Origin of the sequence: Rouxiella sp. WC2420 (genome assembly GCF_041200025.1) — a bacterium.
Classification (GTDB): Bacteria; Pseudomonadota; Gammaproteobacteria; order Enterobacterales; family Enterobacteriaceae; genus Rouxiella.
In genome coordinates this window covers 4,130,620-4,245,962 of sequence record NZ_CP165628.1, presented here as the reverse complement: position 1 = coordinate 4,245,962, position 115,343 = coordinate 4,130,620, and the positions used below count along the sequence as shown (strand labels likewise).

Sequence of the window (115,343 nt, the reverse complement as noted above, 5' to 3'; positions counted from 1 at the left end):
CTGTAGCTCAGTCTGGAACGGGAAAATGTAGCTGAAGAGGACTGGAGAGATAAATCCCCCTTTTTGCTAAAGAAAAAGGGGGATACAAGGCAGATTACTGTGGAATATCAGGCAAGCCAGTCATTGATTTGACGCTCGATACCGGCGGCATCAAGACCCAAATCGCTGCGCACTTCTTCCTGTGTGCCCTGAGGCACAAACAGGTCAGGCAGGCCGATGTTAAGCACTGGAACCCTAACGCGTTTCGACATTAGCAATTCGTTCACGCCGCTGCCCGCACCGCCCATAATGGCGTTTTCTTCAACCGTAACCAGCGAGTCATGGCTGGCAGCCAGAGACAGAATTAACTCGTTATCCAGAGGTTTCACAAAGCGCATATCAACCAGCGTTGCGTTGAGATTCTCTGCTGCCGCTTTGGATTCTGGCAGTAAAGTACCGAAGTTGAGAATAGCTATTTTTTCGCCTTCGCGACGCACCACGCCCTTACCGATTGGCAAGGAAATCAGCGGCTCGCAGGTCGCGCCAGTGCCGGTACCGCGTGGATAACGCACGGCAACCGGGCCCTGATTGTGGTGATAACCGGTATGCAGCATCTGGCGACATTCGTTTTCATCACTTGGCGTCATGATAATCATATTCGGAATACAGCGCAGGAACGACAGGTCGAACGCACCCTGATGAGTTTGCCCGTCAGCGCCGACAATGCCGCCACGGTCGATTGCAAACAACACCGGCAGGTTCTGAATGGCCACGTCATGGATGACCTGATCGTAGGCGCGTTGCAGGAAGGTAGAATAAATCGCCACCACCGGCTTGTAACCGCCAATCGCCAGACCTGCGGCGAAGGTAACTGCGTGCTGTTCGGCAATCGCGACGTCAAAGTACTGCTGCGGGTAAGTTTTTGAGAATTTGACCATCCCCGAACCTTCGCGCATTGCAGGCGTGACGGCCATCAGCTTGCTGTCACCCGCTGCGGTTTCGCACAGCCAGTCACCAAACACTTTCGAATAGCTCGGCAGACCTTCTTTGCTTTTTGGCAGCGTGCCGCTCGCCGGATCGAATTTTGGCACCGCGTGGAAACTGATGGGATCGTTTTCTGCCGGCGCGTAGCCTTTGCCCTTGCGGGTCATGACGTGCAGCAGCTGTGGACCTTGCAGGTCGCGCATGTTTTTCAGGGTTTGCGCCAGCGCCACCACGTCGTGTCCGTCAACCGGGCCGATGTAGTTAAAGCCCAGCTCTTCAAACAGCGTACCCGGCACGACCATACCTTTCAAATGCTCTTCGGTGCGGCGGATCAGTTCCTTGATTGGCGGAACGCCTGACAACACTTTTTTGCTGCCTTCACGCAGGCGGGAATAAAGTTTGCCCGACAGCAGCTGCGCCAAGTGATTATTCAGCGCACCAACGTTTTCGGAAATTGACATCTCGTTATCGTTGAGCACCACCAGCATATCGGATTTGATATCACCGGCGTGGTTCATGGCTTCAAACGCCATACCGGCAGTGATGGCACCGTCGCCAATGACGCAGATAGTACGGCGGCCTTTGCCTTCACGCTCGGCGGCAACGGCCATGCCCAGACCGGCGCTTATCGAGGTCGAAGAGTGGCCGACAGAAAGCACGTCGTACTCGCTTTCATCACGCCACGGGAACGGATGCAGACCATTTTTTTGACGAATTGTAGAAATTCTGTCACGGCGACCGGTCAGAATTTTGTGCGGATAGGCCTGATGCCCTACATCCCAGATCAAATGATCAAAAGGTGTGTTGTAGACGTAATGCATGGCAACCGTCAGCTCAACGGTACCCAGACCGGAAGCAAAATGTCCGCTGGACTTACTGACGCTGTCCAGCAGGTACTGGCGCAGCTCGTCGCAAAGCTTGGGTAAGCTTTCTTTAGGAAGCGAGCGGAGTTCCCGAGGGTTCTCCGCCAGTGCCAGCGTTGGGTATTTGGCTATATCAAGACTCATTGGTTACTCATATAAGAGGCTCATCCAATTAATTTGGAAATATCGCGACGACAGCGTTTGGGGCAAATCAGCTATCACGCTCGATAACAAAGCGGGCTAACGCCAGCAATGGGGCCGTGTTGTAAGAATGTGTGGCCAGCTCATCCAGGGCGGCTACGGCTTCCAGATAAAGGTCTTTGGCCTTGGCCTGTGCGCCTTCCAGACCCAAAAGGGCAGGGTAGGTGCTTTTACCAAGCTGTTGATCCGCGCCTTGGCGTTTGCCCAGCGTTTGGGTATCGCCAATAACATCCAGAATATCGTCCTGTACCTGGAAGGCGAGACCAATGGCCTCAGCATAGCGGTCAAGCATTGGCAGTGCATCGCGTCCTGGTTTACCGGCAGCCAGTGCACCAATGCGCACGGCTGCACGGATCAGTGCGCCGGTTTTATGACGATGGATTAGCTCCAGCGCATTTAAATCAATCTGTTGGCCTTCTGCGGCGAGGTCCAGGGCCTGTCCGGCACACATTCCGGCGACGCCACTGGCTCGAGCCAACTCAGAAATCATCGACAGGCGATCGTTAACCGCCACGTCGGGCATTTCGACATCCGCCAGTATGGAAAACGCCAGCGTTTGCAGCGCATCACCGGCCAAAACGGCGTTGGCCTCACCAAATTTGATGTGGCAGGTTGGTTGTCCGCGGCGCAGGTCATCGTCGTCCATGGCCGGAAGATCGTCATGAATCAAAGAATAGGCGTGAATGCATTCAATGGCGGCGGCAGGCGCGTCCAGATTGCTCGGATTCAGACCAAAAAGTTGTCCACTGGCATACACTAAATAAGGGCGCAGTCGTTTTCCGCCCAGCAGCGAACCGTGGCGCATCGCCTGAACCAGCGGTGTATCGGCAAAAGGCAACACCGTCATGTAGGCTTCAAGCACGCCATCGACACGTTGTTGCATGTCGCGGAGCTGATGGCTGAAGCTTTTCGCTTCGAATTGTTGTTCTGTTTGGGACATCAGGTATTACTCAGCTTCCGGTGTAAAAGGTTGCAAAGGGGCGTCATTATCGCTGTCGAGCAGAATTTGTACCCGCTGTTCAGCCTGCTGTAATTTTTGCTGCCCCTGACGAGCAAGCTGTACGCCCTGTTCAAACTCATTCAGCGCGTCTTCCAGTGGCAGTTCCCCTGATTCAAGGCGTGCGACGATTTGTTCAAGTTCAGCCAATGCAGTTTCGAAATTGGCAGGTGGTGCAGCTTTTTTTGGCATAATTCTCTTTCAATATCGAAGGTCGGGGAGTCGTAAGCTCTTTTCAGAAACCTATGACGCGGATAACCGGACAGTATGATGCATCCTTTTGCGCGCAAAGTACCCGATTAAAGTGCTATACTTCGCGCCGCAGAATCTATTGGTAAGGGCAGTTTCGTTGAAGCATACCTTTACCAATAGTAGATTCTAGATCCTTATTCATACACTTACGACCCAGTATTCTCACCAGCCAACAAAAGAATGCCATGAAGTTTATCATTAAATTGTTTCCAGAAATCACCATCAAGAGCCAATCTGTGCGTTTGCGCTTCATTAAGATACTTGCAAGCAGCATTCGTAACGTTGTGAAGCCTAGCGATGAGACTTTGGCCGTGGTTCGCCATTGGGATCATATCGAAGTTCGCAGCAAAGACGAAAGCAAACATGATCAGATTGTTGAAATGCTTTGCCGAATTCCAGGTATTAATCACGTACTCGAGGTTGAAGACCGTCCGTACAACGATGTGCACCACATCTTTGAGCAGACTCTTGAAGCCTATCGTGAAGAGCTGGAAGGCAAAACCTTCTGCGTGCGCGTTAAACGCCGCGGCAAGCACAGCTTCAGCTCTGGTGACGTTGAACGCTACGTCGGTGGCGGTCTAAATCAGAATATTGCCTCGGCGTCAGTGAATCTCACTAACCCTGAAGTAACCGTTAAGCTTGAAATCAACGACGACCAGTTGGTCCTGATTAAGAGTCGCTATAAAGGCCTGAGCGGATACCCAATCGGCACCCAGGAAGACGTGCTGTCGCTGATTTCCGGCGGTTTTGACTCGGGCGTTTCCAGCTACATGCTGATGCGTCGCGGCAGCCGTGTACATTATTGCTTCTTCAATCTCGGCGGTTCGGCCCATGAAATTGGTGTAAAACAGGTCGCTTATTATCTGTGGAACCGTTTTGGCAGTTCGCATCGAGTGCGTTTTATCGCCATTGATTTTGAGCCAGTGGTGGGTGAAATCCTCGAGAAAATCGAAGACGGCCAGATGGGTGTGGTATTAAAACGCATGATGGTTCGTGCCGCTTCGACAATTGCCGAGCGCTACGGCGTGCAGGCGTTGGTGACCGGTGAAGCCTTGGGTCAGGTATCCAGCCAGACGCTGTCGAACCTGCGCCTGATTGACAATGCCACCGACACCCTGATTCTTCGCCCGCTGATTTCTCATGACAAGCAGCACATCATCGATATTGCGCGTGAAATCGGCACCGAAGACTTTGCTAAAACTATGCCAGAATACTGCGGTGTGATTTCCAAAAGCCCGACGGTCAAGGCAATTAAAGCCAAGATTGAAGCGGAAGAACAACAGTTTGATTTCTCGATTCTGGAAAAAGTCATTTCCGAAGCCAGAAATCAGGACATCCGCACCATTGCCGAAGAAACCGAGCAGGAAGTTGCCGAAGTTGAAACCGTGGCTGAATTTGCTGCAACCGATGTGGTGCTGGATATCCGTGCCCCTGACGAGCAGGAAGAGAAGCCTCTGCAGCTTGAAGGCGTTGAGGTTGAGGTGTTGCCGTTTTATAAACTCGGCGGCATGTTTGGCTCGTTCGACCAGAGCAAAACCTACCTGCTGTACTGCGATCGCGGTGTAATGAGTCGCTTGCAGGCGCTGTATCTGCATGAGCAAGGCTATAAAAACGTTAAGGTTTATCGCCCTTAGTCGTTAAGTATTGCGCATGAAAAAGGGATTGCTTCGGCAGTCCCTTTTTTTATTTAAGTGGCCTCTTATTTATTGGCTGACTGCATTTTGGAAATTTCTTCTTTAGCTTTTTCCAACTGGCTGACGAACTGCGGATTACTGTGCAATCTAGCCACGACAGCCGATGAAACCACCCGCGCCGCGTCCACATCGCTTTGCCAATGATACCCGCAAATTACTCGGCTTTGCCCCAGTTCAAAACCGCGCTTGAGGATCTCGTTCTGGCGCTGCGGGTTGATCTCGGCCAGCACCAGAGCGATCGACCAACCAATTGCAGTATGACCTGATGGATAAGAACCGTTTTTGGCTAATTTACTTTCATCTTCCGGGCGGCAGGTTGGCTCATGAAAGAAAGCGAACGGGCGAATACGGTTGTACTTTTCTTTCGCCGATTTAGTGGCGTAATCGCCCGCATCTTCTTTCATCGTTGAAATCAGTTCATAGGTCGCAGGCGTATTTTTTGCATCAATATCAAAACCAAAAGGTTTAGAGAAGTTTTTAGTCACGTTATCGGCGGTGGAGTCGGCATCGCTGTAGGCAATTTCGCCGCGTGGCGTATTGCGCAAATATTTTCCCTGCTCATAAGCAGCCTTGTCGGCCAGAAACGCCACACTGTCAAAAGCGGGAGGCGGCGGCAGAAGCTGCATGCTGTCTGCTGTGTCTTGCAGTGTGAGGTAATGTTTATCTGCTGAATGAGCGTAACCGGTTAATACTAAACTGATTAATAAGGCAGAGGTTAATTTTTTCACGCTTGATTTCCCTATGGTGATTGCAATGAGTTCTATTACTTTATGAAATATTTAGACATAAAATCATAACAACCACTGATAGGACTGCAACGAGCATGGCACGCTATTGTGACCACGGTCGCGCAAAGCTCTGAGTTACCTCAAAACTTTGGCGACTGGGGAAAAGTCAGTGCAATAATTGATCTGAGGTAACCTTCAAAAGCTCAAGGTTCATTATTAATAGTCGAGTTCTTACCTGATCCATTGGGGTAGGAATTGCTGCATGCAACTCTGCAAATTTTGAGGATTCATAGATTTTATCCATTCGCCTAGCTAATTTTGCTACTGCAACAGCGGCGCACTTACTGTCTGGATATTTAACTATTTTATCTAACGATCTGAGTGCCTTATTACATTTTTTATTGAACGCAGAAGTATTACTTTCGAGCATTTTTGACGCGCTTTTTAATCCATTGATTTGTTTAATCATTTGTTGGGCAGTGCTTAGGTTTGTGGGATTGGCACTCGGTGGCTGATTAACATGAGAGGGATAAAACACCGCATTGGCGGTAGAGGGCTTTATTGATGTCATTGGGTTCTCGGCTCAAAAATGAGATTTTAGAGCCGTTGCAACATATAAACTTATACTTTTCGCTTAAATCTAGTAAGAAACGAAAGTGAAGCAATTAGTCTTGATAGTTGTGTACCCCTGGATACAGCACTAACTGTGAGGCAACCTCGGCAGCTTTTTCTTTACCTATCAACAGGTCAATCATCTTAAGGGCAAATTCGATAGCAGTTCCTGGCCCCTGACTGGTCAACAGATTAACCCGAGGATCAAACATCACGCGTTTTTCCATCCATTTATTGACAGAAATTTTGTCTTTCAACGAAGGAGAGCCGGTCATATTCGCCACCGGAAAAAGATCGTGATATTCAAGAACCAGACCCGGAGCCGCGCATATTGCTGCTACCAACTTGCCCGTCACGTTGAGATGACGGACTTTTTCTACTAATAGCGGACTATCGCGAAAGCATTCTGCGCCTTTCAGGCCGCCGGGTAACACGATGACGTCAAAATCTTCATCAGCTACATCCACTAGCGCCACATCGGCGAGTATTTTTACTCCGCGCGAGCACAAAATCTCAAGATTGCCATCCCCGGCAACGCTGGCGGTCGTGACGTTGACACCGGCGCGCACCAGCAGGTCTATCGCCGTGACGGCTTCCAGTTCTTCACTGCCAGGTGCCAGACATACCAGAGCCGAAACGCTCATAATCATTTTCCTTTCTTTTAATTTTTTCAAATAAAGCGGTGTTAACTGGCAGTTGCAGGCCATGATTACGCCCACGGCGGAGCACATATCCGGTAATGTAATCTATCTCGGTGTGACGCTGATTGCGAATATCCTGCAGCATTGAAGAATGGTTGGCCGAAGTTGTGTCGATCACCTGATAAACAAAGTTTAGCAGCGAATCTTTATGCGTCTGATAACCTTCGAAATCCATCACTTCGGCCACTTCTGCGCAGATTTTTTCAATCTGATCCCCATAGGCCAGCAGATCGCCGTTGGTACAGTTATACAGCGCGGTCAGCGGGTTAATCACGCAGTTCACCGTGAGTTTGTTCCACAGCGAAGGCAAAATATTGTCGTGCCAGGCCACGTCGGGTAAGGCTTCGTGCAACATGTCAGCAATGTGACTCGCCCCGGTGCCGCGAGTATTGCCTGGGCCGATATGTGTAATGCCCGCGGCAACGTGAACAATCGCGTTGCCTTCGTGGCGGGCCGCGTGCGTTGTTGCGCCCAAAAGAATCGGCTGGCGGTGACGTGGCAGTTCGTCAATCGTGCCCATGCCGTTGTGCAACAACAATATTACGCAGTTTTCGTTAATCTGCGGTAGCAATGCGCCGAGGGCGCTCGAGACCTGCCAGGCTTTTAGCGTGACTAGCAATAGCTCACTGTCGGCCAAATGCTGTGGATCATTAGTGGGCAAGTTGCGATTAAACGCCTGTCCGTCAGGAAAGATGACGTTCACGGCGCAAAACGGCTGGGGAATGCGCACCCAACCTTGCACATCATGTCCTTGCTGATACAGCGTGGAGAGCCAGAGCTGGCCCAGAGCTCCGCAGCCTAAAACAGTAACCTTCATTTTTGCTCCTATATACCCCGCATCTTTCGTACTGTAACTGCATTCACATCCCTCGCTAACCCTAGTCACATACTTGAGGGATTAACTGGGTCGCTGCTTTGTTACAGCACTAAACCTACAGGGGTATAGATTGTGTCTTAAAAGCTTAAAGCCATTTAGATGAAACGCAGATGTTGCCAAAATGTAAAATCTATAATTCAAGTATAGCCTTTTGTGGCCCAGATCACACTTTTATGCCAAGTGTTAATTCTGTTCCAAGACCATAACCGCATGGGTATCGGGTTCCAATGCTTTGAAAACGTGGGGTTGATCGCCGGGATAGCAAATGTAATCGCCGGGATTTAATTCTACCGGATTGTCTTCGGGGCCAATTAAAGCACGGCCTTTTGTCACAATGATGTGTTCTACGGCACCCGGTGAGTGCGGATGTGAATGGCGGTCATCGCCCGGCTGTGTGATCAACATGTAGATATCTCTTCTGGCGCCGGGCGGGCAGGTGGCGAGCAGGATGGCTTTGTAATGGGCCATTTCGGCCGTTACTGACGGGCCTTCACCAAAGCGAATGACTTGTGAGGAGTCCACTTGCGGCTCCATCAGGCGAGCAAAGGGGATATCCAACGCCACGCAAAGCGACCACAGGGTTTCAATACTTGGATTACCGTTGCCGGATTCCAATTGCGACAGCGTCGATTTAGCGACTCCCGCGCGACGTGAAATTTCAGCCAAAGACAGCCCCGTTCTTTGCCGTTCTCTCACCAGTGCTTTGGCAATAATACTAATAGGTTGAGTCATTGTGGATCCCATCGTTTTATATATCGAACGATCGTTCGGCTTGAAAGTCTGTTGCGGATTGTTCATTATAACAGTCTACGCGTTCGATATGGGATAGGAATTATGCGTTCATCATGGATTTCGCCTCTGGGTGGCGATGTTATTAGAGCCATCGCTCTGGTCTGTCTGGCTGACGGGGTTGTTGGGTTATCTTACGGATCGTTGGCCACGGCCAGCGGTTTTCCACTTTGGGTGCCGATGACATTGTCGCTGCTGGTGATGGCGGGTGCCTCAGAGTTTTTGTTTGTCAGCATTGTGGCGGGTGGCGGCAGCCCGTTTGCCGGGGCGGCGGCGGGGCTATTGGTCAATGCGCGTCATCTGCCGTTTGGTATGGCGGTTAACGAATTAATCGGAAAAAATAATCAAGCCAGTCAGCTGTTTGGTTGCCACATTATGAATGATGAAAGCGTGGTATTCGGCATTTCACAAAAAAGCCCGGCCAAGGCGCGTATTGCCTATTGGCTGTGCGGGCTTGGTATAGCCGTTTGCTGGCCGGTCAGCGTATTGATTGGCGGATCTTTGGGGAAATTCATTCCAGATATCAATGTGATTGGTCTGGATGCCGTATTTCCCGCCATTATCATGGCGCTGACAGTTTCCGCATTGAGGCAGCGCCAAACATTACGCCGGGCGCTGAGTGGAATGCTGATTTCATTGGCAGCGGTGCCTTGGTTACCTACCGGGCTACCGGTGTTGTTCTCGCTGCTGGGGCTGGCGGCCTGGAGGAGGAATAAATGAGTCATCAAGCATTGATCATCACGGGCATTGCGTTGCTGGCATTGGGCACCTACGCATTCCGTTTTGCCGGTTTCAAACTTGGCGGTCGCCTGACACTTTCAGCCAATGCTACGGCATTGCTCGCCGATGCAGCAACCACTTTGCTGTTGGCTGTCGCCGCGATTGCAACTTTTTATCAGGGGGAGGACTTTGCCGGTTTTGCTCGCCCGACTGGCGTCGCGGTAGCGGCATTTCTTGCCTGGCGCAAGCGGCCTCTAATTGTCGTCATTCTTGTTGCAGCGGCTTTAACGGCTGGGCTAAGACTATTGGGGCTAAAATAGTCTTAAAAGCAGGCAGAAGCTTCAGTTTGTACGGCCGGTCTTTGGAAATGGGCAGCTAAGAAGGTATTATGATGGCCATCGAAGAGTTACGTACAAATAAATTTAAGGGAGAAGCGACAATGCCATCTTTCGATATTGTTTCTGAAATTGATATGCAGGAAGTTCGCAACGCGGTAGAGAATGCTACCCGTGATTTGGCCAACCGTTTCGATTTTCGCAACGTTGAGGCTAGTTTTGAACTGAACGAAAAAGACGAAAGCATCAAAGTTGCCAGCGTTTCAGATTTTCAGGTCGAGCAGCTGCTGGATATCCTGCGTTCTGCCTTGCTCAAGCGCAACATTGAAGGCGGCGCACTGGAAATTCCTAAAGAGATGGAGCACAGCGGTAAAACCTTTAGCGTCAACGCCAAGCTGCATTCAGGCATTGAGAGCGCGCTGGCCAAGAAGATTGTGAAGCTGATTAAAGACAGTAAATTGAAAGTGCAGGCGCAGATCCAGGGCGATGAAGTGCGTGTAACCGGCAAGGCTCGCGACGATTTGCAGGCTGTAATGGCGCTGGTGCGCGGTGGCGATCTCGGACAACCGTTCCAGTTCAAGAACTTCCGCGACTAAAAAATAGTCTTCCTTTTTAAAAGGACGACAAAAAAGGGGACAAACGACTCAGTCGTAGTCCCCTTTTTTTCTACCTACTTCAATCAGGCCTGACTAACAAACGCCTCAAGCGCCTGACGATTAGTCTGTTTGGTATCAACTTTCACGTAAGCACTCAGTTCGCTCGCCACCACAACGACATCGGCAACGCCAGGTTGCGATTTCATGCGTGATTCCAGCGACGCGTCTTTAGCCACTTCTTCAGAAAGAGTAATGCGCAGGCTGCTAACATAAGGCGGCTCGGACATGGTCGCACTGACAAAGAACCAAACCAGGGCAATGGCCGCACACACCAGGAATACCGCACCGGCTCCTGCATGACCAAAAATAAATCCGCCCAGACTGCCGCCGATCGCCACGCCAATAAACTGGCTGGTGGAGTAAAGGCCCATCGCCGTGCCTTTATAGCCTGCTGGAGATTCTTTACTGATTAGCGAAGGCAGAATCGCTTCCATCACGTTAAACGCCAGGAAGAACAGCTGGATACCGGCAATAATTACCCAGAAATGCAGACCGGCAAACCACAGCACCAGTTCCGCAAGCAGGAGAACCGCCACGCAACCCATAAAGACCTGCTTCATGTGGCGTTTTTTCTCGGCATAGATAATAACCGGGATCACCGCGATAAATGACGTCAGCATGGTGATCAGATAAACGCGCCAGTGTTCACTTGGTGGGAAACCGGCACTCTCCATCACTCGAGGTAACACCACAAAGCTCGACATCAGCAGAATGTGCAGGCAAAGGATACCAAAGTTGAGTTTCAGTAATTTGCTGTTGGTCAACACTTTACTGAAGCTACCTTTTACCATGCTCGATTCACGATTGAGAATATGCGTAGCAGGGGAGGGGACCACGGTTAAAGTGATCACGATGCCGGCAAGTGTCAGGACGGCAATCGCCCAAAACAGCGCGTTCAAACCCCAGGCGTGGGTGATGATTGGGCCTAATACCATCGCGATGGCGAAGGTAATGCCGAAGCTGATTCCGATAAAGGCCATAGCCTTGGTGCGGTTCTGCTCGCGAGTCAGGTCTGACATTAGCGCCATGACCGCTGCGGCAATGGCACCCGAGCCTTGCAGCGCACGACCAATAATCACGCCCCAAATGGAGTCGGTACTGGCGGCAACGACACTACCTGCCGTGAAGATCAGCAGTCCGAAGACAATAAGCGGTTTACGCCCCATGCGGTCAGAGAGCAGGCCGAAGGGGATCTGGAAAATGGCCTGAGCCAGGCCGTAAATACCAATGGCGATACCGATGAGGGTTTCGCTGGCCCCGGATAAAGACATACCGTAAGTGGTTAGAACCGGCAAAACCATGAACATGCCGAGCATGCGTAATGAAAATACCGTCCCTAGTCCCCAGGTTGCCCGACTTTCCTGCCGAGTCATTTGATTATCGTTCATTGCTACCTCAAAATTACAAACAGCGTCATTGTAGTGTTTTCTTTGCGCGCAGGTAAATCGCTGGATGTTTAGCAGATATTTCAGATTTCTCAAGATTGACGAGAATGTTTTTTAAACTGGGGTATTTCAGGTGAGAGATCCAAAAAAAATGGCCGGTAGCGATACCGGCCATTTAACCTTTAACTCAATAGCTTACCAAACGTAGGCCAGTAAGTGATTAGGTGCTGCTGCTGCATTAAAGTCGACAGACATCATGACACTCAGTGAAGTGATGGCAACGATGGAGAAAACAAACAGCTTTCTTGCCCAAACGATGTCATTTTCAGTTTTGTATCCGCGCAGAGCCATGCCCAACCACCACACGCTCACTGCCGCTGCGACGATCAGGTATTTATAACCCGCGTAACCGCTGAGTGTCAGCATCAGAGTGGCGATCATAAAGGCCAGGATCCAGACCGTAATATGATGCTTGGCGACTGCAACGCCTTTAACTACCGGCAGAACCGGAATGTTGGCAGCCTGATAATCTTTAAAGCGGAAGATGGCTATCGCATAGGAATGCGGCATCTGCCACAGGCTGAAGATCAGCAACAGGATCAACGCACCGGTATCGAACTGGCCGCTTACGGCACAGTATCCGATAACCGGCGGCGCTGCGCCGGATAAGCTACCAATCAGCGTGCCGTAGACTGAGTGGCGTTTCATGTACAGGCTATAAATCCCGACATAAACCACAAAGCCCATTACCGCCAACCACATAGACAATGGGTTGGCGCCAACGTACAGCAGTGCGAAGCCTAAAATACCCAGGATAGTAGCGTAAACCAGGGTGGTTTTCGGCGGTATAAGTCCTTTTACCAGGACTCGGTTCTTCGTTCTTTCCATTACCTTGTCGATGTCGCGGTCTATGTAGTTGTTAAACACACAGCCTGAAGCGACAACCAACGAGACGCCAACAAACGCAGCGAGAAAGAGAGGGAAATCGATGCTTCCTTTGGAAGCAAGGAGGAATCCCCCCACGACAGAAATTAAATTACCGAAAATAATTCCTGGCTTAGTTACTTGCAGGTATTTCTTAATCATCACATGCAGCTCGGCTTTTAACTGACCATCATATTGAGGTTGAGGTTATACATAATCCACAGTGAGCCCACAACAACGATAAAGATAATCACAGCGGTGAACAGGAACGCAATCAGGTTCCAGCGTCCTTCCGATGATGTATTCATATGCAGGAAATACACCAGATGGACCACGATCTGGATTATCGCTGAAGCAATGACTGTTCCCAGAATTAACGAGTGTGATGCAGTGTTGCTCATCACCATCGCAAACGGGATAACCGTCAGGATAATCGATAGAACGAAGCCAATCATGTAAGACTTGAAGCTGCCGTGGCTTGCGCCGCCGTGGGAAGTTGCTGAATGACTCATCCCAGGACCCCCATCAGATAAACAACGGTGAATACACAAATCCATACAACATCAAGGAAGTGCCAGAACAGGCTCAGACACATCAGACGCGTTTGGTTAGTCGGGGTCAAGCCACGGCGGCTGATTTGAACGATCATGGTGATGATCCAAATCAGGCCGCAGGTTACGTGCAGACCGTGAGTAGCAACCAGTGCAAAGAATGCAGACAGGAAGCCACTGCGATCCGGACCGAAACCTTCGCTAATCAGGTGATGGAACTCATAGAGTTCCATGCCGATGAAGCCGAGACCGAACAGGAAGGTAACGAACAGCCAGCCTTTGACAGCGCCCGCGTTACCTTTGCTCATACCCAACATTGCGAAGCCGTAAGTAATAGAACTAAACAGCAGGCAGAAGGTTTCTACCAATACAAACGGCAGCTCGAAAATGTCTTTACCAGAGGGACCACCAGCGGTCCCGTGTACCAGTACTGCGAAGGTTGCAAACAGGCTTGCAAACAACACGCAGTCGCTCATCAGGTAAATCCAGAAGCCAAAGACTTTGGTCTCACCCGCGTCGTGGTGACCATGATCTTCATCATGGACCGCGCTATGGGGATTCAGGGAATCAATTGCCATGTTTCACACCCGCTTTGCTGATATTTTCATAATGTTGGTTTTCGATACGTTCAACTTCTTCAACTGAAACGTAGTAGTCAACATCCTCGTCGAAGCTTTTCCAGATCCAGGTGATAACAACACCGGCGAATCCAGCGATCACTAACCACCACATGTCCCAGATAGCTGCGAAACCGAAGGCCAGGCTGCACACGGCAATTACAAAGCCCGCGCCGCTGTTTTTAGGCATATGAATTTTTTCATATTTAGCCGGTTTCTTGTAAGCAGTACCTTTCTCTTTCATGTCCCAGAACTCATCGCGGTCGTGGATATGTGGCACGATAGCGAAGTTGTAGAACGGAGGAGGAGAAGAAGTTGACCACTCCAGAGTACGAGCACCCCATGGGTCACCGGTCAGGTCGCGATTCAGTTCACGGTCACGTACAGAAACCCAGAACATGATGAAGATACACGCGATACCACAGGCAATCAGGAAGGCACCGAACGCGGCAACACACAGTAAGGTGTGGAACTGCGGGTCAATGTTCTGGCTGATACGACGAGTCATACCCATAAAGCCCAGGGCATACAGCGGCATAAATGCTACGAAGAAGCCGATGATCCAGAACCAGAAGGCACGCACGCCCCATTTTTCGTTCAGCGTAAAGCCGAATGATTTAGGGAACCAGTAAGTCAGACCTGCGAAGCAACCAAATACCACGCCGCCGATAATAACGTTATGGAAGTGGGCAATCAGGAACAGACTGTTGTGCAGTACGAAGTCAGCACCTGGAACCGCCAGCAGAACGCCGGTCATACCACCCACTGAGAAGGTGATGATGAAGCCGATGGTCCACAGCATTGCTGCGTTCAGGGTGATACGACCCTGATACATGGTGAACAGCCAGTTGAAGATTTTTACCCCGGTAGGGATAGAAATGATCATCGTCATGATGCCGAAGAAGGCATTGACGTTTGCGCCTGAACCCATGGTGAAGAAGTGGTGCAGCCAAACAATGAACGCCAGCACGGTGATGGCAATCGTTGCCCATACCAGTGAGGTATAGCCAAACAGGCGTTTCTTGGAGAAGGTTGCGGTAACTTCCGAGAACACACCGAACACTGGCAGGATAAGAATGTACACTTCCGGATGGCCCCAGGCCCAAATCAGGTTGATGTACATCATCATGTTGCCGCCCATATCATTGGTGAAGAAATGGGTGCCCAGATAGCGGTCGAGAGTCAGCAGTGCAATAGTAACGGTCAGGATCGGGAAGGAAATGATGATCAGGACGTTAGTACACAGTGCAGCCCAGGTAAATACCGGCATTTTCATCAGCGGCATACCAGGCGCACGCATCTTCATGATGGTTGCGAAGAAGTTAACACCGGTCAGCAAGGTACCAATACCGGATATCTGTAGACTCCATATCCAGTAATCGACCCCCACCCCAGGGCTATACAGCTTACCTGACAACGGCGGATAGGCCAGCCAACCTGTCTGTGCGAACTCACCAATACCCAGAGAGATATTGATCAGTACCACAGCAACGGCGGTGAACCAGAAGCTGATGTTGTTCAGGAATGGGAAGGCAACGTCACGCGCACCGATTTGCAACGGTACAACTACGTTCATCAGACCGATAACGAAAGGCATCGCCATGAAGAAGATCATGATTACGCCGTGCGCGGTGAAGATCTGGTCGTAGTGGTGCGGTGGCAGGAAGCCGGGACTACCGTCCGATGCCATAACCTGTTGGGTACGCATCATAACGGCATCGGCGAAGCCGCGGATAAGCATGACAATCGCAAGGATGATGTACATGATACCCAGTTTTTTATGGTCAACAGAGGTAATCCACTCTGACCACAGATATTTCCATTTACCGAAATAGGTAATTGCCGCTAACAGGGCGATACCGCCCAAAATGATAGCGCCAACGGTAACCATGACGATAGGTACATCAAATGGAATGTCGTTTAACGTTAGTTTTCCGAACATCTTTTATTCCCCGGCTCCGGCAGTGTGAGACTTGTCACCCATATCCATACCTTTCATGTCTGTACCGGCTGGCATAGGCATTGTCTGGCCTGCTGGCATATTCATGTCATGCGAGTACTGATCAATGATTGATTTAAACAAGTCTGGTTGAACGGTAGAGAAGTATTCGACTGGGTTGTCGATACTGTCCGCGGCCAGTTTCTTGAAATCACCCATTGTTGCGAGCTGATTCGGAGCTTGCTTAACTTTAGCAACCCACGTATCAAAATCGGCACGCGTAGGTGTTGCAATAGCGTTGAACTTCATACCAGAGAAGCCGCGACCACTGTAGTTTGCCGAGATGCCTTTATAGGTACCAGCTTCGTTTGCAATCAAGTGCAATTGAGTCTGCATACCGGCCATCGCGTAAATCTGCCCACCTAACTGCGGGATAAAGAAGGAGTTCATGACAGTGTCAGAAGTCACTTTGAACTGCACAGGAACATCTTTAGGGATCACCAGTTCATTAACCGTCGCGATACCTTGCTCTGGATAAATAAACAACCATTTCCAGTCGAGTGAAACAACTTCGACGGTCATTGGCTTTTCATTGGTAACGATAGGTTTGAACGGATCAAGCTGGTGAGTGGTTTTCCAGGTTATTGTTGCCAGGATGGCGATAATAATAATTGGAATGGTCCATACCACAGCTTCTACTTTGTTGGAGTGTGACCAATTTGGACTGTACTTAGCGTTTGTATTAGAAGCGCGATACTTCCATGCAAAAGCAAAAGCCATAATGATTACTGGTATAACGACGATTAGCATTAAACCAATCGCTGTCAGTATCAGCGTTCTTTGCTCAAGTCCAATTGCTCCCTTGGGATCCAATATTGCCGAATTACAGCCACTCAGTAGAACAGTAGATGCAAATATAGACAACATCCCAATACTTTTATTGTATTTCTTAAGTCTCATCTAACGACCTCAATAACAGGGCTCTATTGTCGCTCATGTGTGCGGGCATTTTACGGGAAGGTTACGGTACTGTAAACACGCTTAAAGCTGTGTAAATGCACGTCCCACACTTTATGTTAACGTTGTCACACATGTTACGGTAAGTGACAATTTCTTTGTGGCAACAGTACCTTGCGCTATTAACCTTCACTATGGTGAGGAAAAACAAGGCCTAGCAACGGTATGGATATTTAGTGCTTTTTTTAAATGTTTTATATAGGTAGAAATTATGTAAACAGGATGTTGTAATTTGGTTTAAATAAGATTAAAAAAACGCTGAAAAAAAAGGTGGTTGAAACAAGTTGTAAACAGGAAATATTTTTTTAATGTTGTTAAAGCATTAATTGATCCAGATCAGAGTAAATCAAGATATTAACCAAATAACAACAATGATTCCCCAGGATACACAACAATTGTGTATCCCGGAAATTAAGTAAATGAAGGCGAAGTAACCGCAAATGCTAATGAGAGTGTAGAAGGGATTATCAATCGCGCCAGAATTTCGCTAAATTCTTTGCTGACGGCGCAGGGCGAGGAAATCGAGCGTGCTGCCCAGTAAGATGCCCACCACGGCAAATAAGGCTCCTGCCTGCATAATTTTAACCGCCAGTGACGATGCGTGGGTCCAGTTAAGCCCATCGGTAATCAGCATTAATACCCACAGTGCCAGCATTAAACTGCCGATTAACAGCAAACGCAGCGCCCAGCGATACGACACGGGGAAATGAATGCGCGGTAAAAAGGAGTCAGTTTTTTTTGCGTGCTCAAGGGTTTGGCGGCACAGCGCCAGCAGCAGCAAGCCAGGTACGGAAGCTACGATAGAGAACAGGTAAAACAGTGGCCAGCCGTGAGCCTCGACAAACCAGCCCGCTATTGGCCCGACATAGACTCTGCCCACCGCCGAAAGCGCCGAAAGCAGAGCAAACTGGGTTGCCGAGAATGATTTGTTGCACAGCGCCATTAGCAGCGCGACAAACGCCGCCGTTCCCATCCCGCCGCACAGGTTTTCAAAGAAGATAGCCGTGCCCATCGAATAAAGGTGTTTGTCGGTAATCGCCAAAATCCAGTAACCGGCGTTTGATATTCCCTGCAAGATGCCGAACAGCATCAACGCGCGAAACAGGCTCAGGCGCTGCATTAATACCCCGCCGAGCAGTGCGCCGAAGATGGTGGCCAACAGCCCCAATGTTTTATTTACCAGCCCGACTTCACCGGCATCAAAGCCGACGCCGCGGATCAAAAAGGTGGTGCTCAGGCTGCCTGCGAAGGCATCACCGAGTTTGTACATCACGATTAACAGTAAAATCAGCCACGCATTATTGCGACCAAAAAAATCTTTCAACGGTGCTACTACCGCCATTTCCAGCGTAGCGGGAGCGGGTTGATGGATATCAGGTTCGGGGGCAAACAGCGTTGCAGCCACGCCTACAAGCATCAACACGGCCATCAGCCAGTAAGTATGTTGCCAGCCGAGATAGCGGTCGGCCAGCCACAGCGCCAATCCACCTGATACCAACATCGCCAGACGATAGCCCAGTACTGAAACCGCTGCACCGTTACCGCGCTCCTCGGCGCTAAGTAGATCGGTTTTATAGGCGTCGAATACGATGTCTTGAGAAGCAGAGGCAAAGGCTATGAGCACTGCCAGCGCTGCGAGCCAGAATAAATTACGCGTCGGGTCCATAAATCCCATGGCAAAAATTGCGACTACCAGCAACAGCTGCGTAAGGACCAGCCAGCCTCGGCGGCGTCCAAGAAAGCTTGGCGTATAGCGGTCCATCATCGGCGACCAGAGGAATTTAAACACGTAGGCCTGACCGACTAGCGAGAAGATACCGATGGTTTTGAGATCCAGATTATCGACTGTCATCCAGGCCTGTAACGTGCCAGAGGTCAGCGCCAGAGGTAAGCCGGAAGCAAAGCCCAGAAGCAGCAGGATCGCGGTATTACGTTGGGTAAAAATTGAAAAGTACTGTTTTAGCATGGCATCCGTATTCCCGCAGGCCGTTGAAAAGGGGGCTCAAGGGCATGATAAAGGATAAACGCGGATAATAAAGGAGGGAATCGATGGGGAATGCCAAAGGGAACCGTAAAATCAAAGTCTTCTGCCCGACAGTTGCCGGGCAGAAGCGGGCAGGGATTAGTGTGAGTTCGCCTTGATAAAGTCGCTCACGCTGGTGTCCTGTGCCATATCAGAGATAACGTCACCCAGCGCAGTATTGACTACGTTGGTGATTTTGGAATCGGTCGCGGTGAATGCGCCCTGAACGTTATAACTGGTGTTGTAGTTCTTGACCTGCTTGTTGCCGTTTTTCGCAGTAGCGATGATAGAGATATCGGCTTTGGTGGTGATGTTGTAACGCAGGTTGCCTTCCTGGACGTCGGCATACAGTTTGTTAACCACGATTTGCAAGTCAACGGCGCCGTCAGGACCAATCATATAGCCGCGAGCGGTCATCTGTTTTTCCAGCGCTTCTTGCAGCAGGAAACGCATGTCACGAGAAGGGGTCAGTGAGACCAGTTGTCCGTCGCGATTAACTTTGGCCAGCGCTTTGTCCTGACGCACGTCGGCACCATTGATGCTAATGGTCACGCCCATCAGGGATGGGTCCTGTGTAGGCAAGGCGATTTTAGGCGAAATGTTCAGGGTGTTGCTGCTGGTAGCACAGCCTGCAAGCATAAAGAGTGCCAGTGCAGGGAAAAGGATTTTTTTCAACATATTCATGTTCTCAATTTTCCATCTTTTCAAAGTCAGGATTTGACGTTTTTTGATTGTAGAATGGGCAGCATCATAGCATTGCGGATATTCGGCTTGCCATGAGATTGGACCGCTAAAACGATGAATTTATCGCGGAGAAGCAAAAAATTAGCCCTATGGCGTACTAAATTGTGTCTCAAACTACCTTTTTGTTCACATAAGTAATATTTTCTTTTTGAAAGAAAGAATAAAACAGAAAACCGCCTACTATTTAAGGTAAGACGGCGAAATAGTTGGGCGCAGTTCTCTGTAAAACGTGTTTTTAAGGAGATGGCTATGATTCGCGAGCAAATAGAAGCAAAGTTGGCAGCTGCGTTTGAACCCACGCATCTGGATGTCACAGACGAAAGTTATCGCCACAACGTGCCTGCTGGGTCAGAGAGCCATTTCAAGGTGGTGTTGGTAAGCGATAAGTTTGTAGGCGAGCGTTTTTTACAACGTCACCGCTCAATTTATTCTATGCTGTCAGAAGAATTGGCAGGAAGCGTGCACGCTCTGGCATTGCACACTTACACGCTTAAGGAATGGGAAGGGTTACAGGATACGGTTCCGGCATCTCCGCCGTGCCGTGGTGCAGGAACTCTTGCATAAAACAGAGATCTTTCTGCAAAAATCACCCTAAATCGCTATTAATCGACGGTATCTCTGGAACTTTCCCCCCGAGTTGCTGTATTAGTAGAAGCGAATTTTGAAACGGCCTGCGGGCCGTTTTTGTTTTAAAGGCGATGATGTCGCGTTTTTTTGATTTCAAGACACGCATCCTCGACGTGCCGCCGTTGCGCCGCTATAATGTCGCGTCTTATTTTTCCGGAATGGTTTCGGGACTTCCTCGAACACTGAGCCAGGGATCTGCTTAGTGCAGTGCATCCCGGTTCGGGGTTGACCGAGCACTTTGATTTTTTTGAGGTAACAAGATGCAAGTTTCTGTTGAAACCACTCAAGGCCTTGGTCGCCGTATCGCTATTACTGTTCCTGCTGAAAGCATTGAAAAAGCAGTAAAAAGCGAGCTGGCAAAAGCGTCTAAAACTGTACGTATCGACGGCTTCCGTAAGGGCAAAGTTCCACACAACGTTATCGAACAGCGTTACGGCGCAAGCGTTCGCCAGGACGTGTTGGGCGATATGATGCAACGCAGCTTTGTTGATGCGATTATCAAAGAAAAAATCAACCCAGCTGGCGCGCCGAACTATGTTCCAGGCGAATACAAGCAGGGCGAAGATTTTAACTTCACCGTTGAATTCGAAGTTTACCCAGAAGTAGAACTGAAAGATCTGGAAAACATCGAAGTAGAAAAACCGGTTGTTGAAGTTAACGAAGCAGATGTTGACACCATGCTGGAAACCCTGCGCAAGCAACAGGCTGACTGGAAAGACTCTGAAGCTGCTGTTGAAGCTGAAGATCGCGTGACTGTTGATTTCTCTGGTTCTATCGACGGTGAAGAATTCGAAGGCGGCAAAGCCTCTGATTTCGTACTGGCTATGGGCCAGGGCCGCATGATCCCAGGCTTCGAAGAAGGTCTGGTCGGTCACAAAGCCGGTGAAGAATTCACCATCGACGTAAACTTCCCGGAAGATTACCACGCTGAAAACCTGAAAGGTAAAGAAGCCAGGTTCGCTATCGTTCTGAAGAAAGTTGAAACCCGCGTTCTGCCAGAACTGACTGAAGAATTCATCAAACGTTTCGGCGTGGCTGATGGTTCTGTAGACGGTCTGCGTGCTGAAGTGCGTAAAAATATGGACCGTGAGCTGAAAGGCGCGGTGCGTAACCGTATCAAGACTCAGGCCATCGAAGGCTTGGTTAAAGCTAACGAAATCGACGTGCCAGCTGCCCTGATCGACAGCGAAGTTGACGTTCTGCGTCAGCAGGCTGCACAGCGTTTCGGTGGCAACGAGAAGCAAGCCCTGGAACTGCCACGCGAGCTGTTCGAAGAGCAAGCCAAGCGTCGCGTTGTTGTTGGTCTGTTGCTGGGCGAAGTTATCAGCCAGCACGAACTGAAAGCTGACGAAGATCGCGTTAAAGCGCTGATCGAAGAAATGGCTTCCGCTTACGAAGATCCATCAGAAGTTGTTGAGTTCTACAGCAAAAATAAAGAGCTGATGAACAACATGCGTAACGTCGCGCTGGAAGAACAAGCCGTCGAAACCCTGCTGTCCAAAGCAAAAGTGACTGAAAAAGCCACGACCTTTACCGAGCTGATGAACCAGACCACTCAGGCTTAATTGTTCTGGGAGTTATCCGCTGGTTCTTAATGAGCCAGCCGGGTAAGGTCTTAAAAGCCCGTAGTTTGCGCTACGGGCTTTTTTATTTTGCCTATTCTGGCTTTGGACTGGTTTTTTAGATAGTGACTGCTCTATATTTAAGGGACGTTGCGCTATATTTATCAGAGTGATAACCGAAAAAAGCCGGTCAGTACAATAAGTGAGCTATTTGCTGACTTAATGGTTAAGGTAAGCAAAAGAATTCGTCGCAAGGCTTGAAATCTTGCGCTCTCTCCCCAATTGTCTAGTGCTACAAGGGTAACTTTGCTGTTAGCTTCTGACTGATAACCACCGTCAGCCGTGTATGTGGCGACTTGTCCGCTTGAGCATAGTCATCATCGCTTATCTCAAGTAGAATCGGTTTCAACTCGCGCTAAAGAGAATTCTATTAGGAGACGGTTATGTCATACAGTGGTGAAAGAGAACAATTTGCGCCAAACATGGCCCTAGTACCGATGGTTGTAGAGCAGACTTCACGCGGTGAGCGCTCTTACGATATTTTTTCCCGCCTGTTAAAGGAACGTATCATCTTCCTGACTGGCCAGGTTGAAGACCATATGGCTAACCTGATTGTGGCCCAGATGCTGTTTCTGGAAGCCGAAAACCCAGAGAAAGATATCTATCTTTATATCAACTCTCCGGGCGGTGTGATCACCGCAGGGATGTCAATCTATGACACCATGCAGTTCATCAAGCCTGATGTCAGCACTATTTGTATGGGCCAGGCCTGTTCAATGGGCTCATTCCTGCTGACAGCCGGTGCTAAAGGCAAACGTTACGCGCTGCCAAACTCACGCGTGATGATTCACCAGCCGCTGGGCGGTTTCCAGGGCCAGGCAACCGATATCGACATTCACGCCAGAGAAATCCTGAAAGTGAAAAACCGCATGAACACGCTGATGGCGCAACATACGGGCAAATCTCTTGAAGAAATAGAGCGTGACACTGAGCGAGATCGTTTCCTGTCAGCCAGTGAAGCTGTAGAGTATGGCTTAGTGGATAAAGTAATGACTCATCGCGGCGAACTCTAACAGGCAATTTTCTGCTGGCGCGATGGTCTATAGTTAAACTCATACCGACGTTTTTGTGCGGCGGCGATAAATCGCCGCCCAATGCTTTACCCAAGGCACAATCTATGAGTGAATTGTTCAATAGACATCAGCATGTGTGCGTCAGTTAGTGACATGTCTGTTGGGTTAAATGGTCGTACCGCCGTGAGTTGTCCGCGGGACAAAGATTAAAGAAGAGGTTTACTGATGACAGATAAGCGCAAAGACGGTTCAGGAAAGCTGCTGTACTGCTCTTTTTGCGGCAAAAGCCAGCATGAAGTGCGAAAGCTGATTGCCGGGCCGTCAGTGTATATCTGCGATGAATGTGTCGATTTATGTAATGACATTATTCGCGAAGAGATTAAAGAGGTCGCACCGCATCGCGAACGCAGCGCGCTGCCGACTCCACACGAAATCCGCGAACACCTCGATGACTATGTTATCGGTCAGGAACCTGCGAAGAAAGTTCTGGCTGTTGCGGTTTATAACCACTACAAACGCTTGCGCAATGGCGACTCCAGCAATGGTATCGAACTTGGCAAGAGCAACATTCTGCTGATCGGCCCGACCGGTAGCGGTAAAACGCTGTTGGCTGAAACGCTGGCTCGTTTCCTGGATGTGCCATTTACCATGGCCGATGCCACCACGCTGACCGAAGCCGGTTACGTGGGTGAAGACGTCGAAAACATCATTCAGAAGCTGTTGCAGAAATGTGATTACGACGTGCAGAAAGCTCAGCGTGGCATTGTCTATATCGATGAAATTGATAAGATTTCTCGTAAGTCTGACAACCCGTCTATCACCCGTGACGTTTCGGGCGAGGGCGTGCAGCAGGCGCTGTTAAAACTGATCGAAGGCACTGTGGCTGCCGTTCCTCCTCAGGGCGGACGTAAGCATCCACAGCAGGAGTTCTTGCAGGTTGATACCTCAAAAATCCTGTTTATCTGCGGCGGCGCATTTGCCGGCCTGGACAAAGTTATCGGCCAACGTCTGAATACCAGTACCGGTATCGGTTTTGGCGCAGTGGTTAAAGGCAAGTCAGAGAAAGCAACGGAAGGGCAGTTGCTGGCTCAGGCAGAACCTGAAGATTTGATCAAGTTTGGTCTGATCCCTGAGTTCATTGGTCGTCTGCCCGTCGTGGCAACGCTGAGCGAACTGAGTGAAGACGCGCTGATTCAAATCTTGAAAGAACCAAAAAATGCCCTGACTAAACAATATCAGGCATTGTTCAACCTTGAAGGCGTTGAGCTTGAGTTCCGCGATGAAGCATTGATTGCAATCGCGAAAAAGGCGATGGATCGCAAAACAGGTGCTCGTGGTCTGCGTTCTATTGTTGAAGCTGCTTTACTGGATACGATGTACGATCTGCCATCTCTTGACAGTGTGGACAAAGTCGTTGTTGATGAGTCCGTCATTGCGGGGCAATCTGAACCTCTGATGATTTATGGCAAACCTGAGGCGCAACAAGCTTCTGGTGAATAAATAGCCAGCTTTACAGACGTTTAGTGGAGAAATGGGGGATTTTTTCCCCCATTTTTTTTTCCTCGCATTCTTGTCGTTGAATGTCAGATATTCATCCCCATATACTCAGTTAACTACTTGCTGAAACCCGCTGACTCGTGTTTCACGAGATTTCCTTAACCTGGCGGAAGCTAAACTAAGAGAGAGCTCTATGAACCCTGAGCGTTCCGAACGCATAGAAATCCCCGTATTGCCTCTGCGCGATGTGGTGGTTTATCCGCACATGGTGATCCCGCTGTTCGTTGGCCGGGAGAAATCGATTCGCTGTCTTGAAGCGGCAATGGACAATGATAAAAAAATCATGCTCGTTGCGCAAAAAGAGGCCTCGACGGATGAGCCTGGTATCAACGATTTGTTCTCAGTGGGCACCGTAGCCTCTATTTTACAGATGCTTAAACTTCCAGATGGAACCGTCAAAGTTCTGGTTGAAGGTTTACAGCGCGCCCGCATCACGACACTGTCCGACAGCGGTGAACACTTTGCTGCCCAGGCCGAATACCTGGAATCGCCAGCTGTTGACGAGCGTGAGCAGGAAGTTCTGGTACGTACGGCTATTAATCAGTTTGAAGGTTATATCAAGCTGAACAAAAAAATCCCGCCGGAAGTCCTGACTTCACTGAACAGCATCGAAGACGCGGCACGCCTGGCGGATACTATCGCTGCGCATATGCCATTGAAGCTGGTCGACAAACAGTCGGTGCTCGAGATGTTCGATATTACCGAACGTCTGGAATACCTGATGGCGATGATGGAATCGGAAATCGACCTGTTACAGGTTGAGAAACGTATCCGCAATCGCGTCAAAAAACAGATGGAAAAAAGCCAGCGCGAGTACTATCTGAATGAGCAAATGAAAGCTATTCAGAAAGAGTTGGGCGAGATGGACGACGCGCCCGACGAGCATGAAGCGCTGAAACGCAAAATCGATGCGGCAAAAATGCCAAAAGACGCGCGTGAAAAAACAGAAGCCGAGCTGCAAAAGCTGAAAATGATGTCACCAATGTCCGCCGAAGCCACAGTAGTCCGTGGTTACATCGACTGGATGCTTCAGGTGCCATGGAACGCGCGCAGTAAAGTGAAAAAAGACCTGCGTAAGGCGCAGGAGGTACTGGATACCGACCACTTTGGTCTGGAGCGGGTGAAAGACCGTATCCTCGAGTACCTCGCAGTGCAGACGCGCGTCAGCAAAATCAAAGGGCCGATCCTTTGTCTGGTAGGGCCTCCGGGTGTGGGTAAAACCTCTCTGGGGCAGTCCATTGCTCGCGCAACCGGTCGTGAATATGTGCGTATGGCACTGGGTGGCGTGCGTGACGAAGCGGAAATTCGCGGTCACCGTCGTACCTATATCGGTTCTATGCCAGGCAAACTGATCCAGAAAATGGCGAAAGTTGGCGTTAAGAACCCACTGTTCCTGCTTGATGAAATCGACAAAATGTCTTCCGACATGCGTGGCGATCCGGCATCGGCTTTACTGGAAGTACTTGATCCAGAACAGAACGTGGCCTTTAACGACCACTATCTGGAAGTCGACTACGATTTGTCAGACGTGATGTTTGTCGCGACCTCTAACTCGATGAACATACCGGCACCGCTGCTTGACCGTATGGAAGTCATTCGTTTGTCGGGCTACACCGAAGACGAAAAGCTGAACATTGCCAAACAGCACCTGTTGCCGAAACAGATCGAGCGTAACGCGTTGAAGAAAAACGAGCTGACGGTTGAAGACAGCGCGATTATCGGCATTATTCGCTTCTACACCCGTGAAGCCGGCGTGCGTAGCCTGGAGCGTGAAATTTCCAAGCTGTGCCGCAAAGCAGTTAAACAACTGCTGCTGGACAAGACCCTGAAGCACATTGTCATTAATGGCGATAACCTTAAAGACTATCTGGGCGTGCAGAAGGTTGATTACGGCCGTGCTGACACTGAAAACCGCGTAGGACAGGTCACTGGCCTGGCGTGGACCGAAGTGGGCGGCGAGTTACTGACCATTGAAACCGCCTGTGTTCCGGGCAAAGGCAAGCTGACCTACACCGGTTCATTGGGTGAAGTGATGCAAGAGTCGATTCAGGCTGCCTTGACAGTGGTTCGCGCGCGTGCCGACAAGCTGGGTATTAACCCTGACTTCTACGAAAAACGTGATATTCACGTTCACGTACCAGAAGGGGCGACGCCGAAAGATGGTCCAAGTGCCGGTATTGCAATGTGTACCGCGCTGGTTTCTTGCCTGACCGGTAACCCGGTGCGTGCCGATGTTGCAATGACTGGCGAGATAACCTTGCGTGGTTTGGTATTGCCAATCGGTGGCCTGAAAGAAAAACTGTTGGCCGCACATCGCGGTGGTATCAAAGTGGTGTTGATCCCGGACGATAACAAACGCGATCTGGAAGAGATCCCAGACAACGTATTAGCAGATCTGGAGATTCATCCGGTCAAGCGTATCGATGACGTATTGAACTTTGCGCTGCAAAATCCAGCGTTTGGTGCACTGCCTGTCGCTGCGAAATAGTGACCTGATGCATAAAGTGTAAGTAAAACTGAGGCTGGCAAGTGAATTCCTACTTGCCAGCTTTTTTTTGTGCCGTTAAGTTAGTAAGCCATGTCAGACGGGGGCAACGGTTTCTGGGTAGCTTGCATACCCCTGACAAGCTTGATATAACAGCTGCGCTGTCACGTCCGTAGGGAAATTTCGGCGTGACGATAGAATTTTAAGAGGGGATGAAAACGTGAATAAGTCACAACTGATCGACAAAATTGCAGCCGGTGCGGATATTTCTAAAGCGGCCGCTGGACGTGTGCTGGACGCGGTGCTTGCATCGGTAACTGATTCTCTGAAAGCCGGGGAAGAAGTTGCACTGGTAGGATTCGGTACTTTTGCAGTTCGTGAGCGCTCTGCTCGCACTGGCCGTAACCCGCAAACCGGTAAAGAAATCAGTATTCCGGCTGCCAAAGTACCTGGCTTCCGCGCAGGTAAATCTTTGAAAGATGCGGTAAACGGATAATTACTAACAATAACCTGACGTCACAGGGTTGGTAAGGTAATATATAAGGCGCATCTTGGAGATGCGCTTTTTTTACTTTTGCGAGCCAGCACGCAGAGTGGCTCATGTTTTAGACATTGCCTGTTAACAGTGATTCTTTTGAACACCACTCGAAACGAAGTGTCAGTGTAAACACGCAGTTTATTGTGCAACACCCTGAAGGGTGTCACAGGGATCGTTGGTATCATCCACGCAGCCCAAGTTTTAAACCCCAAATACAGCGGAGTGTTGCTTCACTATGATGGACAACTTACGCGCGGCAGCTAATCACGTCGTGCTCAAAATCATTCTTGGTCTGATCGTTTTATCTTTTGTTTTGACCGGTGTTGGCAATTACTTAATCGGAGGGTCTAGCGACTATGCGGCGAAAGTAAACGGCCAGGAAATCAGCCGTGCACAGCTTGACGACGCGGTTCAGAATCAGCGCAGCCGTTTGCAGCAGCAGCTTGGTGACCAGTTCGCTGCGCTAGCCGGTAGCGAAGGTTACATGCAGCAACTGCGTCAGCAGTCACTTAACAACCTGATTGACGTCACTCTTCTCGAGCAGTACTCACAAAAATTGGGCGTGACCGTGAGTGATCAGCAAATCAAAGATGCGATTCTGGCCACTCCTCAGTTCCAGACCAACAATCGTTTTGATAATGCCAAATATCTGCAAACCGTGCAGGGTATGGGTTATACCGCGGATAACTTCGCACAGCTGATGAAGAAGCAGCTGGTCAGCCAACAGTTAGCTCAGGCTTATGGCGATTCTGATTTCGTGCTGCCGGTTGAAACCAAATCCATGGCCGAGCTGGTGCTGCAGGAGCGCGATGTCCACACTGCAACTTTCGACACTGACACTCTCGCTGCCAAACAGCAGGCGAGCGACAGCGAATTACAGGCTTTCTACGACCAGCACAAAGAGCAGTTTGTTGCTCCAGAACAAATGAAAGTTAGCTACATCGAAATGGATGCGGCAGCGATGCAGGGCAAAATTCAGGTCACCGATGCGGATGTCGAGGCTTACTATGACCAGCATAAAAGCGAATTTGGCCAGCCGGAACGCCGTCGTTACAGCGTTATTGTGGCTAAAGATCAGGCCGATGCCCAGGCTATCGACACTCAGCTGAAAAGTGGTGCGGATTTTGCCGAGCTGGCAAAAACAAAGTCTATCGATACCCTTAGTGGCAAGAAGGGCGGTGATTTGGGTTGGATGGAGCCAGAAACCACGCTGCCAGAATTCAAAAGCGCTAACTTGACCACCAAAGGCCAGACCTCCGGTGTAATTAAATCCGACAGCGGTTACTTCATTCTGCGTCTGGTTGATATCGTGCCAGAGCAGGTAAAACCGCTGGCTCAGGTGCACGACGGTATTGTAGACAAGCTCAAGCAAGAGAAAGCGCTGGATGCTTACTATGCACTTCAGCAGAAAGTTAGCGATGCTGCGAGCAACGACAACGAATCTCTGGCATCTGCCGAGAAAGCCGCCGGAACTCAGGCTGCGCATACCGACTGGTTTACTCAGCAGAATATCCCTGCAGCTATTAACTTCAAGCCAGTAGATCAGGTGCTATTTGACGGTTCACTGCTCGGCCATGACAACGCGCCAGGCAGCAATTCCGACGTCATTACCGTTGATGGTGACCGTGCCTTCGTTGTTCGCGTTGACTCTCATAAAGCGGCCGGTATCAAGCCATTCGCCGAAGTGAAAGATCAGGTAGCGACCTTGGTGAAACGCCAGAAAGCAGCCGATCAGGCTCGTATCGATGCGCAAAAATTGTTGGTGGCACTGAAAGAAGGCAAAGGCGATGATGCACTGAAAGCCGCCGGTGTCAGTTTCGGCGGCGTACAAAAAGTACAGCGTACTGCCCAGCCGTCAGATTTCGAGCAAAATGTTTATGCATTGCCACAGGCGACTGCAGACAAACCAAGCTACGGAATTTCTCAGGACAACAATGGCAATACGGTTCTGATTAAGTTGACGGCAGTCACTCAGGGCAAATTACCTGATGCTGAAGCCAGTCAATTTGCTCAGCAGTTGCAACAGACTTCTTCCAACAATACCTTTGATGCGCTGTTAGCTAGTCTGCGCCATCAGGCAAAAGTGAAGTATGGTGCTGCCGCGCAGAATCAGTAAATTTGCGAGGCTTCACGGAGCCTGAGTGCAACACTCTGCAATACCTAAAGGCCGCTTTCGCGGCCTTTTCCATTTCTGACTTCTGCCGTTTGTTATTCAATTCCCATTGCGACACTCTGTCCGTGCTGTCAACAACACGGAGGATTACAGCATGAAAAAACTATCAATCACTACACTGACACTAGCTTTGGGACTCGCAGTTATGCCGTTAAGCGTGCAGGCTGCTACTGAAAGCGCGGCTAAAACTACGTCCTCGACCAGTGTCGAAAAATCGGTAAGCAAAGACAAAAAAGCCGCTACGCCAGCGGCAAAAGAAGCGGCTACAGCTAACGCCGAGGAGGAAAAGGTCAGCCTGAACAATGCCAGCGCAGCAGAGCTATCAAAGGTTCTTAATGGCGTGGGCTTAAAAAAAGGACAGACCATCGTTGAATATCGTGAGGAGATGGGACCCTTTACCAATATTGACCAGCTACAGGAAGTGCCTGGAATTGGCCCCGGTTTATTCAAGCGTAATCAGTCCCGTTTGAAATTGTGATACGGATCGCGGCGATGAGCGAGAAGCTTTTTTCGCCGCGTTCTTCTGCTAACCTGAAAGAAGTCTGACCAGTTGGCGTTGTCCTGCTGACATCGCCAGTTATTAAATTTTTTTAAATCGGCAGGTTCACTGTATGCAAACAACTATTAAGGTTCGTGGGTTTCATATTGATGTTTATCAACACGTTAACAATGCCCGCTATTTAGAGTTTCTTGAAACGGCACGCTGGGAATGGCTGGACAACAAAGAAGGCTTCCAGTGGATGGCGCAAAACAATATCGCCTTCATCGTGGTCAACATCAATATCAACTATCGCAAACCGGCGGTGCTTGGCGATCTGCTGCAAATCGACAGCAGGCTCGAGCAATTAAATGGCAAGAGCGGCGTGCTCAAACAGGTTATTACCTGTAAAGGAGAGGCCGTTTCCGACGCCATGCTCACGTTTGTCTGCGTTGATCTAAAAACTCAGAAGGCGTTGTCGCTGGAGGGAGAGCTTAGAGAAAGGCTACGTGAGTTGGAGGAAGAAAGAACGTAATAAGCGTTTCTTTATATAGTTGCGCCTTAAGTCAGGGCAGAATATCGCCCGAGATGAGCTTAACCTTTCAACTGACAGGCGCGATAAGACTATGTTGTCACCTACAAGCAAAGGGGTATTTGTTCAATCTCCCCTGATTACCACTACCTCTACTTTTCCCGGCTCTTTTACCCAGAATGTGATCACTACGCAGCAGGCGGCAGCATTTACTTCAATTTGCTCTAACCAGCCCCTAATATCTGGAAATTTAAGGGTGCAGGCAGCCGAGACATTCAGTTTAGGTGCGACACTGTCGCCACGAGAGTCTGTCAAGAAAATAGACAAGCACCTGATTATTAAATGGCGTGATATGACCGTTGAACAAAGAAAGGAGGCCGGTGGTACCGCGGGCTATGCCAATTTGCACGGTATCGACTCCGGCGTTATGAAATACCTGATAAACGGCAACGGCCTCACCCCGCAGGGGCTTAATCAGATTTTATCAGTGGGCATTCCTCGTGTTGAACCCCAACATATGCATACCTGGTTGAACATGTCAGCTCACGAAAAAGAGGCTATGGGCGGAGTCAATGGATTTGCATTGCACAATCAACTCAACGTACGGGGGTTAAAACGGTTCATAAATCGTAATGGTTTGACCCAGATGGGCATGCAGAGGCTATCAAAAGAAAAGCTAATTTCGGTAAGCACGAGCCATCTGAAAAAATGGCTGAGCATGACATTAGTGGAACGGGAGGAATGCGGCGGGGCTAAAGGTTTTGCCTTTACCCATCATATCTGCATGACGCAGTTTAAAAAGATGGTAAATATGCAGGGGCTGACCGATTTTGGTCGGCAGAAAATCGAAGTTAACGACGCCCGTATTACCGAATCTCATCTGCGTACCTGGCAGTCGATGACCCTCGAAGAAAAACATCAGGCAGGCAGTGTGACGGGGTTTGCCTGTAGACAGCGTATAAGCGTATTCAATTTTCAGCAATACGCCAATATGAAGGGATTGACCGCGATGGGGTTGCAGCGTCTTGAACGCTCTATCATTAAACCCGTCTCAAAAAGTCATCTTGCTGAATGGTTTAGCATGACCCCTATTGAGCGCAAGAATGAGGGCGGCACGGTAGGCTTTGCTCTCAAGCGAAAGATTGCACTGGGTTCTTTCAAGAATCTCGCTAACGGCAGTGGCCTGCTTTTGCTTGGTTTGCAAAGATTATTCCCCCATAGCATGACGAGAGTAGAGCAACTGCACCTTGAGGAATGGCAGTCTTTAACGGTAAAAGAACGGCTGGATATTGGCGGAGCGACGGGCTATGCCAGAAAGAAGCAAATTAACCTTGGGGTATGGAGAAATTTGGCGTTAAACAGCGGATTAAACAAGAAGGGAGAGAAAAAATTAAAAGAGATAAAAGAGGCCAGCGATATTTATCGTTCTTTAGGCCCCTCGATGACTGAATATCTCTCTTCATTTACCACACTACAGGCCCTGCAAAAAAAATAGAGTGGGCCTGGATCAACAGTCTGTCAGCTTAAACCAGACCGGTTTTTTGTTTCATGCTGGCGTTAACCGCCTCGGGTGCCTGCTGATATTCCTCAAGGCCCTTGGCACGCAGGTGGCACGCTGCACATTCGCCACAGCCGTCGCCAGCAATTCCGTTGTAGCAGGTCAGGGTCTGGTTGCGGACAAGCGGCAATTTGCCGTAGTAGTCTGCCAACGCCCAGGTTTCTGCTTTGTTTAGCCACATCAACGGGGTTTCAAAGCGAATATCGCGAGCAATGCCCAGAGTAACGGCGTGATTAAGGGCCTTAACAAATTCGTCGCGACAGTCCGGATAACCTGAGAAGTCAGTTTCACAGACACCAGTAATCACGGCTTCTGCCTGCACCTGATAGGCGTAAATTGCCGCCAGCGTCAGGAAGAGAATATTGCGTCCCGGCACGAAGGTGCTCGGCAAGCCGTTTTCTTCATTTTCACCAAATTGCGGAACCGGAATGTTATTGCGAGTCAGGCTGCTAACCGCCAGTTCATTAAGCAATCCGACATCGAGCACCTTGTGCGCTTTTGCACCCAGCTCCAGCGACAGCTTTTGGGCGATATCTATTTCGGCGCGATGGCGTTGGCCATAATCAAAAGTGATGCAATGTACTTCATCATATTGGGTGAGCGCCTGCACTAAACACGTGGTCGAGTCTTGCCCGCCACTAAAGACCACAACGGCTCTTTTCATCTTAAATACCTTTTTAATTGTTCAGGCTGCAAGGGGTAAACAGCTTATGATGGCGGTATGTTACTGTCGTTTTGAAGACGTTAATAGCAAAAATCAATCATCTTGGCTCGTGGGCGGTGGCAATCAGGCCTGGCCTGCGATGAACTGTCAATCGAGCCTGCATGGTGTTTGGCGATGCGATTAATGATGGTGAAATGCTGCTAAGCGTCTGGCGAGGGTGGGTAATGGGCAACGCTTTACCGCTTTTGAAGCAGCACGTTGGTCGTCTTGAGGTCATTGGTCATTGCAAGGATCTGGCGGTCTCGCACTTTTTACAACATTGGCTGAATTCACCAGGCTTGGGTTATTCCCCCGAATACTAAGGCATTGCAGCTAGCCGACGTGAAAGCGCCGGCTTTTTTGCTCTTTACTCTTGGTTAAGATCAGCGCAAACCGGTAAGTTTTTCACGGTACGGCGACAGACAGCCAAGATTTTCTGCCACCCAGTGCGGATTAAAATAGGTATGCTGGTAACGCTCACCGCTGTCGCAAATCAGCGTGACGATTGAGCCTTTTTCGCCCCGTTCGCGCATCTCTTCTGCCAACTGTAATGCCCCCCAGACATTGGTGCCGGTAGAACCGCCAACCTTGCGGCCAAGCATAATTTCAAGCCAGTGTACGGTCGCAACGCTTGCGGCGTCAGGGACTTGCATCATGCGGTCAATCACGCCAGGGATAAATGAAGGCTCGACCCGAGGACGACCAATACCCTCGATACGGCTACTGCACTGAGCCACTAACTCTTTATTACCTTGTTGATAACAATCGTAAAAAACCGAGTTCTCCGGATCAACGACGACTAATTCAGTTTGGTGGCCCTGATAGCGAATATAGCGCCCCAGAGTCGCCGAGGTGCCGCCGGTTCCGGCGCTCATCACTAGGTAGCGCGGCACAGGGCAAGGCTCCAGTTCCATCTGGCGATAAATGCTTTCGGCGATGTTGTTATTGCCACGCCAGTCGGTAGCCCGTTCGGCGTAGGTAAACTGGTCCATGTAATGACCATTCAGTTCAGTTGCCAACTGTTCGGAAGCAGCATAAATCTGGCTGGAATTTTCTACAAAATGGCAACGCCCGCCGTAAAACTCAATTTGCTGGATTTTGCGCGGAGCAGTGCAGGCTGGCATTACCGCGATAAACGGCAGACCCAGCAGTCGGGCAAAATAGGCTTCTGAAATCGCTGTACTACCGGATGAGGACTCTATAATTGGCGTGTTTTCTTTAATCCAGCCGTTACACAGGCCGTATAAAAATAGTGAACGCGCCAGGCGGTGTTTCAGGCTGCCGGTCGGATGAGTACTTTCATCTTTAAGATACAGTGAAATTCCCGGAAAATCGGCAATGTTCAGGCGAATTAAATGAGTATCGGCAGAGCGGCGAAAATCCGCATCGATTTCTTTGATTGCGTTTTTGACCCAGCAGTCGTTCATGGTGTTTTCCCTGGGGGAATAAATGTTGTTTTGTTTGTCGTAGCTTACCTTGGTGCTGGGGAAAAAAGGTTGCTATTTTTCATCGTAAACGGCAATTTTGTAGAAAATATTTCTCTGGAATGGACTAATGATAGATAAAACTGACCGCAAGCTGCTGGCCCTGTTGCAGCAGGACTGCACTCTTTCTCTAAACGAACTGGCGGAAGCTGTAAATCTGACTTCGACACCCTGCTGGAAAAGAATAAAACGACTGGAGGAAGAGGGGATCATTTTGGGCAAAGTTGCGCTGCTCGACGGTGATAAGCTCGGCCTCAGCCTGACCGCTTTTGTGCGCATTAAAACCCAGCAGCACAGCAGCCAGTGGTATCAAAATTTTGTCGCACAGGTGGAGTCTTTCCCTGAGGTGCTGTCTTTTTATCGCATGGCGGGTGAATTTGACTACCTGATGCAGGTGCAAGTTGCAGACATGAAAAGCTACGATAACTTTTATAAAAAGTTGGTCAGCGCCGTACCAGGCCTGCTGGATGTGACATCAAACTTTGCCATGGAACGCATAAAGTCGACCACGCATTTGCCTCTTTAGGCAAAAAAGTTTCGTAAGAATGAGCGGTTATTGGTGGTATCCTAACGCCGGAAATAAGAGACTTTACAATTAAAATCATGGAAAAATCTGCGTGAGACTGTTTGCCCAACTGGCCTGGTACTTCCGTCGCGAATGGCGAAGGTATCTGGGAGCCGTCGCTCTGTTAATCGTTATCGCCATCCTGCAACTTTTGCCGCCTAAGCTGGTGGGCATCATTATTGATGGTGTCACCGGTAAGACGCTGCCCGCAAACAAATTATTCTTCTGGCTGGGCCTGATTCTGGGCACGGCCATTCTGGTTTATCTGCTGCGCTATGTGTGGCGCGTGCTGCTGTTTGGTGCGTCATATCAGTTGGCGGTAGAACTGCGTCAAAATTTCTATCGCCAGCTTAGTCGCCAGCATCCGGCTTTCTATTTACGCCATCGTACCGGTGACCTGATTGCCCGCGCCACTAACGACGTCGATCGCGTAGTGTTTGCCGCCGGGGAAGGGGTGCTGACGCTGGTCGATTCTCTGGTGATGGGGCTGGCAGTGTTAATTGTGATGGCAACGCAAATCAGCTGGGAACTGACCCTGCTGTCGCTGGTGCCGATGCCGATTATGGCCGCTGTGATTAAACGTTATGGTGATCAACTACATCAGCGTTTTAAGGTTGCACAGGCGGCGTTTTCTTCGCTTAACGATCAGGCGCAGGAAAGCCTGACCAGCATCCGCATGATTAAGGCATTTGGTCTCGAAAACCATCAGTCTTCACAGTTTGCCGATGTGGCGCAGGACACAGGGCTTAAAAACATGCGCGTGGCGCGTGTCGATGCTCGTTTTGATCCGACAATTTATGTCTCTATCGGCATGGCTAACATGCTGGCCATTGGTGGCGGTAGCTGGATGGTGGTTAACGGGCATCTGACACTGGGGCAATTGACCAGCTTTGTGATGTATCTCGGGCTGATGATTTGGCCGATGCTGGCGCTGGCTTGGATGTTTAACATTGTTGAACGTGGAAGCGCAGCCTATAGCCGTATTCGCAGCCTGCTGCAGGAAGCGCCTTGCGTACTGGACGGCACTCGGCCGTTGTCGGCGGAACGCAGCGAGCTGGAGGTGAACATCGAAAGCTTCCTTTATCCGCAGACTAACGCGCCGTCTTTGCATGACGTGCAGTTTACCCTGCAGCCGGGCAATATGCTTGGGCTGTGCGGGCCAACTGGCTCGGGAAAAAGTACCCTGCTTGCGCTTCTGCAACGCCAGTTTGACGTCACTCAGGGCAGCATTCGCTATCAGGGCAAGCCGCTGAGTGAAGTGCTGCTCGATGACTGGCGATCAAGGTTGTCAATCGTCAGTCAAACGCCGTTTTTATTCTCTGATACCGTGGCGCAAAACATCGCGCTGGGGCGTCCCGACGCAACTCAGGAACAGATCGAGCAGGCGGCAGAAATGGCCTGCGTGCATCAAGACATTCTTCGTCTGCCGCAGGGTTATGACACCGAGGTCGGCGAGCGCGGCGTGATGCTGTCCGGCGGCCAAAAGCAGCGCATTTCCATAGCCCGCGCGCTGCTGCTCGATGCAGAAATCCTGATCCTCGATGATGCGCTGAGCGCCGTCGATGGCCGCACGGAGCACCAGATTTTGCAAAACTTGCGCCAGTGGGGCAGTGATAAAACGGTGATCATTAGTGCGCATCGTCTGTCAGCTTTGGTCGATGCCAACGAGATTCTGGTATTTACCAAAGGTGGCATCGTGCAGCGCGGCGACCATGAAACGCTGGCGGCCAGCGCCGGCTGGTATCGTGATATGAATCGTTATCAACAGCTTGAAGCGGCGCTGGATGATGTTCCTGCCTCACAGGAGCCGGTGAATCAATGAGTCAGATTCTTTCAAAAAATCCACCGATGAAAAAGATCAAGCTTTGGCCAACCCTGAAACGCCTGCTGGTGTATGGGAAATCCTATCGCCGTCCGCTGAGTATCGCAGTGATCATGTTGTGGATCGCCGCAGCGGCCGAAGTGCTGGGTCCAATTTTAATTAGCTATTACATCGACCATTATGTTTCCAAAGGACTCTTGCCGCTGGGCATGGTCAGTCTGTTGGCGATCACTTTTATTTTGCTGCAAATTCTGGCCGCCAGCCTGCATTATTCTCAGGCGTTGCTGTTCAACCGCGCTGCCGTGGGAGTCGTTCAGCGCCTGCGAACCGAAGTGATGGACGCCGCATTGCGTCAGCCGCTGAGCGCCTTTGATACCCAGCCGGTGGGGCAACTTATTTCTCGCGTCACAAACGACACCGAGGTCATCCGTGATCTTTACGTTACCGTGGTTTCTACCGTGCTGCGCAGCATTGCATTAATTGGTGCGATGCTGGTGGCGATGTTTCTGCTCGACTGGCGCATGGCGCTGATTGCCATGTGTATTTTCCCGGCGGTGCTGGTGGTAATGGCGCTGTATCAAGTTTACAGCACGCCGGTGGTTCGTCAGGTGCGTACCTATTTGGCCGACATTAATGACGGTTTTAACGAAGTGATTAACGGCATGGGCGTGGTGCAGCAGTTCCGCCAGCAGAAGCGTTTTGGTGAACGCCTGACCCGTGCCAGCCAGTCGCACTACCTTGCGCGCATGAAAACGCTGAAGCTGGAAGGCTTTTTGCTGCGCCCGTTGTTAAGTCTTTTTGGTTCGCTGATTCTATGCGGCCTGCTGGTGCTGTTTGGCTTTAGCGAAGAGGGCAGCATCGGCGTCGGCGTTTTGTATGCTTTTATCAACTATCTATCTCGACTTAACGAACCGCTGATCGCCCTGACGTCACAACAGTCGATAATGCAGCAGGCGGTGGTCGCCGGTGAGCGTATTTTCGATTTGATGGACCGCTCGCAGCAGGAGTACGGCGAAGATGCCAAACCACTGACCAGCGGCGAAATCGATTTTCGTGACGTGAGTTTTGCCTATCGTGACGACCAGTGGGTGCTGGAGAATATTTCTCTGCACGTTCCATCGCGCGGCTTTGTGGCTCTGGTCGGGCATACCGGCAGCGGTAAAAGTACTCTTGCCAACTTGCTGATGGGCTACTATCCGCTAAACAAAGGCGAAATCCTGATCGACGGCCGCTCGCTGACGTCTTTGTCTCACAGCTGTCTGCGAAAAGGCGTGGCGATGGTGCAGCAAGACCCTGTGGTGCTTGCCGAAACAGTGCTCGCCAACGTGACTCTGGGTCGTGATGTTAATGAAGCGCAGGTCTGGCACGCGTTGGAAACCGTCCAGCTGGCACCGCTAATAAAAGCCATGCCTGAGGGGATTCATACCATTCTCGGCGAACAAGGCAATAATCTGTCGGTCGGGCAGAAACAATTATTGGCGATGGCGCGCGTTCTGGTGCAAGCCCCGGAAATTTTGATCCTCGACGAGGCAACGGCAAATATTGACTCCGGTACGGAACAGGCAATTTCACGCGCTCTGCGAGCGATCAGACAACAGACCACGCTGGTGGTGATTGCTCACCGACTTTCGACTATCGTTGATGCCGATAACATTCTGGTTTTGCATCGCGGTCAGGCAGTCGAGCAGGGCAGCCATTTTCAGCTGTTGCAGGAAAAAGGCCGCTACTATCAGATGTATCAGTTGCAGCTTGCCGGTGAAGAGTTAGCCACCGCAGAGCAGGGCGAAACCATGCCATTGGCATAATTAAAATACGCCCAGCCAATAATTTCAGCTCGGGCGTATACCTGCCAAAGGCATTTTCAACTCTGGTGTTTTATCCCCACGCACCATCTTCATGCATCGCATCAGCATGCTCTCATACTTCTGCACTATTTTTGACCTGCATGCACCAAATTAGTGCTTAATCATCGGCGCTTTTATTATTGCCTTGCGCAGGATCCTTGCCAAAGTGACTCCTAATTATTCTGGAAATGCCGCTGGCTGGGGTTAATGGGCTGAATCGATAACATTAGACACATTTGGCACATCCTTTGCTTTATCCAAATCGTATCGGGCGTGAGTCGTATCACGATAAGCTCTTAATTTAAGGAGTGGCAAAATGAAGCTGGTTACTGTGGTGATCAAACCTTTCAAGCTGGAAGACGTGCGTGAAGCACTGTCTGCTGTGGGCATTCAGGGGCTGACCGTAACAGAAGTCAAAGGTTTTGGTCGCCAAAAAGGTCATGCGGAGTTGTATCGTGGTGCTGAGTACAGCGTCAACTTCCTGCCAAAAGTAAAAATTGATATCGCGATCGCCGACGATCAGCTCGATGAAGTTATCGACGTGATAAGCAAAGCGGCCTACACCGGCAAGATCGGTGATGGCAAAATTTTCGTTGCCGAATTGCAACGCGTTATTCGCATCCGTACCGGCGAAACCGACGAAGCAGCACTGTAATTAAAGACTCGGTGATTAGCACTAGAACAGTGGAACTCTGATCGTAGAGAAATAGGGGTAGACTAATAATGAAAAAACTTTTATCCATGATGGGGCTGGCTGCGGTTGCTATGCTGCCTTCGCTTGCGATGGCTGCCGACCCGGTTGCCAATGGCGCCGATAATGCCTTCATGATGATTTGTACGGCTCTGGTTTTGTTTATGACCGTCCCTGGCGTGGCGCTGTTCTACGGCGGCTTGCTGCGTTCTAAAAACGTATTGTCGATGCTGACTCAGGTCATCGTCACTTTTGCTCTGGTTTGCGTACTGTGGATGCTGTATGGCTACAGCCTGGCATTCAGCACCGGTAACGCTTTCTTCGGCGGTTTCAGCAATGCCATGCTGAAAGGTATCGGTCTGACCTCAGTCACCGGAACCTTCTCTCAGCTGATCCACGTTGCTTTCCAATGCTCTTTCGCGGCGATTACCGTTGCGCTGGTGGTTGGCGGTATCGCTGAACGTGTTCGCTTCTCTGCGGTTCTTATCTTCACCGTGATTTGGCTGACCTTCTCCTACATTCCAATTGCACACATGGTATGGGCTGGCGGTTTCCTGGCGGCAGACGGCGCGCTGGACTTCGCGGGCGGTACCGTTGTTCATATCAACGCAGCGAGCGCGGGTCTGGTCGGTGCTTATCTGTTGGGCAAACGTGCTGGCTTCGGTAAAGAAGCCTTCAAACCACACAACCTGCCAATGGTATTCACTGGTGCTTCAATCCTTTATGTTGGCTGGTTCGGCTTTAACGCCGGTTCGGCAAGTGCTGCAAGCTCAACAGCGGCACTGGCGTTCCTTAACACTGTAATGGCCACCGCAGGCGCGATCCTGTCATGGGTATTCGTAGAGTGGATGGTTCGCGGTAAACCTTCGCTGCTGGGCGCTTGCTCAGGCGCTATCGCCGGTCTGGTTGCTATCACACCAGCCTGTGGTACCGTCGGCGTGGGTGGTGCTCTGATTATCGGTCTGGTAGGCGGCGTTGCTGGCCTGTGGGGTGTTGTCACCCTGAAAAAATGGCTCAACGTGGACGATACCTGTGACGTGTTCGGCGTTCACGGCGTGTGCGGTATCGTAGGTTGTATCCTGACCGGCGTATTCAGTGCCAGCTCTCTGGGCGGTACCGGTTATGCAGAAGGCGTGACCATGGGTCACCAGGTTTGGATCCAGTTGCTGAGCGTAGTGGTGACTCTGGTCTGGTCAAGCGTTGTAGCGTTCATCGCTTACAAAATTGCTGACATGGTTGTGGGTCTGCGTGTTCCGGAAGAACAAGAGCGCGAAGGTCTGGATGTTAACAGCCACGGCGAAAATGCCTACAATCAGTAATACAAGCCAGTAATATGAGCCAGTAATACAAGCGAATAAAATACGGCAGTAAAACAGGCTGGCTCAATTATAAAATATTCCGTACAAACGGATAATGATGAGATAGCAAAAGGGGGCGATATGATATCGCCCCCTCTTTTTTGGCTGCACGCCCTGATTATTCAGCCTGACGCTGGCGCATTACTCCTTCTTGCACCGTTGAGGCGACCAGCACGCCGTCACGAGTATAAAACTGTCCCCTGACAAAGCCCCGCGCGCCTGAAGCCGAAGTGCTTTCAATGCTGTACAACAGCCATTCGTCGAGGCGGAAAGGGCGATGGAACCACATCGAATGGTCGATAGTTGCGACCTGCATTCCTGGCTCAAGGAAGCCGACGCCGTGTGGTTGTAACGCGGTAGGCAAGAAATTGAAATCCGAAGCATAGCCCAGCAGATACTGATGAATGCCTAAATCATCGGGCATCTCGCCGTTGGCTTTGATCCAGATCGCGCGTTCCGGCAAGTCTTTATGGCCCTGTAGCGGGTTATGGAATTTCACTGGCCGCATCTCGATTGGCCGCTGACCCAAAAACTTTTCGCGAAATTTCTCGGGGATCAGATGCGCAAACTGCTGCGCTATTTCTGATTCGGACATCAGTGTTTCCGGTGGCGGGACAACCGGCATCGTGTTCTGGTGCTCGAAGCCCGGTTCCTGACTTTGAAAAGACGCGGTCATGTAAAAAATCGGCTTGCCGTTTTGTACTGCTTTAACCCGACGAGCGCTGAAGCTGTTGCCATCGCGCAGGATCTCAACGTCGTAAATAATCGGTTTGCTGCTGTCACCTGGACGCAGAAAATAGCTATGAAAAGAATGGACTATGCGATCGTTGGGCACGGTTTGCTTGGCGGCATACAAGGCCTGACCGACCACCTGTCCGCCAAACACCTGGCGCAACCCGAGATCTTCACTTTGACCACGAAACAGCCCTTCTTCTATGCTCTCAAGATTCAGCAAATTTAATAAATTATTTAGCGTCTGACTCATGGCTAGCCTCGTCAAAGTAAAATATTTTCCCGTCAAATTACACGTATGAATTATGGCAGGAGTGGGCGGTAAATCCCGCTAATAGGTTGTCTCAGCAAGGTTTACATCATTGATGATAGTGGATACTTTTTCTCGGCAGAAGGGGGCTTTCTCCCATCGGTAGGAAAAAATCGGATTTATGTGCCATAGTTATTAATACGAGTGGTTAAATTAACTATTCCAATCAAATTGACATGTATAAATCGATGTCGAAAAGATGATCCTTAAAGGAGTACGATCTTATGAAACTTTGGCAGATAGTAGGTGGGACCGCGCTGTCTTTTGCAATTGCCGGATGTTCTTCACATCAGCCGACACCGCCACCAGCTTCACCTAATTCGACCGCTAGCTCGTCTTCAAGTCCAGCAATAACAGGGCCTAACGTATCCGGGGTTGTGAATATATCTCAAGCTATAGCTCTGCCGCCAGACGCAGTACTGACGGTGACGTTGTCGGATGCTTCAGTTCCTAATGCTCCTTCTCGCATAATCGCGCAGAAAGTGGCGCGCACTCAAGGGAAGCAGGCTCCGTTTAGCTTCATCCTGCCGTTCAACCCACAGGATATTCAGCCAAATGCGCGAATCTTGCTGAGTGCAGCAGTGACCATGAACAATCGTGTAGTGTTTATCACTGATAACATCAAAGAAGTGATCACCGATGCGCAGGGAACACGCGCCGACCTGAATCTGGTGCCGGTACCTTCTGTGCCTGTTGCGACTAAACCAGCCGGTTTAGGCCCTATGGGCAATCCGATGACCAATGGTTCTAACAGCGCCCCAATGCCACCTATGGCTCCGACCTCAAGCTGGTAATCACTGATTATCGCCTGATCCTGTACTTCTCCTCAATTCGGGGGAAGTACAGGATAGTCAAACGAGTGACTTCCTCTGCTTGCAGGGGAAGTTTTGACCCTTTGGAAATTAGTATTTCCAGCCAAACTTTAGTAAATCAATTTTCCCTTCATTAAAGACAATCCCTTCCTCGAGCAGAGCATAGCGCTGCCGTTTGAAATCTTCGCCTTGTTGCGAAATTTCACCATAGCGGTTCACCACTCGATGCCAAGGTAAAGTACTGCCTTCGGGGAGCTTTCTCAGCACGCCGCCAACCTGTCTTGCCGCTCGCGGCGAACCTGCCAGACGAGCAACATCGCCATACGTGGTGACTTGCCCATGGGGAATGGCCGCGAGGATCTGAAATACTCGTTGGCGAAAATTGTCCACTTCTGACATACAAAGCACCTTAAAAAAAGAATTCACCGTTGATTGTATAAGAAAACAACGGTTGTCGGCAGTTAACTTGCTTTTGTTATGGTCATCCGTGATAATGCCCACCGCTTCGCAGTACTGAAGCCGTCAACGTCAATGGGGGCCCTGTTGGTTCTCCCGCAACGCTAACTTGTTAACCAGGTCAGGTCCGGAAGGAAGCAGCCATAGCAGGTGTCGTGTGTGCCGGGATGTAGCTGGCAGGGCCTCCACCAATTCAGCCCTACCTCTTTCTAAAATCCTTCTTGAATCAGTGATGTGTTAGTGTCGCAAAATAGTAAACCAGCGGAATGGCCAGCACATACAGACTAATTGGTACTTCGCGCGCTTTGCCTGCCACGACCTTAATCGCCACATAAAAAAGCAATCCTGCCGCAATACCAGTCCCGAAACTGTTGGCAATCAGTGTTGCCATCACCATCATCAACACCGGCAAACCTTCGGTAAAATTACCTAAATCGACTTTGCGCAGCCCGCTAAACATATTCAGCCCAATTAAAATCAATGCAGGCGCAGTTGCCTCTTTCGGGATCATCAGTGCAATCGGCGTCAGCAGCAATGTCAGCAGGAACATCACCGCCGCGGCCAGCGCCGTAAGCCCGGTTTTTCCTCCTGCCTCTGCTGCTGCAGCGGATTCAATCAGCGCCGTGGCCGCAGGAATGCCGACGATAGGCCCCAACGCGGCGGCGATCGAATCAATCATGAAGGGGCGATTGATATGCTGCATATTGCCCTGTTCATCAAGCAGTCCGGCTTCGCCACCCACTGCCAGAGTCGTTCCCATGGTTGAGAAAAACTCCGAAGCAAAGAAAATAAACAGGAAAGGCAGGAAGGTAATATTGATTGCGCCGAGCAGGTCGATTTTGCCGACCAGCTGCGTCAGCGAGTGCGGGAGGGCGATCCATTGTGCGGGAAGGTGAGTGATGCCAAACGGAATACCGGCCACCGTGGCCAGCAAAATTGCCCAAAGAATGGCTCCCGGCACACGACGTGCCTGCAGGCCAATCGCCAGCAACAGTCCCAAAAGAGCAATTAGCGCGCCCGGTGTGGTGAAATCGCCCAATCCCAGCGCGTGAGTTTTGGCATTGGCTATCACCAGTCCGGCGTTGCGAAAGCCGAGCAGGGCGACAAAAATACCGATAGAAGCTGTCAGGCCAAGCTTGATCGACTGAGGAATCGACCGCGTGACGACTTCGCGCAGGCCCAGTACGGTGAGCAGGAAGAACAAAATTCCTGACCAGCAGGCGATACCCAGACCGATTGGCCAACTTATACCGTCACCGGCCAGCGTGATGCCGACCAGCACCGAGCCGCCAATGCCTGGGCCGACCATAAACGGCAGGTTGGCATAAAACGCCATCAACAAGCTGCCCAACACCAGCACGATGATAGTGCCGGTCAACGCCGCGCCCTTGTCGATGCCACCAACAGCCAGCAGGCCGGGGATGACTATCAGCAGGTAGGCGGCAGCCAAGAAGCCGGTGATCCCGGCAATGCATTCTGTTTTAACGCTGGTCTGACGCTGATAAAGCTTGAAGCGCCGCTGAAGCCAACTGTTGTCAGCTGCGCTGGTGGCGCTTTTAACGGAAGAGTCTGCCATGTTGTGATCCCCTGATCAAAATTGGAATTATTTTATTTTTTATAACGTTGTGATTAAGAAACGGTAACTTCCCAGGCATCGACCAACGGGTCGATAATCTGCCGCGTTGCACCATCGGTGAGTCCTAGATCGGTGAGATGAGGACCAGCATTGCAGGCCAGACAGGTCCCTTCAATCGCCTTGAATACCCGATACGGCGGTTCCCAGTCGGCAATTAGAGCGCTTTTTTCGCGCAGATTATTGAATTGCTCTGCGAGCAGTTTTGTCGGTAAATCAGAGAGCATGCCGGCAATCGGCATCTCTACGCTGGCCAGCAAGGTTTCATTCTGGCTTAGCGCCATACCGCCCCCGCAGGCGATTAGATGATTAGCGGCAATCGCCATATCGGCCGGATTTCTGCCCAGCACCACTAAATTATGGGAATCATGTGAATAGGAGGTCGCGATTGCTCCGCGCAGTTCGCCCCAGCCTTCAAGCAGCGCCATCTGTGGCGTGGCAGGATATTTCCCGTGCCGATGCTGTACCCAGATAAGGCTAAATCCGTCAGGCAGTTGAGCAACCTCGTCGCGAACCTCGACCATCGTTTCGCTCCACTGAGTAAAGCGCGCCCCTTTGATATGCCGTAGTTTGGCTTGTCCGTGTTGAATCCCCGGAATTTTCAGCTGAAAGTCAGATTCGGTGACAGGAGACAGATGCATCGTATCGCGCGGCGGCTGTAATGCCTCTTCTGGCTCAATTTCAGCGGCCAGCATGCTGCCTTGGTCGGCCACGCACATCCCCGCAACAAACACCTTTTGTGGCTGGATTTTTTCCAGCGAGTCGAAGGTAAAGAAGTCAGCGGTTCTGCCTGCGGCAATCAGACCTAAATCAGCGCGTTGCAACCTCAGCGCGGCGTTGAAGGTGGCCATGCGCAGCACGTCTTCGGCGCGCAGACCGCAGTCGATAAGCGTATTGACCAGTGCAATCATGCCGCCTCTTGCCAGCAGGAAATCAGGCGGGACGTCATCGGTGCATAGCGTGATCTGCGAGGATAAATGTGGCAACGTTTTCAGTACATTAACGATATCCGGCAGCAGGTAGGGGTGTGAACCGCGAATTTGCAGATTTAATCCGGCGCGCAGTTTCTCCAGCGCATCGTCGGCAGAGGTTAGTTCGTGATCCGAACCCACTCCCGCCGCCAGATAAGCCTGTAGCTCCTGGCCTTTAAGCCCGCGCGCGTGACCTTCGATCAGTTTTCCACTACGCAGACCGGCAGCCAGAATTTCAAGCATCCGTTCGCTGCCGTTAATTACCCCGTGCATGTCCATCATTTCTGCTACGCCGGCAATCTCGGGCCATTCCAGCATGGTTTGCATTTCCTTGCCGCGAAAATCGGCCCCCGAAGTTTCAAGACCTGGAGTGGACGGCACGCTCGACGGCGCAGCGCAGATTACCCTGAGCGGTAAATTGCGACTGGAATCAACCGCGTAGCGCACGCCTGCCACGCCAAGCACGTTTGCCAACTCGTGAGGATCCCAATAAATCGTGGTGGTGCCTTGTGCGACAACAATCTGGGCATAGCGATGGGCCGGGAGATGAGAGCTTTCGACGTGCACGTGGGTGTCAATCAGCCCAGGTGAAAGATAGGCCTCGGCCAGCTCCAGCGTTTCCAGTGCCGCAAAATCTTCTGAGCAGGGATGCACGCTGGCAATCATTGGACCTATCAGGCCAATATCAACGCGGCGAATTTCTCCGGTAACCATATCAATCAGGCGAGCGTGTTTTAACAGACGGTCGAAAGGAATTTGCCCCATCGCGGCCTGTACCGCACGTCGTCTGAGCGAGATTGCCTGCAGGTCTGCTGTCATTGTATGTTCTGCCCTGGTTGCCATAAAAAGTGAAGGGGGATTAACCCATTGCGCTAATGTAGGCAGCAGTGAAGATATTTAACAGATGATTTATTTTATCGCTGGATAAGATGGGGTTATGCTGGCTGTCACCTTACCCAGCATGACTCTATTTACGGGGACATATGTCAGAACCCTGGCGCCGATTGCCTGCGTTATCGCTAAAGCAGATACAGTATTTCGTGACCCTCGCAGAGCTGCGTAGTTTCACTGCTACGGCGCACCGTTTGGCTATTAGCCAGCCGGCGTTAAGCAGCGCGCTGAGGCAAATCGAATCGGTTTTGGGCGGCAAATTGCTAAACCGCACTGCGCAGTCGGTGACTCTCACCGATCAGGGGCTGGCGATTCTGCCGTATGCCGAAAGAATGCTGAATATTGCGCATAATACCTTTAACGATATGCAGCAGATTATGGCGCAGGGTGGTGACGGAACACTGCGTATCGGACTGGTGCCTTCAGTCAGCACGCTGCTGTTTCCAGCGGTACCGGAACTGCTGGCGACGCATTTTCCCGGTATGCGGGTTGAGTTTCATGACTTGACTAACGATCGTTTGTTGAGCGAGCTGGAGAAGGGGGCAATTGATTTTGGCGTTGGTTCGCTGGACAGCTCCGTGCCTGAGCACGTCGAGTTTTATCCGCTGCTTGAAGACCCTTTTGTGGTGGTGATGCGCAAAGACGATTTGCTGGCTGAGGCCCATCATCTTCCGTGGCGGCATTTGTCACGACGCCCAATTGCCATCTTTCAGAAAGGGAACATCCATCGGCTTGTAAACTCGCTAATTGAGAGCCACCGCTTAAGTTTAAATATCGCTTATCAAGTCGATTTTCAGGAAACCTTATACGGACTGGTGCGCTCAAGGCTGGCACTGGCAATTTTGCCGGAATTATATACCGCCACGCTAAATGATGAAGAATTAACCGTTGTGCATCTTCAACAACCAGAATTAACTCGAACGGTAGCCATGCTGCGTGCGCCTTCGCCATTACGTTCGCCAAAAACTGAGCAATGCTTCGAATATTTGTTACAGGCTTTCCGAGATAAAGTGAAAGTATTGGTTGCTAAAGGAATATAAGACCAAGGCGTGAATAGTTTTGATTATTGGAATGCATTAGAAATATAAATGTGTTAATTGGCTTTAAGACCACAGAATGATTAATTAATAGCAAAAACGGGCACGATGCCGAATGCTATCAGGCACAGCATAGGAATTTTTTTAAGTCTTCAGGTGAGAGCATCGAGCCGATATTGCTATCGGCTCAACGAGGTCATGTGCGAAAAACTAGCGGACGAACTTCCATACGGCGGTAGGGATTTTATCGTACAGCTTATTCATCGTCAGCTCAGCTAAACGATGATCGGCAGCAGAGTAAAACAACTCCAATTCATCATTTGAAAGTTCGTATTTGTTTTTCTCGATGACACGTTCAAGTGTATCAATAGTGGTGCATTTTCTTAAACGCATCAAATAGTCGATTTTGTTCATCATGGCCTTTTCAACAGTATTTATAATCTTTAATAAATTAAGTTTTAAGTTTTCATCAGGGCACACACGTAGTCCCCTGAGAACATTCTGAATAGTCGTTTCTTGGTTTTTTGCCATTGACGTAAATCAGAATCATTTATTCCGTAATTGCTGAACAGGGTATAGGTATCATCGAGATACTCTTCCACCAAGTCGCTAAGATTAGTTTCGTCCGGGTATTTAATTTTAAAGCTCATGATGAAAGAGGCAATATGCTCAATCAGGTCATTCAACTGCAGATTAACTGCTGACGTTGGATCATTGACCCAGCCGTGATGGCTGTCTCCCAGGGTTGCAATTCCTTCATCATACAAATTTTCGTTGAGGAACCGCAGCTGCGCAATATCATGTCGCTTAGGCGAGTACTCATCCATATCATCCCCTCCGTAATGGTTATTCGGTGTGACAACACTCTGTGAGTAAACAAAAACTGTAAATAAACAACAAAATCCGAGCTAACCAGGGACTGCTAGTAAAACGTAATTATCCGATAAAACTAAACTTTAAGGTGCTCAATATTGCGTGCCAGTAACGGAACCAGATTGGATCTTTGTTGATAACCCGGGTCATTATCTTGTCGGAGGATGTAAATCGTGACTTAATAATGCACTCACAATATAAATATAATCTAATTTTTAGAAACTGTGCAAACCTATTACTGAAACTTACAATTCACTCTCAGTACCCGCAGAAGAAAAATCTATTATATCGAACTCCAAACCTTCTGGTTTAACGATAAATGATACTGACTCATTTGAGTTTTCAACTGAGTTTAGGTCAAGGCAACCATTAAAAATGGTCCAGTCAAAAGCGTAACTCATTGAATACGATTGATTATTTAATAGCTCAATGGACGTTATGACTAGTGAATCCGGGGTATAACGGGCATTATACGAGTAATAACTTAAACCGGCAGTTAATGGAACTTCAATCACTTCAATATTAGATTCTATTATCTGCTTTAGTTCCGTAATGCCTGGATTCGTCCCCTTAAAGTTATGGGGAATCAATTTTTTCATAAGAGTTATCTGATCAAAAACTGGTCTAAATGAATTATTGCATATTTTTTTGCCAAAGTGGGAAATGAAACTAAAAAAAACAAGTGTTCCTAATTACTTTAACTGTTTGATTTTAATTGATTTTATGTATTGTTGATAATTAATTACGCTTTGCTGACATCCCTTTATCGCATTATTTCGCAAATTTGCGAGCCAGCTCAATCGGAAGCCAGGCGATTAACCACACTTTCGCAAGGTTTTGCCTCTGCTAACTTGAAAAATCGCTTAAAATATGGTGTTATATTATAACATCTCTAGGGCAATCCATTATGACTAAGACGCTTTTTACCCTTTCTGCATTTTCCCGCTGTGCTATTGCTTTAATTTTATTGGCAATTTTGTGGTCAGGGATCTATTGGGCTATCTCTTTACCATGATAAACATCTCCAACCTCGAAGTGGGCTATGAACGCCGTGCCGTGGCGATGCCATTAAGCGGAACAATTACCGCAGGTTCCCTGACTGCCGTTATTGGTGCCAATGGTGCCGGAAAGTCTACCTTCCTGAAAACGTTGGCTGGCCTGCAACCGCCAATCGCTGGCAGCATCGTTTTTACCGGTCCCTCAAACAAGAATAAACGTCCTCAGCTGGCTTATTTACCTCAGCAAGCCGAACTCGATCGCCAGTTCCCTATCAGCGTTTTTGACCTCGTTGCGATGGGCTGCTGGCCGCAAAGTGGCCTGTTTGGTGGTATCAGCCGTGAGTCTGAGCGTCAGGTGCTTGAGGCACTTGAAACCGTGGGTATGACCGAAATGCGCCATTCTGCGGTGGGCGAACTGTCCGGTGGTCAGCTGCAACGCACGCTGTTTGCTCGTCTGTTGATCCAGCAGGCACCGCTTATCATGCTAGATGAGCCCTTTACTGGCATTGATAGTCAGACCACTCAACTGTTGCTCAAAGTGATAAGCCAGTGGCACGAGCAGGGAAAAACGGTGATCGCCGTTCTGCATGACATTGCCATGGTTGCCCGCCACTTCCCGCAAGTGCTGTTTTTGAGTCAGCAGCAAAATATTTGGGGAACTGCCGACGAGGTGTTGTGCCATTTCCCCCATCGCGATCATGCCTGCATCCTGGCCGACGAGTTCAGCGAGCAGCGGAGAGTTATTTCATGATGTGGTTTCATTTATTAGTCGATCCTTTCGTGCAGTTTGGATTTATGCGCCGCGCACTGATCGCCTGTCTGGCTTTGTCCATCAGCGCTACGCCGTTGGGTGTTTTCCTGTTATTGCGCCGTATGAGTCTGGTTGGCGACGCCTTAAGCCATGCGGTGTTACCCGGTGCGGCCATTGGTTATTTGATTTCTGGAATGTCGCTGGTGGCGATGGGCGTCGGGGGATTTATCGCTGGCCTGGCCGTTGCGATGCTCTCAGGCGTGGTTAGCCGCCGTACTCAACTAAAGGAAGACGCCAGCTTTGCCGGTTTTTATCTCGGATCTCTAGCCCTCGGCGTGACGCTGGTTTCCCTCAAGGGTTCCAGCGTTGACCTGCTGCACGTTTTATTCGGTTCAATTCTGGCGATTGATTCCCATGCTTTACTGATGGTCGGTTCAATCAGCAGCGTCTCATTGCTGATTCTAGCCTGCATTTATCGCGCTTTAGTGATTGAGTCTTTTGATGCGCTGTTTTTGCGCGTGAGTTCCGGCAAATGGCTGGCGGTGATTCAGGGGATATTCCTGGCATTGGTGGTAGTAAACCTGGTCGCCGGTTTCCAGATTTTGGGAACTCTGATGTCGGTGGGATTAATGATGCTACCTGCTGCCAGTGCGCGCTTTTGGGGGCGTGATCTGCCGCATACGCTGCTGATTGCCATGTTCATCGGCATGATTTCCAGCGTGTTTGGGCTTATCTGGTCTTACTATGCCTCGCTGCCTGCCGGTCCGGCAATTGTGCTCAGCGCCAACGTGATTTTCTTTATCTCAGTTCTGTTTGGAACGCGTGGCGGGATGTTGACTGCCTCGCGACGTTAAGCTGTACCAATAAAAGAAGTACTTATAAAGGAGTGGAAATGAAACTTTTACCTGTTGCTCTGTCAGTAGCTGCCCTGCTGTCGAGCCCGCTGGCGATGGCCAAGACGGTGAACGCCGTTGCCAGTTTCTCAATTCTTGGGGATATCGTGCAGGAAGTCGGTGGTGACCACGTCAAAGTCACTAGCCTTGTCGGCCCCGATGGCGATCCGCACAGCTTTGAACCTGCCCCGCGCGACAGCAAAACGCTGTCCACCTCTGACTTGGTGTTTGTCAGCGGGTTGGGTATGGAGGGCTGGATGGATCGCCTGATCACGGCTTCAGGCTATCACGGCAAAGTCATTGTTGCCTCGCAGGGCGTGGATTCACGTCAGATGAAAGACGATGGCAAAGTGGTAACCGATCCACACGCCTGGAACAGCATGGCTAACGGCGTTATTTACGCAACTAATGTGATGAATGCACTGATTGCCGCTAACCCGGAAGATGCTGATTACTACCGTCGGCACGGCGGTGCGTACATTGAAAGTCTGAAAAAACTCGATAGTTGGGCCAGGCAGGAGTTCAGCGGCATCCCGATGAACAAGCGCAAAGTGTTGACCAGCCATGACGCCTTTGGATATTTCGGTAAAGAGTACAGCGTGACCTTCCTGGCTCCGGTCGGTTTCTCTACGGAGTCCGAGGCCAGTGCCAGCGGCGTGGCATCATTGATCACACAGATTAAAGACGAGAAGGTGAAAACCTATTTTATCGAGAATCAGACCGATCCGCGTCTGGTAAAACAGATTGCTGCTGCCACTGGCGCGCAACCGGGCGGTGAGCTGTATCCTGAATCACTTTCTGGCCCACAGGGACCAGCAACGACCTATGAGAAAGCCTTTACTCATAACGTGGAGTCGATTGTCGCCAGTATGAAATAATATTTAACCTCCCCAAAACGCGAATAGCCAATGGGGAGGCATCAAGTTTCCACTTCTTTAAGATGCAACAAAGCCCCGTTGGGCAGCAACGGGGCTTTTTTTATGGTTGGCCAAGCCTCCATCCACGCTGGAAATCAGCGTTTCTTTTTACCACCCTGCACGGCTTTGAAGCGCGGATTGCTTTTGCAAATCACATACAGACGGCCTTTACGCTTGACGATACGGCAATCGGGATGACGATTTTTTGCCGATTTCAACGAACTCAATACCTGCATTTACCTCTCCAAAATAACTTATTTCTTACCCAGGAAGCTGCCAAAACGCTGTTGGAAGCGTGCAGTGCTGCCTTCTTTTGAGAACTCTTTCTGCTTGCCTGTGTAGTACGGATGAGAAGCAGAAGAAATATCCAGGGTGACATACGGGAAGGTTTTACCTTCCAGTTCAATGGTGCGATCGGTCTTTATGGTCGATCCCACATGGAAATACTCGTCAACGCTGGTGTCATGAAAAACCACGGTGCGATAAGCCGGATGAATGTTCTCTCTCATAATAAACCCTAAAATGTAATGTTATACTATAACAATTATTATGCGCGTATTAAGTCGACGCATCAAGCATGAATTAAAAGTTTTTTAGTAATCGACAGCAGAGCAGGGCAGATTTGGCATAAAAAAAGGGCCGCTTGCGCGACCCTTGGGGATACTAAATTTTATTCAGTTAGTGGTGCGGTGTTTCCGTTGGCTGAGTATGGCTCGTTTCCTCGACCTTCTTACCAAAGCGGCGGCGGACCACCACGAAGAACACTGGAACGAAGAAGATAGCCAGCAGAGTCGCGGTGATCATCCCGCCCATTACGCCGGTACCTACTGCGTTCTGCGCGCCGGAACCTGCGCCTGTGCTGATTACCAGCGGCATAACACCGAGAATAAAGGCCAGCGAGGTCATCAGAATCGGGCGTAAACGCATACGTACCGCCTCGAGCGTTGCCTCTATCAAGCCTTTACCTTCTTTATCCATCAAGTCCTTGGCGAACTCGACGATTAAGATGGCGTTCTTCGCCGACAACCCGATGGTGGTCAACAGGCCGACCTGGAAGTACACGTCGTTGCTTAATCCGCGAGCCGTAGCCGCAATCAACGCGCCGACTACCCCGAGCGGCACGACCAGCATGACCGAGAACGGAATCGACCAGCTCTCGTATAGCGCAGCCAGACACAGGAAGACCACAATCAGCGAGATGGCATACAGCGATGGGGCCTGGTTACCGGAGAGCCTTTCCTGATAGGACATACCGGTCCAGTCGAAGCCGATGCCGCTTGGCAGTTTGGAAGCCAGAGACTCCATCATTGCCATCGCTTCACCACTACTCTTGCCCTCAACCGGCTGGCCGAGAATTTCCATCGACGGCAGCCCATTATAGCGCTCAAGACGTGGAGAACCGTATTCCCATTTGGCGGTGGAGAAGGCGGAGAATGGCACCATTTGCCCCGAACTGCCGCGAACATACCAGTTTTCAATGTCTTTAGGCAGCATGCGGAATTTTGCATCACCCTGAACATACACTTTCTTCACGCGACCGCGGTCGATAAAGTCGTTCACATAGCTGCCACCCAGAGAAGCACCGAGCGTGGTATTAATGTCGGAGATTGACACCCCAAGCGCGGTGGCCTTCTCCTGATCGATTTCCAGCTTGTACTGCGGCGTATCTTCGAGACCGTTAGGGCGCACGCCCGACAGCAAATCTGGATGCTGAGCAACTTCGCCCAACAGCTGATTACGCGCCTGGGTGAGTTTGTCGTGCCCAAGGTTCGCCTGGTCAACCAGCTCAAAGTCAAAGCCGGTAGCCGTACCCAGCTCAACAATCGCTGGCAGGTTGAAGGCAAACACCATTGCATCTTTGATTTTGCTGAACTCGCCCATCGCGCGGTCAGTAATTGCTGCGACCTTATTCTCGGCACCGCTGCGCTCGGACCAGTCTTTCAGGCTGACAAAGGCGATACCGGTGTTCTGACCCCGTCCGGCGAAACCAAAGCCGTTAACAGTAAACACCGAATTAACGTTGGCTTTTTCTTTGGTCAGATAATAGTGGGTGACTTCATCAAGCACCTTCTCTGTTCGTTCCTGAGTAGCCCCGGCTGGCAGCTGCGCCATGGTCAGGAACACCCCCTGATCCTCTTCCGGCAGGAAGGAGGTAGGCAGGCGGATAAACAGAAACGCCATGCCGACGACAATCAGCAGATAGATGATCAGATAACGGCCGGTACTGCGTAAAATATTGCCGATGCTGTCAGTGTAATGATGAGTACTCTGCTCAAACTTCTTGTTAAACCAGCCAAAGAAACCAGAGGTTTTACCGTGACTGCCCTTGGCAACCGGTTTGAGCATGGTGGCACACAGCGCCGGAGTCAGAATCAAGGCTACCAGCACTGACAGTACCATCGCCGAAACAATAGTAATCGAGAACTGGCGATAGATAACGCCGGTTGAACCACCAAAGAAGGCCATCGGGATAAATACCGCCGACAGCACCATGGCAATCCCGACCAGCGCGCCCTGAATCTGCCCCATAGATTTTATGGTCGCCTCTTTCGGCGGCAGACCTTCCTCGGCCATCACGCGCTCGACGTTTTCGACCACTACGATGGCGTCATCCACCAATAGCCCTATCGCCAATACCATCCCAAACATCGTCAGGGTATTTATTGAATAGCCAAACGCGGCGATGATCGCGAATGTTCCAAGCAGGACTACCGGCACGGCGATTGTCGGGATAAGCGTAGCGCGGAAGTTTTGCAGGAACAGATACATCACCAGGAATACCAGCACGATAGCCTCTATCAGGGTTTTTACTACTTCCTGAATCGAGATCTTAACAAACGGCGTGGTGTCGTAGGGATAAACGACTTTCAGCCCGCTCGGGAAGAACGGCGACAGTTTCGCCAGCTCGGCTTTGACGGCAGAGGAGGTGTCGAGGGCATTGGCATTGGTCGCCAGTTTAATCCCCAGCCCGGCTGCCGGCTGGCCGTTAAATCGCGCAATAACGTCGTAACTTTCACCGCCGAGTTTGATATCTGCTACGTCTTTCAGGCGCACCTGCGAGCCGTCAGGATTCACTTTTAGAATGATCTGACCGAATTCGTCTGCCGATTTCAAACGGGTCTGGGCAACAATCGATGAGTTGAGCTGTTGGCCCGGTACCGGTGGCGTTCCGCCCAGCTGACCCGCGGCTACCTGGTTGTTCTGCACGGTAATGGCGCTGATTACGTCAACCGGAGTCAGCTGATAGTTGTTCAGCTTGTTCGGGTCCATCCAGATACGCATCGCATACTGCGCACCAAATAGCTGAACGTCACCGACGCCCGAGGTACGGCTGATAGGGTCTTTAATATTGGAAGCGACGTAATCGGCGATGTCGTCCTGCGTCATGTTGCCGTCTGACACAAAGCCGGCAACCATCAGGAAGCTACTGCTCGATTTCTGAACGCTAATCCCCTGTTGCTGCACTTCTTGCGGCAACAGCGGCATCGCCAGTTGGAGTTTGTTCTGTACCTGAACCTGCGCGATATCCGCGTCAGTACCGGATGTGAAAGTCAGGGTGATTTGTACCGCACCAGAGGAGTCACTGGTGGATGACATATACATCAGGTTATCGATACCGTTCATGTTCTGTTCGATAACCTGAGTGACTGTATCCTGTACCGTTTGTGCATCGGCGCCAGGGTAATTTGCCGTCAGCTCGATAGCCGGCGGCGCAACCGTAGGATATTGTGCAATAGGTAATTTAAGGATCGACAGACCCCCGGCCAGCATGATGATGATGGCAATTACCCAGGCAAATATCGGGCGTTGTATAAAGAAATTAGCCATTGATAACCGGCTCCTGTTAAGACTTCGTGGCGTCTGCTGCTGGCGCGTTCTGGTCAGCTTCTTGAGCGGTTACCTGAACGCCGGGTTTTACTTTTTGCAGGCCGGTAACGATGATTTTGTCACCCGGCTTGAGGCCATCTGTCACTACCCACTTGTCGCCAATGGCTTGCTGAGTGGTCACAGTACGAAGTTCCACTTTGTTATCGGCGCCGACAACCATCGCAGTCGCATCGCCACGAGGATTACGGGTGATACCTTGCTGAGGAACCAGCAGGGCATTGTTATTTACCCCTTCATCCAGGCGGGCACGAACAAACATGCCAGGCAGCAGGTAATTTTGCGGATTGGGGAACACGGCACGTAAAGTGATGGAACCGGTGGTTTCATCAACGGTCACATCGGAAAACTCCAGCGTGCCCTGTTGTTGAAATTGTTTACCATTATCTAGAATCAGCGTGACCTTGGCTTTACCGTCTTCCTGTTTCAGCGACCCGTCGGCCAGTTCCTGCTTCAAGCGCAGAAAATCATTGCTGGACTGGGTTACATCGACATAAATAGGGTCAAGCTGCTGCACGGTAGCCAGCGCATCAGTCTGACTGCTGGTCACCAGTGCGCCTTCAGTAACGGACGATTTGCCGATACGGCCACTGATCGGGGCGATAACTTTGGTGTAGGCAAGATTAATGCGAGCAGTCTCTACCGCCGCCTTGGCCGCTACGACTGAGGCATCAGCCTGCAGGGCCGTGGAGGTCGCGGTGTCATAATCTTGTTTACTGATGTAGTTGGTGCCTAAAAGGGGTTTATAGCGGTTCACCGTAACGCGGGCAATCTGTGCGCTGGCCTGGGCCTTGGCCAAATCGCCTTTCGCACTGTCATAGCTTGCCTGATAAGTTGCGGGATCAATCTGGTAAAGCGAGGTTCCAGCCTTCACTTCACTGCCTTCAACGAAATTACGTTTCAGGATGATCCCGCTGACCTGTGGGCGAACTTCGGCGATGCGAAAGGCTGAGGTGCGTCCGGGAAGTTCTGTGGTGACGTTCAACGGCGCGGCTTTTAATGTGACGACGCCCACTTCAGGAGCTTTAGGGGCTCCCTGTTCGGTTTTTTTATCGTTACATCCTGTAAGAGCTAACCCACCGGTTAGCATCAGAACGACCGCCAGAGGCGTTAGCCCTCTGTTTTTGTTCATAAATAAACCTCAAGTGTCCGATATTCAAAATGTAATCAATGGATTCTGGGTGTTACATTCCATTGCTATTTTTTAGTATATTCGCACTATGTTACATACATTTATGAATGTATGTAAATCAAACTCCCTACGAAGTCTGAAGATCCACAGCGCACAAGGCATGAAATTTTGTTGTAATTGTTGCGTACTACGATATCCGATTTGAAACGGCGTTCACTGATGGAAATCATATTTCACAATTGTGAATTTGTTGGGGAGATGAGTTCCGCTAATGAAGCTCGTAAGACTCTGTATATGGAAGGTTATGGTTTGGGCCTCCGCAATCAGTCAACTCATTTTATTGATACTTATATCTAGATGTTGGGGATATGTCCAAGCTTGATTAATAGTAATTAACTATGTCCAGCAAGTCGTGTCGAGTTTGGTAAAGATTTACAAGTTTGCTTGACTCGAGACACATTCACCTCATACGCAGTGGGCTGCTGGCATGCTAATATTGTTCATCTATGATTGAATTAAGTTGACTATGCTTAGCCGATTCGCTGACTTCCGTTGCTTGTGCTCCAGCCCATCTGTTTCTCCCTTTTCAGGACTCGTCAAATTCCTGCTGATTGCATTGGTTTTTTGCGCTGCGATGTTAACGATTCCGCAGGCCGATGCTGCAGGAGCTTTTGACGTTCCTGCTCGTAGCGATGTACAGAATCAGCTTGACGCACTGGGTAGACAAAAAACGCTGACTCCGGCTGAAAAGCTGACGCAGCAGGATCTCTACCACACGATGGAACTGCTTGATGCGCTTGATAAAGTCAGGCAGCAGCAAAGTCAGCTCAGGCAACAATTGGCCGACGCACCCAATAAATTGCGTCAGGCCACCGACGGTCTGGCCAAGCTGCAAAATCAGACCTCCGATGCTGCCACCAAAACCACGCTATTAGCGATGCCGTTGCATGAGCTTGAAAATGAGCTTGTTGATACGCTCAATGACTTACAGTCATCGCAGAACAATCTTTCTACCTTTAATACCCAGCTTATTTCGTTGCAGACTCAGCCGGAAAGGGCGCAGAGCGCGATGTACAGTTATTCGCAAAGTCTGGAGCAGGTGCGTAATCAATTAAACGGTATGTCACCCAACCAGCAGGACCTGCGTTCTACTCAACAAGTGATGCTGACTACCGAGCAAACACTGCTGAATGAGGAAGTTGATTTCCAGCGTAGCAGCCTTGAAGCCAATACCACCCTTCAGGACCTGTATCAGAAACAGCGCGACTATATCAACGCGCACATTGCTCAGTTGGAAGCTTACACTCAGACGTTGCAGGAGATTATCAACGGTAAACGCCTGACTCTTTCCGAACGCACAGCCAAAGAGGCGCAGACGTCAGACAGCACCACCGATTTGCAAAAAGATCCGTTGGTCAGTCAGGAACTGGGCATTAACCGTGACCTTAGCCAGCGCCTGATTGCCTCGACGGAAGAAGGTAACAAACTGCTACAGCAGAATATCACCGTTAAAAATTGGCTCGATCGTTCGTCGCAGTCCGAGCATGACTTGAGTGAAGAAATCAGCGTGCTGAAAGGAAGTTTGCTGCTATCAAGGATTCTTTATCAGCAACAGCAAAATACCCAGCCAACGGCCAACCTGATGACCGACACCCAAACGCAAATTGCTGACTTGCGTCTTGAGCAGTTCAATCTCAATGAGCAGCGTGACGAGCTTTTCCAGGGGGATGATTATATTCAGAACCTGGTAAAAAACAGTAAAGAAACTATTAATGACGACATCAGTGATGCCCTCGAGCAAATCGTTGATACAAGGCGTGATTTACTGGATCAACTGAACAAGCAGCTTGGCAATGAGCTGGCGCTGGCGATTAATCTGCAAATTAATCAACAGCAGCTGTTAAGCGTTAACGAAACATTGAACGACACGCTGACGCAGCAGATTTTTTGGGTAAGCAGCAACAAGCCCATGGATTGGCAATTTCTGAAAGCGCTGCCCGATGATGTTAAATCCCAGGTCAGCGGTCTGAGCTTAAAAGTCACCTGGATTGATTTGCGGCAGGGCCTGGTGCGTTCAATTCCCGTCACTGTGCCGATGCTGGTCGTCATTTTGATTTTGCTGTGGCGCAGAAAGTCGATTAAACAACGTATCGAGAAGTTGAGCAGCGATGTAGGTCAATTAAAACGTGACTCTCAGCTGCACACGCCGCAGGCTTTGATATTGCTGTTATTAAGAGTCGCTCCGGGAATATTGCTGACCCTGCTGGTAGGTTATTGGTTTTCAGTCTGTGATATTAGCGTCAACGGTTTCTTGTGGACTTTGGCCCAGCGTATCGCTGTATTCCAGCTAGTCATGGGATTCTGTTACCGCATGCTGGCACCACAGGGCGTCAGCGAGCGGCACTTCAATATGACTGCCTCAAACTGCGCGCATTATCGACGCTCAATTTTACGCCTGTCATTGACTATGCTGCCGCTGATTTTCTGGACCGTGCGCGGTGAGAAAGTTCCGTTGGGTCTGGTAGATGACACTATTGGCCAGGTCGTGGTTTTACTGACGTTAGCCACGCTGTCGGTGCTGCTGTTCCCGATGTTCCGCGAAGGCTGGCGCGAGAAAAATGCTCACAGTGTGCATCTGGTGATTGTAACGGCGATTGCTCTGGCGCCGGTATTTTTAATGGGCCTGATGTTTGCAGGATACTTTTACACCACGCTGCGGCTGGCTAGTCGCTGGCTGGAAAGTCTTTACCTACTGATTATCTGGAACATTACCAGCCGGGTAGCGCTGCGCGGGCTGAGCGTAGCGGCAAGGCGTCTGGCCTATCGGCGTGCGCTGGCGCGTCGACAGGTGGTGAATTCCAAAGAAGGGGCTGACGGCAGCGAGCAGGTCGAAGAGACGCCGATGGGGCTGGATCAGATTAACCAACAAACCCTGCGTCTGATAACCATGGCCCTGTTTATCGTATTTGCAGTGGTGCTTTACCTGATTTGGTCGGATTTGCTAACGGTTATTTCCTACCTCGACAGCATAACCATGTGGCACTCATCGGTGAACGTGGCTGGCAAAGTGGTCGTTCAGACTGTGACGCTAGGCAGCGTGTTACTCGCTTTTGGCGCAGTGATCATTGCCTATGTGCTCACGCGCAACCTGCCGGGTTTACTGGAGGTATTGGTCCTTTCCAGGCTCCAGCTGCGGCAGGGCACCTCTTACGCCATTACCACAATTATGACTTACACCATCACGGTGATTGGCGCGATCACCGCGCTGGGATCGCTGGGCGTGTCATGGGATAAACTCCAGTGGCTGGTGGCTGCACTGTCAGTTGGGTTGGGCTTCGGCTTGCAGGAGATCTTCGCCAACTTCGTTTCGGGTCTGATTATCCTGTTTGAGCGCCCGATTCGGATCGGCGACACAGTGACCATCGGCAGTTACTCGGGGTCCGTAAGCAAGATCCGCATCCGTGCCACTACGATAACTGATTTCGACCGCAAAGAAGTGATCATCCCCAACAAGGCATTTGTGACTGAACGCCTGATTAACTGGTCGCTGACAGACACGGTTACCCGCGTGGTGATCAAAGTTGGTGTGGCCTATGGATCTGATTTGGATAAGGTTAAAGAGATCCTACTGCAAGCGGCGAGCGAAAGTTCGCGGGTGATGAGCGATCCTAGCCCGACGGTTTACTTCCTGACCTTTGGTGCCAGTACGCTGGATCATGAGCTGCGCGTTTATGTTCGCGAGTTGGGCGATCGTAACGTGACTGTGGATGAATTGAACCGAAAAATTGACAGGCTGTGCAATGAAAACGACATTAATATCGCTTTCAATCAGTTGGAAGTTTATCTGCATAACCAGAACGGCAATGAAATTCAGATAGTCGATCGCCCGCTAACACTACCGGATGAGGAAAAACCGGTCTAGCCAGGAAACGAGAGAAAAGGATTGGCCAGATAAAAGCGTCGTCTGCTTGCAGTCAGTCTACATTAAACCCGCAGGCAAAATCATCGGTAGCTTATGGACAGGCTACCGACCGGATTTTTAAGCTTTTCCTGATAGTCCTTTTTCACAATCTCCAATGCCGCCAACGCTACGTCAGGGGCAATTTCGTTACATTCCAGCAGATAGATCAGATCTACCGCGAGCTGTAGTTCGGGAGAGGCGTTTTCTATGGACATAAGCGTTCCACTTAAGCTTGGCGTTGGTCGAAAGGTCATTACTGCATAAACGACGGCATCCAACCACGGCGTGTAATCGAGTTAACTAGTATAGAGTTTTTGACTCAACTAACGACGGTATTTTTCAAATTTTGTGATAAGAACGTCAAAAACCTCGTTCCTGACGTTCGATGCTGCGCTCGATTTTAATCAATGCCTGACGACAGCGCATCAATCTTCCTTCCAGTGCCGCCAGTTCTTTCTGGATATGCTGCTGCTCTTTAAAGGTTTCTACCTTGCCCAGCTTGCTTTCGCGATCCTGAATCATGCCTATTAGGCGGCGTTCGTACTGCTGATGCTCGACCAGTTTGCTGTAGTAATCGCTGCTTTGAACTTCTTTCTGTTTGTCGGCCGTGCGCAGCGTTTGGGTAGCCAACTCACGTTGCAGGGCGGTTATCTGCGATACCAGCCGTTCTGCGACGTAGGCCACCTGAGCGCTGCGATTCTCGGCAACCACCTGCCGTAGCTGAGCGAAATTAGTGCGCACTTCCAGCAGATATTCGCGAAGCCGTGTGCCTTTAGTGGAAAAAAGCGTTACGTCAAAGCGCGCCTGCTGTGCGGTGGCGTGGGCGATCGGTTCTATCTCCAGCGCCAGAATTTCAATTTGCTGCTCCAGCGATTGCATTAAGCTTTGCGTACTCACCGAGTTTCTCCAAAACGATTATTTCCGCCGATTATGCGGCAAACGTGGTGTGAAAGCATGCATTACGCGCAGCTAATCAGAGAACACCAGTTCGCAGTGGTTGACCTGAAGCAACAAAACAGGCGATCATGTTCGGCTGTGGGTTGCTTTTTAAAGTAGCTTTGCATAGATTTGGGCGACTCGACCGCGTGTCGTCCCCAACTTATTTTCTTGAATAGCTCGTCAGACTCGTTCGCTGTTGCCATTTGTTACGCCGATTCATTCGGAGCAAAGGTTATGGTTTGTATCGCGCTGGCGCTATTTGGGTATGAATCGACTTTATTATGAGCGCTACCGTTATGACCGCTACTGCACAGCAGCTTGAGTTTATTAAAGACAGTATCAAGACCATTCCCGACTATCCAAAGCCGGGCATACTGTTCCGTGATGTGACAAGTTTGCTAGAGATCCCAGAGGCTTATCAGGCCACTATTGACCTTCTGGCAGAGCGTTATCGCAACACTGGTGTCACCAGGGTCGTCGGCACCGAAGCACGTGGTTTCCTGTTTGGCGCACCTGTCGCGCTGGCGCTGGGCGTGGGCTTTGTGCCCGTGCGTAAGCCCGGCAAACTGCCACGTGAAACTATCGTTGAAGAATACGAGCTGGAATACGGCACCGATAAGCTGGAAATTCACACCGATGCCATCAAACCAGGCGATAAAGTGCTGGTTATCGATGACCTGCTGGCCACGGGTGGCACCATCGAAGCTACCGCCAAGCTGATTCGTCGTCTCGGCGGTGAAGTGTCCAACGCGGCATTCATTATCAATCTGCCAGAGCTGGGCGGTGAGAAGCGTCTTAACGGCCAGGGTGTTGAATGTTACTGTCTGGTTAACTTCGCCGGCCACTAAAATCCGTCGTCCTTCGAGCTACAGGGTTGTTGGCCGCCTTTGCTCACCCCAGTCACTGACTTATGTCAGCTTCTGGGGATGCGCGCAGTTGCCGCCTACCTGTAACTCGAATGCCTTTGGATTTCCTTTTAAAGCTACAGGATTGTTGGCCGCCTTTGCTTACCCCAGTCACTGACTTATGTCAGCTTCTGGGGATGCGCGCAGTTGCCGCCTACCTGTAACTCGAATGCCTTTGGATTTCCTTTTAAAGCTACAGGATTGTTGGCCGCCTTTGCTCACCCCAGTCACTGACTTATGTCAGCTTCTGGGGATGCGCGCAGTTGCCGCCTACCTGTAACTCGAATGCCTTTGGATTTACTCGTTTGTTCTAGCCCTCGCTCGTGCGGGCGAGGCTGTGATAACATAACGCTACAGACCCCTCGACTTCTCCGGTATTAATGAGCTATCAGGTTCTTGCCCGTAAGTGGCGCCCCCAAACTTTCACTGACGTTGTTGGTCAGGAACATGTGCTGACGGCACTGGCTAATGGCCTGTCGCTGGGGCGGATCCATCACGCCTATCTTTTCTCTGGTACTCGTGGCGTGGGTAAAACTTCCATTGCCCGCCTGTTGGCCAAAGGCCTGAACTGCGAAACCGGCATTACTTCTACGCCGTGCGGCGTTTGCGATAACTGCCGTGAAATCGAGCAAGGGCGCTTTGTTGACCTGATCGAGATAGACGCCGCCTCGCGAACCAAAGTCGAAGATACCCGTGAATTGCTCGACAATGTGCAGTACGCCCCGGCTCGTGGGCGTTTCAAAGTTTATCTGATTGACGAAGTGCACATGCTTTCGCGGCACAGCTTTAACGCGCTGTTGAAAACGCTTGAAGAACCGCCTTCGCACGTCAAATTCCTGCTGGCAACCACCGATCCGCAAAAGCTGCCGGTGACAATTCTGTCGCGCTGTCTGCAATTTCATCTTAAGGCGCTGGACGTCGAACAGATCCGCAAACAGCTTGATAAGGTATTGAACGCCGAGCAGATCACCAGTGAAGCGCGAGCACTGCAATTGCTGGCCCGTGCTGCCGATGGCAGTATGCGCGATGCGCTGAGTCTGACCGATCAGGCGATCGCCATGGGGCAGGGGCAGGTTACTACCGAAACCGTATCGCAGATGCTCGGAACGCTCGACGACGAGCAGCCGCTGGCGATTCTTGAAGCACTGGTCAGTGCAGATGGCGCTACGGTAATGGCGCAGGTTGAACATGCTGCTTCACGGGGTGTTGACTGGGAAACCTTGCTGGTGGAAACGCTGGCACTGCTGCACCGCATCGCCATGGTTCAGCTTTTGCCGTCGGTTCTTGACAATCATTACGCTTCAATTGAGCAACGTTTGCGTGAGTTGGCGCGAGTTATTCCGCCAACCGACGTGCAGCTGTATTATCAAACTTTGCTGATTGGCCGCAAAGAGCTGCCGTTTGCGCCAGACAAACGCATGGGGGTCGAAATGACTCTGCTGCGCGCGCTGGCCTTTCATCCAAAAGTGTTGATCGCAGAACCGGAAATCACTACACCACGCGCGTCCGCTGCGCAACAGCAGCCAGTGCAAAACAGCGCGCCGCAGTCCGCCGTAGCGCCGTCTCGCCATGCTCCGCCACAGTCAGAAGCTGCTATCCCGGATTCCACCGCGCAGCTGCTACAGGCGCGAACACAGCTACATCGGCAGCAGGGAAGCTCTTCCCCAAAAAAAGCTGAGCCGGCCGCGCCTGGAAAAGCGCAGCCGGCAAATGCGGTGCTGGAGCGACTGGCTTCAGTTACCGAGCGTTCGCTAGAGCGCAAGGGCGCGACTGCTCAGAAGAAAGCACCGGCAGTACCGGTCAAGGAAGAAGCCTATCGCTGGAAAACGGTTAACGAGCCGGAGGCTGCACCTGAACCTGTCGCTACTCCCAAGGCTCTGCGCGCCGCGTTAGAACATGAAAAATCGCCTGAGCTGGCCTCGCGTCTGGCTGAGGAAGCCATTGAACGCGACGAGTGGGCGGCGATTATCCAGCAGCTGACTATTCCGAAACTGGTTCAGCAATTAGCGCTTAACGCTTTCCTTGAACGCCCTGATTCGGCTACCCTCTGTCTACATTTGCGTTCGGCGCAGCGTCATTTAAACTCGCCGACGGCACAGAAAACGTTGGCAGACGCACTGGCAGCGCTTTATGAGCAACAAATTACGCTAAGCGTGGTTGAAGACGACAATCTGGCGACCCGCACGCCGCTGGAATGGCGGCAGGCAATTTATGAAGAAAAACTGGCGCAGGCGCGTCAGTCGATTATCGCGGATAATAATATCCAGACTCTGCGTCGTTTCTTTGATGCCGAGCTGGACGAAGAAAGTATTCGCCCCATTTAACCGCCGCAGTAGGAGCATGGTGCACATACGCGGCCCGACGCAAAGAGAGAAGATTATGTTTGGAAAAGGCGGCATTGGTAACCTGATGAAACAGGCCCAGCAAATGCAGGAAAAAATGCAGCAGGCACAAGCTGAGATAGCGACCATTGAAGTTACCGGTGAATCTGGCGCAGGTCTGGTTAAAATTACTATCAACGGAGCGCACAACGTTCGTCGCGTTGAGATCGATCCAAGCCTGTTTGAAGATGACAAAGACATGCTGGAAGACCTGATCGCTGCAGCATTCAACGATGCGGCTCGTCGTATCGATGAAACGCAGAAAGAGAAAATGGCAGCAGTTTCTGGCGGCATGCAGTTGCCACCGGGCTTTAAGATGCCATTCTGATGCAAACCAGCCCACTCCTTGAATCATTAATGGAGGCGTTACGCTGCCTGCCGGGCGTTGGTCCGAAGTCAGCGCAACGTATGGCATTCCAGCTGCTGCAGCGCGATCGCAGTGGCGGAATGCGGCTGGCGCAGTCTCTGACCCGGGCAATGTCCGAAATTGGCCACTGTGCTGATTGCCGGACCTTTACCGAGCAGGATATTTGCACCATTTGTGCCAACCCAAGGCGCAAGGAAAATGGTCAGATTTGTGTGGTAGAAAGTCCGGCGGACATTCACGCTATCGAGCAAACTGGTCAGTTTTCAGGGCGTTATTTCGTGCTGATGGGGCATTTATCCCCGCTGGACGGCATCGGTCCTGATGACATTGGTTTGGGCAGGCTTGAACAACGTCTTGAAAGCGAAAGCATTCAGGAAGTGATCCTCGCGACTAACCCGACAGTCGAAGGGGACGCGACCGCAAACTATATCGCCGAAATGTGTGGTCAGTACGGCGTTGTTGCCAGCCGCATCGCTCATGGTGTGCCGGTCGGCGGAGAGTTGGAGATGGTTGACGGCACTACGCTAGCCCACTCTCTTGCTGGGCGTCATCTGTTTAAGTATTGATCCGTCGTCGTATTTAAAGCTGTAACTGCGTTGGCTTCGCACCCACCCCAGTCACTGACTTATGTCAGCTCCGTCGTCGTATTTAAAGCTGTAACTGCGTTAGCTTCGTGCGTTCACCCCAGTCACTGACTTGTGTCAGCTTCTGGGGATGAACTTACTTGCCGCCTTGCTACAGCTTCAACTACTTAGACGGCAGGTTGGGTGTTTTGAAATCTCTTGCTGAACTTAAAGTAAAACCCATCCCTTCAACTTATCTGTTGTGATTACAATCCCTCCTACTTTTCAAAGCATTTAACTAGCTGGCCTATTCGATTCTTAAATAATCAAATAACGCTTGTTTTTACCTTTCCTTGTCCTTTCCTCTTGAATATTTCCCTTTAGCACCCCATTTCATTCTCAGTCTGTTTTGAACACAGTTTCGTTTTAACCACTCAAACGGTTTGATTGAGGTATTTGATGAGTATGAAAGGACAAGAGACCCGCGGATTCCAGTCGGAAGTAAAACAGTTACTCCACCTGATGATCCACTCGCTATATTCGAATAAAGAAATTTTCTTGCGTGAGTTGATCTCCAACGCCTCGGATGCGGCGGACAAACTGCGTTTCTGCGCGCTGTCAAAACCTGATCTCTACGAAGGCGACGCCGATCTTCACGTCCGCCTGGCGTTTGACAAAGAAAAACGTACCCTGACACTCAGCGATAACGGCATCGGCATGACCCGCGACGAGGTGATTGATAATCTCGGGACCATCGCCAAATCAGGCACCAAGGCTTTCCTGCAGTCCGTAGGCTCCGAGCAGGCCAAGGACAGCCAACTGATTGGTCAGTTCGGCGTGGGCTTCTATTCAGCGTTTATCGTGGCTGATAAAGTCACCGTTCGTACCCGTGCAGCAGGCGTAAGCGCCTCAGAGGGCGTGTTCTGGGAATCTGCCGGTGAAGGCGAATACACCCTGGCAGATATCGAGAAAGCCGATCGCGGCACTGAAATCACCCTGCATCTGCGCGAAGATCAGGACGAGTTTCTGGATGACTGGCGTGTGCGTTCGATCATCAGCAAATATTCCGACCACATTGCGCTGCCGGTTGAAATCGAGACCCGCAACGAAGAAGACGACACCACTACCTGGGACCAAATCAACAAGGCTCAAGCCCTGTGGACCCGCAGCCGCTCTGAAGTCACCGACGAAGAATACACTGAGTTTTACAAGCATATCTCCCATGATTTCAGCGATCCGCTGAGCTGGAGCCACAACCGCGTCGAGGGTAAGCAAGAATATACCAGCCTGCTGTACATTCCTTCGCAGGCGCCGTGGGACATGTGGAACCGTGACCACAAGCATGGCCTGAAACTGTACGTGCAGCGCGTCTTTATCATGGACGAAGCCGAGCAGTTTATGCCGAACTACCTGCGCTTTGTGCGCGGCCTGATAGATTCCAACGATCTTCCGCTGAACGTTTCGCGTGAAATTCTGCAAGACAGCCGCGTAACCCAGAATCTGCGCAGTGCCCTGAGCAAGCGCGCCTTGCAAATGCTGGAAAAACTGGCCAAAGACGACGCAGAAAAATATCTACAGTTCTGGAAACAGTTTGGTCTGGTATTGAAAGAAGGCCCTGCAGAAGACAGCAGCAACAAAGAAACCATTGCCAAACTGCTGCGCTTTGCCAGCACTCGTAACGATTCCTCCGAGCAAACACTGTCTCTGGAAGATTACGTTGCCAGCATGGTGGAAGGTCAGGACAAGATTTATTACATCACTGCCGACAGCTATGCTGCAGCCAAGAACAGCCCGCACCTTGAGTTATTCCGTAAAAAGGGTATCGAGGTTCTGCTGCTTTCCGACCGCATTGATGAATGGATGATGAGCTATCTGACTGAATTCGATGGTAAGTCGTTGCAGTCTGTAAGCAAAGCCGACGAGTCTCTGGACAAGCTGGCCGATGAGAAGAGTGAAGAGCAACAAGATGCTGACAAGGCACTTGAGCCATTCGTCGAGCGAGTGAAAACGCTGTTGGGAGATCGCGTCAAAGAAGTCCGCCTGACGCACCGTTTGACCGATACTCCGGCAATTGTCACCACCGGTGCCGATGAAATGAGCACGCAGATGGCCAAGCTCTTTGCCGCAGCGGGTCAGGATGCGCCAGAGGTGAAATACATCTTCGAACTTAACCCTGAGCACGCGCTGGTTAAACGTGCCGCTGATGAAATTCAGGAAGATCAGTTCTCTGAATGGGTAGAGCTGTTGCTGGATCAGGCACTGTTCGCCGAGCGCGGTACGCTGGAAGATCCTAACCAGTTTATTCGCCGTATGAATACCCTTTTGCAGGCTTAAAGTCTTCTTTCAGGCAGTTATTAAGGCTGGCGTTGATTAGCGCCTGCCTACATCAGAGGCCAGTCGCTAACCCCGGCTGGCCTCTTCTAATAACCAGTGTCGAAACAATGTTATCTCACGTTCATGGCTGCGCACACGCTTAACCAGCATATAAGTAGCTCTGTCGACCTCGGTGAAGCCTAGCGGTGCAATCAAACTTCCTTCCTGAATTTCTTTTTTCACCAAAATCTGCGGCGTCATAATAATCCCTAAACCGTTTTTAGCGGCCTGGATTGCTAACGTAAGATTGTCGAAATGCTTACCGGAAATAAAGTCTCCCCGTGTATTGGTTTTACGCGCCCATTCCTGCCAGGCATTGATTTTAGTATCAGCATGCAGCAGCGGTTGGGTCGTAAAATCGGTCTCATAAGTGAAGCGGTGGCGAAATTCTGGCGAACACACCGGGCCGATATAATCGACAGTAATAAGCGTCGCTTCAATTTCCTCTGGCAATAATGTTTCATTACTTTTGATTAAAATATCAGTCCTCTCATCCTGAACATTTTCAATGTTTACATGGGTCTGAAAGGTGAGGGCAATATTTTCATGCAGCTGTGAGAAACGATTGATTCGCGGAATTAACCACTGTGACAAAAAACTTGGTGCACAGGAAATAATAAGGCTGTTTTCTTCTCGAGTTTTAATTTCTTTGCAGGTCGCCTCTATATTTCTAAATACCTGTTCGCAGCATTTTTTTAATGTCTCGCCATCCTGAGTTAAATAAACCCGTCCGGCAGTACGTTTAAATAAGGGCGTGCCTAACCAGGTTTCCAGATTCTTTATTTGGTGGCTGATTGCGCTGTGGGTAACATTCAAAGATTCTGCTGCTGCGCTGAAGCTTTCGAACATCGCGGCTTGTTTAAAGTAGTGCAATGCGCGCAGTGAAGGGAGATCTGACATAGCGCCACCTTGTTAGTTAATTTCAACTCGTCTGTCTGTTTATATCATTTTCTAACCTAAAAAAAACCCTTTAGTCTCGACCTTGTCCCGACACGAAGCGCCAGGATGGCGAAGTTAATCTCCAGGTTGGCGTGGCGGGACAACCTTACACAGCAGCCATGAGTGCCTTGCACCCGAGTATCCCAGTAAATATTAAGGATCAATATGAAAAATACTTACGTAAAAACTCAACTTGTGATGTTTACCGGTGGTCGTGACAGTACCTTAGCAGCCTGTTATCTGATGTTACAGGGTATACCGGTTCACCTGTATTCAGCGAACAGCGGATGTTCCCTACATCGTGGCATTCTTTCTCATCGTGTTGATGAACTTAAAACCCGTTTTGGGGATTTGGTAGTAGAACACACAGTCGAAGATATTAGTGGAACCTTCCGTAGCATCGCTATCGAAAATATCGAAGGCGATATTTTAAAGTATAGAAAGAATTTAGTACTGCTTGGCGAAAAATTAGCAATTCACGCACATCTAATTGATTTCTGTCGCCGTCATGACATTGACGTCATCAATGACGGGATCACCCATTATCAGCAAGAGTTCCCTGAGCAACGTCAGGTTGCCAAAGATTATCTCGTCGATTTAATGAAAGAGTTTGGTATTCAATATCACTCACCAATATATGAATTTGCCCAGTCATCCGATGATGTGAAATATCGCCTGCTACAACTGGGTATTTCTACCAAGTCACTGGAAGGCGTGAGTATTTTTGGCGACAGTTTCTCTACTCCGAGTGACGATACCATTATGGCCTACCTGCGTGAAAAAACGCCGTTGGCTCTGAACATCGTCAAATTCCTGTCTGGTGAATCCCTGAGCCTGGCGAAAAAAGTTGCCACCTCTCCTGCTGAAGCTGCCTGAGTGGAGCCTGTGATGAAAACCATCATCAAGTGTTCGGCCATTATTATCCGTAACCGTTCGCTGCTGTTGACGCGCAAAGAAGGCACGGACGTGTTCATCTCCCCGGGCGGTAAGCCGTTGCAGGGGGAGGATCATCTGTCCTGCCTGCGTCGCGAGCTCAAGGAGGAGCTCAACGTTGAAGCGGCGGAGATTAAACCTTTTGGCCTGTTTCACGGCATCGCCGAGTTTGAATCCGTGGCGATAGAAAATCACGTGTATCAGGTTGAGGTCGTGGGCCAACCGGTAGCCAGCTCTGAAATCGCCGAGATTGCCTGGGTTAACTACCGCAAGCCTCCTTGCGAAGTCGGTGTCGGTTCTGTGTTTCGCGACAACGTCTTGCCACTGCTTTATCAGAAGGAGTTAATCGACTAATGGACCCTTCAGCATTGTCACCCCAACTCCAGATGCAGCACGGTGGCGGACACTTTTACAAGAAAGTGAACCAGTTACGTGAAGCAGTCAGGGAGAGGCTTACCGAGGTTTACCGTCTCGAGCAGTATGATGTGTTTATGGTCCAGTCGGTCAGCGTCGGGTTGGCGATGCTGTCCCACTTGCTACATAAGCAGAATATTTCTTTGAGCCTGGCAAACCATCAGCATTATGAGCCGATCGATATGCTATTTCGGCCTTTTGTTGCCGAAGGTACGGAAAACAGCGGTGTACAGATTGTCACTCACGTCAATCCCTACACCGGTCAATTGAACAGTCTGCCAAGGTCGCAAAACCGTTTTGTTGTCGATGCGTCGCACAGTTTTGCTACCAATATGCACGATGACTTGATCGAACACGGCTCGCTGTTTTTGGCTCCGCTGCACAAGCACGCCTCGGTGGCAGTTGGACTGACGCTTATTGCTGTGCGCCCGGAAGACTACAGCATGCTGCTGCGAAGCGAGCTGCGTTTGTTCGAGCACTCTACGGTCTCGGAAGCGCCATTGGAAAGGGCGCTGGAAACGATTAATGCGCCAGGATGGCAGCCGTTTAACGTTGCCAGTGTCGATCCCATCGATATCTGGTTGCCTGACGGCCAGCATTTGCAGTCTTTGGGTGAACCAGGATTGCCTTTCAGCTGCTTCCACGTGCCGTCATTTACCGAGCAGCAGCGTCAGACCACCAAAGAGCTTAACGGCAGTTATTTTGAACACAGTAATACCCTTCGCCTGTCCCGCTGGACGCGCGGACAGAATGGACGTCCGGTCAACTGTACCGGTAGCGTTTTTGAAGATATTTCAAAACTATGGAATATAAGATGAGTAAATCAAGCGCAGTTAACGGCAACCTGATCGGCATTCTAGGTGGCGTCATTCTCAGTTCAGATTCGGTGTTTATCCGTTTGATGGCGGTGGAAGACTCCTGGCTTATTGTGGTTTTACGTGGATTATTGATGTGGGCGGTAGTCTTTGCCATCTGGCTATTGGTGCCGAAAAGCCGTTCGGTGCTGGGTGTACCGTGGATTACTCGCCAAAATCTGCTGTCGGTGCTGTTTTTTTGCGCTTCATCGGCCTGCTTTGTGAATGCGCTTAACCGCGGCAATATTGCGACGGTATTAGTGATTATTTCTTCGACGCCGTTTGTTTCCGCCATCATCTCACGGCTGTTTTTCAGTACTAAAATCGATCGTTCTTTAATGGTTGCGGCAGTGATTGGCATGCTCGGCGTGGTGATTGTCATGTCAGGGCGACAGGCGGGCGTTGATGGAACAGCGAACTACTTCGCATTGGCAACCGCGGTATTCATGGCATTGGCCTTTATCTTCGCCTCACGGGTCGAAAACGGAACTCTGGCTTTGCCATCGTTGGGCGGCGTGCTGGCGTCAGTGATTGTGCCGATGTTCGCTGGGGCGGGGATGGTTTCAACGCTTAGCGAGCTGCACGCGCAGCAGTGGTTGTGGCTGGTTATTGAAGGGGCGATGATTATGCCGTTGGCAATGGGACTGATTTCCTTGTCAACTCGCTACGTTGCACCGGCCAACGCAGGCCTGTTTTTATTGCTGGAAACGGCGCTGGCCCCGCTGTGGATCTATCTGTTCTTGCATGAAGCTCCCACTGCAAATGCAGTGATTGGCGGCTGTATCATCATTGTTGCTGTTGTCTCACAAACCTTGCAGGCGAAAAAACAGGCAGCCATCGCTTTGTAGTTATTCTTAAATAGCTAACTAGCCGTCCCCCTTTCTTGAGGAAGGGGGCGCAGAATGGTATGGTTGACCGTTTTCGACTTTTAATAAAATTACAATGCAAGGGGATTTACGCAATGCGTATCATTCTGCTGGGCGCTCCGGGCGCAGGTAAGGGTACTCAGGCTCAATTCATCATGGAGAATTACGGTATTCCGCAAATCTCTACTGGTGATATGTTGCGCGCAGCTGTTAAGGCCGGAAGTGATCTTGGCAAGAAAGCTAAAGAGATTATGGACGCCGGTAAACTGGTTACCGACGAACTGGTTATTGCCCTGGTTAAAGAACGTATTACTCAGGAAGATTGCCGTAACGGTTTCCTGCTGGATGGTTTCCCACGCACCATTCCACAGGCAGACGCCATGAAAGAAGCTGGCATCAGCGTTGATTTCGTTTTGGAATTTGACGTTCCTGATGAACTGATCGTTGACCGTATCGTTGGCCGTCGCGTTCACGCACCATCGGGTCGCGTTTACCACATTAAATTTAACCCACCTAAGGTTGAAGGCAAAGACGACGCCACTGGCGAAGAGTTGACTACCCGTAAAGACGATCAGGAAGAAACTGTTCGTAAACGTCTGGTGGAATACCACGAGCTGACCGAGCCGCTGGTTTCTTACTACGGTAAAGAAGCCGAAGCCGGTAACACCAAATATGTTAAAATTGACGGCACCAAGAAAGTGAGCGAAGTTCGCGAAGAACTGGCTGCTATTCTGGGATAACTGCCGTGAAGTGAATTAACGTTATCAGGGCGGCTTCGGTCGCCTTGGTTTTACCTGCAATTCCCCCGTTTCCCCCTCATAAATCGCATTGATTGTTAATCCCATTTGCTGTTATCGGTTCCGATTTGCCTGAGTTTGGTTACAATAAGGGCGCATTCAGACAGGTCATTTGCCCTGTGTTAAAAAATTAGTAATATTATTTAGGGAATTCAGCATGATGCAGACGAAATTCGGTGTGTTACTGGTTAACCTGGGAACACCGGAGGCTCCAACCACGGCGGCGGTAAAACGTTTTCTGGCTGAGTTTTTAAGTGATATTCGCGTGGTTGATACCAATCGGCTGATCTGGTGGCCTATTTTGCAAGGCGTGATCCTGCCTTTCCGCTCCCCTCGCGTGGCCAAGCTTTATAAATCCGTGTGGATGGATGAAGGCTCACCTTTGATGGTTTACAGCCTGCGTCAGCAAAAAGCACTCGCCGCGCGTTTCCCTGACACACCGGTCGAACTGGCGATGAGTTACGGTAAACCCAGCCTGGAAGACGGCATTGGTCGCCTGTTGGAACAGGGTGTGACCAAAATGGTCGTTCTGCCGATGTATCCACAGTATTCCTGCTCGACCAGCGCTTCAGTGTTTGACGGCGTCGCGCGCGTATTGAAAGAACAGCGCCGTTTGCCATCGGTAAGCTTTATCCGCGATTACGCCGAACATCCGGCCTATATTTCGGCACTTAAGGCCAGCATTCTGGAATCTTTCGCCAAACACGGCGAGCCGGATAGACTGGTCCTGTCTTTCCACGGCATTCCAAAACGTTTCGTCGCACTGGGTGATGACTATCAGCAGCGTTGCCAGGCTACCACTCAGGCCCTGACTACCGCGCTGCAACTGGCTCCCGGTAAAATCATGTTGACCTTCCAGTCGCGTTTTGGTCGTGAGCCTTGGCTGACGCCATACACCGATGCCACCATGGAGAGCCTGCCGGGCCAGGGCGTGAAACATATTCAGATTGTGTGCCCGGGCTTCTCTGCCGATTGCCTGGAAACCATCGAGGAAATAAACGGAGAAAACCGTGAACTATTCCTTCACGCAGGTGGTGAGAAGTTTGAATACATCGAAGCATTAAACGATCGCGACGATCACATCGATATGCTGCAACAGCTGGTGTCGCAACACTTCTAATACCGCAAGACCCCTGTATTGGCTGGTGCCGGTCGCCAGCCAAAATAATAACTGCCCTATATCAATTGTTCTCCTGTGATAACATCCCCGCATGTTTCACTGCCTAAACCAAATCCCATGAAATTTCCCGGTAAACGTAAGTCAAAACACTATTTTCCCGTAAGCGCGCGCGATCCATTGCTGCGTGATTCAATGCTGCTTAACGCACAGCCTGATGCGAGCGCCTCTTATATTGTCGGGATTGATCAGACTTTGGTGGATATCGAGGCCAAGGTAGATGACGAGGTTATCGCTCGTTATGGACTGGTCGCCGGGCAGTCGAGCCTGATTGACGACGAGCGGGCCGAGCTGCTTTATCAAGAATTAACCAGTCAGACGTTGATTACTCACGAGTTTGCCGGAGGCACTATCGGCAATACTCTGCACAACTATTCAGTGTTGGCCGATGACCGTTCGGTGCTGCTCGGCGTAATGTGTAGCAACATTAAAATTGGCAGCTATGCCTATCGCTATCTGTGTAATACCTCCAGCCGCACCGATCTGGATTATCTACAGGGTGTAGATGGCGCGATTGGCCGCTGTTTTACGCTAATTAACGAAAGCGGCGAGCGCACTTTTGCCATCAGCCCCGGACAGATGAACCAGCTGCGGGCAGAAAGTATTCCCGAAGAGGTGATAGCCGGAGCTTCGGCGCTGGTACTGACTTCTTACCTGCTGCGTGGGGAAGCCGAAGATCCGATGCCCGATGCAACCCGTCAGGCGATCGCTTATGCCAAAAAATATAACGTGCCAGTGGTATTAACCCTCGGTACACAGTACGTGATCGCCGAAGATCCGCAGGCATGGCGCGATTTTATCCGTGAAAACGTGACTATTCTGGCAATGAATGAGGACGAGGCCTTTGCCCTTACCGGCCTCAGCGATCCTTTGATGGCGACTAATCAGGCGCTGGAATGGGCCGATCTGGTGTTATGTACTGCGGGACCGAGTGGCCTCTACATGGGCAGCTATACCGAGGAAGCCAACAAACGAGCCACCAACCATCCGTTGCTGCCCGGCGCGATTGCCGAGTTCAATCAATATGAATTCAGCCGCGCGATGCGCCGTGAGAACTGCACCCAACCTCTGCGCATTTTCTCTCACATCGCTCCTTATATGGGCGGTCCCGAGAAAATAATGAATACCAACGGGGCGGGGGACGGCGCGCTTTCCGCACTGCTACACGATATTGCAGCCAATGGTTTTCACCGTTCCTCAGTGCCAAACTCCAGCAAGCATGCCCTTGAATATCTTACTTATTCTTCGCTGGCGCAGGTCTGCAAATATGCTAATCGAGTCAGTTATCAAGTATTGAACCAGCATTCCCCGCGACTAATGCGAGGCCTGCCGGAGCGAGAGGACAGTCTCGAAGAATCCTACTGGGAATACTAAAAATCCTCGTCGCCCTGTGCACCTTAGCTGCGTTGGCTTCTTTCGCTCACCCGAATCACTGACTTATGTCAGCTCATCGGGATTTGCTCGATTGCCGCCTTGCCAAGATACACATGGCTTAGAGGATTAGGTTTGCGTGTCGCCCTGTGCACCTTAGCTGCGCTAGTTTCTATCGCTCACCCGAATCACTGACTTATGTCAGCTCATCGGTATTTGCTCAATTGCCGCCTTGCTAAGATACACATGGCTTAGAGGATTAGGTTTGCGTGTCGCCCTGTGCACCTTAGCTGCGTTGGCTTCTTTCGCTCACCCGAATCACTGACTTATGTCAGCTCATCGGGATTTGCTCAATTGCCGCCTTGCCAAGATACACATGGCTTAGAGGATTAGGTTTGCGTGTCGCCCTGTGCACCTTAGCTGCGTTGGCTTCTTTCGCTCACCCGAATCACTGACTTATGTCAGCTCATCGGGATTTGCTCAATTGCCGCCTTGCCAAGATACACATGGCTTAGAGGATTAGGTTTGCGTGTCGCCCTGTGCACCTTAGCTGCGCTAGTTTCTATCGCTCACCCGAATCACTGACTTATGTCAGCTCATCGGGATTTGCTCAATTGCCGCCTTGCCAAGATACACATGGCTTAGAGGATTAGGTTTGCGTGTCGCCCTGTGCACCTTAGCTGCGTTGGCTTCTTTCGCTCACCCGAATCACTGACTTATGTCAGCTCATCGGGATTTGCTCAATTGCCGCCTTGCCAAGATACACATGGCTTAGAGGATTAGGTTTGCGTGTCGCCCTGTGCACCTTAGCTGCGCTAGTTTCTATCGCTCACCCGAATCACTGACTTATGTCAGCTCATCGGGATTTGCTCAATTGCCGCCTTGCCAAGATACACATGGCTTAGAGGATTAGGTTTGCGTGTCGCCCTGTGCACCTTAGCTGCGCTAGTTTCTATCGCTCACCCGAATCACTGACTGGTGTCAGCTCATCGGCATTTGCTCGATTGCCGCCTTGCTACGATGCGCATGGTTTAGAGGATTACGTTTAATTTGCCCCTGCACACCGTAACGGCGTTATTCGGCCCAAGGATTAGTGGAAATATCTCTCCCTAAGTTAATTGAGTTGAGCATATTGTTGGCGATTTCGCGCTCGCCCATCACGACTTTATCTGCGCCGCGAGCCATGATGTAGGAAACTTCATCATCATAGTGGGCGCGGGCAATAATCTCGATGGTGGGGCGCTTGGCACGAGCGGAGGCGATGATTTCACCAGATTCGTAGCCGTTTGGAATGGTCAGCAGCAGCCAGCGCGCGCAGTCGAGGCCTGCCAGTTCCATGATTTCTTGATTCGCCGCGTTGCCCAATACCGCACTGATGCCTTGCTCACGCAGGGCTTCAACCCTTGGCCGAGAGTTTTCAATCACCACTAGCGGAACACCTTGCTCAATAAGCTTGGCGCCGAGCAGGCTTCCCACTCGTCCATAGCCAACAATTAAAACGTGATCGCAAAACGTAACCTGTGTCTGGGCCTCGTCTTCAATTACCTCCTCCAGGCTCTGATCTTCAATAATCTCGGTCTTGATTAGGTAACTTTCCAGCAGAGAAAAAAGCAGTGGATTCAGCATGATCGACAAGATAGACCCTGCGAGTACCAAATTACGCGCGTGTTCGGAGAGCATGCCGAGAGAAATCCCGAGTCCTGCCAGAATAAACGCGAACTCGCCGATTTGTGCCAGACTGACGGAGATTGTTAACGCAGTGCGCTGCGAGTGGCCAAACATTCTGACCAGTGCGAAGGCGGCGGCAGATTTTCCAAACAGAATAATCGCCAGAGTTGCCAGGACGGCAAGCGGCTCATGAATCAGAATCATTGGGTCAAACAACATGCCGACCGACACAAAAAACAGTACGGCAAATGCATCGCGCAACGGCAGAGTATCGTGCGCCGCACGCTGGCTAAGCTCCGAGCCGTTAAGCACCATTCCTGCAAAGAAAGCCCCCAGTGCAAATGAGGCATCGAAAAACTCTACCGCTCCAAAAGCTATGCCAAGAGCCAGAGCCAGCACCGCCAAAGTGAATAACTCGCGTGAACCTGTGGCGGCTGACTTTGCCAGAATCCACGGGACTAAACGGCGACCGACCACAATCATCAATATAATGAAGGCGATAACTTTACCCAGGGTGATAGCTAACTCAGTGAGCAAATTTCCTGCGCTAACTTCCTGACTACCCATCATATTGCTGATAGCAGGCAGCAGAACCAGCGTTAACACCATTGCCAGGTCTTCGACAATCAGCCAGCCGATGGCGATTTGCCCTCGTTGACTATCAATTAACTGCCGTTCTTCTAGCGCGCGTAGCAAGACCACGGTGCTGGCGGTCGAAAGACTTAACCCGAACACCAGCCCGCTGGTCAGGTTCCAGCCCATTAAATGCGAAAGCCCCATACCGAGTATGGTAGCCACGGTAATCTGTAAAATGGCTCCCGGAATGGCAATCGATTTAACCGCCAATAAATCTTTCAGAGAAAAATGCAGCCCCACACCGAACATCAGCAAAATGATACCAATCTCTGCCAGCTCGGGAGCCAGTGAGGTATCGGCAACGAATCCGGGGGTGAAAGGGCCAGCCAACACGCCAGCGGCAAGATAACCGACCAGCGGCGAAATACGCAAACGATTCGCCAGCATGCCCAGCAAAAAGGCGAGAACGAGTCCGCCTACGATGGTGGTAATCAGGGGGGTAGAATTATGCATCAAGATTCCCTCTCGTTATGCACGCAACAGCGTAAACCTGGTAGAACTGAGTTTAAGTTATTAACTAGCCAATGTGTAAGAAAATGTTTATTTTATTGGCATAAATGCGACAAAAGAGAGGGTTAACCGATGAAGCGTTCATTAATGTTGCATTAGCTTTTAAATGGCTTATAAAACACGGTATTCCGTTTAATTATGAAAATTTTATACATAATGAAAACGAAAGATATAAAACTCAGAAATGCTCCCAGACCATACAATAATTCGAATGCGGCTGTTCTTTTAACTTCAACCCGATTGTCGCCTTTTAACGCATTATAATAAAGATAACCATCAATGATATTTCTCTTACCATCAAGGGTCACGGAGTTGTAGGCCATAACCGGGATAATGCATTTTCCATCAATTTTACTGTTAAATTCAAACACGGGCATGCCGTGGGTGTTTCTTTTTTCTGTGAAATCGATCTGTGTTTCACTGTTTTGGCTATCTAGGCAAATTATTTTACCTTCCGGTAAAACAATTTTTTTGGCGCTAGTTAAAGCGTAATCACTAAAAATAGTCGAGCCATAATTGTCTTTAGTTATGTTATACGAGCTGGTTTTTTCGACTGACATCCAGGTAGTCATTAGGCTGGTCAAAAACAGGCATGCTAAAAGATGTTTATTGGTTACTTTACTGCTTTCGGCTATCTGAACCAAAACAAGTAACAGCAAATAAGGCACGAGTCTCCAGGCAAACTGTAGCAGACTTAATTCTTGCAGAAATTTTGGCAAAAATGAATAGTTAGCTCCGCTAACGACTATAAATGTTAAAACCAATAGGATAAGAAAATTTAATTTTTTAAAGTTATTGTATAGCGCCAGTAATAGCAGCAAGAAAATAGGCCAGCCAACACCTAAAGACATGTCCCTTAAACTGCCTGTTTTTATTTTTTCACCCGAGACGAGATCGTAAAGACTTAAGCTTTTTTCGCTCATTTTTGGAAAAAAATTAAAGCTAATCAAGTTAAAGCTCTGCCCATGCAAAGAATAAAATAGTGGCAGAATGTAGAATGCGCTTAGTAAAAAACAGACAGTAAAACCTTTAATAAAGAATGGGATGGACTCTTTTCTAAAAGCTGCGAAGACCAGCGCTACTATAGCGCAAGCTATGAATGATGGTATGTTTGACAAGAGAATGCCGGCACTGGCTACCCCCATTACGAGGAAAGACTTGGGTTCTGTTCTTTTGAGTAAACTGCTGATGAATAGTGGTGCGAAACAAATAGCTAAAGATTCAGGTATCGCTCCTCGGATAAAAATATTATCAACCATGTATATTGAGCATGAGAACATCAATGACAAGGAGAGTGATTTATCTCGGGTAATGCCTAAACTATTAAAGGAAAAAAATGAAATTAGAGTTGAAAACATTAAAATTACTAATGATGTAAGTTTGAGTGTATTGTTTAAGTTGTCTTGAATATATTGAAAGAATGACATGATAAAGTTAGCAAGTGGCGGATAAAATATATTCCATGAATAGCCAGGGTAGTGATGATAATTGAAATCAAAATAAGGTGGGAACTGCCCCTGCCTGAGTTCTCCAACGGTAGATAATGTTCTTGGTATATGAGCGCCTAAATCCCATGATATCCAGGAAATTGAGTGAAACAATGGCATCCATGACATGTATATACAAAGAAAATATAAAGCAATGACGGGTAATAATCTCAAGTGATCTTCTCCTAACTAAAAAAATCAATCTATTAAAACTAATTTATATTTTTAAATAGATGTCGTATGGAAAAGTATCTAAACTTTGGACTGATAATTTAGCGTAATTTCTTTTTTACGCTGAGTCCAGATAGGAAATAGCCCTCATATTTAAGAGGGCTACCCGTCAGTCAGTATATGCACTAGTAATTTTACTATAGCACTTAATTTGGTAATTAATTTGCTTTATGTTCGATATTTGGGAGGAAGGCCGTGAATATTCCCAGCAGTGGCAGGAAAGCACAAATTTGGTAAACCAACTCGATGCTGGTTTTGTCGGCAACATAGCCCAAAATGGCTGCGCCTAATCCACCCATGCCAAAGGCAAGTCCAAAGAACAAACCAGAAACCATGCCGACTTTTCCCGGGATCAGTTCCTGCGCATAAACCAGAATTGCGGAAAATGCCGAGGCCAGAATTAAGCCGATGACGATGCTTAGCGTACTGGTCCAAAACAGATTGGCATGTGGCAGTAATAGGGTAAAAGGCGCGACGCCGAGGATTGATACCCAGATAACATATTTACGCCCAATCTTGTCGCCAATCGGCCCGCCAAGAATTGTGCCTGCCGCTACAGCCAGCAGGAAGGCAAACAGATGGAACTGTGCGTTCTGAATCGACACGCCAAATTTGTGGATCAGGTAGAAAGTGTAATAGCTGCTCAGGCTGGTCAGATAAAAATATTTAGAGAATACCAGCATCAACAAAATACCTAACGAAAGCATGACGGTGCGTTTCGGCAGTTGACTCACTGCTATTGTGGCCGGGCCGCGTTTTTTTGCCAACTGCTGCTGATGGCTATACCAGCGGCTGACTTGCAATAGCACAACCATACCCAGCAGTGCAGCCAGAGCAAACCAGGCGACATTGCCTTTGCCATAAGGAGCAATAATAATCGCGGCAAGCAGTGGGCCCAGCGCGCTACCAAAGTTGCCGCCAACCTGGAACAGGGATTGGGCTAATCCATGACGACCACCGGAGGCCATTCGTGCAACGCGTGAGGACTCAGGGTGGAACACTGAGGATCCGGTTCCGACCAGCGCGGCCGCAATCAAGATTACGCCATAGGTTTGTGCGATAGCCAGCAACAATAGACCGGCCAGAGTAAAGCCCATGCCCACGGGGAGCGAGTAAGGTTTAGGATGCTTGTCGGTATAATGGCCAATCAGTGGCTGTAATAGTGAAGCCGTAATTTGATAGGTCAGGGTAATAATGCCGATCTGCGTAAAGCTGAGGGTAAACTCTTTTTGCAGCAGCGGGTAGATCGCCAAAATCAGGGACTGCAGCATGTCGTTAATAAGGTGAGAAGCGCTAATAGCCGTCAGCACCTTATAAGCGGTGCCCTTCAATGCGCTCTCCTTGCTCTGAGTTTGAGGCTCTGTTCTATCGGTCATAATTTTTATTTTCGTTTAGGTAAGAGGAGAGGGCAGATTTAATCGCGTTTTGCTATATCCGCAAAGCGACCATTGAGTAAGCGGCTGAGATCGCCGGCCTCCAGCTCGAGATCGAGCCCACGTTTGCCACCCGAGACAAAAATAGTCGCAAATTGCTCGGCTGAACTATCGATAACTGTCGGCAGCAGTTTCTTCTGGCCTAACGGACTGATACCACCAACCAGATAACCCGTCACGCGCTGCGCCAGCTGAGGATCGGCCATATCAGCTTTCTTGGCTCCCAGCGCTTTGGCTACTTTTTTAAGATCGAGTTGAGTTGCAACCGGTGTCACGGCAACGGCAAGATTTTTGGCTTCGCCATTAAGGGCAACCAGGAGTGTTTTATAGACTTGCGCAGCATCCAGCCCCAGTTTTTTTACCGCTTCATCACCGAAATTTGTTTCATCGCTGCTGTGTTCATAGGGGTGAAGGGTAAACTTGATCTTATTTTTTTCTAAAAGCTTAACGGCAGGCGTCATTTTCATTTCCATTTAATGAAGTCGGCTCTATAGGCGAACTATCCTGAGAAGCCAAAAAATAATCACGTGGCACAATGTTTTGAAACATAAGAACAAAGTATGAAACTTGCTCGTGTAGTGCGAAATTTAATCAGATTGAGAGTTGCCAGACGCCACACTCGTTGCTAACCTACGCGCGCCGGCATGGATTCCTCAAGAACTCCATGCTGCCGCGATAATTAATAAAAATGAAATTCCTCTTTGACTGGCCAATAGAAATATTGGCCATTTTTTTTACTAAATTAAAGAGGGGGGATGGTTTAATTTTTATTATTTAATAGGTTAGGGAGGTTCCCTTCACCATAAAGATGTAAAGCGCCTACGGCTACAACATAATTCCCAGCAGGCATGTTCTCTAGCTGCTGCTTCCAGCGTTGATTACGCTGATGCATCAGCACATCATACAGCGCGTTGCCAAAAGTTGAGGGCAACTGGTCAATTCCAACCGATGGGCGACTGTCGAGCCACCAGCTGATCATGGTTTGTAATAATCTTGCATTAGTGTGCCAGTGGGTCAGGGTGTCATCAAGCAGGCTGCGCCCATCTTCAGGCAATTGTTTTAGCAATTCGAGCTGTTGATCTGCCCCTTCTAACTCAATGACTTTCTTATCCTGCGCTTTGGCCCAATTCAGCAGTTGAAAATCAATGCCATATTCCCCACGCAGCCCCAGGCGTTGAGCCTGCGTGGCCTGTAGCATCAGGGCAATCTGCCAGCAGGGTAAACGGCTTAACGACCAAAGAGGGGTGCCGAGTTCTTCGCATAATTGCTCGATTTCCCGATACTGCTGTTCATCGATACGCTCACTTAACGGCGCTAAATCCTCAGGTTCTCCAAAAGGAGATTCACTGCTGCTGATATCTGCCTCAACAATCAGCGCATCCGCTTGAGTAACTTTACGGGTCAATTGACGAGGTAGGGGGGCCATATTTTGCGTGCCCATATGGATACTGCCTACCAGATGGAAATTGCGTCCACCGGAAAGCGCGATATCAATCGCCGGATAAGAATATTGCGTGGGGGATAGCAGGCCGGTCCAGCGAGCTACTTGAATTAATAGATCCCGTATCATGTGTGGTCTCCCTGTTCCAATTGCTTTTCATGCTAGCGCCAACCAGCAATTGGTAACAGGGGTAAAACTCTTGAAGGGCTATTTATTTGTTATCAATTACTTTTTAACTGCCGAGACATTTCCTGGTTTGAAATGCAGCAGGCGGTTAGCGTTAGCGACAACGGTAATTGAAGACAGCGCCATAGCTGCTCCGGCGACAATAGGGCTCAGTAATGTTCCTGTCAGCGGGAACAGTACTCCGGCAGCAATGGGAATGCCGATGATGTTATAGATAAATGCGCCGAGCAGGTTCTGTTTCATATTACGCAGTGTGCCTTTTGACAAAGCCAGCGCGTCGGCAACGCCGTGCAGGCTAGGGCGCATCAGGGTAATCGCAGCGGTTTCAATCGCTACATCGCTGCCGCCGCCCATGGCAATCCCCACGTCGGACTGAGCTAGCGCAGGGGCATCGTTGATACCATCTCCAATCATTGCCACCTTCTCGCCCCGTGCCTGCAAGGCTTTAATCGCTTCGGCTTTTCCATCAGGTCGCACACCGGCTATTACGTCACCAATACCCGCCAGTTTCGCTATCGCATTCGCCGTGACCGGATTATCACCCGTTAACATAACCAGCTTGAAACCTTGCTGATGCAGCCTCTGTAGTGCCTCGATACTGTCTTCGCGCAGCGAATCGCGGATTGAAAAAAGCGCGACTATTTTGCCATTAGCCGCCAATAACACGGGAGTGAAGCCTTCCGCTGATTGCCTGGCGAGCAGCGTATCGACCTCAGTACAGTCCACCTGCTGTTGCTCAAGCAAATCGCGATTACCCAACAATAGCGTGGTTGTATCAGTATTTCCGCTGACGCCAAGACCGCCAAGCGTGCGGAAGTTTTCAACATTGACTGTTGGCAGCCCGGCAGCTTTCTCGGATATTGCCTGTGCCAGCGGATGATGAGAACCTTGTTCCAGTGAAGCAGCCCAGCTTAAGGCCTGATTTACATCGGTTTGATTAAACAGTTTAATGTCAACGACCTGCGGTTTACCCTCAGTCAATGTTCCAGTTTTATCAAACACCAGAGTGGTCAGCGTGCTGGCCCTTTGCAGTGCATCGGCATCTTTAACCAAAACGCCAAATTCTGCGGCTCTACCGACACCTGCGGTTATAGACATCGGCGTGGCTAGCCCCAGCGCACAAGGGCAGGCGATAATTAATACCGTAGTCACGATGACCAGCGTGTACATAAGCTGAGGTTGTGGCCCAAAAAAATACCAGATAGCGCCACTAAATAGGGCAATCAGCACGACTGCCGGGACGAACACTGCCGAGATTCTGTCTGCCAATTTACCTATTTCGGGTTTACTGCTTTGTGCTTCGCGCACCAGCTTGATAATGCGCGACAGTTGAGTCTGACCGCCAATTGCCATCGCAGTAAACTGCACGCTGCCGTCTTTGACTTGTGTACCGGCGCTAATTTTTTCGCCTCGAGTACGGTATTGTGCAATGGGCTCACCCGTCAGCATCGCCTCATCCATCCAGGCTTCACCCTGATGAATTTCACCATCGACCGGCACCCGATCTCCAGTTGTGAGGCGCAGAAGCATGCCCTGTTTTACCTCGGCCAGAGACACAGTCTGCTCTCCCTGCTCAGTGATAATGCGCGCCGTGGGCGGGGTTAGGTCCAGTAAACGCTCAAGCGCCCTGGAAGATCGCTGACGTCCGCGTTGCTCAAGTGCGTGACCAAGGTTGATGAGGCCAATAATCATTACACTAGCTTCAAAATATAAGTGCCGCGCCTGCATCGGGAACGCGTCTGGCCATAACGAGACAAGAAATGAAAAGATCCATGCCGCGCCAGTGCCCAGAGAAACCAGCGTGTCCATGTTGGCGCTGCCGTGCTTCAGGCTTTTCCAGGCGCTGCGATAAAAATGACCGCCAGCGACGATCATAATCACCAGTGTCAAAATGCCAACGATAAGCCAGCCTGTTTGGTTACCGGCGTTCACCATCATGTTGCCGCCAAATAACCCCCATGCCATCAGCGGGATGCCTGCCGCCAGACCCAATGCCGCCTGCCAGCTAAAACGGATCATGCTGCTGCGAGCAGTTTGCTGCTGACGTTCTCGGCGTAGGGTTTCATCAATGATGATTTCTGCGCCGTAACCTGCTTTTTCAACAGCGGCTATCAATGCCTGGGCGTCGTCGGCGCCCTGAACCAGTGCGCTGCGTTCAGCCAAATTAACCCTGGCTCGTTTAACGCCGCTTACGCCTTCTAAAGCACGCTGTACCTTGTTGACACAGCTGGCGCAGCTCATACCGCTAAGCAGGAGTTGCACGCTATCTTCTTCCATTGAAGGAGGTCTAGCTGCTTCCGATGCCGGAAAATTAGGGATTGCCGCTGACTGAGGTTCCGGCAAGGAAATTTCAGATGGAGTCAGCGGCTCAATTTTGGGGATGATTCATCCGCCAGCAACTCGGCGTGATATCCCGCGTTTTCGACCGCATCAAGTAAACTCTGGTTACTGACATTACCGGTCACGATCGCTTTATCAATTGTCACTTCAACAACTTGTGCTCCACTTACCGCCTCCAGCGCTTTACGTGTTGAAGCCACGCAGTGTCCGCAAGACAACCCTTCCAGGGTCAATACAGTCGTGTTTGTCATAATGGATCCTCTGGGCAATTTGTGCCCTTTTAAACATCAAAAGATGGTCAATTTCTACTCGTGATATAGAATAAACCTTCCAGCAAGGGGAAGGTCAAGGAGCGAAAATGAACATTAGCGATGCGGCAAAAAAAACCGGTTTAACCAGTAAAGCGATTCGTTTTTATGAGGAAAAAGGCTTGGTGACAGCCCCCATTCGCAGTGAAAATGGCTACCGCAGCTATGCACCTAAGCAAATTGAAGAACTTACTTTATTGCGTCAGGCTCGCCAGGTCGGCTTCAACCTTGAGGAGTGCCAGGAATTGGTCGCGCTATTCAATAATCCGCAGCGACACAGTGCCGATGTAAAAGCGCGAACGCTAGAAAAAGCGGCTGAAATTGGAAGACACATCGAAGAACTAACAGATATGCGCCAGAGATTACTGGCGCTGGCAGACTCTTGCCCTGGTGATGAGGGAGCCTTTTGCCCAATCATTGATAATTTGAGTGGATGCTGCAAAAAGTAATGCTAATTTCGCTGCTTAAGATCTATTTAATGAAAATTTCACATGTTTTTTTATCCAAATTGTTGGATTTATGGGGGTGTAGCATTCTTGCAGTTGTTAATCCATGATTTTTAAAGATGCCAAAGATCTTGAAGACATGAATTTTATTTAGGTGCAATTCGATTGCTAGATTTGTAAAATCTATAATTCTGTTTCTGGAGATTCTTGCTCACCACTAAATTCCTGCTCCACCTGTCGTAAGGTGAGTGTGTCGCTATTTTCGGGTAACTGGAAATAGCTGAAGGGAATAGGGTAGTGAGTGTTTTTTTGGATAAGGGAAACAACGTCAGGTAGAACATCTTTAGGAGCAATTATGCTTTTTATCTCTTCGGGTGAAATTATATTTGATCGTGCGTTTGGAAGCTTTTGGTGAGATCTATCCATAATGATTATCAATGGGATATGGATTTCGTCTTTATTTAGTCTTTCAGAGCCTACTATTCCTTGGTTAAATCGGCTAATTAATCCATTTGACTCGCTAATAAGGGACGTTAATTCAATATTAGGTGCTAAATCGTTTTTCTTAATTAAAGGATGATGACCATCACTGATGGACACAAGTTCTTGATTGCGGGCAGTCTCTAATCCAGGGCTCCATAAAGCATCATTTTCGGCTTGAATGAATGCTTGATAAATATAGCTAATATTTGAGCTGGTTAATATTGCTTGAGAATGATTGACTTCCGGAGCACTAAACTGAGTTATTGTGATTGAACTGCCATTGATAATCAGCCCGCGAAGGTCAGTGCCTAAAACTCTAAATTGCTATCTATCAGCAAGTTGCCGTCGGTTTCTAATTTGGATAAAAGAGTTTGGGAAGAGTTGTCATCATTCATTGAACAATTGATTATCCATTGACTTAAAGCTGTCTTTCCCCATAGATTACTGCCGATATTATAAAATGAATTGGGAAACCATTGGTTAGTTATTTCTGAATTGCTAATTAATGCGAACTTTTGATCTTTGGCTTTTTTAAGCTTGCTAGTCCGTTTTACTAGTAACCTTTCGGATATTCTCCTTTTGGCTGCGATTCTCTCAAAGAGTAGAGTAGTATCATGAGGCAATAGTTTAGAAGCATAATTTTCGATAAAGGGCAGGTCTATATCTACACCTATATCTAGTTTATTAACTGTTGGTTTCTTCTTCCCTAAAATTTCATTGATTTATCTGCTGATTCTTTTTTTAACCTCAGGGGGGATCATATCATCCGATATTTTTATCTGAGGTAATGACTTTAGTACTTTGCTTAACGCCCAACCAATTCCTTCACTGCTTAAGGCAAGAAGAGCATCAACTAGAAATTCTTGTGCTTTTTGTGGACGATCGGCTGTAGCAGACTGAATTAATTTAGGAATGATTGTACTGACAGAGGTAATAGCCAAACTGGTTATCACATGACTAAGTTTAGCGACGGCAAAATGAGATGAGCCACCTAACGATAATGGAATTGAGGCGATAGCAATTGAGGTGCCAATCGAGTCCATGGTTTCAAATATTGAGTTCCAATAAATTTCCGAGTCAGATAAGGCCAAATAATCCATGTCGGACTGAAGGTTTTCAATAAATTTATTATAATGTAATTCACTGAGTCTTTCAGAAGCACCAAACGTTAGTCTCGGAGTATTTCTGACTGTGTCACCTGCTTCAACCACTAACTTTCTATTTACTTTAACCTTTTCTAATAATGAGCCCATTGCTTGATGATTTTCTTGATCTTCTAAAGATAAATGACTGGCTAAAAATGAGTCAAAGTCTTTTCTAATTAGAAAAGAAACAGTATTTCCATTAGCTACAATATTATAAACACGCTGGTCAGTCGTAGAAAAGAGTAATCCCGTTGTTTCTATCTGTTGATCGTAAGAGGTAGTGATTATTTTTTCCGATGTTGGGATTAAAAATAAATTTCCAACGACTTTGTTTTGCCAATAAACAGCACGAGGTTTTATTTTATTTTCTAAATAATTCTCAAGATAAGAAATTTCTTTTGAGTAAAATATCGGCTTATTTGTTCTAATATGATTATAAACTCTGGCCTTCCACGCGATATCGAAATATTTTGTCAGATATTCTTTTATTTCTGGTTGCTTTAGGTGATTATTAAGTTCCTCAAAATATTCTTTTGTATATCCGTGTTTTTGAATTTCTCTGCCATTGCTGGGGGGGTATTTTCTGGCCACTCAAACTCTAAGTTAATACCCTCATAAGTCCCACGCCGCTACTCTTTAGTTAATATTTCAATTAGTGTATGGCTTTTAACTTTTTTTGATATATTCATCGAGGTATCAATTCTCCTCGCAGGCAGTCGAGTTTTTATTGCCAAATTGCCGTTAATAGAATTGTGGTCTCCACCCTCTTCTATAACGATTCTATTAATTCTTTCATTTATCCATGTTCCAAGATGAAGCACAGGGTGGTCCATGGCAGATAAAGACTTAGAAAATTTACTTACGGCCATGTTGATGGCCTTATTAGCTACCAGGTCAATGTTGGTTTTATTATTTCCTGAATTAAAAAAACCATTAATGATGGAGGTTGTATTTTGAGTAGGAAGGGGAGTGGCAATAGAGGGTCTCGTAACTTCTGAAGATGGTAAGGCTGTAGTTATTCTACTTTTACCCTTTTTAGATTTTCTGGCTGGAAGTAGGTGATGTGGTAACTCAAAAAAATTCATCGACATTACGGGCTTTGCCTCGGATCCGTTAAATAAAGCAGCCGGTCCCGTACTATGTGCTACAACACTTCTCACTGACTTTCCGAAGGACGCGATGGTACTATCAACATGCTGCAGTAAACCTTCGTGTGTTTCCTGAATAATGCCTGCTAAATTATGCGTTGCTCCAACTATTTCATTAGTTTTATTTTCCGTTAGAAGTGTCAGGGTGTTATGTAAATTAAACGTATTTGAAGACGGAGGTTTAATGTCATTTCTTATTGCTCTATGATTGCTTGTGAAATCTAAACACATTGCACCTTGAGTATAAAGTAATAGCATTGCCTGTGCCCAGGGATCTGTTCTGAATTTTAAAGCAGGATATTCAATTTTTGCAGGATTGTATTTTTGTTCTTTTTTGGCGTTAAATATTTCAGAGGACATGTTTTTATTAATATACGAGGCAGGCATGACTTTTTTTCCTATTATAAAATCCGTTTAACTTTTCTATACAGAGCTGTTTTTGCGGACTTTATAAAGGGTCGGAAGCCAATGTGTCAAATAATTAAGAGTTTAGATGCAATGATTTTAAAAGATTTAATTAATACTTGAAGGAGCATTCAAACCTACAACCCGCAACGTATTTCCCTCTACTCCTGTTACAGCGACTTCCTCTCCGATATTCAAATTATCGGCACAACTGACGCGCCAGGTGCTATCACCAATACTTATTCGGCTATAGCCGTTTTCAGGCTGCTCCAGCAAATGACCATGAAGGCCCACCATTTGCCTGCCGCGCTGATTCAGGCTTTCATTTGTAGTCGAGTTATCTGGTTTGTGCTTAAGCCAATTCGCCCACAGTAAGGCGGCAACAACAGTGAGCACCGCGAAGGCAATGCCTTGCCATTCCCAAGGCAGAGGCAAAACCCAGACCAGAAGGCCAACCAGCGCCGCCGCCACGCCGCTCCACAGCAAGTAACCGCTGGCACCGAGTAATTCGGCAGCCAGAAGCACGCCACCAAGTGACAGCCAAAACAGATGTGGACTTGCCATCAACTGCTGCAGCATTATTTTCCGCCTTTGGTTTCTTTAAGTAATTCGGCAATACCGCCAATTGAGCCCATCAGACTGGTGGCATCGAGCGGCATCATGATCACTTTACTGTTGTTGGCAGAACCAATTTTCGTCAATGCTTCAGTATATTTCTGCGCCACAAAGTAGTTGATCGCCCGCACATCTCCAGCAGCGATGGCGGCTGAAACCATCTGCGTAGCCTTTGCCTCTGCTTCGGCGCTACGTTCGCGCGCTTCTGCCTGCAAAAATGCTGACTGACGTTCCCCTTCTGCTTTCAATATTTGAGACTGCTTCTCGCCTTCGGCACGCAGGATGGCAGACTGGCGCACACCTTCAGCCTCGAGAATATCGGCGCGCTTGGTGCGCTCGGCTTTCATCTGCGCATTCATGGCTGATACTAGCTCGGCCGGTGGGCGCACGTCGCGGATTTCAATTCGAGTGATTTTTATCCCCCACGGGCTGGTTGCAGCATCAACAATATGCAGGAGTCGGGCATTGATGTTGTCACGCTGCGAAAGCATTTCGTCTAACTCCATTGAACCCAGTACGGTACGGAAGTTAGTCATGGTGAGATTGACGATGGCCTGCTCAAGGTTACTCACCTCATACGCAGCCCGCGCAGGGTCGATAACCTGAATAAAACACACAGCATCGATGGCCACGTTGGCATTGTCGCGGGAGATAATTTCCTGAGATGGAATGTCTAAAACCTGTTCCATCATATTGATTTTTCTACCTACGCGGTCCATGAACGGCACAACCAAATTAAGACCGGGCATCAGCGTCTTGGTATAACGACCAAAACGTTCAACCGTCCACTGAAAACCCTGAGGGACAATCTTGACCCCGGCAAAGACAATAATCAGCGCCAGAACCACCACAACGGGTATAAAAGTCAGCATGGCTAAAAACTCCTGTAATGAGATGTACCGAAATTTCGGATAAAACGTTCCCTGTGCGTACAAGCTATAGCAACAGTTAAATCATCGCATATTTAGAGTCGGAGAGTGATGAGTAAAAAGCATAATGCAGATGGGAGAGACTATTTCGCGAGACGTCTCGCAGAAAACACACGCGGTACTCAAGAGAGTGAAATACCGCGTGCGCCAAAGGGGGATCAGGTGTAAAACCTTTCTCCGCAGAGAGTGCCGTTCAGCTTGCAGGCAGGCATCGCCGAGGATTTAACGAAGCCTTTTTTAACTAAATAATCAGTTAAGCCGTTAATTAATTAATAAATAAAAGTCTAATAAAGCAAAGAGTAAAGCTGTCGGCGGTATTTAGCAGCCAGCGCATCTCCGGTACCCAATGCGGCCAGGATATCCATCAATGTTTTGCGAGCAGCACCATTGCCTGCAGCCAAGTCTTTTTTCAGATGACCTAGCAGCAACTCGAGGGCTTCTTCATTGCGACCAACCTGATGCAGCTGCAAAGAGAGTTGGACTGCCAGATCAACATTTTGCGGGTCTTGCTCAATCTGCTGCTGTAATTGCTGAATTTCGGGGGTATCAGCGGCCTGTTTTAGCAGCTCGATCTGAGCTATCAGCCCCTGATAACGGGTATCACGATCTTGCAGAGGAATTGTTGCCAGCACGGCTTCGGCATCTTCACTGCGGTTAAGCAGAATTTGCGCTTCTGCCAGCATCAGGCCGATATCACTGCGCTGATTACTGATTTGCCAGGCGTCTTTCAGCAGCGGCAATGCTTCGATAACCTTACCCTCTTGCATCAGTTCGGCAGCCTGAGTGGCTTTGATTTCTTCTTCTTTTGGCAGCACTTTACTCAGAAGTTCGCGGATCACCTCTTCCGGCTGCGGACCTTGGAAACCGTCAACCGGTTGGCCTTCCTGGAATAAATACACCGCCGGAATTGAGCGCAGGCCAAACTGGCCGGCAATGGCCTGCTGCGCATCACAGTCAACTTTAGCGAGCACGAACTGACCGGCGTATTCGGCCGCCAGTTTATCAAGGATTGGGCCTTGGGTCAGGCAGTGCTGACTGCGTTCTGACCAGAAATAAAACATCACTGGCACCGTCATGGACTGGTCCAGGGTCTGATGCAAATTGGATTCGTTAATATCAATCGATAAAGGTTGTGCAAGCATGAATTCTTTTCTCTCTCGTCCGTTCCGTTTAATTCTAAATGGGGGCGTTTTAAATCAGTTTCAACTATTACCGCGCACCAGAATATCTATCAGGCGGCCTGGCAGTAGGCGTTTTAGTACGGACACGACGTGCGCGATGAACGTAACGGGATAGCGCAATTTGGGACGTGGACTTTCTAAAGCATGGCGCAATTTTGGTAAAACTGCCTCAGAAGTCAGTGTAAATCTTTCCGTCATGGCCGAGTTGAATATCGGCTTATCGGACTGCGTCTGCTTCACGTTGTCGGCAAATTTGCTGCTAAGCGGGCCGGGCTCAATGATGCTGACCTTGATACCAGTACCGTGCAACTCCATGCGCAGCGCGTCAGACCAGGCTTCTAGCGCATATTTACTGGCACCATAAATGCCACGATTGGGCATGGTGATAAGCCCCAAAATGGAACTCGTCAAGATGATACGCCCTTCGGCATGGGCCAGCATGGCAGGCAGGAGAAGCTGTGTCAGCTGATGAGTGCCGAACAGATTAGTTGAAAATTGCTGTTCAAACTGCTCGCGACTGGTGGTGTGTAACGGCCCATAAACGCCATATCCGGCATTATTGAACAATCCGTAAAGCCGGTTGCCTGTTAACTCGATAACCTTTGCTGCTGCTCGGGCAACAGAGGTTTTATCGTCCAGATCGAGTTCTATGGTCTCGAAACCGAGTTGTTGAAGGTGTTCTAAATCAGCAGCCTTACGACAGGCGGCAAGCACGCGATAACCCCGATTTTGGAGATCCTGTGCCGCCACCAGCCCTATTCCACTGGAACAACCGGTAATCAAAACAGCTTTTTGCATAACTTTACCTGTTGAAGGCCCCTAATATTTAAAGATTATGGTTTACTCAATGATGGAGCAACCAATGGAGCTAGTTTGCCGGACATCCAGTCAGCAATAAAGTTTTGCGCCGCTTGATTTGGATGAAGCCCATCGTCTTGCATCCATTCGGGTTTAATCGCCACTTGTTCCATAAAGAATGGCACCAACGGGATATCGGCCTGCTTTGCCAGTGTCGGATAAATCGCATAAAACGCGTCGTTATAGCGTTTACCGTAGTTTGGCGGCAGGCGGATTTGCATCAGCAGTGGCTGAGCATGTGCCTGTTTAACCAAGGTGATGATTTGGCTCAGCGTCTGGCTAATGGTTTGCGGAGCAAAACCGCGCAGACCGTCGTTAGCTCCCAGCTCAATCAACACCCAGCGCGGATGATGCTGTTGCAAGAGGGCAGGCAGGCGAGCCAGGCCTTGTGCCGAGGTGTCACCGCTGATACTTGCGTTGACAATATCAGGCAGGCCGCTACGTTTTTTCCACTGATTATTCAGTAGCGTAGGCCACGAAGTGTTTGCCGGTAAACGGTAAACCGCACTCAAACTGTCGCCTACAATCAGCAGCGTATCAGCAGCAACGGCGCGAAAACTTAATATTCCCATCAACAGAAGGAAGGGAAGATGCCAGCGGAAAACGTACTTGAAGTTCATCATCTTAGTAAACACGTCGGTCAAGGGGAACATGAGCTATCCATCCTGTCCGGTGTTGAGCTGGTTGTCAAACCTGCTCAGACTATTGCGCTGATCGGCGAGTCGGGTTCGGGAAAGTCGACGTTATTAGGTATTCTTGCCGGTCTTGACGATGGCAGTAGCGGCGAAGTCACGCTGCTCGGCAAGCCTTTATCAGCACTCAATGAAGAAAAGCGTGCGGCGCTTAGAGCCAAAAACGTCGGCTTCGTTTTTCAGTCATTTATGCTGGTCCCCACGCTGAACGCCTTGGAAAATGTTCAGCTTCCCGCTTTGCTGCGCGGTGAAACCGATGCCAGCAGTCGTGAACAGGCAGTTCAATTGCTTAAACAGTTAGGACTTGGGGAGCGGTTACATCATTTGCCGGCCCAGCTTTCTGGTGGTGAGCAGCAGCGTGTTGCGCTGGCCCGCGCCTTCATCGGCAAACCTAAACTGCTTTTCGCCGATGAGCCGACGGGCAATCTCGATCGCCAGACCGGAGAGCGCATCGCCGATCTGCTGTTCTCGTTTAATCGCGATAATCACACCACGCTGATTTTGGTCACCCATGATGAGCAACTTGCCGCGCGCTGTCAGAGACGCCTGCGATTGCGAGACGGAAAATTGTGGGAGGATGCATGATTTGGCGTTGGTTCTGGCGTGAGTGGCGTTCGCCGTCACTGCTGATAGTGTGGCTTTCACTGACGCTGGCCGTGGCTTGTGTGCTTGCGCTCGGCAGTATCAGCGATCGTATGGATAAAGGTTTGAGCGAGCAAAGCCGCGATTTTATAGCCGGTGATCGAGTGCTGCAGTCTGCTCGCCCAATTACTGAAGCCTGGATACAGGATGCTCGCCAGCAGGGGCTGAAAGTGAGTCGTCAGCTGTCGTTTATGACGATGACCTTTGCCGGAAATACGCCGCAGCTGGCCGATGTCAAAGCAACGGATTTGGCCTATCCGCTTTACGGCAAGCTGGATACGCAACCGGCGAATATGAAACCGGCACCCGGAACCGTGCTGGTCGCTCCTCGTCTGCTGGCGCTGCTTAATCTTAAAGTCGGCGATAATCTCGACGTGGGTGATACCTCGCTGCGCATCACGGCTGTTATTAATCAGGAGCCTGATTCGGGCTTTAACCCGTTCCAGACCGCGCCGCGCATCATCATGAATCTTGCTGACGTACCGAAAACCGGCGCGATTCAGCCAGGTAGTCGTTTAACCTATCGCTACATGTTTGCCGGGTCGGCGCAGAATATTGCGACCTATGGCGCGGCGGTAAAAGGGCTGCTCCGCCCCGATCAGCGCTGGTACGGTATGGAAGAGTCTGATGGCGCACTTAGCCGTTCGCTGCAACGCTCACAGCAGTTTCTGACTCTTTCTGCACTGCTCACTCTGATGTTGTCGATTGCGGCTGTAGCGGTGTCAATGAGCCATTATTGCCGCAGCCGCTACGATTTGGTGGCGGTGTTAAAAACGCTGGGCGCAGGGCGCAGGGCGCTGCAAAAACTAATTATCGGTCAGTGGCTGGCAGTGCTGGTGCTTGCAGCAGTAGTGGGTAGCGTCATCGGTTTAGGCTTTGAGGCGTTGCTAATCAAAATGCTGGCACCGGTGCTGCCGGGTAAATTACCCGCAGCCGGAGTATGGCCCTGGGTATGGTCGATGGGCGCGTTGGTGGTCATTTCGCTGCTGGTCGGATTGCGGCCTTATCGCCAGTTGGTGGCCACCTTGCCGCTGCGAGTACTGCGTCAGGACGTGGTCGCCAATGTCTGGCCGTTACGCTATTTTCTGCCGGTAATCGCTCTGATAGTGATTGGCCTGCTGGTGGCTTTGGTCGGCAATAGTTCACTGCTGTGGGCGCTGCTTGCCGGTATAATCGTGCTTTCTCTGTTGTTGGGCGGCATTGGCTGGCTAAGCCTGCTAATACTGCGTCGCCTGACTGTGAGTCATCTGGGACTGCGGCTGGCAATCAATCGCCTGCTGCGTCAGCCCTGGGTCACACTGAGCCAGCTGGCCGCGTTTTCAATGTCATTTATGTTGCTGGCTTTACTGTTGGTGCTGCGCGGTGATTTGCTTAGTCAGTGGCAGCAGCAATTGCCGCCAGACAGCCCGAACTATTTCTTGTTGAATATCACTAAAGATCAGGTGCCACAGGTCACTGACTTCCTGCGCCAGCACAAGGTTGAGCCGGATACCTTTTACCCCATAGTTCGCGTCAGGCTGACCAAAATCAATCAGCATGAAGCCACAGATTTAATTAAACCGGGCGATTCAGGTCGCGAGGCTTTAGATAGGGAACTCAACCTGACCTGGATGCAAGGATTGCCAGCCCACAACCAGATTCTTGAAGGCAGCGGGCCGCCAAAAGCGGGTGAGGTTTCAATTGATTCAGGGATTGCCGATCGCCTTGGGATAAAGCTGGGCGATACGGTAACCTTTACTGGCGATACGCAGGATTTCACTGCCAAAATCTCTAGCATTCGTAAAGTTGACTGGGACAGTCTGCGGCCAAACTTTTACTTTATCTTCCCGCCGGGTGCACTGGACGCGCAGCCACAGAGTTGGCTGACCAGTTTCCATTATCAGCAAAACGGTCAAATGCTGGTTGAATTGAATCGTCAGTTCCCAACGCTGAGCCTGTTGGATATTGGCTCGATTCTGCGTCAAATTGGCGATGTATTGCAGCAGGTTAGCCGTGCGCTGGAGGTTATGGTGATTCTGGTTATCCTGTGTGGCGGACTGCTGCTGTTGGCGCAAATTCAGGTTGGTATGCATCAGCGTCGACAGGAGCTGGTAGTTTATCGCACGCTGGGTGCCAGTAAAAAACTGCTGCGTGGTACTCTCTGGTGCGAGTTTGCAGTACTGGGACTGGTAGCAGGAATTGCAGCGGCGGTGGGTGCCGAGGCTGCGCTGTGGCTGTTGCAACGTAAAGTTTTCGACTTCCCGTGGCAGCCTAATATGGTGCTTTGGTGGTCGGTGCCGATTCTTAGCGCGGTGATACTGTCATTGTGCGGTGGCTGGCTGGGGATCAGACTGTTGCGTGGTAAGGCATTATTCCGCAGCTACCAGGGGTAATCCCCTTTATCTTTCAAGCTGCAGATGCGTTGGCTTCCTTCGCTCACCCCGGTCACTTACTTATGTAAGCTCCCGGGGATTTGCTTAGTTGCCGCCTTCCTGCAGCTCGAAATCTATTGGGGATTAAATTTGTGTTAACCCAGATATCTCGTGCAGCTAACGATTATAACTTTTCGAGTGCCCAGGCAATTCCGCTGGCATATTCGGCTGGTAGCAATGGCACCAGCGCCTGAAGATTATCCTTCAACAGCAGTGGGTTAGCATCGTTGAGATTGAGGTGTCCGACTTTACGACCCGGACGTACTTCTTTTTCATACCAATGCAGATTAACCAGCGGCTGGTTCAACCACTCGAGATTCACATCGGTGCCAATCAGGTTGACCATCACCGAAGGCGTGCTGACTACCGGCTTTGGTAGCGGTAGATTGAGAATAGCGCGCAGGTGCAGTTCAAACTGGCTGATGGATGCGCCGTTCTGCGTCCAGTGTCCGCTGTTATGAACACGCGGGGCCAGTTCGTTTATCAGCAGACCTTCTGGAACGATAAAGCATTCCATCGCCATCACGCCAACGTAACCAAGCTCGTTCATGATTGCCGACAGCATGGATTCCGCCTGCTTTTGCTGGGCCGAGTCAGGGGTCGGTAATGCTACGCTGGTACGCAGGATCCCTTCCTGATGCAGGTTATGAGTCAACGGATAAAATACTGTCTTGCCGTCATGACCACGAGCACCGACCAGCGAAACTTCGCCAGAGAAATTGATGCCCTGCTCGACGATGCATTCGCCGTAGCAATCTTCAGGCAAAGTCGCCTCTTCACCCTGACGGAAACGCCATTGACCGCGTCCGTCATAGCCGCCTACGCGACGTTTGACGATCGCCAGTTCGCCCAGTTCAGAGTAAATATCTGCCCATTCAGAGGAATCAGCCAGCAGTTGCCATGGCGCAGTCGCCAGACCCAATTGGTCAAGCAGCTGCTTTTGCGTTAAGCGATCGGCCAGACGCGGGAAAATATCGCGGTTAACAAAGCCAGTATGAAGCGCTAGCTCGCGGGTTAACGCGGTTTCCGGCCAGCGTTCGATTTCAGCAGTGATTACACTATTTTGAAACGGCACAGCTTCAGGTTCGGCATCGATGCCTATTGGATATACGGCGATACCCAGTGGCTCACCGGCCTGACGCAGCATGCGGCCAAGCTGGCCATTTCCGAGTACGCAGACCGGCTTCATGCTTCCTCCCGCGGATCAGGGTTATTAAGCACTTCATCAGTTTGCTCTTTGCGCCAGGTTGCCAGAGCCTGAGCGATGCGTGTGTCGTGCAGCGCAAGGATTTGAGCAGCCAGCAGGGCGGCGTTGGCGGCACCCGCTTTACCAATCGCCAGCGTACCGACCGGGATCCCGCGTGGCATCTGAACGATAGAATAAAGACTGTCCACGCCGCTAAGAGCCGCGCTTTGTACTGGAACGCCCAGCACAGGAACCAGCGTTTTTGCCGCAATCATACCCGGCAGGTGCGCAGCGCCACCGGCACCGGCGATAATTACATCCAGGCCATTTTCAGACGCCTGCTCTGCAAAGCTGAACAGTTTGTCCGGCGTGCGGTGAGCGGAGACAACTTCGACATGAAAAGGGATATTCAGCGTTGTGAGGACGTCTGCAGCGAACTGCATGGTAGCCCAGTCACTTTTAGACCCCATGACGATAGCGATTTTTGCCGGGGTAACGTTGGATGTCATGCCTGTAAAGCTCCTGTGATTATGCAAGCGTTGTCAGGTGGCGGTTCGAACAAATAAGTTTACCTGACAGAGAGGGCGCAAATAATAGCACGGCAAAACCGCTAGGAAAACGGTTGCGTCGCTGTAATCAGGTGAGAATCCTGCGATGACTTTGTATAATCAAAGGATAACGAATTTCACAGACTTTACTCGGAAACTACGCCATGAATCAGGATTTGCTGGCCCCTATCAATGACTTTCTGCACTGTGAGACCCCAGGACGCTGGGTCGACGTAGCCTTGGTTAATCAGGATATTATGCTGATCGACCATGCCAACTGTGAGAAGAAAGCCGCTGCATCGGCCATGAGCCTGATGACGCGCTATCTCGATCGCACCGAATTGCTGTTTTGCGCGGCAAGATTGGCTCGCGAGGAGTTGCATCATTTTGAGCAGGTGGTGGAGATCATGCAGAAGAGAAATATCACTTACGAGGTGCTTACGCCTTCGCGCTATGCCAACGGGATGCTCAAGCATTCACGTCACGGTAACGAGCTGAATTTGCTGGTCGATAGACTAATTATTGGCGCTTACATTGAAGCTCGGTCGTGTGAACGCTTTGCAAAGATAGCGCCGTATCTCGACAAAACGCTGTCACGTTTCTACATTTCACTGCTGCGTTCCGAAGCGCGTCATTTTGAGGATTATCTTTCACTGGCGTCGCAGTACGCCGGTGAAGACATCAGCGATCGCGTTGAAGAGTTAGGAAGGGTAGAGGCGGAACTGATCCTGACGCCGGACGAGCAGTTCCGTTTTCACAGCGGAGTTCCGGTTTAAAGCGGGAAAGTAATCAGTTCGACGCCATCTGAGGTAACTTTTACCATTGAACCTTCTTCGTGCCATGCCCCAAGCACCGCGCGAAAACCGAGGGTTTCGCCCAGCGGAACTTCATGGATTGCCGGTCGATGGGTGTGGCCGTGTATTAGCCATTCAACGCCGTGGTTTTGCATTTCCTGCACAACGGCTTTTTGATTTACATCCATGATGGTCAAGTCTTTATGACTATTGGATGCCTTACTTCCGGCACGCATTTTGGCGGCAATCGCCAGACGCCACTTGAGCGGTAGCAGCAAAAAGATTTTCTGAATCAGCGGATTATGGACTTTTTTTCGAAACTTTTGATAGCCCACATCGTCAGTGCATAACGTATCGCCGTGTAAAATCAGCACTTTGCGTCCGTAAAGTTCGAGCACTTTGCTTTCAGGCAGCAAAGTCATCAGGCTTTCGCGAGCAAAACGGCGGCCCAGTAAAAAATCACGATTGCCGTGGATAAAAAAGCAGGGAACTCCCTGTTGATGCAATGCATTGAGTGCGCTGGATATTTTTGCATGCAGCGGTTGTGGATCGTCATCGCCAATCCAGGCTTCAAACAGATCGCCAAGAATATAAACAGCATCGGCTTTAGGTGCATCTTCGCGTAAAAAACGCAGAAAACCGGCAGTAATTGCCGGTTCCTGTTCGCAAAGATGGATATCTGCGATAAAAAACGTTGTCATTCCTGAGCGCGTTATTCGCTAACGGTAACGCTTTTAATGATCACGTCTTCTACTGGTACGTCCTGGTGCATGCCGCTGCGGCCAGTTTTTACTGCTTTAATTTTTTCTACTACGTCCAGACCGCCGGTTACTTCTGCGAATACGCAGTAGCCCCAACCCTGAGCGTTCTCACGGCTGAAGTTCAGGAAATCATTGTCAGTTACGTTGATGAAGAACTGAGCAGTTGCAGAATGTGGATCGTTGGTACGAGCCATTGCCAGCGTGCCTTTGGTATTTTTCAGACCATTGTTCGCTTCGTTTTTGATAGGAGCATCAGTGTTTTTCTGGTTCATGCCAGGCTCAAAACCGCCGCCCTGCACCATGAAACCGTTAATCACACGGTGGAAAATAGTGTTGTCGTAGAACCCTTTACGGCAGTAGTTCAGGAAGTTTTCAACGGTTACTGGCGCTTTGTCAGCAAAAGTGTTGATAACGATGTCGCCGTGATTGGTGTGAAAAGTGACCATAATAATCATCCTGCTATTGTTAGTGTTTACTCATTAAGAGGCAGTACTATAGCCTTTTCTTATACCATAACTCAAAAGTAGCCGTCAGCTTCTGCATTGGAAGCATCACTTTCAGAGCAACTGATAGTCCTAAATATCGTCAAAATGTTATATTATAACGGTAATCATGCGGGCAATATTACGTCGAATCGGCTTATGCCGTTTCGATAGATTCTTTTTCGTTATATTATGACCGCTATTATCGGTGTATTTCTGCCGTTTTAGTAATTTACCCACAACACAATTGGAATAGCTCGATGCTGAAGATTTTTAATACCCTGAGTCGCCAAAAAGAGGAATTTAAACCAATTCATGCTGGAAAAATCGGTATGTACGTGTGTGGGATTACTGTTTACGACCTCTGTCACATTGGACACGGGCGTACATTTGTTTCTTTTGACGTTGTAGCGCGCTATTTACGTTTTCTTGGCTATTCGCTGAAATATGTGCGTAATATTACCGATATTGACGACAAAATCATTAAACGTGCAGCAGAAAATGTCGAAGGTTTTAATGATTTAACCGATCGGATGATTGCCGAAATGCACGCCGATTTCGACTCTCTTGGCATTCTGCCGCCAGATCTCGAGCCGCGCGCTACGCATCATATTCCTGAGATTGTCGAGATCGTTCAACAGCTGATCGACCGCGATCACGCCTACGTTGCCGTGAATGGTGATGTGATGTTCTCGGTTGCAAGCGATCCTAATTATGGTTTGCTATCCCGTCAGGATCTCGACCAGTTGCAAGCCGGTGCTCGTGTTGAAGTGGCTGACGTTAAGCGTAATCCGATGGATTTCGTCTTGTGGAAAATGTCGAAAGAAGGCGAGCCAAGCTGGAATTCACCTTGGGGTAATGGGCGTCCGGGCTGGCACATCGAATGTTCTGCAATGAACTGCAAACAGTTGGGTTCGCATTTCGATATCCACGGCGGCGGCTCAGATCTGATGTTCCCGCACCATGAAAATGAAATTGCACAATCGACCTGCGCCCATGACGGCCCGTACGTCAACACCTGGATGCACTCGGGTATGGTGATGATCGACCGCGAAAAGATGTCTAAATCTTTGGATAATTTCTTCACCGTGCGTGATGTGCTGAAATATTACGACGCTGAAAGCGTGCGTTATTTCCTGATGTCAGGCCATTATCGCAGCCAGCTGAACTACAGCGAAGAAAACCTCAAGCTGGCGCGAACTTCAATGGAACGCCTTTATACCGCGCTGCGCGGCACCGATGCCAACGCGAAACCTGCGGGCGGTGAAGAGTTTGAGGCTCGTTTCCGTTCGGCAATGGACGACGATTTCAATACGCCAGAAGCCTATTCTGTGCTGTTCGATATGGCTCGCGATATCAACCGTCTGAAAAGTGAAAACCTGCAAGCCGCCAGTGGTTTAGCCGCTGAGTTGCGTCGTTTGGCTGGCGTGTTGGGTTTACTGACTCAAGATCCAGAGCAGTTCCTGCAATCTGGTGCGCAGGCTGACGATAACGACGAAGTTGCCGAAATTGAAACGCTGATTAAACAGCGTAAAGACGCTCGTGCCAGCAAAGACTGGGCGTTGGCGGATCAGGCGCGCGATCGTTTGAATGAAATGGGTATTGTTTTGGAAGATGGCGCTTCAGGCACCACCTGGCGCCGCAAATAAATAAATCGTTTCTTTCAAACCACAGTCTGGCTGCTACGCGATAAGCCTCGGTGACTTAGTTTGCTAAGCTAGCGGGATTTAACATTATCCGGCCTGGCTGCCCTGCTACTTGCCGGGAATTAAATCTACAGATTTATAAACCTGTAGATTTTTCCCGGGGTGTGCAGACAATGAGCCGCATCCCGGGGCATCCATCTACGCTTAGGCTCATGTATTCGAAAACCAACAGCCCTAACTCGGGATGTTGAATTCGTTTGATAGTCGACGGCTGATGGGTAACGTCATGCTGCGTCCACCAGGATGTAAACACCTCGCTCTCTGCTTTCAGCAGCCCAATCAGTCGTTCAAAGTCCTTATTTCCTGCATAAAAAGCGCAATCGGCCCTAAACATTGCCAGCGATACGGGTGCCAGCTGATCCCAGTCGACAAAAAGCTTTTGATGAGACTGGGAGGCGAACATCATATAAATGAGATTGCGCTGGTCACCTTCGAGCTGACTAAAATCGCCAAACACCTCTGCTGCTGCGCTATTCCAGGCAAGAATGTCCCAGCGTCGGCCTAAAACGTAGGCCGGCTGATTTTCCATGCCATTGAGCATTCTGGTAATAGAATCAGGAACTTGTTCGGCACCTTCAGACCTTTGCTCCTGAACGGGTATAGCGGCGAGAGTGAATAGGTGTCGTTTTTCCGCTGGGTTAAGTTTCAGAGCCACAGCAATTGCATCAAGCACTTCAACGGAAGGGCGCACATCGCGGCCCTGTTCCAGCCACGTATACCAAGTGCCGCCAATACCGGCGAGTAAGGCAACTTCCTCGCGACGTAGCCCTGGCGTGCGGCGTCGAAAACCGGCCGGAAGGCCAACGTCTTTCGGGGCCAGTTTTTCACGTCGTGACCGCAGGAATTGTCCAAACTCTCTCAGCCTCAACTCTATTTCGACCGTGTTTTGATCCAGCATAATGGCTCACCGTAGCAGTACTGATACCAGGATAATACCAGAACTGTTTGCCGTGTGTGATGTGATTACACTCTTATTCAGCGTTTGAAAAATAGGCGCTATTGAAGAGTTATTTTCCCTTAAAGGAGTAATTTTATGTCACAGCAACACACGGTCATCATGGGTGGATCTTCAGGTATTGGCTTGGCAACGGCAAAGTTACTTCTCGACAGAGGCCATAGAGTGACAATAGCCGGGCGTAACAGCGATCGCCTGCAAAAAGCAGTACATACGCTGTCTGGAGAAATGAATACGCTGATTATTGACGCCACGCGTGAGCAGGATTTACAGCAGGCGTTTAGTCGTATAGAGAGTTTTGACCATCTTGTTGTGGCATTAGGTAGCACCAAGGGCGCGGGGGCGTTTGCTTCAGTTGCGCTGAGCGATGTGAAGGCCGGGGTCGAGGAAAAATTTTACGCGCATTTTGCCTGTGCTCAGGCCGCGCTTCCTTATCTCCGTAAAGATGGCAGTATCACTTTTATTTCAGCAGTAACTGCTCATGCGGCAATGCCCGGTACGGCAGGTATCGCGGCCGCCAACGCCGCTGTTGCCGCGCTGGTTCCTGTTCTAGCCTCGGAACTTCAACCTTTGCGAGTCAACGGTGTTTCGCCGGGAGTTATTGATACACCCTGGTGGGATTTTCTTTCAGCAGAGGATAAAGCGGCAGTTTTCAGTGATTACGCCAAAAGTACTCCTGCAGGAAGGGTAGGGAATGCCGAAGATATTGCGCAGGCTGTGGGTTTTCTGATCGACAATACTTATACGTCCGGACAGACTATTATTTGTGATGGCGGCCTGCGGCTCTGAACTCTATAAGCTTTTAAGTTGATATTTTGCCAATAAAAAAGCGACGGCTAATCGCTTAACCGTCGCTTTCTTTTTGCGTTACAGGCAGGCCTGATTACGCGGAGGCTTTAACCACCATTTTGCTGCTGGCGAATTCGACCTGTTGGTCAGCCAGAATTTTGCAACGTTTGCGGGTTTCAACCTTGCCGTTGACTTTAACCTGACCTTCGGCAATCACCGCTTTAGCTGCTGCACCGCTCTCACACCAGCCCATAAATTTGAGCAGGTCGCAGAGTTCTACGTGCGGGTGAGATTCGAGAAAAAAAGTTTCCATGCCATCCTGTCTTAGTGAGTATTCACGTCGTGATATTCCTCGCAAGCCTGCAAGGTATTTTGAATAAGTGTAGCAACAGTCATAGGACCAACGCCACCTGGAACCGGCGTAATGAAAGAAGCACGTTCAGACGCGGCTTCAAATTCTACATCGCCGACTACTTTACCACTTTCCAGACGGTTAATACCGACATCAATCACGATAGCGCCCGGTTTGATCCATTCACCCGGAATAAAGCCTGGTTTACCCACGGCAACGACCACTAAATCAGCGTTCTCGACGTGGTGACGCAGATTCTTGGTGAAACGGTGAGTTACGGTAGTCGTGCAACCGGCCAGAAGAAGCTCCATGCTCATTGGGCGGCCCACGATATTTGACGCACCAATGACCACGGCATTCAGGCCGAAAGTGTCGATATCATAACGTTCGAGCAGGGTAACAATGCCGCGAGGAGTACAAGGACGCAGCTTCGGCGCACGCTGGCACAGGCGACCCACGTTATAAGGGTGGAAACCATCGACGTCTTTATCGGGATGGATATTTTCCAACACCTTCACATTATCGATACCCGCAGGCAAAGGCAGCTGAACCAGAATGCCATCGATTGCGTCGTCATTGTTTAGTTGATCGATAAGTGCCAGCAGTTCACCCTCGGTGGTGGTAGCAGGCAAATCGTATGAACGGGAAAGAAAGCCGACCTCGTCACAGGCTTTGCGTTTGCTGGCAACATAAATTTGTGAAGCCGGGTTTTCACCGACCAGCACAACGGCCAATCCAGGAGCGCGTTTGCCATGCGCGATGCGTTGCTTAACTTTTTCAGCGACTTCGCTTCTGACCTGCTGCGCAATCGTTTTACCGTCAATAATCTTTGCTGCCATCTGGGGAAAAATCCATCAATTAATAAATGCGGGGGAATCCGTCTATTTTGTCAGAACCTGCGCTCGCTGTCAGGCGCAGAATCGCAATAAGATGAACGGATAATAACCAGATGGGCGCTATTTTTAACACTAAACCCTAAAAAACCGTGACAGTCGCGCAAGTTATGCGTTTTATAAGTGAATAAAACGTCACCACTTTTTTGTTATTTTTAACTCATATTTAAAAGGAAACTCAGCCATGACCAGTAAGGTGGGTATCATCGGAACGGGGCATGTCGGCGCTGACGTGGCATTTTCACTCGTAACCCAGGGTCTGTGCGACGTCCTGGTATTAGTTGATCAGGATGAAAAGAAAGCGGCTGCGCAGGCGCTGGAACTGCAGGATATGGCATCCCTTACTGCATCTCGAACTACAGTGATCGCCAATGATTACAGCGTATTAGCTGACGCTGACGTAGTGGTCATCGCCGTTGGCCCCAAAACCATGCTGAAAGAGGATCGTCTTGAGGAGCTGGCCGAGACCTGCTCCGCCGTGCGTGAAGCAATTCCTAAACTAATTGCCAGTGGTTTTGGCGGCGTGATTATTAATATCACCAATCCGTGCGACGTAATAACTCAGATTGTGCAGCATACCAGCGGGCTGCCCAAGGCACAGGTGTTCGGCACCGGCACTTCATTGGACACTGCACGCATGAAGCGTGTTATTGGAGAATTCTTTAACGTCGACCCAAAAAGCGTTAACGGCTACGTGATGGGCGAGCACGGCGAATCACAGTTTGTTGCCTGGAGCACGGTGAATATCGGCGGATGCCCGATCAGCGAACTTGCCGGAGAAGAACAACCAGATTGGACGGCGCTAGAATCTTCAGTTCGTGGTGGCGGATGGGCGATTTTACAGGGCAAAGGCTGGACTAGTTTTGGTATCGCCACGGCGACCGCGCGACTGGTTGACGCCGTTTTGTCTAATGCACAAAGCGTTTACCCTGTGGCCGTGTGGGACGAGACTCAGCAGGTTTACATTGGTCAGCCGGCGATAATTGGCCGCAATGGCATTGTAAAAGTGCTTAAACCTGTTCTCGAAAGTCGCGAACAGGCATTATTCGATGCTTCAGCCAGAGTGATTTCAAACGCATTCAATAGCACACTGTAATTTGATTGGAACCGTCCACCGTTTATAAATGACCGTGCTATTAAGGCCGGCATTCCGCTGGAGTTTGACGGGGCATAGCAATAATCGCTGACGGCGGTGAGGTTAAAGTTATCACCGCTGAGTAAAGCCTAAGTATTGAAATTTATTTAATTTCAGAGGGCATGGCGGTGTTTTAATGATAAAAATTGGCAAAACTGCTCAGGCATTAACCAGTAAGCGCGAAAGCCATTGACTCGACCTCGATGGCCCGTATAATCCGAGTCCGCTGTACTGCCTTTTAGCAGTCTAATGCGCCCTTAGCTCAGTTGGATAGAGCAACGGCCTTCTAAGCCGTAGGTCACAGGTTCGAGCCCTGTAGGGCGTACCATTAAAATTCAATGAGTTACGTCTTCTTTACTTCCCCACCAAAATCCAATAGTGCCAGATTAGTGACATTAATTGCCATAACGTCATCAATTTTGCGTGCGTGCTCGGTCAGGTGATTTGGTGACAGGTGTGCATACCTGCGAACAATCTCGATAGATTCCCTGCCTCCCATCTCCTGCAATAATGAAAGCGGAACCCCAGCTTGTATTAACCAGCTTGCCCACTTATGCCTTAAGTCATGGAATCTAAAGTTATTGATCCCCGCACGCTTTAGGGCCAATCGCCATGCCGTCTTATCATTTACTTTATCATAAGATACAAATCCTTCTGTTAAATTTACGCCGCGTACAATCTAATAACAAATCAGTTAGTTAAGAATCATCCTAACTTGGCTCTACCGCATCAGCCATCCTGATAAAACATCAGTACTTTTGGAGAGGGCATTCAGAGGGGCGATAAGTCATGTAAGCTGGTTGCCATGTTTCTAGCCGGTGCTAATATTGTAAGCATCCCTCTTAACCGAACCATTCACTTTTAGAGATCTTCCGGCATACTGATTATGTCCCCTGAGGAGATCGCCATGCGTAAGATTCGATTCACCGAACACCAGATCATCGCCGTTCTTAAGTCTGTCGAAGCCGGACGAACCGTCAAAGATGTCTGCCGCGAGGCCGCTATTTCAGAAGCCAGCTATTACAACTGGAAGGCGAAATATGGCGGGATGGAAGCCGCTGATATCAAAAAGATCAAAGATCTTGAAGACGAGAATCGTCGTCTGAAGCAGATGTTTGCCGATCTGAGTCTGGAATGCCGGGCGCTGAAAGACGTCATCGAAAAAAAGCTTTAAAACCAGCGGTAAAGCGTGAGCTCGTCAACTATCTGACCGCGCAGTTTTCGATGAGCTTACGCCAGGCATGCAGGACGTTATCGCTGAGCAGGACGGTGTTTCGTTATCAACCGGATACACGACGTGATGAAGCAGTGATCCAGAGCCTGACTGAGGCGGCTGAACGCTACCCTCGCTACGGATTTAAGAAGCTTTTTCAGGTGCTTCGCAGGCAGGGGCACGTCTGGAATCACAAGCGGGTACACCGGATTTACTGTCTGTTAAAACTGAATTTTCGTCGCAAGGGTAAACAACGCCTGCCGGTGCGCAATCCGGCTCCGCTGGCAACGCCGGAAGCGCTCAATCAAAGCTGGTCCATCGATTTTATGCACGACGCGCTGACATGTGGCCGACGTTTTCGGACTTTCAATGTCGTCGATGATTTTAACCGTGAAGCTCTGGCTATCGAAATTGACCTGAATATCCCGGCACAGCGTGTCGTGCGGGTGCTGGACAGGATAGCGGCAAATCGTGGATATCCGCTGAAGATGCGAATGGATAACGGACCGGAACTGATATCACTGGCTCTGGCGCAATGGGCCGAAGAGCATGGCGTGATGCTGGAATTTATCAAGCCGGGTAAGCCAACACAGAACGCGTTTATAGAAAGGTTTAACCGAACGTACCGGACCGAAATACTGGATTTTTATCTGTTCAGAACGCTGAATGAAGCACGGGAAATCACAGAGCGCTGGCTGACGGAATACAACAGCGAGCGGCCTCATGAATCCCTGAATAACCTGACGCCGGAAGAATACCGGCTGATAGCTGAAAAACCGGAACTCTCAAAAAGTGCGTGGAACTAAAACAGGTATGCTTACACCATCAGAATACTTAAACTATTGGGGGTAAAGGGAATGGTAAAATTAAAAGTAGCTATCGCGCTATCTGCTATGATATTTCCAACTTTTGTTTTTGCTCAATGGGTTACAAAGACTGACGATGATATTTTTACCGGCGGCAAGAAGGCCACAATGATTGCAACCATAGGTGAAGATAGTGACTCAAGCGCGTTGATATTTGACTGCACAAAAAATAATTTGGTGTTTTCCTATATTGAAAAATCAAGCGACCCAGATAAGGTTTCAAACATACCGGTTGATATGTTTGTGAAAGTAGATTCAGGAGACATTATCAAAACTAAATCTGCCTTTAGCCAAAGGAATGATCAATATATTCAGGCAAGTATTAGTGATATAGACTTAGTCACTGAAATTCTTAAGGAATCATCTAAAGCAAAGTCAAAAATAATTATTGGAATTTCAAATGACATTATTGGGCAAAACTCAGTTAGTGCAAGCATGGCTGGCTCAGGAAAAGCAGTAGGTCAATTCGTAAGTGCCTGTGAAATAAATATTAAATAAATAAAAGTCATAAGAGCCCAGCCACCAAGTTGGGCTGCTTGTCTGTGACTCATATCATCAATACACAGGCCTTGCCTCACCATCCCCACATAGCCTCAACAGTTAATAAATTCGATCCTCACCACATAATCAATCATCCCCATTTGTGCAATGAAATCCTTTGTTGTTGCGATTTTTGTAATTACAATCACTGCTGTATAAAACCACAGGGAAGTAGATGATATGGCTCAGTCTGAACTCAAACCTGTTTTGCTCACCAGAACTCAAATAGACGCAATCAATCAAATTCAGTGTGACGAGCAGAATAAGTCACAGCTCGGCATTGCGCCGGACATTAATGTAATTGCTAGGCAGCTGATTGACCTTGGCTTATCTCAACTCTATGCAACTTCGAAGGCAGGGGAGTAAGACATGAACATACAGGCTTGCAGCGTGGCCGTTCGATTGAGTGCAAAAGACGATTTAACTCTTGTCTTGAAGATAGCAAGCGAAGAAATGGCGGTAACCGGCCACCAGCCGGGATGATGGGCTTGCCTGGTCCTGCTGGTGGAAGTTGGAACAGTGCAAAAGATAACGCTTTACTTGGCAGTAGTGGTAATGGCGGGAATTCGTTTCTATCGGAGGTCTGCACATCCCCTTACGGGAGCTTCCCGGATCATATTGATATGCTTCCTCGCGATTACCCCATCGTCTGCTACTGTAAATCCGGTAGCCGCAGCCTCTGGGCTGCATTGTTTCTCCAGGACTAGGGTTTCAGCGAGGCCTTTAGCCTGAAAGGCGGGGTCATGAGGCTCACAGGTTGAAAAACTACGATTACAGGAGATGGATGTTTTATATGATGACTGATCGCTTCCACAGCCTTGGACCCGTTTTTTTTCTGCTGCAGACCGGAACCTCTCTCAGCCAGATTTCCGGGCATATCTTTCGCCTGGCTCTGGCATGGTGGTGTCTGAAGGAAACTAATTCTGCTGTCGCATTTTCATCACTGATTGCCTTTTCAGTGGCTGCAGAGGTATATCTCAAGCCGTTTCTTGCCTCACTTGGTGATCAATTCAACAGAATTAAATTCATATTCATCTGCCAGATATTCATTCTGGCGATAATGTCGCTGTTCTGCCTGGCCGGCGCTGGTGGGAAGTTTCATATGGCAGCTGTAACAGTGGGTCTCATCAGTATGAGTGCGGTCATTGCAGTCAGAGAACCCACGATTATGGGGCTAATTCCGGATCTGGTTGGAGAAGGCGCTGTATCCCAGGCAATTTCCCGTCGCTCAGCCATAAACTCGGTAATCATGCTGACGGGACCTGTAATCGCAGCAACACTGATATCTTTTGTCAGTATTGGGTTTGCACTGTTTACTGCAGCCCTCCTTCAAAGCTTGTCAGCACTGACATTTCTTCGTCTATTGGGCAAAGGATCTCTGACCGCATCGGCAATCTGTGAGCATGAAAGCTGGTTCAGTAAAACGCGTGGCGGATTTACGGCTATGTATCGTGTAAAGCCAGAACTGCATATTGCTATGATTTCTGCCTTGATAAATTTCACTATGTTTCCCTTTTTTTCTGTCACGGTTCCATACTGGATCAGTACTGAACTTCATCTGAGCGCTTCTTACCTGGGGGCTTATTAATTTTCGTTTGCTCTTGGCCTGCTCACAGGCAGTCTTTACCTTAACAAACTGCTGCAGAGCTACCTTGGACGGTTCTGGAATGTTGTTACCGGGTTTCTACTCTTGGGCTGTAGTGTCATCGGTACCGTGCTGGCACCGACTATCTACCTTTCCATAGGACTCGCATTTTTTAGTGGTCTGGCATTTATTTTGATCAATGTAAACCTGAGTACCTTGCGTGCCACGGCTACTCCTGGGAACTTCCGGACACGTATGAGTGCAATGGCTGCATTCCTCTCGAGCCTCGCAAATCCCTTCGGTGTCATTATTGCAGGCTGGTATATGCACTGGCTCGGAGTAATTCCCTTCGCAGTTCTGTCGGGTATCGCAGTGATCCTGGTGGCGCCCGTACTGTTATGTTCATGGCATCTTAAAAACGCCCTGTCGCTGGAAGAAGTCGAGATGCAGGGCTATTACGCAAAAACTTATCCAGACGCATTCACCGAGAGAGGTTGAATATAGTGGTCAATAAAAAATGGTCAGGGCTTTATAATTCAGAAAGCGTTAGTTATAAAGCCATCGGCGAACTTTTGCTGATTCAATAAACATTTTGAGTGATAGAGGTTTTTTGGTAGTGTTATCCGGCTCTTTATTGAAAGTTGATTTCGTTTTCCAAGGGTAATACCTAAGTAAGTCAAAATGCTTGCAATCCACATTAAGCTCAGCAGATAAATCCTCAACTAATGCTGCGATGTCTTCACTTTCAAAGGTTTCCTGTAGTATTTCATCATCTGAAATAATGACTTTTTTGAATAAGCCTGTCACTTTTGGAAGATGTCCTAAAATAAACTCCCTTACTTCATCTTCGTTGTAACTCTCCATTAGATTCTGTCCTCCGGTCGTGCAATGGTGTTATACCTGTTAACGGTATGATAACCGATCATTGATACATCTACGGCCAAGATAACCCAACCCAAAACAGGAACTGTTCTGCCAACAAATGCGCCTAGATTGTTAACCCAAAATATTTTGATTCCTCTCAAAGAGAATGATTTCTTCGTTAGAGTTGGAAGAATTCTGGTGCGAAATTTGTAGCTCAAATGCTTGCGGAAAAACAGTGAAGCAGGAGACGTACCTGGAGTCGCTGTTTTTGGTTTCCCGGGGATACCGACGATGTTGTTTCCCAGAATGATTGATGCCGCACCCACTAGATCTTTGACCCCCAACTGCTTTAGCGTTTCGTCAATCATCACCCAGAAGAGCAACTCTTCAGCGCTAAGATTGCTAAGTCTATCAAAGAAGTACGTATCGTTTAGCTGTTCTGTTGTATCCATCATCCCACCACGGAGTAATTTTAAGCAGTTAACTATACGTTAAACTTGAAAAGTGAGGTTTTGCAAAAAATACCAAAACAACTTACTCACAAGCTCTTAAAAACACGCGCTCATTTTTTACTCAAAACACCTCAACAAAGAGTCACACAAAAACATTTGGGGGTATGCTGTAAGTTGGTTAGTTTTTTTATTGTTTAAATACAATGACATGGTAGTTTAAATCTAACCCTGTAGGGATCAAGATTCAATAAGTTACGCCTTCTTTACTTCCCCCTCAAAATCTAAGAGTGCCAGATTAGTGACTTGAATTGCCATAACGTCATCAATTTTGCACGCATGCTCCGTCAGGTGATGTGGTGACAGGTGAGTATACCGACGAACCATCTCGATAGATTCCCAACCTCCCATCTCCTGCAAAGCTGAAAGCGGAACACCAGCTTGTACTAACCAGCTTGCCCCAGTGTGGCGAAGGCCATGAAAACGAAAATCTGTAATTCCCGCCGCTTTAGCATTCTCTGGGTGTATTCATGCAACTTTCCTCTGCATATCGATCTACTGGGTGATTGCTCTCAAATTCAAACTTTGCGCGTTTAGCCTCAACCATTGCGTGAAACTGTTGATAAACACAACCACCGATAATTTACGACTTGCTGATACAACAGAATGGCTCGTAGATTGCCGATTTATATCTCACAGATTCTCATCTTTACCTGAAAGATAAACACTGAATAAACCAAGTGACTTCTTCACTTCGATTCCTGTCGCCGAATGTTAAAATGACGACATCAACGGCTTCGAAAGAGATCATCGCTTATCGAATACGGTGTCATGAAATAAATAAATTTCTTTAGGAAAAGCTATAGAGAAATTCATTTAATAAATAAAAAATTGATAACGTAATTAATTTTAAGCTTTCTGTTTTTCGGAGAGCACTCGGAAATGGGAATAGTATTTGTATTATGAAAAATAAAGAGTTAGCACCGTCACGTCCTAATATTATTACCGACTTGATTACTGGGAAACTTACGCCTGGTTCAATCTGGAAGCAAAGGAATTATCGTTTAAAATTTATGATTCGCACCGCAATTTATTTTGGTCCGACTCAAAAAATGTTGGAAAGTCTTGCTCGACGCGCAGACTTTGAATATTTATTGAATGCGCAAACTACGTTGCCTGGTAAACCCCATCGTCACTATTTGATGTTAGGGTTGAGTGCTCGTCAGCGTGCTGCAGCAATAGTCGATTACTACCGCTATATTGACTCGCTGCCAGACTTGCGATTGGCTAGGGCATTTATTTCCCCGCATGAAGTTGCATTGCTGCAATTAGCAGGAAAAGGCGAAACAAACTTCACTCTTTTGGCCTCTAGTGCGCACAAAGCCGATCGAGAGGGTGAAACAACACTTTGGCTGCGTGATAATAATGACAGGTTATTGGCTAGTTTGACGTTTTGTGTTTTACAGGTAAAAGCGGATTGGTGCCTGGTAATCGGCGGCCTTCAGGGACCTAGGCAACAGGTGTCTCATGAAGTTATTAAGGACGCTACGCGTAACTGCCACGGATTGTTTCCAAAAAGACTGTTGATGGAGTTTATCTGGCTATTGGCAGCGCGAACTTCTATCAGGATGATTCGCGGTGTCAGTAATGATGGGCATGTTTTTCGGGCGCTGCGTTATCGTTTGAACAAGGGGCGTCATTTTCACGCCAGTTATGATGAGTTCTGGGAATCGTTGGGTGGTATCAAGGAAAATAAACAGCTTTGGAAACTGCCCGTAATGGCTGAACGTAAGTTATTGGAAAATATTCCGAGCAAAAAAAGAGCCGAATATCGCCGTCGCTTCGAGTTGATGGATAGCATGGCCGAACAAATGAATATGCCTTTGCCTCAACCAGATGAAAGCACAATTGCCGAAGCTATATAGTATTGATCAAGCTGTCGCATATTTAGCCATCTATTTTCCACGGCAGCCAGCGTGAGTAATAATCTTGCTGGTTGCCATGCCTAAATGCCGTTTGCAAATCTCTAATAACGCGGGTAATCGGCGCTTTACCGGGCTGCTTTTCACAATCGAGTTATTGTTTTTTTCGCATCTTCAGTAAGTTAAATCAGATTTACCGGTCTATATTATTTATAAATTCTTCAGGCATTTTAACCTCATTCAAAAAGTAAAATAATTTGGTAATCCTAATATTATATTTCTTCATTCGAATGTTCGATATTAATCGCTAATCAGAAAATTGTTATGGAATGTAAGAAAGAGATCCCTCCAGTTATTCCTTGAGAGCAAGTTTTAAAACTGCACTACTCTTTAATGACTGGAATTATAAAAAGGATTAAACATGAATTTGTCTTTGAGCAATCAGGTTGCACTCGTTACCGGTGCCAGTTCAGGTCTTGGCTTTGCCTGTGCCGAGGGATTAGCGGCACAGGGTGCCAGCGTAGTGATCAACTATAACAGTCATGCAGAACCTGCCGAGGCGCTGGCAGCAAAAATTATTTCGCAGGGCGGGCAGGCTATCGCATTAGGCGCAGACGTCTCGAAAGAGGATGATGTCGAGCGGCTGTTTGAACAAACGCTCGCAAAATTCGGGGCGTTGGATATTTTAGTGGCCAACTCTGGATTGCAGAAGGATTCCCCGGTTGGCGAGATGACTCTTGAACAATGGAACAAGGTATTAGAGGTCAATCTCACCGGCCAATTCCTTTGTGCCCGCGCCGCACTGCGCCAGTTTCGCAAGCAGGGTTCAAAAAGGGATGTAAGTCGTGCGATTGGGAAAATCATCCACATGAGCTCGGTACATCAGATTATTCCCTGGGGTGGGCACGTTAACTACGCTGCTTCAAAGGGCGGGGTGGATATGTTGATGCGCAGTATCGCTCAGGAGATTGGTGGCGAAAAGATCCGCGTCAACTCGGTAGCTCCGGGTGCAATAGCAACGCCTATAAATGCTAGCAGCCGTGCAGGCGACGGGACTGAAAAAATACTCAAGCTGGTGCCCTATGGTCGTATCGGCGACCCGGAAGATGTCGCCAATGCCGTGGTTTGGTTAGCCAGCGACCTTTCAGATTATGTCCACGGCACGACGATTTTCGTTGATGGCGGGATGAGCTTGTATCCAGGATTCCAGGATAACGGTTAAACCGATAAAGGTTTTGAAGCCAAGGCCGCCCCTTTTACCACATCGTGATATTCACAACTCTGCTCAACGTGAACAGCAGCTTGAAGCACAGAGTTATTCGCGGTCTATAGCTTCAAT

At 49.4% G+C, this 115,343-nt stretch carries 107 protein-coding genes, 1 tRNA gene, 1 other RNA gene and 4 pseudogenes (1 of these 113 running past the window's edge); 55 read left to right on the top strand and 58 right to left on the bottom strand.

Translation table 11 applies throughout. From position 1 onward, the window contains the following. Nucleotides 1-107: 107 nt before the first annotated feature. The 3 genes from dxs to xseB all read right to left on the bottom strand — a co-directional run bounded on the left by dxs (nt 108) and on the right by xseB (nt 3,216). Nucleotides 108-1,970, bottom strand: a complete 1,863-nt coding sequence (gene dxs / locus AB3G37_RS19680) for a 1-deoxy-D-xylulose-5-phosphate synthase (RefSeq protein ID WP_369788852.1) — start codon at nt 1,968-1,970, stop codon at nt 108-110. A gap of 67 nt (nt 1,971-2,037) precedes the next feature. Next, complete coding sequence (gene ispA, locus AB3G37_RS19675; protein WP_009638652.1) at nt 2,038-2,967, bottom strand: (2E,6E)-farnesyl diphosphate synthase; 930 nt, start codon at nt 2,965-2,967, stop codon at nt 2,038-2,040. 6 nt (nt 2,968-2,973) lie between these two features. Continuing rightward, nucleotides 2,974-3,216: an exodeoxyribonuclease VII small subunit gene (xseB, locus tag AB3G37_RS19670; RefSeq protein ID WP_009638651.1), complete on the bottom strand. Its 243-nt coding sequence runs from the start codon at nt 3,214-3,216 to the stop codon at nt 2,974-2,976. Between the two features lie 245 nt (nt 3,217-3,461). Here xseB and thiI point away from each other — a divergent pair, with 245 nt between their 5' ends. After that, nucleotides 3,462-4,910, top strand: a complete 1,449-nt coding sequence (thiI, locus tag AB3G37_RS19665; protein ID WP_369788851.1) for a tRNA uracil 4-sulfurtransferase ThiI — start codon at nt 3,462-3,464, stop codon at nt 4,908-4,910. A gap of 65 nt (nt 4,911-4,975) precedes the next feature. On the opposite strand, the gene AB3G37_RS19660 is transcribed toward thiI, so the two are convergent. The 5 genes from AB3G37_RS19660 to AB3G37_RS19640 form a co-directional block, all read right to left on the bottom strand. After that, nucleotides 4,976-5,698, bottom strand: a complete 723-nt coding sequence (locus tag AB3G37_RS19660; protein WP_369788850.1) for a phosphatase PAP2 family protein — start codon at nt 5,696-5,698, stop codon at nt 4,976-4,978. Nucleotides 5,699-5,864: 166 nt separating this feature from the next. After that, on the bottom strand, nt 5,865-6,269 hold the full coding sequence (locus AB3G37_RS19655) for a hypothetical protein (protein WP_369788849.1): 405 nt from the start codon (nt 6,267-6,269) through the stop codon (nt 5,865-5,867). 94 nt (nt 6,270-6,363) lie between these two features. After that, nucleotides 6,364-6,954: a protein deglycase YajL gene (gene yajL, locus AB3G37_RS19650; protein ID WP_009638647.1), complete on the bottom strand. Its 591-nt coding sequence runs from the start codon at nt 6,952-6,954 to the stop codon at nt 6,364-6,366. Next, nucleotides 6,914-7,828, bottom strand: coding sequence for a 2-dehydropantoate 2-reductase (gene panE, locus AB3G37_RS19645; protein WP_009638646.1), 915 nt, complete (start codon nt 7,826-7,828; stop codon nt 6,914-6,916). The genes yajL and panE overlap by 41 nt, the downstream gene beginning before the upstream one ends. A 243-nt stretch (nt 7,829-8,071) precedes the next feature. Then, complete coding sequence (locus tag AB3G37_RS19640) at nt 8,072-8,620, bottom strand: helix-turn-helix domain-containing protein (RefSeq protein ID WP_009638645.1); 549 nt, start codon at nt 8,618-8,620, stop codon at nt 8,072-8,074. 102 nt (nt 8,621-8,722) lie between these two features. On the opposite strand from AB3G37_RS19640, the gene AB3G37_RS19635 reads away from it, so the two are divergent. The 3 genes from AB3G37_RS19635 to AB3G37_RS19625 all read left to right on the top strand — a co-directional run bounded on the left by AB3G37_RS19635 (nt 8,723) and on the right by AB3G37_RS19625 (nt 10,328). After that, a complete protein-coding gene (locus AB3G37_RS19635; RefSeq protein ID WP_369788848.1) occupies nt 8,723-9,397 on the top strand; it encodes an AzlC family ABC transporter permease in 675 nt (224 codons plus the stop codon). After that, a complete protein-coding gene (locus tag AB3G37_RS19630; RefSeq protein WP_369788847.1) occupies nt 9,394-9,717 on the top strand; it encodes an AzlD domain-containing protein in 324 nt (107 codons plus the stop codon). The genes AB3G37_RS19635 and AB3G37_RS19630 overlap by 4 nt, the downstream gene beginning before the upstream one ends. Nucleotides 9,718-9,836: 119 nt before the next feature. Then, nucleotides 9,837-10,328, top strand: a complete 492-nt coding sequence (locus AB3G37_RS19625) for a YajQ family cyclic di-GMP-binding protein (protein WP_009638642.1) — start codon at nt 9,837-9,839, stop codon at nt 10,326-10,328. 83 nt (nt 10,329-10,411) lie between these two features. Here AB3G37_RS19625 and AB3G37_RS19620 read toward each other — a convergent pair whose 3' ends face one another. The 8 genes from AB3G37_RS19620 to AB3G37_RS19585 form a co-directional block, all read right to left on the bottom strand. After that, nucleotides 10,412-11,776 (bottom strand): MFS transporter, encoded by a 1,365-nt coding sequence (locus AB3G37_RS19620; protein ID WP_369788846.1) that lies wholly within the window; start codon nt 11,774-11,776, stop codon nt 10,412-10,414. A gap of 192 nt (nt 11,777-11,968) precedes the next feature. Beyond that, nucleotides 11,969-12,859, bottom strand: coding sequence for a heme o synthase (gene cyoE / locus AB3G37_RS19615; RefSeq protein WP_037379263.1), 891 nt, complete (start codon nt 12,857-12,859; stop codon nt 11,969-11,971). A gap of 17 nt (nt 12,860-12,876) precedes the next feature. Beyond that, the gene (locus tag AB3G37_RS19610; RefSeq protein WP_009638639.1) at nt 12,877-13,209 is read right to left on the bottom strand and encodes a cytochrome o ubiquinol oxidase subunit IV; all 333 of its coding nucleotides are present in this window, start codon (nt 13,207-13,209) and stop codon (nt 12,877-12,879) included. Further along, a complete protein-coding gene (locus tag AB3G37_RS19605) occupies nt 13,206-13,826 on the bottom strand; it encodes a cytochrome o ubiquinol oxidase subunit III (RefSeq protein ID WP_009638638.1) in 621 nt (206 codons plus the stop codon). The genes AB3G37_RS19610 and AB3G37_RS19605 overlap by 4 nt, the downstream gene beginning before the upstream one ends. Beyond that, nucleotides 13,816-15,807 carry a cytochrome o ubiquinol oxidase subunit I gene (gene cyoB, locus AB3G37_RS19600; protein WP_009638637.1) on the bottom strand — a complete coding sequence of 664 codons (1,992 nt, stop codon included), beginning with the start codon at nt 15,805-15,807 and terminating at the stop codon, nt 13,816-13,818. Before cyoB ends, AB3G37_RS19605 begins: the two co-directional genes overlap by 11 nt. A 3-nt stretch (nt 15,808-15,810) precedes the next feature. After that, nucleotides 15,811-16,764: a cytochrome o ubiquinol oxidase subunit II gene (cyoA, locus tag AB3G37_RS19595; RefSeq protein WP_369788845.1), complete on the bottom strand. Its 954-nt coding sequence runs from the start codon at nt 16,762-16,764 to the stop codon at nt 15,811-15,813. Between the two features lie 544 nt (nt 16,765-17,308). Further along, nucleotides 17,309-18,787, bottom strand: coding sequence for a muropeptide MFS transporter AmpG (gene ampG / locus AB3G37_RS19590; RefSeq protein WP_369788844.1), 1,479 nt, complete (start codon nt 18,785-18,787; stop codon nt 17,309-17,311). Nucleotides 18,788-18,943: 156 nt separating this feature from the next. After that, nucleotides 18,944-19,522, bottom strand: coding sequence for a lipoprotein (locus tag AB3G37_RS19585; protein ID WP_009638634.1), 579 nt, complete (start codon nt 19,520-19,522; stop codon nt 18,944-18,946). A 315-nt stretch (nt 19,523-19,837) separates the two neighbouring features. Here AB3G37_RS19585 and bolA point away from each other — a divergent pair, with 315 nt between their 5' ends. The 10 genes from bolA (at nt 19,838) to AB3G37_RS19535 (ending at nt 32,108) form a co-directional block, all read left to right on the top strand. Then, a complete protein-coding gene (bolA, locus tag AB3G37_RS19580; RefSeq protein WP_369788843.1) occupies nt 19,838-20,152 on the top strand; it encodes a transcriptional regulator BolA in 315 nt (104 codons plus the stop codon). Nucleotides 20,153-20,475: 323 nt separating this feature from the next. Further along, nucleotides 20,476-21,780, top strand: coding sequence for a trigger factor (tig, locus tag AB3G37_RS19575; protein ID WP_369788842.1), 1,305 nt, complete (start codon nt 20,476-20,478; stop codon nt 21,778-21,780). A 440-nt stretch (nt 21,781-22,220) separates the two neighbouring features. Continuing rightward, nucleotides 22,221-22,850 (top strand): ATP-dependent Clp endopeptidase proteolytic subunit ClpP, encoded by a 630-nt coding sequence (gene clpP, locus AB3G37_RS19570; RefSeq protein WP_009638631.1) that lies wholly within the window; start codon nt 22,221-22,223, stop codon nt 22,848-22,850. A 225-nt stretch (nt 22,851-23,075) separates the two neighbouring features. Beyond that, complete coding sequence (gene clpX, locus AB3G37_RS19565) at nt 23,076-24,350, top strand: ATP-dependent protease ATP-binding subunit ClpX (RefSeq protein WP_009638630.1); 1,275 nt, start codon at nt 23,076-23,078, stop codon at nt 24,348-24,350. Nucleotides 24,351-24,540: 190 nt separating this feature from the next. Then, nucleotides 24,541-26,895 (top strand): endopeptidase La, encoded by a 2,355-nt coding sequence (lon, locus tag AB3G37_RS19560; protein ID WP_009638629.1) that lies wholly within the window; start codon nt 24,541-24,543, stop codon nt 26,893-26,895. A 217-nt stretch (nt 26,896-27,112) separates the two neighbouring features. Then, nucleotides 27,113-27,388, top strand: a complete 276-nt coding sequence (gene hupB / locus AB3G37_RS19555; RefSeq protein ID WP_009638628.1) for a nucleoid-associated protein HU-beta — start codon at nt 27,113-27,115, stop codon at nt 27,386-27,388. Nucleotides 27,389-27,665: 277 nt separating this feature from the next. After that, nucleotides 27,666-29,546 carry a peptidylprolyl isomerase gene (ppiD, locus tag AB3G37_RS19550; protein WP_369788841.1) on the top strand — a complete coding sequence of 627 codons (1,881 nt, stop codon included), beginning with the start codon at nt 27,666-27,668 and terminating at the stop codon, nt 29,544-29,546. Between the two features lie 151 nt (nt 29,547-29,697). After that, nucleotides 29,698-30,081: a ComEA family DNA-binding protein gene (locus AB3G37_RS19545; RefSeq protein ID WP_369788840.1), complete on the top strand. Its 384-nt coding sequence runs from the start codon at nt 29,698-29,700 to the stop codon at nt 30,079-30,081. A gap of 133 nt (nt 30,082-30,214) precedes the next feature. After that, the gene (locus AB3G37_RS19540) at nt 30,215-30,616 is read left to right on the top strand and encodes a YbgC/FadM family acyl-CoA thioesterase (RefSeq protein ID WP_369788839.1); all 402 of its coding nucleotides are present in this window, start codon (nt 30,215-30,217) and stop codon (nt 30,614-30,616) included. A 91-nt stretch (nt 30,617-30,707) separates the two neighbouring features. Then, nucleotides 30,708-32,108, top strand: a complete 1,401-nt coding sequence (locus tag AB3G37_RS19535; protein WP_369788838.1) for a hypothetical protein — start codon at nt 30,708-30,710, stop codon at nt 32,106-32,108. A 28-nt stretch (nt 32,109-32,136) separates the two neighbouring features. On the opposite strand, the gene queC is transcribed toward AB3G37_RS19535, so the two are convergent. Continuing rightward, entirely contained in the window at nt 32,137-32,835 is a 699-nt protein-coding gene (queC, locus tag AB3G37_RS19530; protein ID WP_369788837.1) for a 7-cyano-7-deazaguanine synthase QueC, read from the bottom strand. Nucleotides 32,836-32,993: 158 nt separating this feature from the next. Between queC and AB3G37_RS19525 the strand changes: the two are divergent. Continuing rightward, nucleotides 32,994-33,197: pseudogene (locus AB3G37_RS19525) on the top strand (HAD hydrolase family protein); the annotation flags it as partial. A 60-nt stretch (nt 33,198-33,257) separates the two neighbouring features. On the opposite strand, the gene AB3G37_RS19520 reads toward AB3G37_RS19525, so the two are convergent. Further along, on the bottom strand, nt 33,258-34,301 hold the full coding sequence (locus AB3G37_RS19520) for a PLP-dependent cysteine synthase family protein (protein ID WP_009639067.1): 1,044 nt from the start codon (nt 34,299-34,301) through the stop codon (nt 33,258-33,260). A 127-nt stretch (nt 34,302-34,428) separates the two neighbouring features. Between AB3G37_RS19520 and AB3G37_RS19515 the strand changes: the two genes are divergently transcribed. The 5 genes from AB3G37_RS19515 to amtB all read left to right on the top strand — a co-directional run bounded on the left by AB3G37_RS19515 (nt 34,429) and on the right by amtB (nt 40,599). After that, complete coding sequence (locus AB3G37_RS19515; RefSeq protein WP_009639068.1) at nt 34,429-34,884, top strand: Lrp/AsnC family transcriptional regulator; 456 nt, start codon at nt 34,429-34,431, stop codon at nt 34,882-34,884. A gap of 91 nt (nt 34,885-34,975) precedes the next feature. Next, on the top strand, nt 34,976-36,745 hold the full coding sequence (locus AB3G37_RS19510; protein ID WP_369788836.1) for a SmdA family multidrug ABC transporter permease/ATP-binding protein: 1,770 nt from the start codon (nt 34,976-34,978) through the stop codon (nt 36,743-36,745). Nucleotides 36,746-36,771: 26 nt separating this feature from the next. Next, nucleotides 36,772-38,550: a SmdB family multidrug efflux ABC transporter permease/ATP-binding protein gene (locus tag AB3G37_RS19505; RefSeq protein ID WP_369791000.1), complete on the top strand. Its 1,779-nt coding sequence runs from the start codon at nt 36,772-36,774 to the stop codon at nt 38,548-38,550. A 355-nt stretch (nt 38,551-38,905) separates the two neighbouring features. Next, entirely contained in the window at nt 38,906-39,244 is a 339-nt protein-coding gene (gene glnK, locus AB3G37_RS19500) for a P-II family nitrogen regulator (RefSeq protein ID WP_009639071.1), read from the top strand. 68 nt (nt 39,245-39,312) lie between these two features. Then, a complete protein-coding gene (gene amtB / locus AB3G37_RS19495) occupies nt 39,313-40,599 on the top strand; it encodes an ammonium transporter AmtB (protein WP_009639072.1) in 1,287 nt (428 codons plus the stop codon). 157 nt (nt 40,600-40,756) lie between these two features. Here amtB and tesB read toward each other — a convergent pair whose 3' ends face one another. Then, a complete protein-coding gene (gene tesB, locus AB3G37_RS19490) occupies nt 40,757-41,623 on the bottom strand; it encodes an acyl-CoA thioesterase II (RefSeq protein WP_369788835.1) in 867 nt (288 codons plus the stop codon). 281 nt (nt 41,624-41,904) lie between these two features. Here tesB and AB3G37_RS19485 point away from each other — a divergent pair, with 281 nt between their 5' ends. Next, the gene (locus tag AB3G37_RS19485; RefSeq protein WP_009639074.1) at nt 41,905-42,474 is read left to right on the top strand and encodes a YbaY family lipoprotein; all 570 of its coding nucleotides are present in this window, start codon (nt 41,905-41,907) and stop codon (nt 42,472-42,474) included. A gap of 108 nt (nt 42,475-42,582) precedes the next feature. Here AB3G37_RS19485 and AB3G37_RS19480 read toward each other — a convergent pair whose 3' ends face one another. Next, nucleotides 42,583-42,891, bottom strand: a complete 309-nt coding sequence (locus AB3G37_RS19480) for an MGMT family protein (protein ID WP_009639075.1) — start codon at nt 42,889-42,891, stop codon at nt 42,583-42,585. 142 nt (nt 42,892-43,033) lie between these two features. On the opposite strand from AB3G37_RS19480, the gene ffs reads away from it, so the two are divergent. Next, nucleotides 43,034-43,130: signal recognition particle sRNA small type (ffs, locus tag AB3G37_RS19475), an RNA gene on the top strand. A 44-nt stretch (nt 43,131-43,174) separates the two neighbouring features. On the opposite strand, the gene AB3G37_RS19470 is transcribed toward ffs, so the two are convergent. Beyond that, complete coding sequence (locus AB3G37_RS19470) at nt 43,175-44,524, bottom strand: NCS2 family permease (protein ID WP_369788834.1); 1,350 nt, start codon at nt 44,522-44,524, stop codon at nt 43,175-43,177. Nucleotides 44,525-44,577: 53 nt separating this feature from the next. Next, on the bottom strand, nt 44,578-46,371 hold the full coding sequence (locus tag AB3G37_RS19465; RefSeq protein ID WP_369788833.1) for an adenine deaminase: 1,794 nt from the start codon (nt 46,369-46,371) through the stop codon (nt 44,578-44,580). A 164-nt stretch (nt 46,372-46,535) separates the two neighbouring features. Here AB3G37_RS19465 and AB3G37_RS19460 point away from each other — a divergent pair, with 164 nt between their 5' ends. After that, a complete protein-coding gene (locus AB3G37_RS19460) occupies nt 46,536-47,483 on the top strand; it encodes a LysR family transcriptional regulator (protein WP_369788832.1) in 948 nt (315 codons plus the stop codon). Between the two features lie 207 nt (nt 47,484-47,690). On the opposite strand, the gene AB3G37_RS19455 is transcribed toward AB3G37_RS19460, so the two are convergent. From AB3G37_RS19455 to AB3G37_RS19445, 3 genes are all read right to left on the bottom strand, one after another. Next, nucleotides 47,691-47,894, bottom strand: coding sequence for an HHA domain-containing protein (locus tag AB3G37_RS19455; protein WP_009639079.1), 204 nt, complete (start codon nt 47,892-47,894; stop codon nt 47,691-47,693). A 44-nt stretch (nt 47,895-47,938) separates the two neighbouring features. After that, nucleotides 47,939-48,307: an Hha toxicity modulator TomB gene (gene tomB / locus AB3G37_RS19450; RefSeq protein WP_009639080.1), complete on the bottom strand. Its 369-nt coding sequence runs from the start codon at nt 48,305-48,307 to the stop codon at nt 47,939-47,941. Between the two features lie 291 nt (nt 48,308-48,598). Further along, nucleotides 48,599-48,952, bottom strand: a complete 354-nt coding sequence (locus AB3G37_RS19445; RefSeq protein ID WP_009639081.1) for a hypothetical protein — start codon at nt 48,950-48,952, stop codon at nt 48,599-48,601. Between the two features lie 412 nt (nt 48,953-49,364). Here AB3G37_RS19445 and AB3G37_RS19440 point away from each other — a divergent pair, with 412 nt between their 5' ends. Genes AB3G37_RS19440 through AB3G37_RS19430 form a run of 3 tightly spaced genes read left to right on the top strand, consistent with a single transcriptional unit; the run spans nt 49,365 to nt 51,873 of the window. Beyond that, entirely contained in the window at nt 49,365-50,102 is a 738-nt protein-coding gene (locus AB3G37_RS19440; protein WP_369788831.1) for a metal ABC transporter ATP-binding protein, read from the top strand. Further along, nucleotides 50,099-50,956, top strand: coding sequence for a metal ABC transporter permease (locus tag AB3G37_RS19435; protein ID WP_009639083.1), 858 nt, complete (start codon nt 50,099-50,101; stop codon nt 50,954-50,956). The genes AB3G37_RS19440 and AB3G37_RS19435 overlap by 4 nt, the downstream gene beginning before the upstream one ends. A 38-nt stretch (nt 50,957-50,994) precedes the next feature. Next, nucleotides 50,995-51,873, top strand: a complete 879-nt coding sequence (locus tag AB3G37_RS19430) for a metal ABC transporter substrate-binding protein (protein WP_369788830.1) — start codon at nt 50,995-50,997, stop codon at nt 51,871-51,873. Nucleotides 51,874-52,007: 134 nt separating this feature from the next. On the opposite strand, the gene ykgO is transcribed toward AB3G37_RS19430, so the two are convergent. The 4 genes from ykgO to AB3G37_RS19410 all read right to left on the bottom strand — a co-directional run bounded on the left by ykgO (nt 52,008) and on the right by AB3G37_RS19410 (nt 56,929). Continuing rightward, nucleotides 52,008-52,148, bottom strand: a complete 141-nt coding sequence (gene ykgO / locus AB3G37_RS19425) for a type B 50S ribosomal protein L36 (protein ID WP_009639085.1) — start codon at nt 52,146-52,148, stop codon at nt 52,008-52,010. 18 nt (nt 52,149-52,166) lie between these two features. After that, nucleotides 52,167-52,421, bottom strand: a complete 255-nt coding sequence (locus AB3G37_RS19420; protein ID WP_009639086.1) for a type B 50S ribosomal protein L31 — start codon at nt 52,419-52,421, stop codon at nt 52,167-52,169. 169 nt (nt 52,422-52,590) lie between these two features. Beyond that, nucleotides 52,591-55,740: a multidrug efflux RND transporter permease subunit AcrB gene (gene acrB, locus AB3G37_RS19415; RefSeq protein WP_369788829.1), complete on the bottom strand. Its 3,150-nt coding sequence runs from the start codon at nt 55,738-55,740 to the stop codon at nt 52,591-52,593. A 16-nt stretch (nt 55,741-55,756) separates the two neighbouring features. Further along, nucleotides 55,757-56,929, bottom strand: coding sequence for an efflux RND transporter periplasmic adaptor subunit (locus AB3G37_RS19410; protein WP_369788828.1), 1,173 nt, complete (start codon nt 56,927-56,929; stop codon nt 55,757-55,759). A gap of 219 nt (nt 56,930-57,148) precedes the next feature. Here AB3G37_RS19410 and AB3G37_RS19405 point away from each other — a divergent pair, with 219 nt between their 5' ends. After that, complete coding sequence (locus AB3G37_RS19405) at nt 57,149-57,286, top strand: hypothetical protein (protein WP_083836294.1); 138 nt, start codon at nt 57,149-57,151, stop codon at nt 57,284-57,286. 169 nt (nt 57,287-57,455) lie between these two features. After that, nucleotides 57,456-60,851, top strand: a complete 3,396-nt coding sequence (mscK, locus tag AB3G37_RS19400) for a mechanosensitive channel MscK (RefSeq protein ID WP_369788827.1) — start codon at nt 57,456-57,458, stop codon at nt 60,849-60,851. A gap of 80 nt (nt 60,852-60,931) precedes the next feature. Here mscK and rsmS read toward each other — a convergent pair whose 3' ends face one another. Both rsmS and priC read right to left on the bottom strand, forming a co-directional pair. Then, nucleotides 60,932-61,105, bottom strand: coding sequence for a pleiotropic regulatory protein RsmS (gene rsmS / locus AB3G37_RS19395; protein ID WP_009639090.1), 174 nt, complete (start codon nt 61,103-61,105; stop codon nt 60,932-60,934). Between the two features lie 145 nt (nt 61,106-61,250). Beyond that, a complete protein-coding gene (gene priC, locus AB3G37_RS19390; RefSeq protein ID WP_369788826.1) occupies nt 61,251-61,787 on the bottom strand; it encodes a primosomal replication protein PriC in 537 nt (178 codons plus the stop codon). Nucleotides 61,788-62,125: 338 nt separating this feature from the next. Here priC and apt point away from each other — a divergent pair, with 338 nt between their 5' ends. The 5 genes from apt to htpG all read left to right on the top strand — a co-directional run bounded on the left by apt (nt 62,126) and on the right by htpG (nt 68,379). After that, nucleotides 62,126-62,677 (top strand): adenine phosphoribosyltransferase, encoded by a 552-nt coding sequence (gene apt, locus AB3G37_RS19385; RefSeq protein ID WP_009639092.1) that lies wholly within the window; start codon nt 62,126-62,128, stop codon nt 62,675-62,677. 437 nt (nt 62,678-63,114) lie between these two features. Beyond that, complete coding sequence (gene dnaX / locus AB3G37_RS19380; RefSeq protein ID WP_369788825.1) at nt 63,115-65,058, top strand: DNA polymerase III subunit gamma/tau; 1,944 nt, start codon at nt 63,115-63,117, stop codon at nt 65,056-65,058. A gap of 55 nt (nt 65,059-65,113) precedes the next feature. After that, nucleotides 65,114-65,443 carry a YbaB/EbfC family nucleoid-associated protein gene (locus tag AB3G37_RS19375; RefSeq protein WP_009638434.1) on the top strand — a complete coding sequence of 110 codons (330 nt, stop codon included), beginning with the start codon at nt 65,114-65,116 and terminating at the stop codon, nt 65,441-65,443. Then, on the top strand, nt 65,443-66,048 hold the full coding sequence (gene recR, locus AB3G37_RS19370) for a recombination mediator RecR (protein WP_009638435.1): 606 nt from the start codon (nt 65,443-65,445) through the stop codon (nt 66,046-66,048). Before AB3G37_RS19375 ends, recR begins: the two co-directional genes overlap by 1 nt. A gap of 462 nt (nt 66,049-66,510) precedes the next feature. Further along, nucleotides 66,511-68,379: a molecular chaperone HtpG gene (gene htpG, locus AB3G37_RS19365; protein WP_009638436.1), complete on the top strand. Its 1,869-nt coding sequence runs from the start codon at nt 66,511-66,513 to the stop codon at nt 68,377-68,379. Between the two features lie 66 nt (nt 68,380-68,445). On the opposite strand, the gene AB3G37_RS19360 is transcribed toward htpG, so the two are convergent. Beyond that, on the bottom strand, nt 68,446-69,318 hold the full coding sequence (locus tag AB3G37_RS19360) for a LysR substrate-binding domain-containing protein (protein ID WP_009638437.1): 873 nt from the start codon (nt 69,316-69,318) through the stop codon (nt 68,446-68,448). 204 nt (nt 69,319-69,522) lie between these two features. Between AB3G37_RS19360 and AB3G37_RS19355 the strand changes: the two genes are divergently transcribed. The 7 genes from AB3G37_RS19355 (at nt 69,523) to AB3G37_RS19325 (ending at nt 75,772) form a co-directional block, all read left to right on the top strand. Next, nucleotides 69,523-70,233, top strand: a complete 711-nt coding sequence (locus AB3G37_RS19355; RefSeq protein WP_009638438.1) for a hypothetical protein — start codon at nt 69,523-69,525, stop codon at nt 70,231-70,233. Nucleotides 70,234-70,245: 12 nt separating this feature from the next. Next, nucleotides 70,246-70,644 carry an NUDIX domain-containing protein gene (locus AB3G37_RS19350; RefSeq protein WP_009638439.1) on the top strand — a complete coding sequence of 133 codons (399 nt, stop codon included), beginning with the start codon at nt 70,246-70,248 and terminating at the stop codon, nt 70,642-70,644. Continuing rightward, the gene (locus tag AB3G37_RS19345; RefSeq protein ID WP_009638440.1) at nt 70,644-71,522 is read left to right on the top strand and encodes a DUF6024 family protein; all 879 of its coding nucleotides are present in this window, start codon (nt 70,644-70,646) and stop codon (nt 71,520-71,522) included. The genes AB3G37_RS19350 and AB3G37_RS19345 overlap by 1 nt, the downstream gene beginning before the upstream one ends. After that, entirely contained in the window at nt 71,519-72,406 is an 888-nt protein-coding gene (locus AB3G37_RS19340; RefSeq protein WP_009638441.1) for a DMT family transporter, read from the top strand. Before AB3G37_RS19345 ends, AB3G37_RS19340 begins: the two co-directional genes overlap by 4 nt. Nucleotides 72,407-72,519: 113 nt before the next feature. Continuing rightward, nucleotides 72,520-73,164, top strand: a complete 645-nt coding sequence (gene adk / locus AB3G37_RS19335; protein WP_009638442.1) for an adenylate kinase — start codon at nt 72,520-72,522, stop codon at nt 73,162-73,164. A gap of 214 nt (nt 73,165-73,378) precedes the next feature. Further along, nucleotides 73,379-74,341 (top strand): ferrochelatase, encoded by a 963-nt coding sequence (gene hemH, locus AB3G37_RS19330; RefSeq protein ID WP_009638443.1) that lies wholly within the window; start codon nt 73,379-73,381, stop codon nt 74,339-74,341. Nucleotides 74,342-74,458: 117 nt separating this feature from the next. Next, entirely contained in the window at nt 74,459-75,772 is a 1,314-nt protein-coding gene (locus AB3G37_RS19325) for an inosine/guanosine kinase (protein WP_369788824.1), read from the top strand. A 1,071-nt stretch (nt 75,773-76,843) separates the two neighbouring features. Here the strand turns inward: AB3G37_RS19325 and ybaL are convergent. The 6 genes and pseudogenes from ybaL to copA form a co-directional block, all read right to left on the bottom strand. Beyond that, nucleotides 76,844-78,526, bottom strand: a complete 1,683-nt coding sequence (gene ybaL / locus AB3G37_RS19320; RefSeq protein ID WP_369788823.1) for a YbaL family putative K(+) efflux transporter — start codon at nt 78,524-78,526, stop codon at nt 76,844-76,846. A gap of 152 nt (nt 78,527-78,678) precedes the next feature. Beyond that, on the bottom strand, nt 78,679-80,244 hold the full coding sequence (locus AB3G37_RS19315) for a hypothetical protein (RefSeq protein ID WP_369788822.1): 1,566 nt from the start codon (nt 80,242-80,244) through the stop codon (nt 78,679-78,681). A 215-nt stretch (nt 80,245-80,459) separates the two neighbouring features. Continuing rightward, nucleotides 80,460-81,677: an MFS transporter gene (locus AB3G37_RS19310; RefSeq protein WP_369788821.1), complete on the bottom strand. Its 1,218-nt coding sequence runs from the start codon at nt 81,675-81,677 to the stop codon at nt 80,460-80,462. 38 nt (nt 81,678-81,715) lie between these two features. Beyond that, nucleotides 81,716-82,195 carry a Cys-tRNA(Pro)/Cys-tRNA(Cys) deacylase YbaK gene (gene ybaK, locus AB3G37_RS19305; RefSeq protein ID WP_009638449.1) on the bottom strand — a complete coding sequence of 160 codons (480 nt, stop codon included), beginning with the start codon at nt 82,193-82,195 and terminating at the stop codon, nt 81,716-81,718. A gap of 299 nt (nt 82,196-82,494) precedes the next feature. Beyond that, entirely contained in the window at nt 82,495-83,304 is an 810-nt protein-coding gene (locus AB3G37_RS19300; RefSeq protein ID WP_009638450.1) for a TraB/GumN family protein, read from the bottom strand. A 96-nt stretch (nt 83,305-83,400) separates the two neighbouring features. Beyond that, nucleotides 83,401-85,952: pseudogene (gene copA, locus AB3G37_RS19295) on the bottom strand (copper-exporting P-type ATPase CopA). A 107-nt stretch (nt 85,953-86,059) separates the two neighbouring features. Here copA and cueR point away from each other — a divergent pair. Continuing rightward, nucleotides 86,060-86,458, top strand: a complete 399-nt coding sequence (cueR, locus tag AB3G37_RS19290) for a Cu(I)-responsive transcriptional regulator (RefSeq protein ID WP_369788820.1) — start codon at nt 86,060-86,062, stop codon at nt 86,456-86,458. A 180-nt stretch (nt 86,459-86,638) separates the two neighbouring features. Here the strand turns inward: cueR and AB3G37_RS19285 are convergent, their stop codons facing one another. The 8 genes from AB3G37_RS19285 to tesA all read right to left on the bottom strand — a co-directional run bounded on the left by AB3G37_RS19285 (nt 86,639) and on the right by tesA (nt 93,839). Continuing rightward, nucleotides 86,639-87,055: a hypothetical protein gene (locus AB3G37_RS19285; protein ID WP_369788819.1), complete on the bottom strand. Its 417-nt coding sequence runs from the start codon at nt 87,053-87,055 to the stop codon at nt 86,639-86,641. Nucleotides 87,056-87,660: 605 nt separating this feature from the next. Then, the gene (locus AB3G37_RS19280; protein WP_369788818.1) at nt 87,661-88,674 is read right to left on the bottom strand and encodes a hypothetical protein; all 1,014 of its coding nucleotides are present in this window, start codon (nt 88,672-88,674) and stop codon (nt 87,661-87,663) included. A gap of 38 nt (nt 88,675-88,712) precedes the next feature. After that, the gene (locus AB3G37_RS19275; RefSeq protein ID WP_369788817.1) at nt 88,713-89,618 is read right to left on the bottom strand and encodes a hypothetical protein; all 906 of its coding nucleotides are present in this window, start codon (nt 89,616-89,618) and stop codon (nt 88,713-88,715) included. 126 nt (nt 89,619-89,744) lie between these two features. Beyond that, nucleotides 89,745-90,215, bottom strand: coding sequence for an NfeD family protein (locus AB3G37_RS19270; RefSeq protein WP_369788816.1), 471 nt, complete (start codon nt 90,213-90,215; stop codon nt 89,745-89,747). Beyond that, nucleotides 90,215-91,123, bottom strand: coding sequence for an SPFH domain-containing protein (locus AB3G37_RS19265; RefSeq protein ID WP_009638456.1), 909 nt, complete (start codon nt 91,121-91,123; stop codon nt 90,215-90,217). The genes AB3G37_RS19270 and AB3G37_RS19265 overlap by 1 nt, the downstream gene beginning before the upstream one ends. 341 nt (nt 91,124-91,464) lie before the next feature. Further along, complete coding sequence (locus AB3G37_RS19260; RefSeq protein ID WP_369788815.1) at nt 91,465-92,322, bottom strand: co-chaperone YbbN; 858 nt, start codon at nt 92,320-92,322, stop codon at nt 91,465-91,467. A 60-nt stretch (nt 92,323-92,382) separates the two neighbouring features. Continuing rightward, on the bottom strand, nt 92,383-93,159 hold the full coding sequence (locus AB3G37_RS19255) for an SDR family oxidoreductase (RefSeq protein ID WP_009638458.1): 777 nt from the start codon (nt 93,157-93,159) through the stop codon (nt 92,383-92,385). Between the two features lie 35 nt (nt 93,160-93,194). Continuing rightward, a complete protein-coding gene (gene tesA, locus AB3G37_RS19250; protein WP_369790999.1) occupies nt 93,195-93,839 on the bottom strand; it encodes a multifunctional acyl-CoA thioesterase I/protease I/lysophospholipase L1 in 645 nt (214 codons plus the stop codon). Here tesA and ybbA point away from each other — a divergent pair. Continuing rightward, nucleotides 93,810-94,496: a putative ABC transporter ATP-binding protein YbbA gene (ybbA, locus tag AB3G37_RS19245; RefSeq protein ID WP_009638460.1), complete on the top strand. Its 687-nt coding sequence runs from the start codon at nt 93,810-93,812 to the stop codon at nt 94,494-94,496. The genes tesA and ybbA overlap by 30 nt on opposite strands. Next, the gene (ybbP, locus tag AB3G37_RS19240) at nt 94,493-96,925 is read left to right on the top strand and encodes a putative ABC transporter permease subunit YbbP (protein ID WP_369788814.1); all 2,433 of its coding nucleotides are present in this window, start codon (nt 94,493-94,495) and stop codon (nt 96,923-96,925) included. Before ybbA ends, ybbP begins: the two co-directional genes overlap by 4 nt. Nucleotides 96,926-97,088: 163 nt before the next feature. Here the strand turns inward: ybbP and purK are convergent, their stop codons facing one another. After that, entirely contained in the window at nt 97,089-98,153 is a 1,065-nt protein-coding gene (gene purK / locus AB3G37_RS19235) for a 5-(carboxyamino)imidazole ribonucleotide synthase (protein ID WP_369788813.1), read from the bottom strand. Then, nucleotides 98,150-98,659 carry a 5-(carboxyamino)imidazole ribonucleotide mutase gene (gene purE / locus AB3G37_RS19230; RefSeq protein WP_009638463.1) on the bottom strand — a complete coding sequence of 170 codons (510 nt, stop codon included), beginning with the start codon at nt 98,657-98,659 and terminating at the stop codon, nt 98,150-98,152. Before purE ends, purK begins: the two co-directional genes overlap by 4 nt. A 203-nt stretch (nt 98,660-98,862) precedes the next feature. Between purE and AB3G37_RS19225 the strand changes: the two genes are divergently transcribed. Beyond that, nucleotides 98,863-99,474, top strand: a complete 612-nt coding sequence (locus AB3G37_RS19225; RefSeq protein ID WP_009638464.1) for a tRNA-(ms[2]io[6]A)-hydroxylase — start codon at nt 98,863-98,865, stop codon at nt 99,472-99,474. Here the strand turns inward: AB3G37_RS19225 and lpxH are convergent. After that, nucleotides 99,471-100,193: a UDP-2,3-diacylglucosamine diphosphatase gene (gene lpxH / locus AB3G37_RS19220; protein ID WP_369788812.1), complete on the bottom strand. Its 723-nt coding sequence runs from the start codon at nt 100,191-100,193 to the stop codon at nt 99,471-99,473. The genes AB3G37_RS19225 and lpxH overlap by 4 nt on opposite strands. Before the next feature lie 11 nt (nt 100,194-100,204). After that, nucleotides 100,205-100,699: a peptidylprolyl isomerase B gene (gene ppiB / locus AB3G37_RS19215; RefSeq protein WP_009638466.1), complete on the bottom strand. Its 495-nt coding sequence runs from the start codon at nt 100,697-100,699 to the stop codon at nt 100,205-100,207. Between the two features lie 296 nt (nt 100,700-100,995). On the opposite strand from ppiB, the gene cysS reads away from it, so the two are divergent. Continuing rightward, nucleotides 100,996-102,384, top strand: coding sequence for a cysteine--tRNA ligase (gene cysS / locus AB3G37_RS19210; protein WP_369788811.1), 1,389 nt, complete (start codon nt 100,996-100,998; stop codon nt 102,382-102,384). A gap of 133 nt (nt 102,385-102,517) precedes the next feature. Here the strand turns inward: cysS and AB3G37_RS19205 are convergent, their stop codons facing one another. Continuing rightward, nucleotides 102,518-103,339, bottom strand: coding sequence for a helix-turn-helix transcriptional regulator (locus AB3G37_RS19205; protein ID WP_369788810.1), 822 nt, complete (start codon nt 103,337-103,339; stop codon nt 102,518-102,520). Between the two features lie 135 nt (nt 103,340-103,474). On the opposite strand from AB3G37_RS19205, the gene AB3G37_RS19200 reads away from it, so the two are divergent. Beyond that, the gene (locus tag AB3G37_RS19200) at nt 103,475-104,185 is read left to right on the top strand and encodes an SDR family oxidoreductase (RefSeq protein ID WP_369788809.1); all 711 of its coding nucleotides are present in this window, start codon (nt 103,475-103,477) and stop codon (nt 104,183-104,185) included. A gap of 94 nt (nt 104,186-104,279) precedes the next feature. On the opposite strand, the gene ybcJ is transcribed toward AB3G37_RS19200, so the two are convergent. Beyond that, on the bottom strand, nt 104,280-104,498 hold the full coding sequence (gene ybcJ / locus AB3G37_RS19195) for a ribosome-associated protein YbcJ (RefSeq protein WP_009638470.1): 219 nt from the start codon (nt 104,496-104,498) through the stop codon (nt 104,280-104,282). Between the two features lie 11 nt (nt 104,499-104,509). After that, nucleotides 104,510-105,376, bottom strand: coding sequence for a bifunctional methylenetetrahydrofolate dehydrogenase/methenyltetrahydrofolate cyclohydrolase FolD (gene folD / locus AB3G37_RS19190; protein ID WP_009638471.1), 867 nt, complete (start codon nt 105,374-105,376; stop codon nt 104,510-104,512). Nucleotides 105,377-105,614: 238 nt separating this feature from the next. Here folD and AB3G37_RS19185 point away from each other — a divergent pair, with 238 nt between their 5' ends. Together AB3G37_RS19185 and AB3G37_RS19180 are read left to right on the top strand one after the other, a co-directional pair. After that, the gene (locus AB3G37_RS19185; protein WP_369788808.1) at nt 105,615-106,526 is read left to right on the top strand and encodes an L-lactate dehydrogenase; all 912 of its coding nucleotides are present in this window, start codon (nt 105,615-105,617) and stop codon (nt 106,524-106,526) included. A 290-nt stretch (nt 106,527-106,816) separates the two neighbouring features. Further along, a tRNA-Arg gene (locus tag AB3G37_RS19180) sits at nt 106,817-106,893 on the top strand. Between the two features lie 15 nt (nt 106,894-106,908). On the opposite strand, the pseudogene AB3G37_RS19175 reads toward AB3G37_RS19180, so the two are convergent. Then, nucleotides 106,909-107,199 (bottom strand): annotated as a pseudogene (locus tag AB3G37_RS19175) (tyrosine-type recombinase/integrase); the annotation flags it as partial. 273 nt (nt 107,200-107,472) lie between these two features. On the opposite strand from AB3G37_RS19175, the gene AB3G37_RS19170 reads away from it, so the two are divergent. The 5 genes from AB3G37_RS19170 to AB3G37_RS19150 all read left to right on the top strand — a co-directional run bounded on the left by AB3G37_RS19170 (nt 107,473) and on the right by AB3G37_RS19150 (nt 111,267). Further along, a protein-coding gene (locus tag AB3G37_RS19170; RefSeq protein WP_369788505.1) for an IS3 family transposase occupies nt 107,473-108,584 on the top strand; the annotation gives its coding sequence in 2 pieces (ribosomal slippage) (nt 107,473-107,734 and nt 107,734-108,584; 1,113 coding nt in all). A 51-nt stretch (nt 108,585-108,635) separates the two neighbouring features. Then, on the top strand, nt 108,636-109,142 hold the full coding sequence (locus AB3G37_RS19165; RefSeq protein ID WP_369788807.1) for a hypothetical protein: 507 nt from the start codon (nt 108,636-108,638) through the stop codon (nt 109,140-109,142). A gap of 222 nt (nt 109,143-109,364) precedes the next feature. Then, on the top strand, nt 109,365-109,550 hold the full coding sequence (locus AB3G37_RS19160) for a hypothetical protein (RefSeq protein WP_369788806.1): 186 nt from the start codon (nt 109,365-109,367) through the stop codon (nt 109,548-109,550). Nucleotides 109,551-109,977: 427 nt separating this feature from the next. After that, the gene (locus tag AB3G37_RS19155) at nt 109,978-110,772 is read left to right on the top strand and encodes an MFS transporter (protein ID WP_369788805.1); all 795 of its coding nucleotides are present in this window, start codon (nt 109,978-109,980) and stop codon (nt 110,770-110,772) included. 261 nt (nt 110,773-111,033) lie between these two features. Further along, nucleotides 111,034-111,267, top strand: coding sequence for a hypothetical protein (locus AB3G37_RS19150; protein ID WP_369788804.1), 234 nt, complete (start codon nt 111,034-111,036; stop codon nt 111,265-111,267). 48 nt (nt 111,268-111,315) lie between these two features. Here the strand turns inward: AB3G37_RS19150 and AB3G37_RS19145 are convergent, their stop codons facing one another. The 3 genes and pseudogenes from AB3G37_RS19145 to AB3G37_RS19135 all read right to left on the bottom strand — a co-directional run. Continuing rightward, entirely contained in the window at nt 111,316-111,633 is a 318-nt protein-coding gene (locus tag AB3G37_RS19145) for a DUF1493 family protein (RefSeq protein WP_369788803.1), read from the bottom strand. Next, the gene (locus tag AB3G37_RS19140; RefSeq protein ID WP_369790998.1) at nt 111,633-112,085 is read right to left on the bottom strand and encodes an STM2901 family protein; all 453 of its coding nucleotides are present in this window, start codon (nt 112,083-112,085) and stop codon (nt 111,633-111,635) included. Before AB3G37_RS19140 ends, AB3G37_RS19145 begins: the two co-directional genes overlap by 1 nt. 252 nt (nt 112,086-112,337) lie before the next feature. After that, nucleotides 112,338-112,592 (bottom strand): annotated as a pseudogene (locus tag AB3G37_RS19135) (tyrosine-type recombinase/integrase); the annotation flags it as partial. Nucleotides 112,593-113,044: 452 nt separating this feature from the next. Here AB3G37_RS19135 and AB3G37_RS19130 point away from each other — a divergent pair. Together AB3G37_RS19130 and AB3G37_RS19125 are read left to right on the top strand one after the other, a co-directional pair. Then, entirely contained in the window at nt 113,045-114,007 is a 963-nt protein-coding gene (locus AB3G37_RS19130) for a VirK/YbjX family protein (RefSeq protein WP_369788802.1), read from the top strand. Nucleotides 114,008-114,425: 418 nt separating this feature from the next. Further along, nucleotides 114,426-115,226 (top strand): SDR family oxidoreductase, encoded by an 801-nt coding sequence (locus AB3G37_RS19125; RefSeq protein WP_369788801.1) that lies wholly within the window; start codon nt 114,426-114,428, stop codon nt 115,224-115,226. Nucleotides 115,227-115,319: 93 nt separating this feature from the next. Here the strand turns inward: AB3G37_RS19125 and AB3G37_RS19120 are convergent, their stop codons facing one another. Then, nucleotides 115,320-115,343, bottom strand: the end of a protein-coding gene (locus tag AB3G37_RS19120) for a DeoR/GlpR family DNA-binding transcription regulator (RefSeq protein ID WP_369788800.1). The gene runs 849 nt beyond the window's last position; only the last 24 of its 873 coding nucleotides appear in the window; the start codon falls outside the window, past its right edge — the gene reads right to left on this strand; the stop codon is at nt 115,320-115,322.

Coding starts and splice junctions, on each gene's coding strand:
- dxs (WP_369788852.1), bottom strand. CDS start 1,970: ATGAGTCTTGATATAGCCAAATACCCAACGCTGGCACTGGCGGAGAAC.
- ispA (WP_009638652.1), bottom strand. CDS start 2,967: ATGTCCCAAACAGAACAACAATTCGAAGCGAAAAGCTTCAGCCATCAG.
- xseB (WP_009638651.1), bottom strand. CDS start 3,216: ATGCCAAAAAAAGCTGCACCACCTGCCAATTTCGAAACTGCATTGGCT.
- thiI (WP_369788851.1), top strand. CDS start 3,462: ATGAAGTTTATCATTAAATTGTTTCCAGAAATCACCATCAAGAGCCAA.
- AB3G37_RS19655 (WP_369788849.1), bottom strand. CDS start 6,269: ATGACATCAATAAAGCCCTCTACCGCCAATGCGGTGTTTTATCCCTCT.
- yajL (WP_009638647.1), bottom strand. CDS start 6,954: ATGAGCGTTTCGGCTCTGGTATGTCTGGCACCTGGCAGTGAAGAACTG.
- panE (WP_009638646.1), bottom strand. CDS start 7,828: ATGAAGGTTACTGTTTTAGGCTGCGGAGCTCTGGGCCAGCTCTGGCTC.
- AB3G37_RS19640 (WP_009638645.1), bottom strand. CDS start 8,620: ATGACTCAACCTATTAGTATTATTGCCAAAGCACTGGTGAGAGAACGG.
- AB3G37_RS19635 (WP_369788848.1), top strand. CDS start 8,723: ATGCGTTCATCATGGATTTCGCCTCTGGGTGGCGATGTTATTAGAGCC.
- AB3G37_RS19630 (WP_369788847.1), top strand. CDS start 9,394: ATGAGTCATCAAGCATTGATCATCACGGGCATTGCGTTGCTGGCATTG.
- AB3G37_RS19625 (WP_009638642.1), top strand. CDS start 9,837: ATGCCATCTTTCGATATTGTTTCTGAAATTGATATGCAGGAAGTTCGC.
- AB3G37_RS19620 (WP_369788846.1), bottom strand. CDS start 11,776: ATGAACGATAATCAAATGACTCGGCAGGAAAGTCGGGCAACCTGGGGA.
- cyoE (WP_037379263.1), bottom strand. CDS start 12,859: ATGATTAAGAAATACCTGCAAGTAACTAAGCCAGGAATTATTTTCGGT.
- AB3G37_RS19610 (WP_009638639.1), bottom strand. CDS start 13,209: ATGAGTCATTCAGCAACTTCCCACGGCGGCGCAAGCCACGGCAGCTTC.
- AB3G37_RS19605 (WP_009638638.1), bottom strand. CDS start 13,826: ATGGCAATTGATTCCCTGAATCCCCATAGCGCGGTCCATGATGAAGAT.
- cyoB (WP_009638637.1), bottom strand. CDS start 15,807: ATGTTCGGAAAACTAACGTTAAACGACATTCCATTTGATGTACCTATC.
- cyoA (WP_369788845.1), bottom strand. CDS start 16,764: ATGAGACTTAAGAAATACAATAAAAGTATTGGGATGTTGTCTATATTT.
- ampG (WP_369788844.1), bottom strand. CDS start 18,787: ATGCTAAAACAGTACTTTTCAATTTTTACCCAACGTAATACCGCGATC.
- AB3G37_RS19585 (WP_009638634.1), bottom strand. CDS start 19,522: ATGTTGAAAAAAATCCTTTTCCCTGCACTGGCACTCTTTATGCTTGCA.
- bolA (WP_369788843.1), top strand. CDS start 19,838: ATGATTCGCGAGCAAATAGAAGCAAAGTTGGCAGCTGCGTTTGAACCC.
- tig (WP_369788842.1), top strand. CDS start 20,476: ATGCAAGTTTCTGTTGAAACCACTCAAGGCCTTGGTCGCCGTATCGCT.
- clpP (WP_009638631.1), top strand. CDS start 22,221: ATGTCATACAGTGGTGAAAGAGAACAATTTGCGCCAAACATGGCCCTA.
- clpX (WP_009638630.1), top strand. CDS start 23,076: ATGACAGATAAGCGCAAAGACGGTTCAGGAAAGCTGCTGTACTGCTCT.
- lon (WP_009638629.1), top strand. CDS start 24,541: ATGAACCCTGAGCGTTCCGAACGCATAGAAATCCCCGTATTGCCTCTG.
- ppiD (WP_369788841.1), top strand. CDS start 27,666: ATGATGGACAACTTACGCGCGGCAGCTAATCACGTCGTGCTCAAAATC.
- AB3G37_RS19545 (WP_369788840.1), top strand. CDS start 29,698: ATGAAAAAACTATCAATCACTACACTGACACTAGCTTTGGGACTCGCA.
- AB3G37_RS19540 (WP_369788839.1), top strand. CDS start 30,215: ATGCAAACAACTATTAAGGTTCGTGGGTTTCATATTGATGTTTATCAA.
- AB3G37_RS19535 (WP_369788838.1), top strand. CDS start 30,708: ATGTTGTCACCTACAAGCAAAGGGGTATTTGTTCAATCTCCCCTGATT.
- queC (WP_369788837.1), bottom strand. CDS start 32,835: ATGAAAAGAGCCGTTGTGGTCTTTAGTGGCGGGCAAGACTCGACCACG.
- AB3G37_RS19520 (WP_009639067.1), bottom strand. CDS start 34,301: ATGAACGACTGCTGGGTCAAAAACGCAATCAAAGAAATCGATGCGGAT.
- AB3G37_RS19515 (WP_009639068.1), top strand. CDS start 34,429: ATGATAGATAAAACTGACCGCAAGCTGCTGGCCCTGTTGCAGCAGGAC.
- AB3G37_RS19505 (WP_369791000.1), top strand. CDS start 36,772: ATGAAAAAGATCAAGCTTTGGCCAACCCTGAAACGCCTGCTGGTGTAT.
- glnK (WP_009639071.1), top strand. CDS start 38,906: ATGAAGCTGGTTACTGTGGTGATCAAACCTTTCAAGCTGGAAGACGTG.
- amtB (WP_009639072.1), top strand. CDS start 39,313: ATGAAAAAACTTTTATCCATGATGGGGCTGGCTGCGGTTGCTATGCTG.
- tesB (WP_369788835.1), bottom strand. CDS start 41,623: ATGAGTCAGACGCTAAATAATTTATTAAATTTGCTGAATCTTGAGAGC.
- AB3G37_RS19485 (WP_009639074.1), top strand. CDS start 41,905: ATGAAACTTTGGCAGATAGTAGGTGGGACCGCGCTGTCTTTTGCAATT.
- AB3G37_RS19480 (WP_009639075.1), bottom strand. CDS start 42,891: ATGTCAGAAGTGGACAATTTTCGCCAACGAGTATTTCAGATCCTCGCG.
- AB3G37_RS19470 (WP_369788834.1), bottom strand. CDS start 44,524: ATGGCAGACTCTTCCGTTAAAAGCGCCACCAGCGCAGCTGACAACAGT.
- AB3G37_RS19465 (WP_369788833.1), bottom strand. CDS start 46,371: ATGACAGCAGACCTGCAGGCAATCTCGCTCAGACGACGTGCGGTACAG.
- AB3G37_RS19460 (WP_369788832.1), top strand. CDS start 46,536: ATGTCAGAACCCTGGCGCCGATTGCCTGCGTTATCGCTAAAGCAGATA.
- AB3G37_RS19455 (WP_009639079.1), bottom strand. CDS start 47,894: ATGAACAAAATCGACTATTTGATGCGTTTAAGAAAATGCACCACTATT.
- tomB (WP_009639080.1), bottom strand. CDS start 48,307: ATGGATGAGTACTCGCCTAAGCGACATGATATTGCGCAGCTGCGGTTC.
- AB3G37_RS19445 (WP_009639081.1), bottom strand. CDS start 48,952: ATGAAAAAATTGATTCCCCATAACTTTAAGGGGACGAATCCAGGCATT.
- AB3G37_RS19440 (WP_369788831.1), top strand. CDS start 49,365: ATGATAAACATCTCCAACCTCGAAGTGGGCTATGAACGCCGTGCCGTG.
- AB3G37_RS19435 (WP_009639083.1), top strand. CDS start 50,099: ATGATGTGGTTTCATTTATTAGTCGATCCTTTCGTGCAGTTTGGATTT.
- AB3G37_RS19430 (WP_369788830.1), top strand. CDS start 50,995: ATGAAACTTTTACCTGTTGCTCTGTCAGTAGCTGCCCTGCTGTCGAGC.
- ykgO (WP_009639085.1), bottom strand. CDS start 52,148: ATGCAGGTATTGAGTTCGTTGAAATCGGCAAAAAATCGTCATCCCGAT.
- AB3G37_RS19420 (WP_009639086.1), bottom strand. CDS start 52,421: ATGAGAGAGAACATTCATCCGGCTTATCGCACCGTGGTTTTTCATGAC.
- acrB (WP_369788829.1), bottom strand. CDS start 55,740: ATGGCTAATTTCTTTATACAACGCCCGATATTTGCCTGGGTAATTGCC.
- AB3G37_RS19410 (WP_369788828.1), bottom strand. CDS start 56,929: ATGAACAAAAACAGAGGGCTAACGCCTCTGGCGGTCGTTCTGATGCTA.
- AB3G37_RS19405 (WP_083836294.1), top strand. CDS start 57,149: ATGGAAATCATATTTCACAATTGTGAATTTGTTGGGGAGATGAGTTCC.
- mscK (WP_369788827.1), top strand. CDS start 57,456: ATGCTTAGCCGATTCGCTGACTTCCGTTGCTTGTGCTCCAGCCCATCT.
- rsmS (WP_009639090.1), bottom strand. CDS start 61,105: ATGTCCATAGAAAACGCCTCTCCCGAACTACAGCTCGCGGTAGATCTG.
- apt (WP_009639092.1), top strand. CDS start 62,126: ATGACCGCTACTGCACAGCAGCTTGAGTTTATTAAAGACAGTATCAAG.
- dnaX (WP_369788825.1), top strand. CDS start 63,115: ATGAGCTATCAGGTTCTTGCCCGTAAGTGGCGCCCCCAAACTTTCACT.
- AB3G37_RS19375 (WP_009638434.1), top strand. CDS start 65,114: ATGTTTGGAAAAGGCGGCATTGGTAACCTGATGAAACAGGCCCAGCAA.
- recR (WP_009638435.1), top strand. CDS start 65,443: ATGCAAACCAGCCCACTCCTTGAATCATTAATGGAGGCGTTACGCTGC.
- htpG (WP_009638436.1), top strand. CDS start 66,511: ATGAAAGGACAAGAGACCCGCGGATTCCAGTCGGAAGTAAAACAGTTA.
- AB3G37_RS19360 (WP_009638437.1), bottom strand. CDS start 69,318: ATGTCAGATCTCCCTTCACTGCGCGCATTGCACTACTTTAAACAAGCC.
- AB3G37_RS19355 (WP_009638438.1), top strand. CDS start 69,523: ATGAAAAATACTTACGTAAAAACTCAACTTGTGATGTTTACCGGTGGT.
- AB3G37_RS19350 (WP_009638439.1), top strand. CDS start 70,246: ATGAAAACCATCATCAAGTGTTCGGCCATTATTATCCGTAACCGTTCG.
- AB3G37_RS19345 (WP_009638440.1), top strand. CDS start 70,644: ATGGACCCTTCAGCATTGTCACCCCAACTCCAGATGCAGCACGGTGGC.
- AB3G37_RS19340 (WP_009638441.1), top strand. CDS start 71,519: ATGAGTAAATCAAGCGCAGTTAACGGCAACCTGATCGGCATTCTAGGT.
- adk (WP_009638442.1), top strand. CDS start 72,520: ATGCGTATCATTCTGCTGGGCGCTCCGGGCGCAGGTAAGGGTACTCAG.
- hemH (WP_009638443.1), top strand. CDS start 73,379: ATGATGCAGACGAAATTCGGTGTGTTACTGGTTAACCTGGGAACACCG.
- AB3G37_RS19325 (WP_369788824.1), top strand. CDS start 74,459: ATGAAATTTCCCGGTAAACGTAAGTCAAAACACTATTTTCCCGTAAGC.
- ybaL (WP_369788823.1), bottom strand. CDS start 78,526: ATGCATAATTCTACCCCCCTGATTACCACCATCGTAGGCGGACTCGTT.
- AB3G37_RS19310 (WP_369788821.1), bottom strand. CDS start 81,677: ATGACCGATAGAACAGAGCCTCAAACTCAGAGCAAGGAGAGCGCATTG.
- ybaK (WP_009638449.1), bottom strand. CDS start 82,195: ATGACGCCTGCCGTTAAGCTTTTAGAAAAAAATAAGATCAAGTTTACC.
- AB3G37_RS19300 (WP_009638450.1), bottom strand. CDS start 83,304: ATGATACGGGATCTATTAATTCAAGTAGCTCGCTGGACCGGCCTGCTA.
- cueR (WP_369788820.1), top strand. CDS start 86,060: ATGAACATTAGCGATGCGGCAAAAAAAACCGGTTTAACCAGTAAAGCG.
- AB3G37_RS19275 (WP_369788817.1), bottom strand. CDS start 89,618: ATGCCTGCCTCGTATATTAATAAAAACATGTCCTCTGAAATATTTAAC.
- AB3G37_RS19270 (WP_369788816.1), bottom strand. CDS start 90,215: ATGCTGCAGCAGTTGATGGCAAGTCCACATCTGTTTTGGCTGTCACTT.
- AB3G37_RS19265 (WP_009638456.1), bottom strand. CDS start 91,123: ATGCTGACTTTTATACCCGTTGTGGTGGTTCTGGCGCTGATTATTGTC.
- AB3G37_RS19260 (WP_369788815.1), bottom strand. CDS start 92,322: ATGCTTGCACAACCTTTATCGATTGATATTAACGAATCCAATTTGCAT.
- AB3G37_RS19255 (WP_009638458.1), bottom strand. CDS start 93,159: ATGCAAAAAGCTGTTTTGATTACCGGTTGTTCCAGTGGAATAGGGCTG.
- ybbA (WP_009638460.1), top strand. CDS start 93,810: ATGCCAGCGGAAAACGTACTTGAAGTTCATCATCTTAGTAAACACGTC.
- tesA (WP_369790999.1), bottom strand. CDS start 93,839: ATGAACTTCAAGTACGTTTTCCGCTGGCATCTTCCCTTCCTTCTGTTG.
- ybbP (WP_369788814.1), top strand. CDS start 94,493: ATGATTTGGCGTTGGTTCTGGCGTGAGTGGCGTTCGCCGTCACTGCTG.
- purK (WP_369788813.1), bottom strand. CDS start 98,153: ATGAAGCCGGTCTGCGTACTCGGAAATGGCCAGCTTGGCCGCATGCTG.
- purE (WP_009638463.1), bottom strand. CDS start 98,659: ATGACATCCAACGTTACCCCGGCAAAAATCGCTATCGTCATGGGGTCT.
- AB3G37_RS19225 (WP_009638464.1), top strand. CDS start 98,863: ATGAATCAGGATTTGCTGGCCCCTATCAATGACTTTCTGCACTGTGAG.
- lpxH (WP_369788812.1), bottom strand. CDS start 100,193: ATGACAACGTTTTTTATCGCAGATATCCATCTTTGCGAACAGGAACCG.
- ppiB (WP_009638466.1), bottom strand. CDS start 100,699: ATGGTCACTTTTCACACCAATCACGGCGACATCGTTATCAACACTTTT.
- cysS (WP_369788811.1), top strand. CDS start 100,996: ATGCTGAAGATTTTTAATACCCTGAGTCGCCAAAAAGAGGAATTTAAA.
- AB3G37_RS19205 (WP_369788810.1), bottom strand. CDS start 103,339: ATGCTGGATCAAAACACGGTCGAAATAGAGTTGAGGCTGAGAGAGTTT.
- AB3G37_RS19200 (WP_369788809.1), top strand. CDS start 103,475: ATGTCACAGCAACACACGGTCATCATGGGTGGATCTTCAGGTATTGGC.
- ybcJ (WP_009638470.1), bottom strand. CDS start 104,498: ATGGAAACTTTTTTTCTCGAATCTCACCCGCACGTAGAACTCTGCGAC.
- folD (WP_009638471.1), bottom strand. CDS start 105,376: ATGGCAGCAAAGATTATTGACGGTAAAACGATTGCGCAGCAGGTCAGA.
- AB3G37_RS19185 (WP_369788808.1), top strand. CDS start 105,615: ATGACCAGTAAGGTGGGTATCATCGGAACGGGGCATGTCGGCGCTGAC.
- AB3G37_RS19165 (WP_369788807.1), top strand. CDS start 108,636: ATGGTAAAATTAAAAGTAGCTATCGCGCTATCTGCTATGATATTTCCA.
- AB3G37_RS19160 (WP_369788806.1), top strand. CDS start 109,365: ATGGCTCAGTCTGAACTCAAACCTGTTTTGCTCACCAGAACTCAAATA.
- AB3G37_RS19155 (WP_369788805.1), top strand. CDS start 109,978: ATGATGACTGATCGCTTCCACAGCCTTGGACCCGTTTTTTTTCTGCTG.
- AB3G37_RS19150 (WP_369788804.1), top strand. CDS start 111,034: ATGGCTGCATTCCTCTCGAGCCTCGCAAATCCCTTCGGTGTCATTATT.
- AB3G37_RS19145 (WP_369788803.1), bottom strand. CDS start 111,633: ATGGAGAGTTACAACGAAGATGAAGTAAGGGAGTTTATTTTAGGACAT.
- AB3G37_RS19140 (WP_369790998.1), bottom strand. CDS start 112,085: ATGGATACAACAGAACAGCTAAACGATACGTACTTCTTTGATAGACTT.
- AB3G37_RS19130 (WP_369788802.1), top strand. CDS start 113,045: ATGAAAAATAAAGAGTTAGCACCGTCACGTCCTAATATTATTACCGAC.
- AB3G37_RS19125 (WP_369788801.1), top strand. CDS start 114,426: ATGAATTTGTCTTTGAGCAATCAGGTTGCACTCGTTACCGGTGCCAGT.